The 114,754-nt window shown below is 46.0% G+C and carries 112 protein-coding genes and 1 tRNA gene (2 of these 113 running past the window's edge); 68 read left to right on the forward strand and 45 right to left on the reverse strand.

Translation table 11 applies throughout. The features are described from left to right. Positions 1-2: a 2-nt sliver of a hypothetical protein gene (locus tag E3D00_RS07850; RefSeq protein WP_141461471.1), read on the reverse strand. It extends 403 nt beyond the left edge of the window; only 2 of the gene's 405 nt are visible here; the start codon is cut by the window's left edge — 2 of its three bases fall inside, at positions 1-2; the stop codon falls past the left edge of the window. 150 nt (positions 3-152) lie between these two features. On the opposite strand from E3D00_RS07850, the gene alkB reads away from it, so the two are divergent. From alkB to gltX, 6 genes are all read left to right on the forward strand, one after another. After that, positions 153-797, forward strand: coding sequence for a DNA oxidative demethylase AlkB (alkB, locus tag E3D00_RS07855; protein WP_141461473.1), 645 nt, complete (start codon positions 153-155; stop codon positions 795-797). Positions 798-857: 60 nt separating this feature from the next. Continuing rightward, on the forward strand, positions 858-2,246 hold the full coding sequence (locus E3D00_RS07860; RefSeq protein ID WP_141461475.1) for a class II 3-deoxy-7-phosphoheptulonate synthase: 1,389 nt from the start codon (positions 858-860) through the stop codon (positions 2,244-2,246). A gap of 1 nt (position 2,247) precedes the next feature. Further along, on the forward strand, positions 2,248-3,435 hold the full coding sequence (locus E3D00_RS07865) for a nicotinate phosphoribosyltransferase (protein WP_141461477.1): 1,188 nt from the start codon (positions 2,248-2,250) through the stop codon (positions 3,433-3,435). Then, positions 3,432-3,854, forward strand: coding sequence for a hypothetical protein (locus tag E3D00_RS07870; RefSeq protein WP_141461479.1), 423 nt, complete (start codon positions 3,432-3,434; stop codon positions 3,852-3,854). Before E3D00_RS07865 ends, E3D00_RS07870 begins: the two co-directional genes overlap by 4 nt. A 71-nt stretch (positions 3,855-3,925) precedes the next feature. Beyond that, positions 3,926-4,831: an NAD(P)-dependent oxidoreductase gene (locus E3D00_RS07875; RefSeq protein ID WP_141461481.1), complete on the forward strand. Its 906-nt coding sequence runs from the start codon at positions 3,926-3,928 to the stop codon at positions 4,829-4,831. A gap of 76 nt (positions 4,832-4,907) precedes the next feature. Next, positions 4,908-6,242, forward strand: coding sequence for a glutamate--tRNA ligase (gene gltX / locus E3D00_RS07880; protein ID WP_141461483.1), 1,335 nt, complete (start codon positions 4,908-4,910; stop codon positions 6,240-6,242). Positions 6,243-6,292: 50 nt separating this feature from the next. Here gltX and E3D00_RS07885 read toward each other — a convergent pair whose 3' ends face one another. From E3D00_RS07885 to cysS, 3 genes are all read right to left on the reverse strand, one after another. Beyond that, positions 6,293-7,165, reverse strand: coding sequence for an aldose 1-epimerase family protein (locus E3D00_RS07885; protein ID WP_141461485.1), 873 nt, complete (start codon positions 7,163-7,165; stop codon positions 6,293-6,295). Positions 7,166-7,405: 240 nt separating this feature from the next. Beyond that, positions 7,406-8,182: an RNA methyltransferase gene (locus tag E3D00_RS07890; RefSeq protein WP_141461487.1), complete on the reverse strand. Its 777-nt coding sequence runs from the start codon at positions 8,180-8,182 to the stop codon at positions 7,406-7,408. A gap of 3 nt (positions 8,183-8,185) precedes the next feature. Next, on the reverse strand, positions 8,186-9,544 hold the full coding sequence (cysS, locus tag E3D00_RS07895) for a cysteine--tRNA ligase (protein ID WP_141462433.1): 1,359 nt from the start codon (positions 9,542-9,544) through the stop codon (positions 8,186-8,188). Between the two features lie 87 nt (positions 9,545-9,631). Between cysS and E3D00_RS07900 the strand changes: the two genes are divergently transcribed. After that, on the forward strand, positions 9,632-11,017 hold the full coding sequence (locus E3D00_RS07900) for an MATE family efflux transporter (protein WP_141461489.1): 1,386 nt from the start codon (positions 9,632-9,634) through the stop codon (positions 11,015-11,017). 51 nt (positions 11,018-11,068) lie between these two features. Here the strand turns inward: E3D00_RS07900 and E3D00_RS07905 are convergent, their stop codons facing one another. Then, positions 11,069-11,542 (reverse strand): peptidoglycan-binding protein LysM, encoded by a 474-nt coding sequence (locus tag E3D00_RS07905; protein ID WP_141461491.1) that lies wholly within the window; start codon positions 11,540-11,542, stop codon positions 11,069-11,071. Between the two features lie 388 nt (positions 11,543-11,930). On the opposite strand from E3D00_RS07905, the gene rpsD reads away from it, so the two are divergent. Next, entirely contained in the window at positions 11,931-12,548 is a 618-nt protein-coding gene (gene rpsD, locus E3D00_RS07910) for a 30S ribosomal protein S4 (protein WP_141461493.1), read from the forward strand. A gap of 282 nt (positions 12,549-12,830) precedes the next feature. Then, a complete protein-coding gene (locus E3D00_RS07915; protein ID WP_141461495.1) occupies positions 12,831-14,381 on the forward strand; it encodes a peptide chain release factor 3 in 1,551 nt (516 codons plus the stop codon). Between the two features lie 22 nt (positions 14,382-14,403). On the opposite strand, the gene mtnK is transcribed toward E3D00_RS07915, so the two are convergent. The 8 genes from mtnK to aroB all read right to left on the reverse strand — a co-directional run bounded on the left by mtnK (position 14,404) and on the right by aroB (position 24,545). Further along, the gene (gene mtnK, locus E3D00_RS07920; RefSeq protein WP_141461497.1) at positions 14,404-15,612 is read right to left on the reverse strand and encodes an S-methyl-5-thioribose kinase; all 1,209 of its coding nucleotides are present in this window, start codon (positions 15,610-15,612) and stop codon (positions 14,404-14,406) included. Next, positions 15,612-16,310, reverse strand: a complete 699-nt coding sequence (locus tag E3D00_RS07925) for a hypothetical protein (protein WP_141461499.1) — start codon at positions 16,308-16,310, stop codon at positions 15,612-15,614. Before E3D00_RS07925 ends, mtnK begins: the two co-directional genes overlap by 1 nt. A gap of 75 nt (positions 16,311-16,385) precedes the next feature. Further along, complete coding sequence (locus tag E3D00_RS07930; RefSeq protein ID WP_246091404.1) at positions 16,386-17,285, reverse strand: endonuclease/exonuclease/phosphatase family protein; 900 nt, start codon at positions 17,283-17,285, stop codon at positions 16,386-16,388. Beyond that, complete coding sequence (locus E3D00_RS07935) at positions 17,254-17,931, reverse strand: carbonic anhydrase (protein ID WP_141461503.1); 678 nt, start codon at positions 17,929-17,931, stop codon at positions 17,254-17,256. Before E3D00_RS07935 ends, E3D00_RS07930 begins: the two co-directional genes overlap by 32 nt. A 119-nt stretch (positions 17,932-18,050) precedes the next feature. Continuing rightward, complete coding sequence (gene alaS / locus E3D00_RS07940) at positions 18,051-20,690, reverse strand: alanine--tRNA ligase (RefSeq protein ID WP_141461505.1); 2,640 nt, start codon at positions 20,688-20,690, stop codon at positions 18,051-18,053. Between the two features lie 82 nt (positions 20,691-20,772). Further along, on the reverse strand, positions 20,773-21,336 hold the full coding sequence (locus tag E3D00_RS07945) for a GtrA family protein (RefSeq protein WP_141461507.1): 564 nt from the start codon (positions 21,334-21,336) through the stop codon (positions 20,773-20,775). Between the two features lie 137 nt (positions 21,337-21,473). Then, positions 21,474-22,613: an OmpA family protein gene (locus E3D00_RS07950; protein WP_141461509.1), complete on the reverse strand. Its 1,140-nt coding sequence runs from the start codon at positions 22,611-22,613 to the stop codon at positions 21,474-21,476. 249 nt (positions 22,614-22,862) lie between these two features. After that, positions 22,863-24,545 (reverse strand): 3-dehydroquinate synthase, encoded by a 1,683-nt coding sequence (aroB, locus tag E3D00_RS07955; protein WP_141461511.1) that lies wholly within the window; start codon positions 24,543-24,545, stop codon positions 22,863-22,865. A 62-nt stretch (positions 24,546-24,607) separates the two neighbouring features. Here aroB and E3D00_RS07960 point away from each other — a divergent pair, with 62 nt between their 5' ends. Genes E3D00_RS07960 through E3D00_RS07970 form a run of 3 tightly spaced genes read left to right on the forward strand, consistent with a single transcriptional unit; the run spans position 24,608 to position 26,937 of the window. Then, a complete protein-coding gene (locus E3D00_RS07960) occupies positions 24,608-24,967 on the forward strand; it encodes a hypothetical protein (protein WP_141461512.1) in 360 nt (119 codons plus the stop codon). 39 nt (positions 24,968-25,006) lie between these two features. Next, on the forward strand, positions 25,007-25,918 hold the full coding sequence (locus tag E3D00_RS07965; protein WP_141461514.1) for a tyrosine recombinase: 912 nt from the start codon (positions 25,007-25,009) through the stop codon (positions 25,916-25,918). Between the two features lie 47 nt (positions 25,919-25,965). Continuing rightward, complete coding sequence (locus E3D00_RS07970; RefSeq protein WP_141461516.1) at positions 25,966-26,937, forward strand: acetyl-CoA carboxylase carboxyltransferase subunit alpha; 972 nt, start codon at positions 25,966-25,968, stop codon at positions 26,935-26,937. Between the two features lie 60 nt (positions 26,938-26,997). Here E3D00_RS07970 and E3D00_RS07975 read toward each other — a convergent pair whose 3' ends face one another. After that, positions 26,998-27,753 carry a competence/damage-inducible protein A gene (locus tag E3D00_RS07975; protein WP_141461518.1) on the reverse strand — a complete coding sequence of 252 codons (756 nt, stop codon included), beginning with the start codon at positions 27,751-27,753 and terminating at the stop codon, positions 26,998-27,000. 101 nt (positions 27,754-27,854) lie between these two features. Between E3D00_RS07975 and E3D00_RS07980 the strand changes: the two genes are divergently transcribed. Then, positions 27,855-28,745 (forward strand): SMP-30/gluconolactonase/LRE family protein, encoded by an 891-nt coding sequence (locus E3D00_RS07980; RefSeq protein ID WP_141461520.1) that lies wholly within the window; start codon positions 27,855-27,857, stop codon positions 28,743-28,745. A 7-nt stretch (positions 28,746-28,752) separates the two neighbouring features. On the opposite strand, the gene E3D00_RS07985 is transcribed toward E3D00_RS07980, so the two are convergent. Next, positions 28,753-29,778: a bifunctional GNAT family N-acetyltransferase/(deoxy)nucleoside triphosphate pyrophosphohydrolase gene (locus E3D00_RS07985; protein ID WP_141461522.1), complete on the reverse strand. Its 1,026-nt coding sequence runs from the start codon at positions 29,776-29,778 to the stop codon at positions 28,753-28,755. A gap of 76 nt (positions 29,779-29,854) precedes the next feature. Beyond that, positions 29,855-30,724, reverse strand: coding sequence for an ATP-binding protein (locus E3D00_RS07990; protein ID WP_141461524.1), 870 nt, complete (start codon positions 30,722-30,724; stop codon positions 29,855-29,857). Positions 30,725-30,841: 117 nt separating this feature from the next. On the opposite strand from E3D00_RS07990, the gene yajC reads away from it, so the two are divergent. Further along, positions 30,842-31,186 carry a preprotein translocase subunit YajC gene (gene yajC / locus E3D00_RS07995; RefSeq protein ID WP_141461526.1) on the forward strand — a complete coding sequence of 115 codons (345 nt, stop codon included), beginning with the start codon at positions 30,842-30,844 and terminating at the stop codon, positions 31,184-31,186. Positions 31,187-31,264: 78 nt separating this feature from the next. Here yajC and E3D00_RS08000 read toward each other — a convergent pair whose 3' ends face one another. Both E3D00_RS08000 and E3D00_RS08005 read right to left on the reverse strand, forming a co-directional pair. Further along, the gene (locus E3D00_RS08000; protein ID WP_141461527.1) at positions 31,265-31,873 is read right to left on the reverse strand and encodes a superoxide dismutase; all 609 of its coding nucleotides are present in this window, start codon (positions 31,871-31,873) and stop codon (positions 31,265-31,267) included. Positions 31,874-31,944: 71 nt separating this feature from the next. Next, positions 31,945-32,820, reverse strand: coding sequence for an NAD(P)-dependent oxidoreductase (locus E3D00_RS08005; protein ID WP_246091531.1), 876 nt, complete (start codon positions 32,818-32,820; stop codon positions 31,945-31,947). A gap of 77 nt (positions 32,821-32,897) precedes the next feature. Here E3D00_RS08005 and msrP point away from each other — a divergent pair, with 77 nt between their 5' ends. Together msrP and E3D00_RS08015 are read left to right on the forward strand one after the other, a co-directional pair. Then, on the forward strand, positions 32,898-33,842 hold the full coding sequence (gene msrP, locus E3D00_RS08010) for a protein-methionine-sulfoxide reductase catalytic subunit MsrP (RefSeq protein ID WP_141461531.1): 945 nt from the start codon (positions 32,898-32,900) through the stop codon (positions 33,840-33,842). Continuing rightward, a complete protein-coding gene (locus E3D00_RS08015; RefSeq protein WP_246091405.1) occupies positions 33,829-34,422 on the forward strand; it encodes a protein-methionine-sulfoxide reductase heme-binding subunit MsrQ in 594 nt (197 codons plus the stop codon). The genes msrP and E3D00_RS08015 overlap by 14 nt, the downstream gene beginning before the upstream one ends. On the opposite strand, the gene E3D00_RS08020 is transcribed toward E3D00_RS08015, so the two are convergent. Together E3D00_RS08020 and E3D00_RS08025 are read right to left on the reverse strand one after the other, a co-directional pair. Next, the gene (locus E3D00_RS08020; protein WP_141461533.1) at positions 34,391-34,963 is read right to left on the reverse strand and encodes a uracil-DNA glycosylase family protein; all 573 of its coding nucleotides are present in this window, start codon (positions 34,961-34,963) and stop codon (positions 34,391-34,393) included. The genes E3D00_RS08015 and E3D00_RS08020 overlap by 32 nt on opposite strands. Beyond that, positions 34,960-35,568, reverse strand: coding sequence for a LabA-like NYN domain-containing protein (locus E3D00_RS08025; RefSeq protein WP_141461535.1), 609 nt, complete (start codon positions 35,566-35,568; stop codon positions 34,960-34,962). Before E3D00_RS08025 ends, E3D00_RS08020 begins: the two co-directional genes overlap by 4 nt. A gap of 195 nt (positions 35,569-35,763) precedes the next feature. On the opposite strand from E3D00_RS08025, the gene rpoZ reads away from it, so the two are divergent. The 19 genes from rpoZ to gloA all read left to right on the forward strand — a co-directional run bounded on the left by rpoZ (position 35,764) and on the right by gloA (position 54,179). Next, positions 35,764-36,147, forward strand: coding sequence for a DNA-directed RNA polymerase subunit omega (rpoZ, locus tag E3D00_RS08030; RefSeq protein ID WP_141461537.1), 384 nt, complete (start codon positions 35,764-35,766; stop codon positions 36,145-36,147). Positions 36,148-36,181: 34 nt separating this feature from the next. Next, the gene (locus tag E3D00_RS08035) at positions 36,182-38,479 is read left to right on the forward strand and encodes a RelA/SpoT family protein (RefSeq protein WP_141461539.1); all 2,298 of its coding nucleotides are present in this window, start codon (positions 36,182-36,184) and stop codon (positions 38,477-38,479) included. Positions 38,480-38,483: 4 nt separating this feature from the next. After that, positions 38,484-38,888, forward strand: coding sequence for a holo-ACP synthase (acpS, locus tag E3D00_RS08040; RefSeq protein ID WP_141461541.1), 405 nt, complete (start codon positions 38,484-38,486; stop codon positions 38,886-38,888). A 62-nt stretch (positions 38,889-38,950) separates the two neighbouring features. Continuing rightward, positions 38,951-39,733, forward strand: coding sequence for a signal peptidase I (gene lepB, locus E3D00_RS08045; protein ID WP_141461543.1), 783 nt, complete (start codon positions 38,951-38,953; stop codon positions 39,731-39,733). Further along, positions 39,730-40,470 (forward strand): ribonuclease III, encoded by a 741-nt coding sequence (gene rnc, locus E3D00_RS08050; protein WP_141461545.1) that lies wholly within the window; start codon positions 39,730-39,732, stop codon positions 40,468-40,470. Before lepB ends, rnc begins: the two co-directional genes overlap by 4 nt. An 18-nt stretch (positions 40,471-40,488) precedes the next feature. Continuing rightward, positions 40,489-41,385: a GTPase Era gene (gene era / locus E3D00_RS08055; protein ID WP_181441952.1), complete on the forward strand. Its 897-nt coding sequence runs from the start codon at positions 40,489-40,491 to the stop codon at positions 41,383-41,385. 112 nt (positions 41,386-41,497) lie between these two features. Next, positions 41,498-42,226: a UMP kinase gene (gene pyrH / locus E3D00_RS08060; RefSeq protein ID WP_181442021.1), complete on the forward strand. Its 729-nt coding sequence runs from the start codon at positions 41,498-41,500 to the stop codon at positions 42,224-42,226. 38 nt (positions 42,227-42,264) lie between these two features. Beyond that, positions 42,265-42,831, forward strand: a complete 567-nt coding sequence (gene frr / locus E3D00_RS08065; RefSeq protein ID WP_141461551.1) for a ribosome recycling factor — start codon at positions 42,265-42,267, stop codon at positions 42,829-42,831. A gap of 102 nt (positions 42,832-42,933) precedes the next feature. Further along, a complete protein-coding gene (gene uppS, locus E3D00_RS08070; protein WP_141462435.1) occupies positions 42,934-43,608 on the forward strand; it encodes a polyprenyl diphosphate synthase in 675 nt (224 codons plus the stop codon). Beyond that, positions 43,605-44,456 (forward strand): phosphatidate cytidylyltransferase, encoded by an 852-nt coding sequence (locus E3D00_RS08075; protein WP_141461553.1) that lies wholly within the window; start codon positions 43,605-43,607, stop codon positions 44,454-44,456. Before uppS ends, E3D00_RS08075 begins: the two co-directional genes overlap by 4 nt. After that, positions 44,449-45,669, forward strand: coding sequence for a 1-deoxy-D-xylulose-5-phosphate reductoisomerase (dxr, locus tag E3D00_RS08080; protein WP_141461555.1), 1,221 nt, complete (start codon positions 44,449-44,451; stop codon positions 45,667-45,669). Before E3D00_RS08075 ends, dxr begins: the two co-directional genes overlap by 8 nt. Beyond that, complete coding sequence (gene rseP / locus E3D00_RS08085) at positions 45,662-46,762, forward strand: RIP metalloprotease RseP (RefSeq protein WP_141461557.1); 1,101 nt, start codon at positions 45,662-45,664, stop codon at positions 46,760-46,762. Before dxr ends, rseP begins: the two co-directional genes overlap by 8 nt. Before the next feature lie 169 nt (positions 46,763-46,931). Continuing rightward, a complete protein-coding gene (bamA, locus tag E3D00_RS08090) occupies positions 46,932-49,418 on the forward strand; it encodes an outer membrane protein assembly factor BamA (RefSeq protein ID WP_141462436.1) in 2,487 nt (828 codons plus the stop codon). A gap of 57 nt (positions 49,419-49,475) precedes the next feature. After that, positions 49,476-50,393: an OmpH family outer membrane protein gene (locus E3D00_RS08095; RefSeq protein ID WP_181441953.1), complete on the forward strand. Its 918-nt coding sequence runs from the start codon at positions 49,476-49,478 to the stop codon at positions 50,391-50,393. 19 nt (positions 50,394-50,412) lie between these two features. Further along, positions 50,413-51,459: a UDP-3-O-(3-hydroxymyristoyl)glucosamine N-acyltransferase gene (lpxD, locus tag E3D00_RS08100; protein ID WP_141462438.1), complete on the forward strand. Its 1,047-nt coding sequence runs from the start codon at positions 50,413-50,415 to the stop codon at positions 51,457-51,459. 198 nt (positions 51,460-51,657) lie between these two features. Beyond that, the gene (gene fabZ / locus E3D00_RS08105; RefSeq protein ID WP_141462439.1) at positions 51,658-52,077 is read left to right on the forward strand and encodes a 3-hydroxyacyl-ACP dehydratase FabZ; all 420 of its coding nucleotides are present in this window, start codon (positions 51,658-51,660) and stop codon (positions 52,075-52,077) included. Positions 52,078-52,081: 4 nt separating this feature from the next. Next, positions 52,082-52,942 carry an acyl-ACP--UDP-N-acetylglucosamine O-acyltransferase gene (gene lpxA / locus E3D00_RS08110; RefSeq protein ID WP_141461559.1) on the forward strand — a complete coding sequence of 287 codons (861 nt, stop codon included), beginning with the start codon at positions 52,082-52,084 and terminating at the stop codon, positions 52,940-52,942. A 2-nt stretch (positions 52,943-52,944) separates the two neighbouring features. Continuing rightward, entirely contained in the window at positions 52,945-53,787 is an 843-nt protein-coding gene (locus E3D00_RS08115) for an LpxI family protein (protein ID WP_141461561.1), read from the forward strand. 2 nt (positions 53,788-53,789) lie between these two features. Next, entirely contained in the window at positions 53,790-54,179 is a 390-nt protein-coding gene (gloA, locus tag E3D00_RS08120) for a lactoylglutathione lyase (protein WP_141461563.1), read from the forward strand. Here the strand turns inward: gloA and E3D00_RS08125 are convergent. Beyond that, positions 54,163-54,363, reverse strand: coding sequence for a hypothetical protein (locus E3D00_RS08125; protein ID WP_141461565.1), 201 nt, complete (start codon positions 54,361-54,363; stop codon positions 54,163-54,165). The genes gloA and E3D00_RS08125 overlap by 17 nt on opposite strands. A gap of 144 nt (positions 54,364-54,507) precedes the next feature. Here E3D00_RS08125 and rpmH point away from each other — a divergent pair, with 144 nt between their 5' ends. The 9 genes from rpmH to E3D00_RS08170 all read left to right on the forward strand — a co-directional run bounded on the left by rpmH (position 54,508) and on the right by E3D00_RS08170 (position 61,410). Beyond that, positions 54,508-54,642, forward strand: coding sequence for a 50S ribosomal protein L34 (rpmH, locus tag E3D00_RS08130; protein ID WP_016737691.1), 135 nt, complete (start codon positions 54,508-54,510; stop codon positions 54,640-54,642). 23 nt (positions 54,643-54,665) lie between these two features. Beyond that, the gene (rnpA, locus tag E3D00_RS08135) at positions 54,666-54,986 is read left to right on the forward strand and encodes a ribonuclease P protein component (RefSeq protein WP_141461567.1); all 321 of its coding nucleotides are present in this window, start codon (positions 54,666-54,668) and stop codon (positions 54,984-54,986) included. Between the two features lie 77 nt (positions 54,987-55,063). Next, on the forward strand, positions 55,064-55,231 hold the full coding sequence (gene yidD / locus E3D00_RS08140; RefSeq protein WP_246091532.1) for a membrane protein insertion efficiency factor YidD: 168 nt from the start codon (positions 55,064-55,066) through the stop codon (positions 55,229-55,231). An 89-nt stretch (positions 55,232-55,320) separates the two neighbouring features. Continuing rightward, positions 55,321-57,063, forward strand: a complete 1,743-nt coding sequence (gene yidC / locus E3D00_RS08145) for a membrane protein insertase YidC (RefSeq protein ID WP_141462440.1) — start codon at positions 55,321-55,323, stop codon at positions 57,061-57,063. Continuing rightward, positions 57,060-57,728 carry a ribosome biogenesis GTP-binding protein YihA/YsxC gene (gene yihA, locus E3D00_RS08150; protein ID WP_141461572.1) on the forward strand — a complete coding sequence of 223 codons (669 nt, stop codon included), beginning with the start codon at positions 57,060-57,062 and terminating at the stop codon, positions 57,726-57,728. Before yidC ends, yihA begins: the two co-directional genes overlap by 4 nt. A gap of 8 nt (positions 57,729-57,736) precedes the next feature. Then, positions 57,737-58,672 carry an acetylglutamate kinase gene (gene argB, locus E3D00_RS08155; protein ID WP_141461574.1) on the forward strand — a complete coding sequence of 312 codons (936 nt, stop codon included), beginning with the start codon at positions 57,737-57,739 and terminating at the stop codon, positions 58,670-58,672. 135 nt (positions 58,673-58,807) lie between these two features. Then, positions 58,808-59,638 (forward strand): 2,3,4,5-tetrahydropyridine-2,6-dicarboxylate N-succinyltransferase, encoded by an 831-nt coding sequence (dapD, locus tag E3D00_RS08160; RefSeq protein ID WP_141461576.1) that lies wholly within the window; start codon positions 58,808-58,810, stop codon positions 59,636-59,638. A gap of 3 nt (positions 59,639-59,641) precedes the next feature. Beyond that, positions 59,642-60,787, forward strand: a complete 1,146-nt coding sequence (gene dapE / locus E3D00_RS08165; RefSeq protein ID WP_141461578.1) for a succinyl-diaminopimelate desuccinylase — start codon at positions 59,642-59,644, stop codon at positions 60,785-60,787. Beyond that, complete coding sequence (locus E3D00_RS08170; RefSeq protein WP_141461580.1) at positions 60,784-61,410, forward strand: hypothetical protein; 627 nt, start codon at positions 60,784-60,786, stop codon at positions 61,408-61,410. Before dapE ends, E3D00_RS08170 begins: the two co-directional genes overlap by 4 nt. Here the strand turns inward: E3D00_RS08170 and truA are convergent. Genes truA through def form a run of 3 tightly spaced genes read right to left on the reverse strand, consistent with a single transcriptional unit; the run spans position 61,407 to position 63,659 of the window. Then, positions 61,407-62,192 (reverse strand): tRNA pseudouridine(38-40) synthase TruA, encoded by a 786-nt coding sequence (truA, locus tag E3D00_RS08175; RefSeq protein ID WP_141461582.1) that lies wholly within the window; start codon positions 62,190-62,192, stop codon positions 61,407-61,409. The two genes, E3D00_RS08170 and truA, sit on opposite strands and share 4 nt — an antisense overlap. Further along, on the reverse strand, positions 62,185-63,096 hold the full coding sequence (fmt, locus tag E3D00_RS08180; protein ID WP_141461584.1) for a methionyl-tRNA formyltransferase: 912 nt from the start codon (positions 63,094-63,096) through the stop codon (positions 62,185-62,187). Before fmt ends, truA begins: the two co-directional genes overlap by 8 nt. 8 nt (positions 63,097-63,104) lie before the next feature. Next, a complete protein-coding gene (def, locus tag E3D00_RS08185; RefSeq protein ID WP_141461586.1) occupies positions 63,105-63,659 on the reverse strand; it encodes a peptide deformylase in 555 nt (184 codons plus the stop codon). Positions 63,660-63,816: 157 nt separating this feature from the next. Here def and E3D00_RS08190 point away from each other — a divergent pair, with 157 nt between their 5' ends. The 4 genes from E3D00_RS08190 to E3D00_RS08205 all read left to right on the forward strand — a co-directional run bounded on the left by E3D00_RS08190 (position 63,817) and on the right by E3D00_RS08205 (position 66,135). Then, the gene (locus E3D00_RS08190; protein ID WP_141461588.1) at positions 63,817-64,791 is read left to right on the forward strand and encodes a hypothetical protein; all 975 of its coding nucleotides are present in this window, start codon (positions 63,817-63,819) and stop codon (positions 64,789-64,791) included. A gap of 169 nt (positions 64,792-64,960) precedes the next feature. Next, entirely contained in the window at positions 64,961-65,482 is a 522-nt protein-coding gene (locus tag E3D00_RS08195) for an Hsp20 family protein (RefSeq protein ID WP_141461590.1), read from the forward strand. Between the two features lie 28 nt (positions 65,483-65,510). Continuing rightward, on the forward strand, positions 65,511-65,762 hold the full coding sequence (locus tag E3D00_RS08200) for a DUF1150 family protein (protein WP_141461592.1): 252 nt from the start codon (positions 65,511-65,513) through the stop codon (positions 65,760-65,762). A gap of 10 nt (positions 65,763-65,772) precedes the next feature. After that, positions 65,773-66,135: a RidA family protein gene (locus E3D00_RS08205; RefSeq protein ID WP_246091406.1), complete on the forward strand. Its 363-nt coding sequence runs from the start codon at positions 65,773-65,775 to the stop codon at positions 66,133-66,135. Between the two features lie 53 nt (positions 66,136-66,188). Here E3D00_RS08205 and lptB read toward each other — a convergent pair whose 3' ends face one another. From lptB to E3D00_RS08235, 6 genes are all read right to left on the reverse strand, one after another. Continuing rightward, the gene (lptB, locus tag E3D00_RS08210; protein WP_141461594.1) at positions 66,189-66,941 is read right to left on the reverse strand and encodes an LPS export ABC transporter ATP-binding protein; all 753 of its coding nucleotides are present in this window, start codon (positions 66,939-66,941) and stop codon (positions 66,189-66,191) included. Next, positions 66,938-67,855 carry an LptA/OstA family protein gene (locus E3D00_RS08215; protein ID WP_141461596.1) on the reverse strand — a complete coding sequence of 306 codons (918 nt, stop codon included), beginning with the start codon at positions 67,853-67,855 and terminating at the stop codon, positions 66,938-66,940. The genes lptB and E3D00_RS08215 overlap by 4 nt, the downstream gene beginning before the upstream one ends. Beyond that, entirely contained in the window at positions 67,852-68,628 is a 777-nt protein-coding gene (lptC, locus tag E3D00_RS08220; protein ID WP_141461598.1) for an LPS export ABC transporter periplasmic protein LptC, read from the reverse strand. The genes E3D00_RS08215 and lptC overlap by 4 nt, the downstream gene beginning before the upstream one ends. Beyond that, the gene (locus tag E3D00_RS08225) at positions 68,625-69,611 is read right to left on the reverse strand and encodes a KpsF/GutQ family sugar-phosphate isomerase (RefSeq protein ID WP_141461600.1); all 987 of its coding nucleotides are present in this window, start codon (positions 69,609-69,611) and stop codon (positions 68,625-68,627) included. Before E3D00_RS08225 ends, lptC begins: the two co-directional genes overlap by 4 nt. Positions 69,612-69,632: 21 nt before the next feature. Further along, on the reverse strand, positions 69,633-70,277 hold the full coding sequence (locus E3D00_RS08230) for a ribonuclease D (protein WP_141461602.1): 645 nt from the start codon (positions 70,275-70,277) through the stop codon (positions 69,633-69,635). 47 nt (positions 70,278-70,324) lie between these two features. After that, positions 70,325-70,411 (reverse strand) — tRNA-Leu (locus E3D00_RS08235). 151 nt (positions 70,412-70,562) lie between these two features. Here E3D00_RS08235 and nfsB point away from each other — a divergent pair. From nfsB to E3D00_RS08265, 6 genes are all read left to right on the forward strand, one after another. Beyond that, entirely contained in the window at positions 70,563-71,213 is a 651-nt protein-coding gene (nfsB, locus tag E3D00_RS08240) for an oxygen-insensitive NAD(P)H nitroreductase (RefSeq protein ID WP_141461604.1), read from the forward strand. 152 nt (positions 71,214-71,365) lie between these two features. Beyond that, entirely contained in the window at positions 71,366-71,728 is a 363-nt protein-coding gene (locus tag E3D00_RS08245) for a hypothetical protein (RefSeq protein WP_141461606.1), read from the forward strand. Positions 71,729-71,934: 206 nt separating this feature from the next. Further along, positions 71,935-73,365, forward strand: a complete 1,431-nt coding sequence (locus E3D00_RS08250) for an NAD(P)-dependent oxidoreductase (protein WP_141461608.1) — start codon at positions 71,935-71,937, stop codon at positions 73,363-73,365. After that, entirely contained in the window at positions 73,362-77,882 is a 4,521-nt protein-coding gene (gltB, locus tag E3D00_RS08255; RefSeq protein ID WP_141461609.1) for a glutamate synthase large subunit, read from the forward strand. The genes E3D00_RS08250 and gltB overlap by 4 nt, the downstream gene beginning before the upstream one ends. Before the next feature lie 128 nt (positions 77,883-78,010). Next, the gene (locus E3D00_RS08260) at positions 78,011-79,828 is read left to right on the forward strand and encodes a M3 family oligoendopeptidase (protein WP_141461611.1); all 1,818 of its coding nucleotides are present in this window, start codon (positions 78,011-78,013) and stop codon (positions 79,826-79,828) included. Positions 79,829-79,832: 4 nt separating this feature from the next. Beyond that, positions 79,833-81,194 carry an ABC1 kinase family protein gene (locus tag E3D00_RS08265; protein WP_141461613.1) on the forward strand — a complete coding sequence of 454 codons (1,362 nt, stop codon included), beginning with the start codon at positions 79,833-79,835 and terminating at the stop codon, positions 81,192-81,194. Between the two features lie 37 nt (positions 81,195-81,231). Here the strand turns inward: E3D00_RS08265 and E3D00_RS08270 are convergent, their stop codons facing one another. Then, positions 81,232-81,642: a hypothetical protein gene (locus E3D00_RS08270; RefSeq protein WP_141461615.1), complete on the reverse strand. Its 411-nt coding sequence runs from the start codon at positions 81,640-81,642 to the stop codon at positions 81,232-81,234. Positions 81,643-81,780: 138 nt separating this feature from the next. Here E3D00_RS08270 and uvrB point away from each other — a divergent pair, with 138 nt between their 5' ends. From uvrB to E3D00_RS08310, 7 genes are all read left to right on the forward strand, one after another. Further along, positions 81,781-84,003 (forward strand): excinuclease ABC subunit UvrB, encoded by a 2,223-nt coding sequence (uvrB, locus tag E3D00_RS08275; protein WP_141462442.1) that lies wholly within the window; start codon positions 81,781-81,783, stop codon positions 84,001-84,003. 36 nt (positions 84,004-84,039) lie between these two features. Then, the gene (locus E3D00_RS08280; RefSeq protein WP_141461617.1) at positions 84,040-84,921 is read left to right on the forward strand and encodes an aldose 1-epimerase; all 882 of its coding nucleotides are present in this window, start codon (positions 84,040-84,042) and stop codon (positions 84,919-84,921) included. After that, the gene (greB, locus tag E3D00_RS08285; protein WP_141461618.1) at positions 84,921-85,412 is read left to right on the forward strand and encodes a transcription elongation factor GreB; all 492 of its coding nucleotides are present in this window, start codon (positions 84,921-84,923) and stop codon (positions 85,410-85,412) included. Before E3D00_RS08280 ends, greB begins: the two co-directional genes overlap by 1 nt. Before the next feature lie 87 nt (positions 85,413-85,499). After that, positions 85,500-86,474: a glutathione synthase gene (gene gshB / locus E3D00_RS08290; RefSeq protein WP_141461620.1), complete on the forward strand. Its 975-nt coding sequence runs from the start codon at positions 85,500-85,502 to the stop codon at positions 86,472-86,474. 391 nt (positions 86,475-86,865) lie between these two features. Continuing rightward, a complete protein-coding gene (locus E3D00_RS08300) occupies positions 86,866-87,528 on the forward strand; it encodes a class I SAM-dependent methyltransferase (protein ID WP_141461624.1) in 663 nt (220 codons plus the stop codon). A 106-nt stretch (positions 87,529-87,634) separates the two neighbouring features. Further along, positions 87,635-88,816 (forward strand): heme-copper oxidase family protein, encoded by a 1,182-nt coding sequence (locus tag E3D00_RS08305; RefSeq protein ID WP_141461626.1) that lies wholly within the window; start codon positions 87,635-87,637, stop codon positions 88,814-88,816. After that, positions 88,813-89,760: a heme o synthase gene (locus E3D00_RS08310; protein WP_141461627.1), complete on the forward strand. Its 948-nt coding sequence runs from the start codon at positions 88,813-88,815 to the stop codon at positions 89,758-89,760. The genes E3D00_RS08305 and E3D00_RS08310 overlap by 4 nt, the downstream gene beginning before the upstream one ends. 115 nt (positions 89,761-89,875) lie before the next feature. Here E3D00_RS08310 and E3D00_RS08315 read toward each other — a convergent pair whose 3' ends face one another. From E3D00_RS08315 to E3D00_RS08340, 6 genes are all read right to left on the reverse strand, one after another. Beyond that, positions 89,876-90,772, reverse strand: a complete 897-nt coding sequence (locus tag E3D00_RS08315; protein ID WP_141461629.1) for a Tim44 domain-containing protein — start codon at positions 90,770-90,772, stop codon at positions 89,876-89,878. Further along, the gene (locus E3D00_RS08320) at positions 90,772-92,106 is read right to left on the reverse strand and encodes a TldD/PmbA family protein (protein WP_141461631.1); all 1,335 of its coding nucleotides are present in this window, start codon (positions 92,104-92,106) and stop codon (positions 90,772-90,774) included. Before E3D00_RS08320 ends, E3D00_RS08315 begins: the two co-directional genes overlap by 1 nt. Further along, positions 92,103-93,368, reverse strand: coding sequence for a M16 family metallopeptidase (locus tag E3D00_RS08325; protein WP_141461633.1), 1,266 nt, complete (start codon positions 93,366-93,368; stop codon positions 92,103-92,105). The genes E3D00_RS08320 and E3D00_RS08325 overlap by 4 nt, the downstream gene beginning before the upstream one ends. Before the next feature lie 67 nt (positions 93,369-93,435). Next, the gene (thrC, locus tag E3D00_RS08330) at positions 93,436-94,836 is read right to left on the reverse strand and encodes a threonine synthase (protein WP_141461635.1); all 1,401 of its coding nucleotides are present in this window, start codon (positions 94,834-94,836) and stop codon (positions 93,436-93,438) included. Positions 94,837-94,851: 15 nt separating this feature from the next. After that, on the reverse strand, positions 94,852-95,865 hold the full coding sequence (locus tag E3D00_RS08335; RefSeq protein ID WP_141461637.1) for an L-dopachrome tautomerase-related protein: 1,014 nt from the start codon (positions 95,863-95,865) through the stop codon (positions 94,852-94,854). Positions 95,866-95,924: 59 nt separating this feature from the next. Next, positions 95,925-96,302 carry a hypothetical protein gene (locus tag E3D00_RS08340; RefSeq protein ID WP_141461639.1) on the reverse strand — a complete coding sequence of 126 codons (378 nt, stop codon included), beginning with the start codon at positions 96,300-96,302 and terminating at the stop codon, positions 95,925-95,927. A 101-nt stretch (positions 96,303-96,403) separates the two neighbouring features. Here E3D00_RS08340 and E3D00_RS08345 point away from each other — a divergent pair, with 101 nt between their 5' ends. Then, entirely contained in the window at positions 96,404-98,110 is a 1,707-nt protein-coding gene (locus E3D00_RS08345) for a tetratricopeptide repeat protein (protein WP_141461641.1), read from the forward strand. Here E3D00_RS08345 and E3D00_RS08350 read toward each other — a convergent pair. The 7 genes from E3D00_RS08350 to tsaD all read right to left on the reverse strand — a co-directional run bounded on the left by E3D00_RS08350 (position 98,079) and on the right by tsaD (position 108,701). Continuing rightward, the gene (locus E3D00_RS08350; protein WP_246091407.1) at positions 98,079-100,928 is read right to left on the reverse strand and encodes a [protein-PII] uridylyltransferase; all 2,850 of its coding nucleotides are present in this window, start codon (positions 100,926-100,928) and stop codon (positions 98,079-98,081) included. The genes E3D00_RS08345 and E3D00_RS08350 overlap by 32 nt on opposite strands. A gap of 3 nt (positions 100,929-100,931) precedes the next feature. After that, positions 100,932-103,562 carry a DNA mismatch repair protein MutS gene (gene mutS, locus E3D00_RS08355; RefSeq protein WP_141461643.1) on the reverse strand — a complete coding sequence of 877 codons (2,631 nt, stop codon included), beginning with the start codon at positions 103,560-103,562 and terminating at the stop codon, positions 100,932-100,934. A gap of 105 nt (positions 103,563-103,667) precedes the next feature. Beyond that, positions 103,668-105,224 (reverse strand): murein biosynthesis integral membrane protein MurJ, encoded by a 1,557-nt coding sequence (gene murJ / locus E3D00_RS08360; RefSeq protein ID WP_141461645.1) that lies wholly within the window; start codon positions 105,222-105,224, stop codon positions 103,668-103,670. A 48-nt stretch (positions 105,225-105,272) separates the two neighbouring features. After that, a complete protein-coding gene (locus E3D00_RS08365) occupies positions 105,273-105,764 on the reverse strand; it encodes a glutathione peroxidase (RefSeq protein ID WP_141461647.1) in 492 nt (163 codons plus the stop codon). 50 nt (positions 105,765-105,814) lie between these two features. Then, complete coding sequence (locus E3D00_RS08370) at positions 105,815-106,789, reverse strand: NAD(P)H-dependent glycerol-3-phosphate dehydrogenase (RefSeq protein WP_181441954.1); 975 nt, start codon at positions 106,787-106,789, stop codon at positions 105,815-105,817. A gap of 2 nt (positions 106,790-106,791) precedes the next feature. Beyond that, a complete protein-coding gene (locus tag E3D00_RS08375; protein ID WP_141461651.1) occupies positions 106,792-107,616 on the reverse strand; it encodes a 23S rRNA (adenine(2030)-N(6))-methyltransferase RlmJ in 825 nt (274 codons plus the stop codon). Between the two features lie 11 nt (positions 107,617-107,627). Next, positions 107,628-108,701, reverse strand: coding sequence for a tRNA (adenosine(37)-N6)-threonylcarbamoyltransferase complex transferase subunit TsaD (gene tsaD / locus E3D00_RS08380; protein WP_141461653.1), 1,074 nt, complete (start codon positions 108,699-108,701; stop codon positions 107,628-107,630). Between the two features lie 71 nt (positions 108,702-108,772). Here tsaD and hemC point away from each other — a divergent pair, with 71 nt between their 5' ends. Together hemC and E3D00_RS08390 are read left to right on the forward strand one after the other, a co-directional pair. Beyond that, positions 108,773-109,825 carry a hydroxymethylbilane synthase gene (gene hemC / locus E3D00_RS08385; RefSeq protein WP_141461655.1) on the forward strand — a complete coding sequence of 351 codons (1,053 nt, stop codon included), beginning with the start codon at positions 108,773-108,775 and terminating at the stop codon, positions 109,823-109,825. A 6-nt stretch (positions 109,826-109,831) separates the two neighbouring features. Next, positions 109,832-110,509 (forward strand): uroporphyrinogen-III synthase, encoded by a 678-nt coding sequence (locus E3D00_RS08390; RefSeq protein ID WP_141461657.1) that lies wholly within the window; start codon positions 109,832-109,834, stop codon positions 110,507-110,509. Positions 110,510-110,513: 4 nt separating this feature from the next. Here the strand turns inward: E3D00_RS08390 and secB are convergent, their stop codons facing one another. Then, the gene (gene secB / locus E3D00_RS08395) at positions 110,514-111,029 is read right to left on the reverse strand and encodes a protein-export chaperone SecB (protein WP_141461659.1); all 516 of its coding nucleotides are present in this window, start codon (positions 111,027-111,029) and stop codon (positions 110,514-110,516) included. Positions 111,030-111,207: 178 nt separating this feature from the next. On the opposite strand from secB, the gene E3D00_RS08400 reads away from it, so the two are divergent. From E3D00_RS08400 to E3D00_RS08415, 4 genes are all read left to right on the forward strand, one after another. Further along, positions 111,208-111,954: a Tim44/TimA family putative adaptor protein gene (locus tag E3D00_RS08400; protein ID WP_141461661.1), complete on the forward strand. Its 747-nt coding sequence runs from the start codon at positions 111,208-111,210 to the stop codon at positions 111,952-111,954. A gap of 58 nt (positions 111,955-112,012) precedes the next feature. Further along, positions 112,013-113,152, forward strand: coding sequence for a murein transglycosylase A (gene mltA, locus E3D00_RS08405; RefSeq protein WP_246091408.1), 1,140 nt, complete (start codon positions 112,013-112,015; stop codon positions 113,150-113,152). After that, a complete protein-coding gene (locus tag E3D00_RS08410; protein WP_141461664.1) occupies positions 113,149-113,979 on the forward strand; it encodes a DNA-methyltransferase in 831 nt (276 codons plus the stop codon). Before mltA ends, E3D00_RS08410 begins: the two co-directional genes overlap by 4 nt. 112 nt (positions 113,980-114,091) lie before the next feature. Next, positions 114,092-114,754: the 5' end (the start) of a cytochrome-c peroxidase gene (locus E3D00_RS08415; RefSeq protein ID WP_181442022.1), read on the forward strand. Its footprint extends 783 nt past the window's final position; 663 of the gene's 1,446 nt are visible here — the first part of the coding sequence; it begins with the start codon at positions 114,092-114,094; its stop codon lies beyond the right edge, outside the window.

The following is a 114,754-nucleotide window of genomic DNA, read 5'->3' on the forward strand; positions in this document are numbered from 1 at the left end:
ATGAATTCAGTCCTCAGAGATTATTCTAAACGTAGTGAAATCATATTATAGCGTAACGAAGATACACTATCTATACTACGAAGACTTATAAATGTTTACAACATGTCTTGGTTCAAGGTTTTGTTACGGAAAAATCAGGAGAAAGATCTGTCGTGGATGATCTTTTTGAGGCAATGCGCCCTTCTGTTGAAATTGGCGAAGGAGCGCTTTGGCTTCCCAATTATGCAGTACCTTATGCAGAACGTTTAATGCAAAGTATCGAGCAGATTGCCGCCCAAGCGCCTTTTCGAAAAATGATGACCCCAGGCGGACGATTAATGTCTGTTATGACAACAAGTTGTGGGCAATGGGGATGGCAGACTGATGAAAAAGGGTATCGATACATTGATCGAGACCCTGTAAAACAACAACCTTGGCCAGAGATGCCGTCTTTTTTCAAAGATCTTGCTGTAAAAGCCGCAGCCGAAGCGGGGTATCTCTCTTTCAGTCCTTCTTCGTGCTTGATTAATCGGTATGCACCTGATGCTCAAATGGGAATTCATCAAGATCGAGATGAGGGGTGGTTTTCTGAACCGATCGTTTCCATATCATTGGGGGTTCCCGCTCGCTTTGCTTTTGGTGGGGTGAAGCGGAGTGATCCATTAAAGCGGTTTGAATTAAGGCATGGAGATGTTGTTGTGTGGGGAGGAGCCTCACGTTTAGCGTGGCATGGTATTAGCCGTTTAAAAAAGGATTTTCATCCTCTTACAGGTGATGCTCGCTACAATTTAACGTTTCGTGTCTATCAACCGCGATAATTTTGCGTCATAACCGTCAGTCTCTTTTGTATTAACCTTTAAGAAACCGGAGGGCATTCAATGCACCCCTCGAGCAAGACCCAGGCGCCTAACAACGCGACGTCATGGTCTCCCGCAAGCTGGCGTTCACGTCCGATCGTCCAAGCTCCGTCTTATGACGATAAAGCTGCGCTTGCTGCTGTTGAGGCACGTCTGCATCGATATCCCCCTCTTGTTTTTGCTGGGGAAGCCCGTCGCCTGAAAGCACGCCTTGCTGCTGCGTCTCGCGGGGAGGCTTTTGTTTTGCAAGGTGGAGCATGTGCCGAGAGTTTTGATGAATTTACGGCAGATATCGTACGCGATACCTTTCGTGTCATCCTACAAATGGCTGTTGTCCTAACCTTCGCGGCAAAAGTTCCTGTTATTAAAATTGGCCGTATGGCTGGGCAATATGCGAAGCCACGTTCATCTCCGACAGAAACGGTTGGAGATGTAACGCTGCCTATTTATCGTGGGGACATTATTAACGGTCCTGATTTCACGGCTGATGCGCGCCGGGCTGATCCTGCGCGTATGGAAACAGGATATTTCCAATCTGCTGGTGCGATGAATCTACTGCGCGCTTTTGCCAGTGGTGGGTATGCGAACCTTCATGAAGTACATCGTTGGAATCTGAGCTTTGTGGAGCGCTCTCCTTTAGCTGAGCGTTACCGTCATCTTGCAGAACGAATTGATGAAACGCTTTCGTTCTTAAGAGCCTGTGGTTTTGACGGCTCGGCCTCTCAGATTGATGAGACGGAGTTCTATACCTCTCATGAAGCCCTTTTATTGCCATACGAGCAGGCTTTTGCACGTGTTGATAGCACGAGCGGTGATTATTATGGCTGCTCTGCGCATTTCTTATGGATTGGTGACCGTACGCGCCAGCCAGATGGTGCACATGTAGAGTTTTTGCGCGGCGTGCAAAACCCCATTGGGATCAAAGTTGGTCCGACAACGACGGTTGATGACCTTGAACGTCTTTTGGAAATTCTTAATCCAAAAGATGAGGCCGGTCGTATTACGCTTATTTCAAGAATGGGTGTTGATAAGGTTCATAACCATCTGCCGCCTTTGTTGGATGCCGTTAATAAAACAGGCCGTACTGTGACATGGATATGTGATCCGATGCACGGCAATACCATAACAACGACACATAAAATAAAGACACGTTCGTTTGATAGCGTTCTGGGAGAAATCCTTGGCTTCTTTGAAGTTTTTGAAGCAGCAGGACGACGCCCTGGAGGTATTCATCTTGAGATGACGGGTCAGGATGTGACAGAATGTGTAGGCGGTGCTCAACGTTTGACAGAGTCTGATTTGAGTAGCCGTTATACGAGTTTTTGTGATCCACGCTTAAATGCAGAACAGTCTCTTGAGATTGCATTTTTGTTAGCTCATGAACTGACAGAGCGTCGATCAGGGAAGTGACATGAAGTCCAATTTCAAAGATGCTCTTGAAGAGTCTAAGGGGGTAACATTCCCTCTGGATGCAGCTATTATTAAAGAGCGTACGGATGTGTATTTCGACCGTACGCAAGAGATCGTAAGTCACTTTGGGGATATAGAAGTAACTTACGCAGTCTTCATCCGTCGGCCAGTTATTGCCGCATGTGGCATGGCTGTTGGGTGGCTGAAGAATGTTGCAAAAGAGCAAGGTTTTGAGATTGCTATTCAGGAAGTGTATGAGGAGGGTCAATGGGTAGGGGCTGGTGAGCCTCTTCTCTATGTGACAGGTCTTTTTACAAGGCTGGCTCCGCTGGAAACCTTGCTGCTTCAGCGTTTGGGGGCAGCCTGTGTGGCTGCTCATAATGCATACCAGATGGCGACCGCATTACCTGCAACTCCTTTTCTGGCAATGGATGCTCGGCACTGTGCAGGTTTTGAGATGCAAGAGCAGATGGCTTACGCTGCAGCTGTTGGCTCTCATGCGGCTCAAAACGAGGGTGCTGTTGGTTTTATTGGGAATGCCAATGATGCCACGTCTGCTTTTTTTGACCAAAACCACGGTTTGGGCACAATGCCGCATGCTTTGATTGGGTATGCTGGTTCGACCGTTCGTGCTGCTGAAATGTATGCAGAAGTTTACCCTAATGATCCTTGGACCGTTCTGGTGGATTATTTTGGGAAAGAAATAACGGATTCTTTGGCAGTATGCCGGCGTTTCCCAGAAAAGGCTGCGTCTGGAGGCTTAAGTGTTCGGCTTGATACGCATGGAGGGCGCTTCTTGGAAGGGCTGGATCCTGCAATATCATACGGCATTGTAGAAAAATATGCTCCCGGGGCCATTCGACGTTACCGCTCCGAGAGTGAATTACGGGATTTGGTTGGAACGGGGGTTTCTGTTGCTGCAATTTGGAGAATGCGTGAAGCGTTGGATGAAGCCGGATTCCCTAAAGTAAAAATTGTAGTTTCATCAGGTTTTAACGTGTCAAAATGTAAAACCATGCATGATGCCCATGCTCCAATTGATGTCGTCGGTAGTGGTTCTTTTATCCCTAATCATTGGTCTGAAACATACGCTACAGCTGATATCGTTGCTTATGGAGATGAGCTCCGGGTAAAAGTTGGCCGTGAATTTTTGCTAAAAAAAGTTAAAGAGGGGCAGAGAGGCGAATGAGCGACGAACAAGAAAAGAAAAACACTTGGAGTGTTCGTATCCTTGATCAGTCTGGCGCCATGGATCAGGATGATGATGTGGTGGAAGAAGTACGGGATTTTATGGATTTGATGCATGCGAATGCTTATGCACGTGCTTACGTTCGTGACAGCATTGAGCGATGCAGAGCGCCGGGAGCCACAAGTAAGGAAGTATTGGAGGCTTGGTTCTCTTTCGGTGAAAATGCAGAAGTGGTTGATGCCGGCGAAGATGGTTGGAAGTCTTCAACGGAACTGGAAGATTTTGCTGCTAACCCCGCTACGCCAATGGAGCGTGACTGGCGGGCGATTGATCCTCGTCGCTTAGTGGATGATGAGGAAATTAGCGGCCCTCCTGATGAAGATGATGAAGAAGATCTTCATGAGGTAATTAAGCATTAGATGACAAAAAGCCGCTGTTTATCCAGCGGCTTTTTTGTTGGCCAATAGAAAGGTTTTGAAGGAGATATTTTATGACGCAGAAAATAGGATTTATTGGATTAGGTGCAATGGGCCACGCAATGGCTGGGCGTTTGATGGATGCAGGCTATATATTGGTGGTCTATAATCGCACCAAAGAAAAAGCAGATGATTTAGTAAAACGTGGAGCCATTTTTGCGGATACGCCGGCGAGCGTTGCGCAACAAACTGATATTGTTTTTTCGATGATGTTTGATGATGCGTCTACGGAAGAAGCGACTTTTGGCAAGGACGGTTTGGCGACAACCCTGAAGGAAGGGGGTATTCACGTTTGTTGCAGTACCTTGTCTTTAGGGCAAGCGCGGAGGTTATTGGAACAACATACGCAACGAGGGCAGAAATACGTTAGTGCGAATGTGTTAGGGCGCCCGCCTGCAGCCCAAGCAGGAGAACTGTTTGTGATGGTTGCAGGAGAGGAAGAAGCGCAGAAACACCTTGAACCATATTTTAAGACATTTGGTTCTCGTATCTTTAATGTAGGTTCTGACCCTGTTCAGGCAAACTTGGTGAAGCTTTCGTTGAATTTCATGATTTATTCAACGATTGAGCAAATGTCTGAAGTTTTTGCACTCAATGAAAAAGCGGGCATTGATCCAAAAACGATATTCGAAATTATGACAAATAGTTTCTATACAGCGCCCGTTCATAAAAATTATGGAAAACTGATGGTTGAGCATCAGTATGATAATGCAGGCGCACCTGTCACTCTTGGGTTGAAAGACACCAAAATGTTTATGGATGCTGGAGCAGATTATGCTGTTCCTCTCCCATATGCGTCTGTTGTGCGAGATCGTTTGTTAAGTGCGATTAGTGCAGGAGATGCTAATCGTGATTTTGTTGTGATGCTGGAGCGGGTCCGCCAAGAAGGTGGTTTGAAAAAAGAAAATACCGAAAAGTGAATAAAAGGAGTGCCGAAGATCATCTAATGTGATGATCTATCTGGAAAGTTCAGTCATCATACGGCATTAATAGAATATGAAATTGCGTTTTGCTCCTTCCCCTACTGGGTATCTCCATGTTGGTAACGCTAGACAGGCTGTTGCTAACTTCCTCTATGCGCGCCGTAATGGTGGCAAATTCCTATTACGGATCGACGATACAGACGTTGCTCGTAGTAAGCCTGAATATGAAGAAGGGATCCGTAAGGACCTGACATGGCTTGGGCTGACTTGGGACGAAGAGGCGCGTCAAACTGAGCGTCTTGATCGGTATGCAGAGGTTATTGAAAAGCTTAAAGCTTCTGGCCGTCTTTATCCGTGCTTTGAAAGTGAAGAGGAGCTAAAGGCGAAACGCGAAATGCGTATTCGTGCCGGTAAACCTCCGATCTATGATCGCGCCATGCTAAAGCTCACGCCAGAACAAAGGGAGCGAGCAGAAGCCAACGGAAAAGTACCATATTGGCGTTTTAAGCTCACCGATGGCAGCCGTAAGTGGCAAGATTTGGTGATGGGTGATTGCTCGGTAAAGCTGACGGCAATATCTGATCCGGTTCTTGTTCGGGCTGATGGAACCATTCTTTACACGCTTGCTTCTGTTATTGATGATTTAGATATGGATATTACCCACATCGTCCGTGGGGAAGATCACGTTACCAATACAGGCGTGCAAATCGATATTGCAGATGCTTTAGGCGCAAAAGCGAATCATTTCACATTTGCTCATTTGCCACTGCTTCTTGATTCAGATGGTGGAAAGCTGTCCAAGCGGTTGGATTCTTTAGGCTTGCGTTCCTTGCGTCATGACGGTGTAGAGCCGATGACGATTATTTCTTACTTGTCCCGTGTTGGAACATCAGAAGATCCATACGTGATGACAATGGATGAGGCTATTGCAGGGTATAATCTTGCTAACGTTTCAAAGTCAGCTGCACGTTTTGATATGACGCAGCTTTTGGCCTTGAATAGAAAGGCGTTGCATAGTCTGACATTTGATCAGGTTAAGGATCAGTTGCCTAAAGAGGCAACAGAAGATTTTTGGAATGCTGTACGTGGCAATGTTGATTTGGCGGCCGAGATTCCTCATTGGTGGGAAGTAACGCACGGTGAAATCGTACCGCCTTCTCAGCCAGAAGATCGTGAGTTTTTACAGTTGGCGCTCAACACTCTTCCAGAAGAGCCTTGGGATGAAGGAACATGGAAAAAGTGGACGACGGCTTTAAAAGAGCAATCAGGCCGTAAAGGGAAAGCTCTCTTCATGCCATTGCGGTTGGCTTTAACGGGTGAGGATAATGGCCCTGAACTGCATGTTCTGCTGGGATTGATGGGGCATGAGCGTACAACCTCTCGTTTGAGAGATGCGATACTGGCATAAGACGATTGTCATAGCGAAGAAAGGGCGCCCATTCAATTGGGCGCCCTTTTTTATGAAAGAGGTTTAACGCTCCAAGACGCTTCCCAGCTTTCGTGTGGGTTAAGGTGAAGGAGTTCAGGCTTTTTAGAGAAATCACCTGAAAAGCCTTCTGGTGTGGCGTATCCATACCATGGTTCAATGCAAAGAAACTCAGCGCCAGGCTTGGTCCAGATCCCAAGGTCTTGAAATCCCTCCCAACGAATACGAAGGCCTAAGCCATCTGGGTTTGTGAAATCAATAGAATGGCTTTTTGTATTGAGCATAATAATGGCATCGGCCTCAAAAAGCTGATCATTCAATTTGAGAATACGGCCGGCGATAGGGGAATGAAAATCATCTGGGAGTAAGCCTTTTGGGCTTATCCGATGGATAGGATCAGGCTCATTCTTTTCAAAGATAAGTTGGTAATTCTCTTTTGTATCCCCCGGATATTGCGGCCATTTAAAAGCGGGGTGAGCACCTAAAGATGTGTGTAATATTTTATGATCAGATGGGTTAGTGAGAACGTAACCGACATGCAGGGCATCCTCTTTAATTTGGTAAATCAGTGTCAAACGAAACTGGGAAGGAAAAAGCTCGTGGGTTTGAGGAGTATCTTTGAGTTCTAGAATACATCCTGTTGGACTGCGTTCTACCCATGTAAAGGTCATGTCACGTGCAAAGCCGTGTTGTGTTAAATGAACAGGAAGATCATCAAGAGTGCTATTGTCAGGGGCTTTTCCTACAATGGGAAAAAGTACGGGAGAATGTCGGGGCCATTCTGGGCCAGCCTCCCACAAGATATTCCGCCCATCCGGTGCAAGAAGAGCAGTAAGTTCTGCACCATGGGAAGATACAGTTGCAGTTAATCCATTATGACTAAAAGTATGCGTTGTATCAGACATCGTTTGAAAAGCTTTCTTAAGTGATATGAAAGTGTATAAAATGCACGACGAAACTTTCATTTATCTTATGTTGAATAATATCTGTGGATTTAAATCTACGTTTTAAATGGTTTATCTCGTAGACGTGACGAGCAAAGACTGTTCGTGATGACATTCGTCAGAGCCGTCCACAAGATGTGTGTCGTTAAGAACGGCTCTGAAAATGGGGACATTGCCCCATTGGGTACCAATGGTGGGGGACTACCTTTGGGCTTTGCGTGCGCGAACCAATTCACTGATGACGCCGTGTAGGGTGCGAAGCTCTTGTTCTGTTACTTCGCCTCGTGTGAAGAAATGTCTGAGATTGCGAATCATACCAGGGCGTTTTTGCTCATTCCGCAGAAAACCAGTGTCATCAAGTTCACGTAAAAGATGAGACATGAAGTTTTCGAGTTCACCTTTAGTTGCAACATGTGTTTCATTCGTCATGAAGTCACGTGGTGCAGTTATGTCCTCTGTTAAATACCATTCATACGCCATAACCAAGACAGCTTGTGCCAGATTAAGTGACATAAAATTAGGGTTAAGCGGATAACGCACGAGTGTATCGGCGCGTGCCATATCTTCATTATCAAGGCCCGCACGTTCAGGGCCAAAGAGGATTCCTGTTCGGATTTTATGGTGAGAGGCAATCCGTAACTCCGCAGCAGCACCACGGGCTGTCATGACGGGCTTAATCACATGACGAGGGCGGGGGCATGTTGCAAAAACACGCTGTAAGTCTGCTACGGCATCATCAACCGTCTCGTAAACCGTTGCGGCTTCAAGAATACGATCGGCTCCAGAAGAAGCATGCCAAGCGCGCTCTTGGGGCCAACCATCACGAGGGGCTACAAGTCGGAGGTGGAATAACCCCCCATTAGCCATGGCCCGTGCTGTTGTGCCAATATTTTCGGCCAGTTGAGGACGAACAAGGATAACTACAGGTTCGAACTCACTGATAGGAGTTAAATCCGCTCCGCCATCACGTCCTGTCATGGGTTATGCTTTCCGCCATGTTGTGCCATTGGGGCCATCTTCTAGAAGAATTCCCTGAGCGGTGAGGTTATTTCTGATTTCATCAGCGCGAGCAAAGTTTTTGGCTTTGCGAGCAGCAAGACGTTCTTCAATCAGAGCATTAATGGAAGACGCATCAACCCCGGCTTGAAACCACTCAGCGGGAGAGACTTGAAAGAGGCCAAGTTGTTGTCCCGCACTCAAAAGCGCAGAAGCTGCTTTTTGATCTCCTTGCATCGCTTCATCAGCTAGAGCATGGAGGGCAGAAATTGCTAATGGGGTATTAAGATCATCACATAATGCGGCAAGCACATTGGATGGAATATCTGCGCCGGGTTGGGCGTTGCCTTGCTCAAGGGCTCGATAGAAGCGGTCCAGTATCCGGCGTGCTTCTTCCAGTTTCTCCCAAGAGAAATCTAAAGGAGAGCGATAATGTGCGCTTAAGTATAAAAAGCGTAAGGGCTCAGCGGGGGAGCGATCTAAAATTTCTCGAATAGTAAAGAAATTGCCCAAAGATTTGGACATTTTTTCACCATTAGAGAGAAGCATTCCGTTATGAACCCAGTAACGGGCAAATGTGCTTTGGGGGTAGCAGCACAGCGATTGAGCGCGTTCATTCTCATGATGAGGGAACAAAAGATCATCCCCACCACCATGGATATCAAAACTTTCTCCCAAATAACGATGGGACATGGCTGAGCATTCAATATGCCATCCGGGTCGTCCTCTGCCATAGGGGCTATCCCAACCGGGTTGGTCTGGGGTGGAGGGCTTCCAAAGGACAAAATCACCGGGGTCACGTTTATAAGGAGCAACCTCAACACGTGCTCCTGCAATCATGTCATCTAATGAACGGCCTGAGAGAGTGCCATAGTCTGGTAAGGTTCGAACAGAGAAAAGAACATGCCCTTGTGCTTCATAGGCATGACCATTTTCGAGCAGGCGCTTAATCATTTCGAGCATTTCTGCAATATGATGTGTCGCGCGGGGTTCAATGTCGGGTGGTAGAATGTTAAGGGCTTGCAGATCTTCGTGAAAGTCAGCTGTTGTACGTGCTGTTAGAACTGAAATATCTTCGCCATTTTCTTTGGCTCTGGCTGATATTTTATCATCAACATCTGTTATGTTGCGAGCATATGTAACCTTTGGAAAAAGAATCCTTAAAAGGCGTACCAGAATGTCCGCACAGATCATTGCGCGTAAGTTACCAATATGAGCGCGGTCATACACGGTAGGGCCGCAGAAATACACGCGGATATTGTTTGGATCGAGAGGTGTAAACGCCCGTTTATTGCGTGTGTGTGTGTCGTGCAGACGAAGCACGTGAGAAGCAGCATCAACCATAAGGAATATGAATGCGACACTCATCGATTTGGTGCAACGTCTTTGTTGCACTTGTTTGAATCTTCTTTATTGAGGTAGGGGAAGATCATGCATAAAAAAACGACGAACCCTACTTCGATTAGTGGTCATATAACGGCTTTGATGCGTATTGCTTTGCCGTTAGCATTCTCACAATTATCAGAAATGTCGATGGGGGTAACAGACACCATACTTCTGGGCAGCTTAGGAGTAACGGAAGTTGCGATAGGTGGCTTGGCTGGAACTTTTTTCTTTACCACGATGGTGACCTGTCAGGCTCTTTTAGGAGGCGGAGGTGTCCTTTTGTCTCATGGCCGTGGGGCAGAAGATTATGGGCACAAAGCTTATGCCGGGAAAGATGTTGTAACGGCAATTATATTTTTGGGGCTGCTGATATTTGTCCCATGCGCATTGTTACTCTGGTTTGTTGAGCCTTTGTTTACATGGCTTGGAGAGCCACATGATGTTGTGGTGCAGGGAAGCCAGTTCATACATATTTTGTTGATCTCATTACTTCCCTATATGACCGTTATTGGTGCCGTAAGGGTTATATTGCCTGCTTTAGGAGCAGAGGCTCTTCTTTTATGGATGATGCCTGCCATGGCCATTTGTAATGGCTTAGCGAATGCAACCTTAATCTATGGTTGGTTCGGTATTCCAGCGTTTGGTTTGTTTGGATCTGCAACAGCAACCACATTAACGGCTTGGATATTAAGTATTGCCATGCTGGCTCTCTGTAAAAGAGAACCACGGATTCGTTCCGTGATGCATGTGGGCGCCCTTGATTGGTCTATCGTAAAAGAGCTTTTACAGCTTGGCGTTCCAATGATGTTTGGAGCTGCCGCTGAAATTTTGATGTTCCAGATTACAAGCTTACGTGCAGGAGAGTTGGGAACCCATAGTTCCGCGGCCCATCAAGTGGTCATAAATATCGGTGCTCTTATGTTTATGGTCTCATTAGCGATTGGGCAGGCGACTAACGTGCGTGTGGCTTACTGGCGCGGGGCAGGAAAGCTAAATCAATCTCGTCGAGCGACGATATGGGGTACGATCATTGTTCTGATTTGGGGGGCTTGTGCCTCTTCGTTGTTGCTGATTTGGCCAGATAAAATTTTGTCTTTATATTTTTCACATCACCCGGCAGATCCTGAAACGGCACAGTTGGTTGTATTATTATTGAAAATCGCTGGAATTTATCAAATTGGAGATGGATTGCAGACGGTTTTTAATGGGGCATTACGCGGTTATGGAGACACAATCTGGCCTATGATCCTTGCCGTGTTGAGCTACGGATTGGTTGGGCTTGCTTTAGGGGGCTGGCTTGCCTTCCAGCAACATTGGGGCGTGGAAGGTTTGTGGGTTGGGATGGCGCTCGCACTTGGAGTAACCAGCCTAGGTTTTGGTGCCCGTTTATTGATTATCATGAGATCATATAAACGCACCCAAATTGCCTGATTGGAGAGCCCTTCTTTTGGTTAGGAAGGGCTGAGTTTAAGGCCGGTTCTACTATTCGTGTTCTGTTGGAACGCGAATGGTTTGGCCGTGATAGATGTCCTCTTTGGATTTGATGAGAGGAGCATTAGCATTTAACAAGTCATCACCCGTGATGTCTCCAGGCAGTTTTTCTGCGACTTCGTCGAGTGTGTTGCTGGTTTTGATTTCAATGAAATGCGGTTCAGGTGTACCAGCCGGAACTTGGATCTCAGCTTCAACCGCTGCAACTCCAGCAACATTTCCTGCAGTGAGGATCATCTGATCCCGGTCTTTAGCTGTCTCAGCTTTTCCTCGAAGATAAATCGTACGGTCATCAATTACTAAATGAGACATATGCATTTGGGATAAACCAAATTTTTTGAATGCACGTTTAATAAAGCCTTCACCTTGAGGGGGAGGTGGAGGGGCATCAAGAGATTGAATAAGCCCTTCCAAGGAACCTTCAGGAATATGTCCAGCTTTTGGGTTAAAACGGTAAGTTTTCATAAAATAAACTCAAGTCATTAAAAAGAGCCTCTCCTTCAAAAGGGGAGGTTAGCTTGCAAGTTCGTGATTCTGTCGTCACGAGGAGTGCAAGGTAGCGTAAAATATCTTCGCCAGATATGAGATTTATGCGTAGCGGATGCGATAAAATTGCAAAGACATATCTAAAAATCTTGACAGAAGAAAAGACGTCCTGTAGGCGCGACACTACAGCCGGAAACGAGGACATTTTCGGTCGATGCTTGTTGAGGTGGGGATGCTGCTCCCTACTGAGCTTTCGGCTTTGAAAGTGCGCCCGCTTTTTTCAATGAGGGAAGAAGCATACCGGTGCAACAAAACAGCTCACTATGCAGTATGAGAGTGGGTTTGATGTATGAACAGGGATTAACCCATGTCAAAGCGTCTTGAGAGTAAGTATAAAATTAACCGCCGCCTTGGTGTAAACCTATGGGGCCGCGCAAAGTCACCTGTAAACCGTCGTGAATATGGTCCAGGTCAACATGGTCAACGCCGTAAGCAGAAGCCATCTGACTATTCAATTCAGTTGATGGCAAAGCAGAAGCTGAAGGGTTACTATGGTAACATCAGCGAAAAGCAATTCCGTAAATATTACGATGAAGCTGTTCGTCGTAAAGGTGATACATCTGAGAACCTGATCGGTCTACTAGAGCGTCGTTTGGATGCGGTTGTATATCGTTTGAAATTTGCAGTAACACCTTTTGCTGCACGTCAGTTTATCAGCCATGGTCACGTTACAGTAAACGGTAAGAAAGTGAACATTCCTTCTTACTTGGTAAAAGAAGGTGACGTTATCGAAGTACGTGATAAATCCAAGCAATTGGCAATCGTACTTGATGCAGTTCAGAACGCTGAGCGTGATACACCTGAATATGTTGAAGTCGATCACCGTCAAATGAAGGGCAAATTTGTCCGCACACCAACTCTATCTGACGTTCCTTACCCTGTTCAGATGGAACCAAATCTGGTGGTCGAGTTCTACTCCCGCTAAGTTTAAAGACTATTTATGGTCTGAAGAAAGAAACCGGGCTGAGTATTCAGTCCGGTTTTTTCGTATTGGCTTTTGTCGAATAAGTAGAGGCAATGAGATGAATTATTGCTTTTACGCTTGAGCACTCTCTTGACGTTAATGGCGCTATTCTCCACATTGCAGCCATTAACAGAATGATGTTCATTAGGGTGTCCTTTGCTCCTGTTAAAGATGGAGCGGCTTAAGAAATAGGGCCAATGATGGTTCTGTTCTGGATTATGATACAGTTTTACCGGAGTCCCCATGTCTGAGGCGTTGAGCGCTGAAATTAATCGCGAGATTTCTCGCCGACGTACTTTTGCTATTATTTCCCATCCGGATGCCGGTAAAACGACTTTAACAGAACGTATCCTTAGAGCAGGCGGTGCCATTCAGTTGGCTGGAAATGTGCGTGCAAAAGGAGAGCGCCGCCGCACAAAGTCTGACTGGATGGGTATTGAGCGCGATCGTGGGATTTCTGTCGTTACCTCAGTCATGACATTTGAATATGGCGGGTGTGTCTTTAATTTGCTTGATACGCCGGGCCATGAAGACTTCTCTGAAGATACATACCGTACGCTGACAGCGGTGGATTGCGCTGTCATGGTGATTGACGCAGCGAAAGGGATTGAAGCCCGGACACTGAAACTGTTTGAAATTTGCCGTCTGCGTGACATTCCTATCATCACTTTTATCAATAAGATGGATCGTGAGGCACAGGATTGTTTTGCTTTATTGGATGAAATCTCCAGCACGCTGGCATTAGAAACATCACCTGCAACATGGCCTGTAGGGCGAGCTGCTACCTTTGCTGGCACTTATGATATTCGTACACGCCAAATTCATACAAAAGAGCCTCTGCCAGAGAATGACCCGCGTTTGGAGCAGGTACGTGAAGACTTGGAGCTAGCAGAGGCGGCGTTACCAGAGTTTGATCGGGAGGCTTTTGACGCTGGGTATTTGACGCCTGTCTTTTTTGGCTCGGCGATGAAGGAAATTGGCGTTACAGATTTGCTGGACGCACTTGTAGCTTATGGGCCTGTCCCTCGTGCTCAACCGACAGAGGGGCGAGAGGTAAAAGCTGATGAAGAGCAGGTAACAGCCTTAATTTTTAAAATCCAAGCGAATATGGACCCGAACCACCGGGACCGAATGGCTTTTGCGCGTGTCTGCTCAGGGCGGCTAACACGTGGGATGAGGTTGAAGCATGTCCGAACGGGTAAGCAGTTTGCCTTGCATACTCCGCAGTTCTTTTTTGCACGTGATCGCCAATTAGCAGAAGAAGCATTTGGCGGGGATGTTGTTGGAATCCCTAATCATGGCACTTTACGCATTGGGGACACGTTAAGTGAAAGCGAAGAACTCCGTTTTACAGGTGTTCCACATTTTGCGCCGGAAATTTTAAGACGTGTTCGCTTAGATGATGCGATGAAGGCTAAAAAGCTTCGGCAGGCGCTTGTTGAGTTGGCTGAAGAAGGGGTCGTTCAGCTTTTCAAGCCGCAGGATGGTTTACCCCCGATTGTTGGGGTGGTGGGAACACTTCAGTTAGATGTTTTGCAATCGCGTCTTAAAGCTGAATATAGTGTTTCTATTGGGTTTGAGAGCACTCCCTTTACCTTAGCACGCTGGATTTCTGGAGAACGAGCCAAGATTGATGCATTTTGTGCAACAAATCGTTCCTCTATGGCGGATGATTTGGATGGTGATCCTGTCTTCTTGGCAAGTTCATCCTTTATGATGCGACGGACTATAGAAATGAATCAAGATTTGACATTTCATGATATTAAGCAGATCGGCTTAACCTCTGGAACGTAGTGTAGCGGTTAGCTCTCCTGTTTTAGAGCGCTTTAAAGCAGGGGGCTAAGAGGTTAAGAAACGCGTCAAAAGTGTGAAGGTGTTTCGCCTGTTTAATAAGTGTATGGCCTGTTAAAACGGCTTGCTTTCGAGCCACTAGTTCTGCTTTGGGGGTAGGGCACAACGTATAGTCCGCCACTTGAGCAAAACCAATGGTGCGCCGGATGAGTTCTAATCCAAAAAATCCGGCCATATCTTGCAAAATACTATGTAAAAATTCATCCCATAGTTTTTGTCGGTCTATAGAGGGTAGAGATAAGGACCATGCATCTCCTCTACTGCTCTGCTTTAAAAGTTCTCTTAAGTGGGATGCGAAGCTATGCCAGAAAGCAGATATTTCAGCCTGAATGAAATGTGCTTTATGCGGAACAGCCAAAGCATGGATGAAAAGATTGGCGAGATAGAGACCACAATCAAAGCCAATAGGCCCCATGAGCGCGAATTCTCCGTCGATAACGCGCACATCTGAGTGATGAAGCATGATGGACCCTGTATGAAGGTCCCCGTGTAGCAGGCTTTGTTTCTGTGTTAAAAATCGGTGCTGAAGCTTGTTAACAGAAACATGAATGGCTGGATCATTTTGTAAAAAGTGAATGTCGGCTTCTAATTCAGGCAAAGGCTTTGGATTACGATCACACGGACGATAAGGATCTGTTAGGATAAGATCGACAGTGATGCGTGTAAGAGCGGTGTTACCAGAAAATTCGGTTAAGAGTTGTGAACCTTTTTCAAAGGGTTGGCTTATCCAGCTTGTCCCATGCACGCTTTGAGCAACATAGCGCCCAATGATCGAAGAAAATCCTTCCGGTGCACGATCGCCTATGAGTGCACTGCGTAGAACTTCGTGTGGTGTCAGGTTTTCCATAACCAGAAGAAACATATCTGAGTCATAATAGAATAATTGGGGTGTTAAACCTTGAACGTAGGGGGCAATCGTTTGCATGTAACGCGCTTCGTAAAGGGCACGCTCTAAAGGCATTGGCCATTCTGGGGCAACGCGAACATGCGGCAGAGATTGCTTACAACAAAGCTTTCCTGTTAGCCCGTCAACAAGAAAAACCAGATTGAGATTACCATTACTGACTTCACGGATACGCCACGTCGGAGGTGTACCGCCCAGAATTTGGGAAAGAGCATTGTGTTGACTTAACCAATGACGAAGAAGGTCAGGTGTTAAAGGAATATAAGACATCAGCTTCTCTCCAGCATCGCTTTAAGAGTAGGAACTATGTTCTGAGACGGAGGAGAATGTGGAAGAATGAGTTCTAACGCATCATACTCTGCATTTCCTTTGTCATGACTTCTTTGACGAAGCTCATCAAAGGAAAGTGACACCCCAAGGGAGAGGCCAATGTCCACAATATGTGAAGAAGGATGCTCACAGGCCAGAAGAGGTATACCAATTTTACATTCTGCAGGCTCGAGCCCCAGTTCTTCCTGGCATTCAGCTATTAATTGGTTTGCAAGATTGATAGTGCTTTCCCTTTCGCGGCTTTCAACGTTCCCTGCCGGTACGCCTTGCCAATAATGGGGAAGGTAGATTGCGTTGGGAGATCGTCGGCCAATCACCACTCCTTCTTTGACCCGCATTAACCCAACCACAGCAAGGGGCCGGAGGGGATGGTGGCCGTAAATATCTGGCTGTTTCATTTGCGCTAAAACGCGCCGATATTCGGACCAATGTCCATAAATATGGGACGGTTCGATAATGTCCGCACAGAAGACACGACCGTTATAAAGTGTTGGATGTTTTGTGAGGGCTGAGGCCCATATGCTTTCAATTCTTTTTTCTTGTGTTGTTGAAAGAGAGGGAAGCGGTTGATTAGCTGAGACAGATAGGCTGCTGGAGAGAGGTGTAATAGGCCAATCATGAGAAGAGGATAGAGACATATGACCACACTCTCTTTGCGTTTTTAAAAGATGTTCTGATGGACTATGGGCTGTAATACAAAAAAATGAAACATCTCATGGAATATGAAGAGTGATCGAAACAGGACAATGATCAGATAAGCCCTGTGCTGAGGCGCTTTCTTTGTAGGTCATGACTCGCAGGCTATTTGGTACAAGCCATGATGATGCAGCATTTCCGAGTAAAATATGATCAATAAAATATTCTCCGCCCCAACACGGACTAGCTTTTCCTGCCGTTGTGAGAAGGAGGGGGGCAATCGTTTGCAGATGAATCATGATCGGGTCATACAGAGTTAAACGTCGGTTAAAGTCACCTAAAACAACAAAAGCACTTCCTTCATCCTGACGTTCAGCAACCCAATCCTCCAAGATATGGAATTGTTGGTATAATTGAGGGCAGGAATGATGCTTTTGTTGTAAGGGTTGTTCCCAACATCCTGTTTTGAGATGAACGACCAGTAAACGCAGGGTGCTTTTTCCATCTGATATGGAAACATCTAAGCCTGAGCGTAAATGATGTTTTGCTGTGGGGGAGGATACATCCAAACTTTTTACGTCATCGTTCTGCGTAACGATGAGATTATGTTTTACAGCAATTCCTGTCCTTTGAACGACCTCATCATGTGTGAAAACAAGTTGATAGTCCTTAGGATTAAAGACTTTCTTGGCAGCTTCTGGCCCATCCACTTCTTGTAGAGCAATAATATCAGCGTTTAAGTGCTGGGTATAATGGTTTAAATGCTCAAAGTCGTTTGGTGAACGGTGAGGGATATCACTCGGCAAATCGGCATCATCAGGGTTACGTAAAGAAAGCCAATCAAGATTCCAAGTTGATAGTTTTATATCATGAGCAAAAGCAGAGGAACTCTCGCAATAGGTAAGACCTATTACGAGAGGAAAAAGCATAATAAGTTGAAGAAGATTATTCTTTAGAAGCAGAGCCGAGTGTTTCAAGTGCTTGACTGACAGGGATAGCTTTGCGTGTATTTTCGTCAAGCACAAACATTTCACCATTCGGGATATCGTAATACCATCCTTGAAGAGTGATTGCATTTTGTGCTTGTGCACGAACCACAGCTGGATGTGTTTTTAAATGAGCAAGTTGCAGAAGAACGTTATGTTCTGTGAGCTGTTTAATATCCGCAGGACCAGCATCTTCCGCACGAAGTTCACCCATAGCGGCACGAGCAGCTTCTGCGTTACGTAGCCAACTACGGACGGTTGGAAGAGCATCAAGTTTGGATGAATTCAGATCAAGCAGAGCATTCATAGCTCCACAATTTGAGTGGCCACAAACGATGATATTTTTTACTTTAAGAACAGCAACGGCATATTCGATGGCAGAAGATACACCGCCTAACATTTCTCCGTAGGCTGGGATGATATTACCCACGTTACGAACAATGAATAATTCACCAGGCTCAGTTTGTGTGATTAAGCTGGGGCTGATGCGACTATCAGCGCAAGTAATGAAGAGAGTTGATGGAGCTTGACTATGTGCAAGATCTTTAAAAAGCTTTTCACTTTCTGGATAAACATCTGTTTCAAATGTACGAACACCACTGAGCAGTTTTGCTAAAGTATCGCGACCACAAGCCATCTCGTTATTTCTCCTAAAAGTGAAGGTAAAGGACGTTAGAATGTCTTTTTAGGACACGTAAAGTCCTAAAAAGACAAATTATGATTTGTAACGTTTCTTTCGACGGAGCTTATAAGTGATTAAGAAGACTTTAGTTTCTGTTTTAGGAGAGCAAACACCTCATCTGCTTTTGCAGAAGGGCCGCCTGCCTGAGCAAGTTCAGGGCGCCCACCGCCGCCTTTTCCGCCCATAACTTCAGCTGCAGCCCGCACAAGATCAACAGCATTTACTTTTTCAGTCAGATCTTTGGTGACGGCGATAACGATACTGCCGCGTCCGTCAGATTCTGAAATCAAAGCCGCTACCCCAGATCCCATTTGATGCGTGATGCTTTCGGCCAGATTGCGTAAGTCTTTAGGGTTTATATCGCCTAGGTTGCGGCCAGAAAAAGGAATGCCATTGATATTTTCAATGGTATTTGCACCAGAACTAGTGACGAGTTTATGCTGAAGTTCAGAAATTTGGTTATTAAGTGCTTTACGCTCTTCCAGCAGACTTGAGATACGGTCGACCGCTTGGGAAACTGGAACTTTTAAAAGGTCCGTAATTTCTTTTAGATGGTTTTCTGTGTCTAAAGCTAATTTTTCTGCTGCTAAGCCAGAAACAGCTTCAATACGGCGCACCCCTGCAGAAACGCCACCTTCCGAAATAATGCGGAAGAAACCAATTTCCCCTAAACGGTCAACATGTGTTCCACCACAAAGCTCAATGGAATAGGCTGAGCGGTCTTCCTCGCCTTTTCCCATGGAAACAACACGAACTTCATCGCCATATTTTTCACCAAATAAAGCCATAGCACCTTCTGCAATAGCCTGATCTTGGGTCATGATACGGGTATTTACTTGTGAGTTTTCACGAATACGCTGATTTACTTCTGCTTCAACAGCGGAAAGCTCTTCCTGAGTGAGGGGGCGAGGCTGGCTAATATCAAAACGCAAACGATCAGGGGCGTTTAAGCTTCCTTTTTGCGTGACATGGCTTCCAATATGACGGCGTAACGCTTCATGGAGCAAGTGCGTTGCAGAGTGATGGCCACGAACGGCCTTGCGGCGCTCATGATCAATCTCAGCATGAACGGCCATCCCCGGCTTTAATGTGCCTTCGACAACTTTTCCATAATGAACGACGAGGTCTCCATTACGCTTTTGGGTGTCGGTAATTTCAACGCGTAGACCGGGTGCCATTAGTGTCCCGTGATCGCCGACCTGCCCACCACTTTCTCCATAGAAAGGCGTTTGGTTGAGAAGGATTGCAATCGTGTCATCATTGGCTGGTGCTTCTGCGAGTTCATCATTTCCACGAAAAATACCTTGCACTTCAGCATCCGATTTTTCAGACACATATCCAAGGAATTCTGTGGCGCCATGTTTGTCACGAGCATCGAACCATACAGTTTCTGCAACACTATCACCTGAGCCGACCCAAGCTGCGCGCGCACGTTGGCGTTGTTCAGCCATAGCGTGTTCAAAGCCAGCTTCGTCAACAGTGTGACCTTTTTCCCGAAGGGCATCTTGGGTTAAATCGAGAGGGAAGCCAAACGTGTCATACAGTTTGAATGCGACTTCCCCGGGAAGAGCTTCTTTTTCACCTAAACGGGAAAGTTCATTCGAGAGAAGGCCAAGGCCACGTTCTAGAAGTGCCGTGAAACGCTCTTCTTCTCCCTTCATTGTTTCAGTAATAAGTGCTTGATGCTGGACCAGCTCAGGGTAAGCAGATCCCATTTGACGGATTAAGGCAGGGAGCAAACGATAGAAAACAGGTTCTTTTGCACCCATAATATGAAGATGACGCATTGCCCGACGCATGATGCGACGCAAGACGTAACCACGGCCATCTTTGGAGGGGAGAACCCCATCGGCAATGAGAAATGCTGTTGAACGAAGGTGATCCGCAACGACACGGTGGCTGGATTTAAAAGCCCCATCCGGGTCTTGGTTCATGATATCAGCGGAGGCCTCAATAAGAGCCCGCATTGTATCTGTATCGTAGTTATCACGCTTGCCTTGCATGATGGCTGCAAAGCGCTCTAAGCCCATGCCTGTATCAATGGAAGGGCGGGGAAGAGGGTTTCTGACACCAGCCGGCTCCTCAAGGAACTGCATGAAGACCAGATTCCAGATCTCTACAAAACGATCGCCATCTTCGTCTGGGCTTCCTGGAGGGCCGCCGAAAACACTTTCACCATGATCAAAGAAAATTTCTGAACTGGGCCCGCAAGGCCCTGTATCTCCCATGCGCCAGAAATTATCTGAAGTGCCAATACGAATAATACGGCTGTCATCTAGGCCAGCAATTTTTTTCCAAAGATCAGCGGCTTCATCATCTTCTGCGTAAACTGTGGCTAATAGTTTTTCTTGAGGAAGCTGGAAACCTTTTGTGAGAAGGTTCCATGCAAATTCAATAGCTTCAGCTTTAAAATAATCACCAAAACTAAAATTGCCGAGCATTTCGAAAAAAGTATGGTGACGGGCTGTATAACCCACGTTATCCAGATCGTTATGCTTTCCGCCTGCACGAACTACTTTTTGAGCAGAAGTTGCGCGTGAATAGGGGCGGCTTTCCTGACCCGTAAAGATATTTTTAAACGGCACCATGCCAGCATTGGTAAATAACAGAGTTGGGTCGTTCTGTGGCACAAGAGAGGCAGAAGGAACGATGCGGTGCCCGTGAGCTTCGAAATGTTCGAGGAAAGCTGAGCGGATGTCATTGGTGCTGGTCATGGATAAAGGTTCAAGTTCCAAAAATGTAAGGAGATCTCGTTGCGTTCTTCTAGACGATTATTTGTTTTTGGGAAACCAGCGTCTAACTTTCATTATGAGAAGCAAGTTTCTGAGTCCCCGGGTAAGTAGAAATATGAGGCTCAGGGTTCGGTGAGGTTAACCCTGATGCAGGAAATTCTACTGCCATTTGTAATAGGTCAGAAGGGGTTTCAGGAGTTTTCGCACGGAATACGAGCTTACGAGAAAGGCTAAAGTTTGCAAACATTCCACACGCAGCACCAATTGCTAGAGCGATTCCGGGGTAATTTCTCGTTATAGGCAATAAAGCGTAGAGGATAAAAACGGCTCCACGATTGAGAAAGAAACCGCATGAGTTGGCGAGAAGAAAGCGTGCCCATTGTAAGATGAGATGCTGGTTATCTGAGGACGTGGTGCGAAATGTCCAAAACCTGTTTAAGATCCAATTGAACGTAGCCGCAACAAAATAAGCAGCAATAGTTGCAGCAATAAGCCCTATAGTTGATCGAAGGCTTTCAACGGTTCCCCAATCAATAAAAAATCCGATCCCCCCAACAAGACCAAAGCGCAAGAACTGGTCCACGATTTGAGGGCGAGAGCGAGGATAGAATATACGGGAGCGTCGCAACGATAGATCTCCATAAGTGAAGAAGTATAGTTTAGCCGATAACGGTCCATTGATGAAAGGCTTTAATACGAAAAAGGCGTCCAAAAGGACGCCTTTTCCAGAACCTATAGCCGTTAAGCTATAGAAATCATTCTAAATTACTTCAGGATGATTTCAACGCGACGGTTTTGTGGTTCACGTGTATTTGGTCCAGTTGCAACCAATGGTTTCGCTTCACCGTAACCATGGATGTCAATAGCAGCAGCTGGAACGCCATCACGGATCAACTCAGCCTTAACGCTTTGAGCGCGGCGGATTGAAAGACCCATGTTATAACGTTGACCACGTGCACCTGGGTGTGCAGCAGAGTTATCGGTGTAACCGTCAACTTCGATGCGTGTTGTTTGAACGTGCGTAGAAGCTTGAGCTGTTTGAGCAACGATCTCACGTGCACGACCTGTTAGGTTTGCTCTGTCCCAGTCAAAGAAGACAAGGTATGTACGAGCAACTGTTGGCGCAGGTGTTGCCATAACAGGTGTTGGTGGTGGTGGTGGTGGTGCTGTATCAAACGCATAACGCAGACCAAGAATGAACTGGTGCGAGAAGCGGTGATCAAAGTTCACGTTACCTTTGTGAACACCTGTACGGTTCCAAGCTGTGGATTGATATGGACCATCAGCAAAGGTTTGACCAACGAAGCGATATTCAGTTGTTACAGCAAGACCAGGAACGTGTGGGATATCATAAGCTGCACCCACGATACCTTGGTAAGCAAAGCTACCTTGTGTACCACCAACGCGGTTTACGTTACCGTTGCTGTAGCTTGTGGTGATTGGGTTATAATGCTGCCATAGGTAACCAGCACCAACACCAACGAAAGGTGTTACAGGAGCATTGATACCAAAGCGAGCTAGGTCAATGTCATAAAGAACGTTGACGAAACCACCATAAGCTTGGTCAGAACCGCTTGTGCGACCTGTTACAGCTGTACCACGACGGTGGTTGATTTCTGAATAGTTGTAAACACCTTCAACTTCAGCACGAAGACCGTTGCCGAAACCCCAACCAGCAGCACCGAAGCCAGTGAAGCCGTTTTTGTGGCGGTAACGAGACTTGGTCTGGCTGTTGCTCTCTGAACCATCAGCTTGTGTGGTTGGAGAGAAACGTCCGTGCTGTGTCTGGACCAAGTTATAACCACCGCCAATGTTGACGTATGGGCCTGTAATCGTGCCAGCTACAGCAAGTGATGGAGCTGTCGCCATCGCTGTCATAGCAAGTAGTGCGGTGCGGAGACGCATATTTTCGTCCTCAATAGTGAGCTAACGTTTGAGAATGAGTAAGAAATTCACTCATATCCCAGCGCGATGCATAACATGCATACAGATGCATAAGCACAATATAGATCGACTAGTTCCAGCCGAAAAGAGATATTAGGCGTTTGTTGGATTGAGTGCGTGTGTGAGTGGCAAAAAAGCCACATATTGTTTTGACTTCGATACTAACTTTCCGTTTAAGTAGCGTCGAAGTCAAGTGACATAAGATGTCTATTAAGGAAGGCATCCTTCATTTAGTAAGAGTTTTTCTACACTTTCGATGGACACGTCTCGACTGGTAAAGGCTTTGCCGATTCCTTGTAAAAGGATGAATGTAATTTTCCCATTATGAATTTTTTTGTCTTTTTGCATGTGTGCAATTAGAGTCTTTGCTGAAAAAGGCTCTTTGAACCAATCGAAACTGGTCGGCATTTTAAGTTCTCTTAAGTGAGAATCGAGACGTGCTAGGTCCGAAGCTGGCGCATAACCCAGTTGAACAGAGAGTGCCATTGCAAGGTGTAGCCCGATTGAAACGCCTTCTCCGTGTAAAATACGCCCATCATATCCCAGTTCAGCTTCCAGAGCATGTCCAAAGGTATGGCCTAAGTTGAGAAGAGCGCGACCGTTTTGAGATGCTTGTTCGCGTTCGTCGGTGGCGACAACCCCTGCTTTATAGGCACAGGCACGTCGGACACCTTCGGCAAGCGTAGACGGGTCACCGTTGAGCATTGCTTGGCCGTTTTTCTCACACCATTCGAAAAGCTCCATAGAGGAGATTACGCCAGCCTTTAAAATCTCGGCGTATCCGGCAACAAGTTGGCGGCGGGGAAGGGTGCTAAGAATAGAGTTATCTGCCAAAACGAGAACAGGCTGATGGAAGGCACCGATGAGGTTTTTGCCAGAAGGCGAGTTGATGCCGGTTTTGCCCCCGACAGAACTATCGACTTGAGCTAAAAGAGTTGTGGGGATTTGAATAAAAGGAATCCCACGTAAAGCCGTAGCAGCGATAAAACCAGATAAATCGCCAGTGACGCCACCACCAAACGCAAGGATAGTTGTGTTGCGTTCAATCCCGAGGGCTAACAGGCGAGAAATAGTGTCGCTATAGCATGCAAGAGATTTGCTTTCTTCTCCATCAGGAACTTTCAAAATGTCGTATCGGATTCCTGTTTCTTCCAGCGATTTTTGGAGTTTGGAAAGGTGTAGGGCAGCTACCGTTTCGTTGGTGATAATGACAACGTGTTTGTGACGAACCCGAGGCGCAATAAAGCTGCCAGCACGCGTGATCAGATCTGGACCAATGAGAACATCATAAGTGTGTTGAGAAAGAGTAACATTGACTTTCAGCGGTGCCTGATAGTCTGCAATTGCATTATGAACGTGTTTTACGCCTTGATCCACGGTTTCTTCTCCACAATCAATAATGATGTCGGCTTCTGCATAAATGGGGTATCGAATAGCAACCAGACGCGTCATGGTCTCGTGTAGGTCACCTTGCGCAAGAAGTGGGCGCCCATGACGGCCACTGACACGTTTTATTAATACGTCGATTGGAACGCGGAGCCAGATCGATAAAGCGTATTTCCGAACAAGATCACGTGTTTGAGGGTCCATCCATGCCCCACCTCCCGTCGCGAGGATACAAGGCGGCCCTTTAATCAGACGTTGGATGACACGCCTTTCGCCTTTTCGAAAGAAAGATTCGCCGTGCTTGGTAAAGATCTCGGGAATCGTACAACCGGCAGCCCGTTCGATTTCTGCATCAGCATCGACGAAGGGAAGATTAAGAACATGCGCTAAGCGTCGGCCAATCGTTGTTTTTCCTGCTCCCATCATTCCAATAAGAACGATGGTTTTGGAAATATGGAGTGGATTTACTCCATCGATAGGAGAAAGAGTGTGCTGCAGAGGTGACATAATTCTTTTACTATCATAGGAAGAACAAAACGTCCTGCCTGTACTTTAGAGATCGTTTCATCATGGTAAAATCTGAACGCTTGTCTTCTCGCACACCAAAAATTATCGGAGGCGCATTATTGCTTGCGATTCTGGCCGGGGGAGGAGTCTTCCTTAAGCTTGGATGGAATCCAACTCCTCCTGAGCAAGTGCAAGTTCATAAAGAGCTGTCATCAGCTTTATTTTCTTCACAGAACTCCGCTGCACCAGCGCCTTTGCCGGTTATGCCTCCTGTTCCTGCTGCACCATCTCTAGCAGCTCCATTAAAAACCTCGACTGCGGCTACATCTACAGCCGCTGCTGTGCCAGGACCATCGACCCCATTACCAACAATGCCCGCTCCTAAAACGGCTCCAGCACAAGGTCCTGTAGCGGGGCATTAATTATAGCGGGGCATTAATTAAAGGCGTGGGTTAAGCAGAATGAGTGGCGCTCCTTCTCTTGCCATTGAAACATTTTTAGAAATGTTAATGGCGGAGCGTGGAGCTGCTCTGAAAACAAGAGAAGCTTATGCTTCAGATTTGATGGATTTTGCACGATTTTGTCAGCCGGTTTCTTTAGAACAGGCGACAGAAAGGCATGTTCAGGATTATCTGACCTCTTTGTCTCGTGAGGGTATGGCGGCGCGCACAGCTGCACGACGGCTGTCGTGTTTGAAACAATTTTACAAATTTCTGATGCTCGAATCGATTCGAAAGGATGATCCGACAGAAAAGCAGATAGCGCCTAAGGTTTCTGCGTCTTTGCCGCGCCCGTTAAGTGAAAAAGAGATTCGCTTATTGTTGGAGCAAGGGACCAAGGGGCATGAAAACGAACGGCGGGATATTGTTTCAAAAGCCGCTTTAGAGTTGTTGTATACAACTGGGTTACGAATTTCTGAACTTTTGTCGCTGCCTGCATCGTGTGTGAAAACGAAGTCTCCCATGTTGCTTGTGCGGGGAAAGGGAGGGCGAGAACGTCTTGTGCCTCTATCGGCATCAGCAAAAGAGGCCGCGCAGGAGCTGGTGCATTTTGATCGGGATTTGGGAAGTGTTTATCTTTTTCCGGGACGTGACCCAGATAAACATCTGACACGGCAAGGCTTTGATAAAATTCTTTTAGCGTGTGCTTTAAAAGCAGGTGTGGACCCACAGCGTGTTAGTCCGCATGTGTTGAGGCACTCTTTTGCCAGTCATCTTTTGTCACGAGGGGCTGATTTAAGGGCTTTGCAAGTTTTACTTGGCCATGCAGATATCGTGACAACTCAGATATATACACAGGTTATGGCAGAGCGCTTGCGCCAACTTGTGACAGAGTATCATCCCCTCGCAAAGAGCGTCCCTTCAGCAAATTAAGAAGTAAGGACTATTTCTAAAACTTTGGACATGTTATTTGGTGTCTTATGCGCCAATTTTTAGATTTTGAAAAATCGATCGCTGAATTAGAGACCAAGATCGATGAACTTCGCCAGGTTGGAAGTCAGGAAAATAGTTCCGGCTCCAATGGTATCAATATTGATGATGAAATTGCACGTTTGTCTGACAAGACAGATAAGTTGCTTCGAACGACATATTCAAAGTTAACACCGCTTCAGAAGGTTTTGGTCGCTCGTCATGCGCAGAGGCCAAAAGCACTTGATTATGTCCGACTATTAACGACTGATTACACCCCGCTTGCCGGCGATAGAGCTTTTGGCGATGATGAAGCCATGGTTGGAGGGTTAGCGCGTTTTCAGGGAAGACCTGTTGTTATTGTTGGCACAGAACGCGGTCATGATACGGAAACACGTTTAAAACATAACTTTGGTATGGCCCGGCCAGAAGGCTATCGTAAGGCGCAACGTTTGGTTGAGATGGCTGGTCGTTTTGGCTTACCTATTTTAAGCTTTATTGATACAGCCGGTGCTTGGCCTGGGATTGATGCTGAAGCTCGTGGGCAGGCACAGGCCATTGCACGTTCTATTGATGTTTGCCTTAAAGCTCCTGTCCCGCTCATCGCAACTATTATTGGCGAAGGTGGTTCTGGTGGCGCTATTGCGATTGGTGCGGGTGACCGGGTGTTAATGTTAGAGCACTCAATTTATTCTGTTATTTCACCGGAAGCAGCAGCATCTATTTTGTGGCGTGACCCCAAAATGGCTTCGACATCTGCTGAAGCTTTGAAGTTGACAGCTCAGGATTTGTTGGGTTTTGAGTTGATTGATCGGATTATCCCCGAACCTATTGGTGGAGCTCAGCGTGCGCCGGAGCAAGCGGTTGAAGCCGTTGGGAAAGCCATTGCGGAAGAGCTTGCGGTTTTGACTGAATTGACAGGGCCTGCGCTTTTACAAAAACGGCGTGATAAATACTTAAATATGACACGTGGGCCGATATAAAAATTTCGAGTCCGATACCAGATAAGAAGCCGTCCTTTCAGAGGACGGCTTTTTTTATGGTTATACAGGATCACCACTTATTGGTTTTTGTCCGTAAGCGACGATAAGGTCATGTAAAGTGTGAGCTGCATCGTTTACGACCTGAGCATCATAGCCTTTTGCGACAAGGGCGACACCTTTTACGCCATCGGGCAGCTGGTAAGGGTATGATCCAATATCAATGGAAGGGAATTGGTGTTGAAGAGCTTCAAGATCATCAGCAAATTGTCCTTCTTTCAATCCGGGGGCATGCCAGCTTTTGGATGAAAGAGGAACTCCCGCTTCAAGTTGGGGCACAAGCCATGAAACCATATAGGCAAAAATGGACGGAACCCCTGCCATGACATGCACATTCTCAATAGAAAAGCCGGGTGCAATCGATACTTTATTTTCGATTGGGGTTGCCCCTTGAGGAAGGTAGGCCATTTTTTGGCAGGCTTTGTTAAACCGCTCCTTACCCAGATGTTCTTCTAATGCCTTAGAGCTAGGCTCATCGAGAATTAAAGGAACTCCCATCGCCTTTGCGATACATTGAGTTGTAATATCGTCATGGGTGGGGCCAATTCCGCCACTGGTAAAGACAATGTCAAAGCTCGCCTTACATTCTCTTACCGTGCGGATAATATGATCTTCAATATCTGGAATAACACGGACTTCGAGCAAACGAATTCCACGTTCGTTTAATGCTTTGGCAAGAACTTGAGTATTGGCATCTTTCGTTCGGCCGGAAAGAACTTCGTTCCCAATCACTAAGAAACAAGCATTTTTTTGGGACATAAATTACCTACATAGCGTTAGAATAACGTTACGTGTTATACCGCACCAACACGTAAGTTTTGTTTGGGATCGTTCACAAAGTTAATATTAGGACAAATGTAATGACGCTGAAATACCATAATCCTGAATGTGTTCTTGATGTGCGAGCAACATTGGGTGAGGGGCCGGTTTGGATTGGTTCTGAAAGTGCTCTTTACTTTGTGGATATTCTTGGAAAAAAAGTCCATCGCTTTGTTCCTGATACAGCAGAGCATAAGTCGTGGGATGCTCCTGCTCGAGTAGGTTTCATGCTGCCTGTTGAAGATGGAAAGTTTTTGGCTGGGCTTGCAGATGGATTGCATATCTTTGACCCGCACACAGGGGAATTTGCGCCTCATGCACAGATAGAGCCAGAACACCCAGGAAATCGCTTGAATGACGGTTGTGTTGATGGATTGGGTCGGCTGTGGTTTGGTACGATGGATGACGGAGAAGAAAACGAGACAGGTTCCATCTATCGGGTCATTCATAAGCGGGATGGTTTGGAAATTACAAAACACGATGAAGGTTACGTCGTGTCGAATGGTCCTGCGGTCTCTCCGAATGGGGATGTTTTATATGTCTGCGATAGTGGGGAGCAAAAGGTTTATGCTTTTGACTTAGATAAAGCTGGCAATCTCTCAAATGAGCGGCTTTTTGCACAATTCTCTGATGGCTATCCTGATGGTGTTGTAACGGATAGTGAGGGAAATGTTTGGTGTGGAACATGGGGCGGTGGACGCGTCTCACGTTTTCGTCCAGATGGAACGCCATTACCTTCTATCGAAATGCCAGCAACGAATGTTACAAAAATTGCGTTTGGGGGGGATGATTTAAAGACTGTTTTTGTAACAACGGCTCGTAAAGGTTTGGACGCAGAAACGTTAGCAAAAGAGCCTCAGGCGGGTTCAATTTTTGCTTTTAGAACAGATGTTGCCGGTAATCCGCAGCATGCGTTTCGTTTAGAAAAATAGTCTTTTCTTAGCCTAAAAGTTCCTGAAAAAGTGGGATCAATGGAAGATCAGGGTCTGGCATTGGATACTTTGCCAGATCTGCTGCATTGACCCACGCCAGATTTTGTCCTTCTTTAGGAAAAGGCGTCCCTTGCCAACGCCTCACTACAAATAAGGGCATAAGAAGGTGAAACTCCCCTACATTTTCGCTAATAAATGTAAATGGGGCGAGGCATGATGCGGTGAGGTCAATATTTAACTCTTCCTGCATTTCTCGAATAAGCGCTTGCTCTGGCGTTTCATGTATTTCCACTTTTCCGCCGGGAAATTCCCATAAGCCAGCCAGAGGTTTTCCTTCTGGGCGTTGAGCAAGTAATATTTTGTTTTCTAAATTAAGAAGCGCTGCCGCGACGACGAGTAATGTCTTTGGTTTACGAAGAGAGTGTGTAGTCGTTACTTCAGGAGAGGTGGAAACGGGCTTTGGTTTTTCCTCAGGGATAGGTAGTGGGGGCGTTGGATTAAGTTCCAGAAAACGGGCTCTATTTAATTCAAACAATGTAACTTCGCAGTTTTGACCTCGTGAGAGGAAGCGTCTGGTCGATTTTCCAACCTCTTGGAAATCAAGTTTTTTTAAAACGGCACATGAAGCAGGATTATCGATTGCCGCATCGGCTGTAATTTTTTCAAGCTTTAAAAAGCGAAAGCCCCACTCAATAATACGTTGTGCAGCAACTGTTGTCAGGCCTTGCCCCCACAACGCAGGAGAGATCCAGTAGCCTAAAGAGGCTGTTTTCTTATCTTCGGAAAGAACAAGTCCAATCGCCCCAATGAGAATATTTTCTCGCGTAATAGCGAAATGATAGGCATGGCCTGCTTGGCTGTCCTCTTGAGTGGATCGGATCCATTTTTCAGCCAGATCCCTAGGGTATGGAAAGGGTAAGCTGCTTAACGTACGTACCACTTTCCAGTCATTCACTAACCGATGAACGTGAGGCGTATCTTCATGTGTCAGAGGACGAAGTACGAGGTTGGCAGCTTTTAGTTCTGGCGTCATATGGATTATGTGTGTTTCCCCTAATCAGAAACTTTATACGCCTTTTAAGAAAAAATTGTCACTGGAAAAGAGCGTGTCACGTGTGAGGAACGCCCAATTCAGCACTAAGGTCGTCAATGAATTGTGCTGCAACACGTCCAGAGCGGCTACCGCGCGCCATACTCCATTGGAGGGCTTTTCGACGGAGGTCTTCTGGTGAAATAGGAAGTTTTCGGTCTTGAGCGTAGGCTTCGACGATAGCGAGATATTCGGTTTGGCTAGCACCGTATAGGCCGATCCATAGTCCGAAACGATCTGAGAGTGAGACTTTTTCTTCAACTGCTTCAGAGGGATTTATCGCATTTGTATTTTCATTCTCTATCATTTCGCGCGGCATTAAGTGGCGTCGGTTTGAGGTAGCATAAATAAGAACATTGCTCGGACGCCCGCTTATGCCTCCATCTAGGACAGACTTGAGTGATTTATAATCTGAATCCTGACTTTCAAAAGAAAGGTCATCACAGAAGAGAATAAAACGGCGGTCGCTCTTTCTGAGGAGAGATAGAAGTTTAGGAAGAGAAGAAAGTTCATCCCGTTGAATTTCAATAAGAGCAATCAGAGGTGCATTTTTGGAGTGCTGTTCGTTATTCACGTAAGCAACGGTGGCTTTAACAAGGGAGGATTTTCCCATGCCTCTCGCCCCCCACAACATGGCATTATTTGCCGTGAATCCGTTTGCAAAATGTTGTGTGTTGGTCAGAAGCTGCTGTGATTGGCGTTCCACACCTTTGAGAAGCGATAGAGACACACCCGATACTTTATCTATTGGCTCCAAGGCACCTAATGAGGCTTGCCAAACGAAAGCATCATGATGGTTTAGGATATCAGGAGTTAAGGGAGGGGGGCTCATTCTTTCTAGGCTGTTGGCAATGCGTTCAAGAGTGTTGAGTAGGGCTGGATCTGACATGGGAATAACTTTGTCCGAGAAAGAAAAAATAGAAAATAATCGTGTTGTTCTTGACGAAGATGTTTGTAACGATATGGTTCACCTCTCTTTCAATCAAGACTGGACCAATATATTTTCATGAGCAGTCTGTTTTTCTCTTCTGCACAAGCCGCTGACGGCGGTGGGATTTTATCAAATCCGACAGTGCTTCAATTTGCTCCGATGATTTTTATCTTCGTAGTTTTCTATTTTTTGTTGATTCGGCCACAACAGGTTCGGCAACGTAAACTACGTGAAGAGCAGAATGCACTTCGTCGTGGTGATAAGATTGTTACAGCCGGTGGTATTGTTGGGACGGTACAAGCAACTCGGGACGATAGTAACGAAGTTGAGGTTGAAATTGCTCAAGGTGTAAGAGTGAAGATTGTTCGTAGTACCATTACGAATATTATTCAGCGCGATAAGCCTGCAAATGATGTTTAATTAAATCTTTCAAGATTAAAAAAAGCCTCACTCCTGTAGGGGAGTGAGGCTTTTTTTATCGAGTTTTATCTGGCCGAATTAAGCAGATTTTAGTTCAGCTTCTGCAAATTCATAGTTTGCAAGCTTATCTAGATAGTTTGTGATATAGTCTGGCCGACGATTACGGAAATCAAGATAGTAAGCGTGCTCCCAAACGTCTAAGCCAAGAAGAGCTTTGCCTTGACCCTCGGCAAGAGGGTTTGAGCCGTTTGCTGTTTTTGTTACAGCAAGCTTACCGCTTTTATCTAAGACAAGCCATGCCCAGCCAGAACCAAACTGTGTGGTTGCTGCTTGTTTGAAGTTCGTTTTGAACGCGTCAACAGAACCGAAGTCTTCAGCAATTTTCTTTTCTAGAGCAGAAGGGATCTTGCCGCCTGTTGGAGAAAGATTTTTCCAGAAAAGAATATGGTTCCAGTGTTGGCCTGCATTGTTAAAAACAGGAGCAATATCTGGTTTGCCATGAGCAAAAGCAACGATCTCTTCAAGAGATTTGCCAGCAAGTTCAGGCATTTTCTCTACAAAACCATTCAGAGCGGTAACGTAAGCCTGATGGTGCTTGCCATGATGTAGTTCGAGTGTTTCTTGGCACATGCCAGCACCAGCAAGTGCGTTAACGGCATAAGGCAATGAAGGTAGTTCAAAAGCCATGATGATACTCCTTAATAAAAAACGTTAGCGTCCATATTCAATATGAGTGCTACGGTCTGTGCCTATCGATGTCATTTATCTGACGAATTGGCAACGCTATGTTCCATCGCGCCGATAAGAGCGGCATAATCTTCATTTGCATGGCGTCTATTTGAGAGCGCCAAAGCTTGGTCTGCCATAGCCATTGCAGGCATAAAAGCCCCTACTTTCCGGGCAGAACTCACGAGAAGCCCCATATCTTTTGACATCAAACGTGTTGGAAATTGAGAAGGAAACTTACGCTCCTGTGCCATCTTCAACTTACGTTTATGATGAGGGCTAACCACCGCAACTTCTTGTAAGGTGTTAAATAACACCTCACGTTCGATTCCTGCAGAAAGCCCATAACTGACGCCTTCAGCAATAACGTTTAGAGTTGCCCCCATAACACCATTTACCACTAATTTGAGGCGTGCAGCTGCACCGGAATCTCCTGCATAGATGGTCAGTTTTCCAATGATATCAAGGATGGGTTGTGCACGAAGAAGTGTTTTTTCTTTCCCGCCAGCAAGCATAATGAGATTGCCTGTTTCAGCTTCTGGTGTGCTGCCGGACATGGGGGCCTCCAGAGCATCGAAGCCTTTTTCTTGTGCAAGAGCTGAAAGGCGTTCTGCTTGTTCAGGAGAAACGGTGGAGGTGTCTATAACGAGTTGATTGGGTTTTACGCCAGCTAACAGTCCATGTTCTCCATAAAGAGATTGGTTTTCAGCCTCATCGTTAGGAACGCAGAGAATAATAATGTCAGCTTCTTCAGCAAGGGTGCGGGGAGTCGGCAACATTTGTGTGCCATTTTTTTCTTTGCCAGATGGAGTATAGGCAACAATTGTGTACCCTGCGTTTTTCAGGTTTTGTGCCATTTTTTCTGCCATGGCACCATAACCAATAAATCCAATTGTTGTGTTTTCCATGGAAATAATCCCTTCATTATTTTTAGAAGAATGTAAGTGTTTAGCTGCCATAGTCTTTATGGAATCGGAAATCAAAGATGCCTGAGTTTTCATACCCAAAGCCGCTATCCTCGGAAATTACACCTAAAGAGATATATTATTCTCGCCGGAAGGTGTTGGGTGTAGGGTTGGCTGGAGTATCTGTTGCTGCAAGTGGGCAGCTGAAAGCAGCGCCATTAAAAACACATACAGGAGCTTTTCCGTCTTCTTTAGACCCTACGCCAAAAGAGTTCGCTACAGGGTATAATAATTTTTATGAGTTTGGGATGGAGAAAGATGATCCGGTTTTACACAGTGGGGACTTTCATCCTTTGCCATGGACCTTGGAAATATCCGGGCTTGTGAATAAGCCTCAACAGATTGATGTTGAAGAACTTTTAAAATCTAAAGAAATTGAAGAACGCATTTACCGTATGCGTTGTGTGGAAGGATGGTCCATGGTGATCCCTTGGGACGGGATTCCTTTGAGATCTCTTTTGATGTTAGCTGAACCATTAAGCTCTGCGCGTTATGTTGCATTTGAGAGTGTTGTTAGGCCGTCGGAAATGGCGGGTCAGAAAGATGGGATCTCAGGTATTTCGTGGCCGTATGTTGAAGGCTTACGCCTGGACGAAGCGATGCACCCTCTGAGTTTACTTGCCGTTGGGATGTATGGTGACAGCTTACCTAATCAGAATGGAGCTCCTATTCGATTGGTTGTTCCGTGGAAATATGGTTTTAAGGGCATAAAATCTATTCAGCGTATCCGACTGGTTAAAGATATGCCTTCCACGACATGGAATAAACTCGCGCCGGATGAGTATGGTTTTTATGCGAATGTTAATCCAAAGGTAGATCATCCCCGGTGGAGCCAGGCAACTGAGCGTGTAATTGGTTCCAAGAGCTTGTTTGGGGAAAAGAGGCAACCGACCTTAATGTTTAATGGGTATGGTGAGCAGGTGGCTGATTTATATAAAGATATGGATTTGCGTGTTAATTTTTAAGAAAAATTGGAGAGTATTGCTGTACGGGATCGGATTGATTCCCGCTCTGTATTTGTTGTGGCAAGGGCAAACGGGACGGCTGGGAGCTGATCCCGTGAATGTTTTTGAGAGAGCTTTAGGGCTTTGGGCTTTTCGTTTTTTATTAGTTTGTTTCGCGCTATCGCCTTTGCAGGTCGTGAGTGGGATGGCATTAAAAAGATACCAGCGGTTAACGGGCCTTTTAGCTTTTATCTATGCAATATTGCATCTCGGTGCTTATTTATTTCTTGATTTGCAAATGAATTTTTCAATCTTTGCACGTGATGTCACGCATAGACCCTTTATCATTTTGGGTATGTTGGCTGTATTAATATTATTACCAATGGCTTTGACGTCTAATCGGTTATCCATGCGTCTTTTAAAAAAGAAATGGAAGAAAATACATTCGTTAATTTATGTAGCCGTCCCTTTGGTATTGGCTCACTTCTATTTATCGTTTAAAGTATTTAATAAAACTATATTTTTCTATTTGTTTATCACGAGTGTTGTTGTTTTTTTGCGTTTTATACTTACTGGGTTCCCAAGGAAGCAGAGCTTTTAGTATTTAGACTATCAATAATATGAGGTAAAAAATCATCTAATTTAGAGAAAAAATGTTCTTCTGTAGCAGGGTGTAACAGATCACCAATCAGGAGGCCATCAGGTAAAAAAGTGATAAAGTTTGATCTGAAATCAAGGTGTGTCATAGGAATACCGCAAGCTTCCAACACAGCAATATGAGCGGAAACACCCAAGGGCAGAACAAGATGTAAGTTTTTCATGCTTTGAAGAACAGAGCGAAGATTATTTACAAAATGTTCGATTTCATCAAAGGAAATTGCATGGTTTTTTTGTGCGCTGGATGAAAGCGAAACAAAACGCGCTTTTTTCCCTCTAACCTGCGGATGGGAAGAAAAACTAATCTCTTTATCTTCAAAAGCAGAGAGAATGTCTTGGTATTCATTCACAGGACATATAGAAAGAATTAAGATCTCAGCTTCTACTGAGCCGAGATCTTTCCATTCTACAGAGTAGTCTTCTTCTTGGGGCACAATGGTGGCTGGAGTATTTGTTGTGACCTTAAAAGAAGCTTGGGGTGTCATACTTCATCGCCTTCATCACTATTGAAATCAGCTGGATGGCGAACAGGTGGAGCTGGTGGACGAGGGCGACCTTCAGGGTGACGGCGTGTAAATGAAGGTGCAATGCTGGCAAGTTCAACAAATACGTCAGCTTGTCTGCGAAGGTCATCCCCAATCATAGGAGGGGTCGAGCGCATAGAAGAAATAACGGTTACACGCACACCGCGTGTTTGTGCAGCTTCTACAGCTCGGCGCAAATCAGAATCACCGCTAATAATAACAGCGTGATCCAGCTTATGAGATTGCTCCAATAGATCTACAGTTAGTTCGACATCCATATTCCCTTTAATACGACGTCTTCCTGAATGATCCGTAAATTCACGCGCATTTTTTACAACAAGATGATATCCGTTATAAGCAAGCCAGTCTGTGAGTGGGCGCAATGGTGAATAATCATCTGTTTCTGGCATTGCAGCATAATAATAGGCGCGTTGAAACTGGCTTTGTGTCTCAAACATTTTGCGTAGGCTTCGAAAGTCAACTTCAAAACCAAGGTTGCGCGCGGCATGGTGAAGGCTTGCACCATCAATAAAAAGGGCAGTGCGTTCATGTGGACGCAGAAGCATATGATATTCCTGACTGTAAAATAGTTTTCCGGAGCAGGGTAATTAAAATTCCTGCCATGAATAGACAAACGAGTGAGAGGTGGGTTAGGTTTGCTTTCTGGCAGAAAAGATATGTTGATTGCATTTGCACGAACTGCGTGCTATTGCCAAGACTATATATCCAGTTTTTTGCCATTATTTAAAGGAATCGGCTTTATGGCGCGTGTAACCGTCGAAGATTGCATCGAAAAGGTTCCAAACCGTTTTGATCTGGTTCTTTTAGCTGCTCAGCGTGCACGTAATATGTCACGTGGTGAAGAACTTCGTGTTGATCGTGATAATGATAAAAACCCAGTCGTTGCTCTTCGTGAAATTGCCGAAGAAAAATTGAATCTGGGCACTCTTCGTGATGGCATTGTTCGCTCGCTAGCTCGTGCGCCAGAGCCAGAGCCTGTTGATGAAGAGGTTATGGATATTATTCCAACTGAAAAAAATATTTTCGGCCTTCAGGATGTTTCTGCAGAAGAGGAGCATGCCCATATGTCAGAAAGTGAAGCTGCTGCTATTGAAGCTGAACTTGGTGGACGAGGTCGTCGCTAATTAAAAGAAAAGATTAAAAAAGCAGGAGGAAAATATGCCAGAAACATTGCCTCCTGTAGAAAAAAAATCTTTAGAGAATAATATTTTTAAACCATCAATAAGTGGTTTATTGCGGCGGGTGGAAACGTATGACCCGCACGCAAATTTGAAATTAATAGAAGATGCGTATGATCTTGCGGCCTCGGCTCATAATGGGCAACTGCGAGATAATGGTGACGCGTATATAACGCATCCAATTGCGGTTGCGAGTATATTAGCCGGTTTTCGAATGGATGTGACGTCCATTCTGGTTGGCTTATTACATGATACGATTGAAGATACGGGTATTACTCTCGCTGATTTACAAAATCGTTTTGGCGAGGATGTAGCAGCACTCGTTGATGGTGTAACCAAACTAACCCGCTTGGAGTTACAGTCAGATCGTACAAAACAAGCTGAAAATTTTCGGAAGCTTGTTTTGGCGATGTCGCGCGATATTCGTGTTCTAATCGTCAAATTGGCTGATCGTTTGCATAATATGCGAACGCTTCACTATGTGCAGCGGTTAGACCGACGGCAGAGAATTTCTCGTGAGACGATGGATATTTATGCGCCATTAGCCGAGCGCATAGGTATGGATCGTGTTAAAACTGAGCTGCAAAATATTGCCTTTGCTCAGCTAGAGCCAGAAGCAGACGCTACAATCCGTGCGCGTTTGAATTTTTTGCGCGGGCAGGGCGCAGATGTTATTGATCAGATCAGCAAGGAATTAACGTCCCTTTGTGCTGAGGCCGGATTAGACGATGTTGATGTAACAGGACGTGAAAAATCTCCTTTTTCGATTTGGGAGAAGATGAAACGTCGGAATATTGCTTTTGAGCAACTTTCTGACATCATGGCTTTTCGTTTGATCGTACCAACGCGCGATGCGTGTTATATGGCTTTGGGCGCTATTCATGGTGCTTATCCGATGATAGCGGGACGTTTTAAAGATTATATCTCGACCCCTAAAGCAAATGGGTACCAAAGTTTGCACACAGGGGTGACGCTTCGCTCCCCTCGTAACCAGAAGATAGAAGTGCAGATCCGTACGCGTGAGATGCATGATTGGGCAGAAGACGGAGTAGCTTCTCATTGGGCTTATAAAGAAGACATGACGCCCAATGAGCGTGAAACGATGGCGTTGTCGGGCATATTTGGGAAAAATAATCGTAAATTACGGTGGGTGCAGGATCTTCTTGAAATTTTGGAAGATAGTGAAGCGCCCGATGAGTTTTTAGAAAATACGAAGCTTGAATTATACCAAGATCAGGTTTTTTGCTTTACGCCTAAAGGGCAACTTATCTCTCTTCCAAGGGGGGCGACGCCGATTGATTTTGCTTATGCTGTGCATAGTCAAGTCGGTGATACATGTGTTGGCGCTAAGGTTAATGGTCGATTGATCCCATTGCGGCACGAGCTGCAAAATGGGGATCAAGTTGAGATTATGACGGCACGAGGAGGTACTCCATCTCCGTCATGGGAACGTTTCGTCGTTACTGGGAAAGCGCGTGCGAGGATACGGCGCTTTGTTGTGGCTCAACAGCGGCAAGTTTATATTGATAATGGCCGGGTTGCTATTGCAAAAGCCTTCCGACAGGAAGGGGCAGATGGATCTGAGAAAGTGCTGGAGGGGATTCTCAAAGAGCTCCGACAGGCTTCTGTTGAAGATTTATATGTTGCGGTAGGGAATGGGCAATTAGGCCCTAAAGATGTTGTTAATGCTGCTTATCCGGAGTTAAAACCAGCGGGAAGGGCACCTCGTCTGGTACCGGGGCTTTCGCCGCGTTTTGGTCAGTCTCTTCTTTTGGGGGCAGGGAATATTCCTGCTCGGAAGAAAACGTCTCAATCCAATCAAATTATAAAAGGATTAGGGGTCGGGATTGCGACGAGCTTTGCCGGATGCTGTCGTCCTATCCCGGGAGATAGTATTGTTGGGGTGATTGCTCAAAGCAAAGGCGTTACAATCCATCGCAAAGGGTGTCAAAATCTGGCTAGTTTTTCGGAAAATCCTGAGCGGTTTATTGAAGTTGATTGGGATTATGATGCCATTGCAAAGCGTGTGGATACGACACCTTATACTGCTCGTTTATCTGTTGTTGCGACGAATGAGCCGGCTGTCTTGGCAACCCTTACAAACGCAGCGGCCAAAAGCGGTGGAAGTGTTGTGAACTTAAAAATAGTAAATAGACAGTTGGATTTTATGGAAATTTTGGTGGATGTGGAGGTGAAAGATTTAAAACATCTTTTATCACTCATTACTTCTTTTCGGGTGGCTGTTGGTGTGATGCAAGTCGAGCGCGTTAAGGGATAAAAAGATGATATTAGGGATAGGGATCGATTTATGTATGATCCCTCGTATTGGAGATATGATCGAAAAATATGGGGAGCGTTTTTTGAACCGTGTTTTTACAGAAGATGAGCGGATTTATTGTGAACGTTTTTCATCCGTGCCTCGGATAGGAAGCTATGCTAAGCGTTGGGCTGCAAAAGAAGCGTGCGTTAAAGCGCTGGGGACGGGTGTTGCCAAGGGAATAACCCTACAGGATATAAGCGTTTTTAATGATGCTGCAGGCGCTCCGAAAATAGCTCTGAGAGGGAAGGCACTTGCTGCTTTAGAGGAGCTGACACCGACCAATAGTCGTGCAGAAATTTTAGTCAGTTTAACGGATGATACTCCTTTTGCTATGGCCCAAGTCATTATTCAGGCAATTTACGTCTGAAATGCTCGCTATTCAAAAAGAACTGAGTTAAAAGCGCTTGGTGAAGTAAGGAGATAGGCCCCATGTGGGGGAAAAAACAATTAGACAATCCGCCAGAGAAGAAACAGGAAACTTTGGGAGAAACTATTCGGTGGTTTCTCATGATGCTTTTTGTTGTCCTTGCTGTGAGAACGTTTATTTTCGAGCCGTTTAATATACCATCAGGCTCCATGATCCCAACCTTACAGATTGGTGATTTTGTATATGTATCGAAGTTCAGTTACGGTTATTCCCGCTATTCTTTCCCATATTCGCTTGATTTATTTGACGGTCGAATTTTGGAGAGTGATCCACATCGTGGAGACGTCGCTGTTTTTCGTTACACGCGTGATACATCAACGGCTTATATTAAACGTATTGTCGGGTTGCCGGGAGATCGGATTCAGGTCACAGGCGGTCAGTTATATGTGAATGGTGTTGAAGTTCCACGCAGGGATTTGGGGCACTATGAAGTACGTGATGAGCGGAATGAGTTGTTAAGTGGTGAGTTGTATAATGAAAGCCTCCCTGGGAGTGATGGGCGTGCAACAGTTAACCATGATATTTTAAAATTAACGGATGATGGCTTTGCCAATAACACCCCAGAATACGTTGTTCCTCAAGGTTATTTCTTTGCCATGGGAGATGATCGGGATGATAGTTCTGATAGCCGGTTTCAGAAAGATTTAGGCTTTGTGCCGATCCAAAATCTTGTGGGGCGAGCGCAGGTCGTGTTGTTCTCTCTCGATTTTCGTCATCCTGCATGGCAGTTTTGGTATTGGCCAGTTGAAATCCGGTTTAATCGCTTTTTGCATTCAGTAACATGACTCTTTCTCAAGATCAGATTGAGGATTCTATACAAAAAGCATTAGGGTATCATTTTAAGAATATTCAGCTTTTAAGAGAAGCCTTAACACATCGTTCTGCTGTCAGTGGTCGCCGTCAGAAGGGCGGGCGTAAGAGAAGTGCTGCGCTCCCTAAAGGCTCAGGATCGAACGAACGTCTTGAGTTTGTAGGCGATCGGGTCTTGGGGCTTTTGATGGCAGAGTGGTTGTTTCAGCACTTCCCTCAAGAGCAGGAAGGGGCATTAGGTCCGCGGCATGCCCATTTGGTTTCGCGTCCCATTTTAGCAGAAATTGCAGATCAGATTGGGCTTTCGGCATTTATTAATATAGCTTCCCATGAAGAAGCGGCTGGGATTCGTCAGTTATCGAGTATACAAGCCGATGCAATGGAAGCTGTACTTGGGGCGCTTTATTTGGACGGGGGGTTAGAACCTCCCAAGTATGTCGTGCATAAATATTGGGGAGAAAAGATTGACAGTCAGCTTCGCCCTCATAAAGAACCCAAAACGTTGTTGCAGGAATATCTCTTATCTTTAGGGCGGCCTTTGCCTCATTATGAGTTGATTTCTGCCGAAGGACCATCACATGCGCCAGTCTTTCGGATTGAAGTTAAAGCGCAAGGCTTAACTGGCAAGGGAGAGGCCGGGAGTAAAAGGCTTGCAGAGAGTGCTGCTGCATTAGATCTGTTAAAACTTCTTGGCCAGAATGTAGCGCCATAATAAGGTGCAGAAAAAAGGATGAATAGTATGACCACTCGCTGCGGTTTCGTGGCCCTTGTTGGCGCCCCTAACGCCGGAAAATCCACACTTTTGAACCGCATTGCTGGTGTTAAATTATCCATTGTGAGTCCAAAGGCGCAAACAACACGCTTTAGAACGCTCGGAATCGTAGTAAGAGAAAATACTCAAATCATATTGGTTGATTTGCCGGGAATTTTTAAACCACGCCGGCGGTTGGACCGGGCTATGGTCAATGCCGCATGGACTGGATCGCAAGATGCAGACCTGACGTTGTTAATGATTGATGCCAAGTTGGGTTTGCGTGATGATGTTAGAGAAATTATAACCAAACTTGCGCAGAGTAATGGTAAAATCTGGCTTGTCTTGAATAAGACAGATCTTATTGCTGCTGAAGATCTTCTCCCGATTACTAAAGAAGTTAATGATCTTTTGCCTGTTGAGCGTGTCTTTATGGTGAGTGCACGTTCAGGCGATGGTGTTGAAGATTTGCTCGATCAATTGACGGCTGATCTTCCTGAGGGGCCATTCTTATATCCAGAAGATGATTTGACTGATTTGCCAGATCGGTTGTTGGCCGCAGAGTTGGTTCGTGAACAAGTCTTTATGCAAACGCATGAAGAAATTCCATATCAGGCAACTGTTGAAACAGAGAGCTTTAAAGAGCGCCCTGATGGGTCTGTTCGTATAGAAGTGACAATTTACGTTTCTCGAGCTGGGCACAAAGCGATTTTGATTGGCGAAGGCGGTCATAAAATAAAATCGATTGGCGCCCGTGCACGTTTAGAGTTGCAAGAGCTATTAGATCGTCCGTGCCATTTGTTTTTAAACGTGAAAGAACGTGCAGGCTGGGATGAGGAAAAAGCACGTCTGCGAGCAATTGGTTTGGAAGATTAGTGAGTGTAATAAGAAGATAAAGAATATTGCTTTTTTCGAGGATCGCTTGTGACAATCTCTCGGGAGATGTATGACAAGTAAAACGCACCGTAATCCATCCAGAGACGGGTATATGACTGAAAAACAAGAAAGCTATAAGCGTGTTCTCCTGAAAGTGTCTGGAGAGGCACTGATGGGTAAGGCAGCATCAGGCGTTGACCCCGATATGATCGATATGGTGGCCGCTGATATTGCAGAAGTTGTGCGCTCTGGTGTGCAGGTATGTTTGGTTGTTGGTGGTGGAAATATCTTTCGTGGATTATCTGCTGCGGCAAAAGGAATGGACCGGGCGCAAGGTGATTACGCTGGCATGCTTGCGACGGTTATTAATGCGCTAATGCTTCAAAATGGTTTGGAGCGCCAAGGGCTGGAAACGCGTGTTATGACTGCCATTCAAATGGCCTCTATTGCTGAGCCATACATTCGCCGCCGCGCTGTGCGCCACATGGAAAAAGGGCGTGTTGTTATTTTTGCTGCCGGAACGGGTAATCCGTTTTTTACAACAGATACAGCCGCAGCTCTTCGTGCGAACGAGATGGAGTGTGATGCTCTGTTTAAAGGTACGCAGGTGGATGGGATATATTCCGATGATCCTCGGCGTAACCCGGATGCAACGCGTTATGATCGTTTGACGTACATGGATGTGTTGTCACAGCAGTTGAATGTTATGGATGCTGCGGCTATCAGTCTTGCTCGTGAAAATAAGCTGCCTATTGTTGTGTTCAATATGCATGCGCCTGGCGCTTTTGGTGCAGTTGTTCGTAGCGAAGGGCTTTTCACCAAGGTTGTCGAAGCCAATTAAAATTTCTGTGTTCATCGAAACTATGAAGGAACAGCTTTATGCCTGCTGACCTGAAGGACTTGTTAGCTGATCTTACGCGCCGGATGGATGGTGCGATTGACAGTCTTCGCCGTGATCTATCTGGCTTACGTTCTGGGCGTGCAAGTCCCAACTTGCTAGAGCCTGTACGTGTAGAAGCGTATGGTTCGGAAGTGCCATTGTCACAGGTTGGTTCAATCGCTGTCCCTGAAGCACGTATGTTAACGGTTTCTGTTTGGGATCGAAGCGTCGTGGGGGCTGTTGAGCGTGCTATTCGTGATAGCGGGCTTGGCCTTAATCCGGCTGCGGATGGGCAGACAATCCGTGTTCCTATTCCCGTTCTAACGGAAGAGCGTCGTAATGAGTTAGCACGTGCTGCTGGCCGATATGCTGAAAATGCTAAGATTGCTGTTCGTGGTGTTCGTCGTGATGGGATGGAGCAAACCAAAACGGCTGAAAAAAATAGTGATATCAGCCAAGATGATATGAAAACATGGTCAGATTCTATTCAGAAACTGACGGATGAATACGTCAAAAAAATTGATGATATTTTGGCTGAAAAAGAGCGTGAGATTAAGCAAGTCTGATTTGATCTCTTGACTAAAACCACCTCTTCTCAGCCGGTATCGTGTTCGGGGACTATCGCCCCGCACGAGTTAAGCACCATTCCTGTGCATGTTGCTTTAATTATGGACGGGAATGGTCGTTGGGCGCGTTCTCGGCGCTTGCCGGTTGCTGTGGGGCACCAGCAAGGCGCAGAGGCTGTGCAGAGGTGTGTGCAAACGGCTATTAAGCATGGAGTGAAGTATCTTACACTTTATGCTTTTTCTTCTGAAAACTGGCGCCGATCTTCAGAGGAAATTAAAGATTTAACGTCATTATTACGTTTTTACGTGCGTCATAAATTAAATGAATTGCATGAGCAGGGTGTTCGTCTCCAAGTAATAGGGGAGCCTGAGCGGTTTGATAATGCTCTTTACGAAGAGCTGAAACGTGCTGAAGCAAAAACCCATGCAAACACAAAGTTGGTTTTAACGCTTGCTCTTTCTTATGGGGGGCGGGCTGATATTGTTCAGGCAAGCCGTGTTTTAGCGCAGAAAATTGCTCAAGGTGCGTTATCACCTGAGGATATTACAGAGGAGCTTTTGGGCGCGGCTTTGCAAACCTCTGGAACGCCTGATCCAGATTTGGTGATCAGGACCAGTGGAGAATGTCGCTTGTCCAATTTTCTATTATGGCAAAGTGCATATGCAGAGTTTGTATTTATGGATGTTTTATGGCCCGATTTTGGAGAATCTGAATTTCTTGAAGCATTGTCGTATTTTGCAAAGAGGCAAAGGCGGTTTGGTGGTCGGCCGGCATGAATAAGAGTTCACCACGCTGGTCTGATTTAAGAACACGGTTAGTGTCGGCAGTTATTCTGGTTTGCGTTGCTGGGGTTTGTCTTTGGCAGGGTGGATTTTTATATGATGTGTTGATTCTCCTTGCGATGGTGGGCTTGGTTTGGGAAGGCGAGCTACTCATCCAGCAGCCTTTGCGGACGTGGAGAGGTGTCCTTTTGTTGTTGTGGCCAATTGTCGCAGGGGTGTCTGCCTTAAAAGGGCAATGGCTTTTGGCTTTGGGGATGCTTATTCCTGCCATGGCGTTTGGTGTTAAGACAAGTATTCCCGTGATTGTTTCTGTTGTGGGTGGTTTGTCTCTGTTGTGGTTAAGGCATCGGGGAGCGGGGCTGGAAAGCGTTTTATTTGTTTTAAGTGTTGTTGTTGCTAGTGATAGTTGTGCGTATTTAAGTGGCCGAATTTTTGGCGGACCAAAGTTGGCTCCTTCCATATCGCCCGGGAAAACACGTTCAGGGGCACTCGGCGGCTTATTGGGGGCGTCTCTTGCCGGAGGCTGCGTTGCTTGGCTAACAAGTGGGCATTTGATTATTGGGGGCCTGTTTTGGGGAGCTGTGTTAGGCGTTTTTTCTCAAAGTGGGGACCTCTTAGAGAGTGCTGTGAAGCGACGTTTGGGAGTTAAAGATTCGGGCTATATTATTCCCGGGCATGGTGGATTGCTGGATCGGTTTGATGGTTTGTTGGCGGCAGCGCCGGTTGCTGCTCTTTTGTCTTTATTTGTTTCCGGGCATGCCTTTTGGGCATTCCAACCTGTAGATCTGGTAAGCGGGTCTGCACATTATACCATTTCGCAGGGGAGTTTTTCTCATGAATAGCGGTTCTGCCGTTAAACCACGTCGTATTACCGTTTTGGGCAGCACAGGAAGTATTGGTACTTCCACGGTGGATCTGCTCAAGCGTGAAAAAGATGAATTTGATGTAAGAGCCTTGGTCGGCGGGCGTAATGTGAAGCTTCTTGCTGAGCAAGCAAAAGATTTACGTGCAGAGTTGGCCGTTATTCATGATGAAAGCCTTTATGCAGAACTTAAGGCCGCTCTTGCTGGGACGGGGATTAAGGCTGCGGCTGGTCGACAAGCTGTTATTGATGCTGCCGCTCTCGAAGCAGACTGGACGATGGCCGCTATTACTGGAGCTGCAGGGTTGGAGCCAGCCTTGGCTGCTGCACGCAATGGCCATGCGATTGCTCTTGCCAATAAAGAGGCATTGGTCTGTGCTGGCGATGTGATGTTGCGTGCAGTTCGGGAGGCTGGTGCAACACTTTTGCCGGTTGATTCAGAGCATAATGCTATTGCGCAAGCTTTGGGTGGGTGTTCGATGGAGAGCGTCGAAAAGATTGTTCTGACGGCATCCGGTGGGCCTTTCCGAAAATCTTCTCTTGAAGAGATGCGAGCTGCAACCCCGCAGAAAGCACTGAAGCATCCGACATGGTCTATGGGAGCTAAAATCACGATTGATTCGGCTTCTATGGCGAATAAAGGTTTGGAGGTTATTGAGGCGGCTCGTTTATTTGGACTTACAGAAGATCAGATTGATGTGTTGATTCATCCTCAGTCAGCTGTGCACGGGTTGGTGCAATTCAAAGATGGAAGTTTAGTGGCTCAAATGGGTTCAGCAGATATGCGGATACCGATTGCGCATACACTTGCTTGGCCACAACGGATGAATACACCATGCCAGCGTTTGGACTTGAGTGCTTTGAGCACATTAGAGTTTGAAGCTCCAGATGAAAATCGCTTTATTCCATTGCGTTTGGCGCGCCAAGTTTTGAGAGCAGGGGGAGCAGCGCCTGCTGTTTTTTCTGCGGCAAATGAAATTGCTGTGGACGCGTTTTTAAATGGCCGTATTGGTTTTCTGGGTATTGGCGAAACGATTGATAGTGTTTTGCAAGTCATGCCTGAAAATCCGGAGTTAAAAACATTGGATGATGTTTTGGAATGGGATGCGAAAGGCCGGATGTGGGCAGAAGAGCACATTTTAAAACAGGGCGATCGGTTGAGAAATATTAGCGAGAATTCCGTTCATGCATGATTTGTTGCGTACGTTAGTTTCATTTGGTCTTGTGCTTGGAATCTTGGTTTTTATACACGAGTTCGGGCATTATATCGCTGCGCGTTGGAGAGGGATAAAAGTCGATACGTTTTCTATCGGCTTTGGACCAGCTCTATATCGTTGGCATGACCGAACGGGAACGGAGTGGCGGATTAGTGCAATTCCTTTAGGGGGATATGTTAAGCCTCATGGTTTTGAAGGGCCAGAGGATGCCACGGAAGAGCAAAAGCAGGCTTGGGTTCCGGGACAAACATTTCATGATAAGCCAGTAGGTTCACGCGCGCTGGTTATTGTTATGGGGCCAGTATTTAATTTTCTTTTCGCGATCGTGGCTTTTACGGTTCTGTTTTCCACGGTTGGAAAGATGGAATTGAAAAATGATATTTCTCAAGTTGCTGTAGGAAGTGCCGCTGAGAAAGCTGGTATTAAGGTTGGTGATATTATTACCCGCATTGGCACATTAAATATTTCAACACCTGAAGATGTGATGGAAATTATATCCACTCATCCCGGGGATCAGACGACGATTGATGTAAAGAGAAATAATCAGCCTATTTCTTTACCCGTAACTGTGGGAACAACAGGAGTTGGTTCGCATGCCCACGGGCTGTTAGGGGTTGGGTTTACAGCCGTGCCTGGCCATCCGGTATCTGTGATTAAGGCACTTCCAATGGGTGTGGTAGAGACATGGAATATGTCTGTAAAAACCCTTCAAGGTGTGTGGCAGATTCTTTCTGGTCAACGGAGTCCGAAAGAGCTGGGGGGAACGATTCGAATCGCGCAGCTTTCAGGGCAGGTTGCAAGTTATGGTTTTGCGAGTGTTCTTTCTTTTATGGCGCTTCTATCGATTAATTTGGGGTTAATTAATTTATTCCCAATTCCTGTTTTAGATGGTGGGCGTTTATTTTTTTATGCCATAGAGGCTATAAAAGGTAGCCCGGTTTCCCGGCGGGTTCAGGAAGTCGGAATGCAAATAGGAATGGCACTTATTGGGGCTCTTTTCTTATTTTCTACATTTAATGACTTAACCAATATAGGTCTTTTCCATTGGTTATTTCATATGGGAAGTTAAGAAAGTAATCTTCTGTAATCTTTCGTGAGTGAAGTGAAAGCTTGCATTGAGGGGGGATTTTCGGATACCTCCCCTTTATAGATGTAGCGTTGTAAAATTATCTGCGGAAATTGTAACAAGGAAAACCGGTTTGTCTGGATCACGGTCAAGAGGTTCTCAGGCCCTAAATATGCGGATGATGCTTCTTGCATCCGTATGTCTTTTCCCGTCCATTTTGAATGTGGCGGAAGCGCGTGGAGCACGTCATCATACGGCAGGGGGAGCAGCGTCGTTTGTTCCTGGTAATATTATCCAGACGATTAAGGTCTCGGGTAATACTCGTATCGAGACGAGTACTGTTTTGTCCTATATGGTGGCGCAGCCTGGGGATACTTTTAATCAGGATGATCTGGATCGCTCCCTAAAGACGCTTTATGCGACAGGGCTTTTCAAAGATGTTACTTTGCGGCGGGAAGGCAGCACTCTGCTTGTCAATCTGGTTGAAAACCCGATTGTTAACCGCATTGTGTTTGAAGGAAACCATGCTTTAAAAGAGGAAGATCTTCTTAAAGAGATTAGCCTTCGTCCAAGAGCCGTTTTTTCTGCCCAAACAGTGGCGGCAGACCGTCAGAAAATTTTGAATCAATATGCTGGGAAAGCACGCTATGATGCGACAGTAACCCCGCAGATTATTCAATTATCTCATAATCGTGTGGATGTTGTTTTTAAAATAAACGAAGCGCAGCAAACACTGATTCACAAGATTGTTTTTGTTGGAAATCACGCTTTTAGTGAAGCAAGACTCGCTCAGGTGATTTCTTCCAAAGAAACGGCTTGGTATCGTTTCTTCTCTTCATCCGACGAGTATAATCCTGAGCGTATTAAATACGATGCTGAATTGCTGCGTCGTTTTTACCTCCATAATGGTTTTGTTGATTACCATATGGTGGATGCGACAGGTGAGTTGGCGCCCGACCATAAATCATTTTATGTAACCTTTACGATTCACGAGGGTGATCGTTATCGCATGGGTAAAATGGACGTGCGGTCCAGTCTGCGTGGCGTAACCCCTAAAATGATGCGCAAACATATCGAACTGTTTAAGCATCAGTGGTACGATGGGACGGCTATTCAGCATAACGCAAATAACATGCAGGAATGGTTGCAATCGCAAGGCCATCCTTTTGCGATGGTGCGCCCAGAAATTGCACGTAACCCAGAAAAGCATGTTGTAGACCTTCTTTTTGATATTACAGAAGGCCCTCATGTGTATGTTGAGCGTATTGATATTAACGGCAATACCATCACACGTGACAGCGTTATCCGCCGAAACCTTCCAATGTCTGAAGGGGATGCTTACACACCCTCTGACCGTAAATATTCTAAGATGGCCTTAGAGGATTTGGGTTATTTTAGCTCGGTTTCTGTGGATCAAAGCCAAGGTTCTGCGCCTGACCGGGTGAATGTTGCGGCGAATGTTGTTGAAAAACCAACAGGGGAATTCTCCTTGGGTGGTGGTTATTCAACGGACGTGGGTGTTTTAGGAAACGTCGCTGTTAAGCAGCACAACCTTCTGGGTACGGGTATTGATGCTGGTGCATCTGGAACTGTTGCTTATTATGAGAAGCAGGTAGATCTGTCTGTTACGGATCCTTATTTCTTGAACCGTAACGTTGTTGCTGGTGCTGATATTTACTTTAATCAGCAAGGGAATAACGGTTCTACGTCGTATCAGCAGAGCTATAAAGAGACCCAGATTGGTGCTGTTCTGCGTTTAGGTTATGCCTATAACCGTTATCTGTCTCAGTCTTGGAGCTATACACTGGTCGATCGTAAGGTCGGTAATTTGTATAATCCTAATTATAAAACTCAAAATCCAAACGATTATTTTGATTACTTATCCTACGCTCCATCCTTGTATGTTCAGGATAGTGCAGGGTGGTCTGTTCTTTCCCAGTTGAGTACAGCTTTAACGTATGACCGCCGTGACCGGCGTATGAATCCGCATTCTGGTTATATGTTGAAGTTGGCTGGAGATTTTGCCGGGATCGCTACAAAAACACGCTATGGACGTGTTAAGGCGGATGGCGCTTACTATCTGCCGCTCGATAATATTACAGGCAATCATGACTGGACCTTCCAATTTAAAGGTGGGGTTGGTTATATGGGGAACTGGTCTGGCTCCAGCCGAACGAATATTATTGATAACTTTTATCTGGGTGGTGATAACTTGCGTGGGTTCCTACAAGGTGGTGTCGGGCCACGTGCAAGCCATTATTGTGCGAGTGCTGCTGGCGGATGTCCCCCTTATATGCCTAAATACGGGCAAGAGGATTTCTTAGGTGGTAAGTTTATGTATACCGCCTCTGCTCAGATTAATTTCCCGCTTCCAATGGGAGATGATTTGGGAATTTCTGGTCGTTACTTCGTTGATGCGGGCAGCTTGGCAGGTATGCGCGTCAGACGCCGTTATTATAACCAAGCGGCTTATCCGAAGTATGGTGAATCCTACACGCCTGTAACAGGCGATACTCTTACACCTCGTGTATCAACGGGTTTAGGTATCACGTGGAAAAGTCCGTTCGGTATGGTTAATATCGATGGTGCGGTTCCTATTCGTAAAGAGCATGGCGATCGTATTTATCCGGTTCGTTTTGGTTTTGGTCAGCAGTTCTAGGAACTGCTTGCCATTCCAAACGTCAAGTCTTTCATAGATTTTGTGATAGAGGTGGTCATGTCTCGAATTTCGCTAATGCGTGCGGTATCAGCTAGTGCGCTTCTTGTTGCTGTTTCTTTTGGTGGCGCAGCACATGCTCAATCATCAGGGAATGGTGGTTGGTTTGTTCCCAAAGCGCCGCATGCAGAAGCGCCTGCTCCCGTAGCACATTCTGCGCCTCGACATGCTGTGCCAGTTGCTGCCCCTGCTGCGGTGCCACAGGAAGAGGATGATGCTCCTGGTGTCCCGCAAGCGCCGCCAGTGCTGCCTTTGCCACCGATTCCTACGCCTTCACAAATTGCGAAAGAAGCGGCTCCTCCGCCTATCGTCATTGGGGTAATTAATGTTCCTGCTGTTATGCAGATTTCTTCTGCAGCACAGGAAATTCAGCAGGTTCTTGGCGCACGCCGTGATAAGCTTGCTCAAGCGGTTCAAAAAGAAGAAGCAGCATGGCGCGGAGAGCAACAACGTCTACAGGCACAAGCTCGTAGCCTGAGTGCTGAGCAGATTCAGCTGCGTGAACGTCATCTTCAAGAGCGACGTGCAAAAGATCAGCGTGATTTTAGTAATCAGGCTCGGATTATTCAAGAGGCTGCCCAAGTTGCGTTTCATCAGATTGAACGTGAGTTAGAGCAGCCAAATGGAATTATTGCAGCGGTTGCTGGGGCCCATAATATGAATATGGTGCTTCATGCTGAGCAGGTTGTTTTGCATGTTGGTGAGCAGGATATTACAGAAGAAGTTGCTAACCAATTGAATAAAACATTACCTCATGTTTTTATTCCAGCAGAGGGTGTTGACCCTGAGAAATTGGCGAAATCAGGAAAGATGCCAACTACAGCAGATGAGCAACGCATTATGGCACAAGCTGCTAATGTTCCTGCGGCGGCAGCTCCTGCTCCTAAAAATGACTCCGTTGTACGGCAACATCACTAAGGGCTAAGGCGTGGCAGATATCGATCGGTTAGATAATCTTCCTGGTGACCAGCGTTTTTTTGAACGTTCTGGGCCGTTTTCTCTTGAGCAGCTTGTAGAAGCTGCTGGCGGAGATATTCACCCGGCACAAAGTGGGAAGAATGTTCGGTTTCGAGGGGTAGCTCCATTACATGTTGCGACTGCTGAAGACGTTAGCTTTTTAGATAACCGTCGTTATCTGCCTTTATTGGAAAAAACGAAAGCAGGGGTGGTGATTTTGTCTCCTGCTTTCGTTGATAAACTACCAGCCCAAACGGCGGGCCTTGTTTCTAAGGCCCCATATCTGGCATGGGCGCGTGTTGCTTCGCTTTTTCATCCTGCTCCACCCTCTAAAGGATCGAGGCATCCATCCGCATATATTGGAGAGGGTGTAGAAATCGGAGATGATGTAGAAATTGGTCCTTTTGCTGTCATTGAAAATGGCGCAAAAATTGGTAATGGATCGATTATTTCTGCACATGCATTTATTGGGAAAAGCGTTGAAATTGGAGAGCGTTGCCGTATCGGTAGTCATGTTTCTGTTACGCATGCAAAAATAGGCAATCGTGTTTCGTTGTATTCTGGAGCACGGATTGGGCAAGACGGTTTTGGTTTTGCCGTTGGTCCGCAAGGGTTTGAAACTGTCCCTCAGCTAGGTTTGGTTATTATAGAAGACGACGTTGAAATTGGAGCGAACTCGACGATTGATAGAGGTTCAATGCGAGATACCTTTATTGGGGCGGGCACACGGATTGATAACCTTGTTCAGATTGGACACAACGCCCGTTTAGGGAAGTGTTGTATTGTTGTGTCGCAAGCAGGGGTTTCCGGTTCGACAGAGCTTGGTGACTTTGTCACGATTGCAGCTCAGGCTGGGCTGATTGGTCACATTAAAATCGGTGAAAAAGCCCGCATTGGTGCGCAGTGCGGTGTAATGTCTGATGTAGAAGCAGGTGCAGATGTTATCGGCAGTCCTGCGATGCCTTTCCGTGAGTTTTTCCGTAACGTTGCTACTTTGCGTAAACTTTCTCGGAAGAGTAGCGGCTGAACTTCCTGCAATGGATGGTAACCTTGAGGTAGTTTTGCTAAGGGGAAATAACTCACTGCTTTAATGTGCAGTATATGATATTTCATTTTTTAGAAGGATATGGTGATGAAAATGGATCGAGGGCATACGTCAACCGAAAAGAAAAAAGTTGGGGCGACGGAGGAAGGTAATCACCAGCTTCCTGAAAGCATCGACGTGATGCAGATTATGCAATGTATTCCGCATCGATATCCATTCCTTCTGATTGATAAGATGATTAACATCAAGGCTGGGGAATCAGCGGTAGGTGTTAAAAACGTCACAGTAAATGAACCTTTTTTCCAAGGACATTTTCCAGAAAGGCCTGTGATGCCGGGGGTGTTGATCGTTGAGGCAATGGCTCAAACGGCGGCAACTCTGGTTGTTATGACACTAGGGAAAGCCTTTGAAGGGAAGTTGGTTTATTTCATGACAATCGAAGGTGCGAAATTTCGTCGTCCTGTAGGGCCGGGAGACCAACTTCATGTGGAAGTTATAAAAGAACGTTCACGTGCAAATGTATGGAAATTTAAAGGAGTTGCACGGGTGGATGGAACAGCAGTCGCTGAAGCGACCTTTAGCGCGATGATCATGGGCTGATCGAATGCAGCGCGCAGGGAAACGGCCCGAAACTGTTGAGATACATACAACGGCGCTTGTTGATAAACGGGCCCGCTTGGGTGAGAATGTGCGCATAGGGCCATGGTGTATTGTAGGTCCAAATGTCACACTGGGTGACGGAGTTTGTTTGCATTCCTCTGTTGTTATTGATGGACACACGACACTTCAATCTGGGGTGGAGGTTTATCCATTTGTCACTATTGGAATGGCCCCTCAGGATTTGAAGTATGCTGGGGAGCCCACGTTGTGTGAGGTCGGTGCGAATACGATTATTCGTGAGAATGTAACGATCCATCGTGGGACAGCCCAAGGTCATGCTCTGACAAAAATAGGCTCCAACTGTTTGATCATGGCGAATGCTCATATTGCTCATGACTGCATTATTGGTGATCGGGTAATTATCGTTAATAATGTGGTTATGGGCGGGCATGTTGATATTGCTGACGATGCCAAGGTGATGGGCTCTGCTGCACTTCATCAGTTTGTTCGTATCGGACGAGGTGCTGTGGTTGGTGGCGTTTGTGGTGTTGAAATGGATGTCATTCCCTACGGGAGCGTATTGGGAAATCGTGCGCGCCTTGTTGGGTTGAATTGGATTGGCTTAAAGCGGTCTGGCGCTGGCTCAGAAGAAATTCAAGATATGCGGCGTGCGTTTAGAACACTTTACCCCCGACACAGTAACGGAGCGGAAAGTGTTTTGGAGGTACGAATTGCAGAGGTCCGTCAACGATATGGGCATTTAAAGCGGATTGCTGAAATGTTGGATTTTATGGAGGCTCCGAGTAAGCGTGGGTTAACACGTGTTGCGCGGAATGATGGAATGGCAGAAACAGAAGGAGCTTGATTGTGACAGCTGGAAAGTGTGTTGGTATTTTGGCAGGAGCAGGGCCACTACCAGCACAGGTTGCTGCGGCTGTTACTGCTCAAGGGAAAAAAGTTTTTATCATTGCATTTCGTGATTATGCAGATTTAAGCCTTATTCAATCCTATCCGCATCAGGTCATTAGATTGGCTGCTGTGGGAGAAATTCTCAAAACTCTTAGAGAAAATCAGTGCCAAGAGCTGGTGCTGATAGGCCCTGTGAGTCGTCCTGCATGGCGTGATTTGCGCCCAGATGGAGAGGGGGCACGTATTCTTGCTCGTTTGGGGCGTGCTATATTTGCTGGTGATGATGGGTTGCTGGGAGCAATTCTGCGTGTGTTGGGTGAAGAGGGGTTTGTTGTTCGTGGAGCGCATGAGTATTTAAATCATGCGACAGGGCGAAGCGGGGCTCTTGGACGGTTTTCTCCAGATGAGCAGGCAAAGCAGGATATTCTACGCGGGGTTGATGTTTTAAGGGCTATGGCACAATTGGATATAGGGCAGGCTTGTGTCGTTCAAAGCGGTTTGGTTCTAGCTGTAGAGGCTATGGAAGGAACCGACGCAATGCTTGGGCGGTGTGGAAAATTGATGCAGGCTGGTAGTGGAGGGGTTCTGATTAAAATCCCCAAAAAAGGCCAAGATTTGCGAGCTGATATGCCGACCATAGGCCCTGAGACTGTTGAAAATGCCGCACGGAATGGTTTGCGTGGAGTTGTGTTTCAGCCAGGGGTAACGCTTATCACTGATCTGGAGCGGTGTGTTGCTTTGGCTGACAGGTATAATTTGTTTTTATATGGTTTAACGACAGAAGATCTAAAGGAAAAATAAAAATGGGTATTTTCTTACATACGATGGTTCGGATCCGAGACATTGATCGGAGTCTAATTTTTTATGGTCTTTTAGGAATGAAGGAGCTGCGTCGTAAAGAGGTGCCCGAGGGGCGCTATACGCTTGTATTTATTGGGTATGAAGGTAACGCAAAAGGAGAGGGGGAAATTGAACTGACCTACAACTGGGACCAAGAAGAAGACTACGAAATAGGAAATGGCTTTGGTCATTTTGCCGTTGGTGTCCCAGATGTTGCTGGAGTTGTTGAAAAAGTACGTACTGGTGGCGGAAAAGTAACACGTGAAGCAGGACCGTTGAAGTTTGGCACAACGATCATTGCTTTCGTTGAAGATCCAGATGGATATAAAGTAGAGCTTATTGAGAGGAAGTAGTTTGTTTTAAGAGGGCCAGAGCATTCTCGAGTGCTGAGGTGATGAGGTAGGCGTTTTTTTGAACGGTCGCATCTGGGTGTGCTGTTAGAATATCGGCACAGAGGAGGGCTGGAGAAAGAGCGTTGCGTAAATCGTGGCGTAATTTCTTGGTTTTATCGTGATTGGCCGTTGATTGCGATGTCATTTTTGTTTCCTTGTTGCTCTGGCATTGACATTTGGGCCTTGGGATGCCTACAAAGCCGCATCTTAATAAACCCGGGCGTTTCGTGCGCCCGATCATAACAAATATCTAATAGAGGATATTTGTGCAGATTTTAAGGATCGAGTCATGAAGCGCACGTATCAACCATCTAAACTTGTTCGTAAACGTCGCCACGGTTTCCGTGCACGTACGGCAACAGTTGGTGGTCGCCGTGTATTGGCAAACCGCCGCACAAAAGGCCGTAAGAAGCTGTCTGCCTGAGTACGAATCGGACCATTAACCGCTTGAAAAAGCGGCCGCAGTTTCTGCACGTTGCTCGACAAGGACAAAAAATTGTTGCGTCGAGTATGATTGTGCAGATTCTGCCGGACAGCAGCCAACAAGAAACACGTGTTGGTTTTACGGTTACCAAAAAAGTTGGTAATTCTGTTGTTCGTAATCGCACGAAGCGTCGGCTTCGAGAGGCTTTTCGCCTTCTTGCTAAAGAGCAGGAAATACCGTGTGCTGATATTGTCCTTGTTGGACGGAACAGTACGAGAAGTCGAAAATTTTCCCGTTTAAAAGATGACCTTAGCAAAGCTCTGCAAAAAGGGCATATAAAGTGAAAAATTTTGCAGAAAAGTTTCTGGCAGAATTTTTTATTCTTTTAATTAATGCTTATAAAATATTTCTTAGCCCAATAATGGGAAAGAACTGCCGTTTTTCGCCAGTATGCAGCACATATGGCATAATGGTTATAAAAATGTATGGCCCATGGCGTGGGGGCTGGATGGCACTAAAGCGAGTTCTGCGGTGTCACCCTTGGTCAAAAGGTGGGTTGGATTATCCGCCGACATCGCATAAGCATTAAAAAAATAATCTCCCTATTGTTTTAAGTGCGTTTTTCGGCCACTTGAAACCACAGTATTTCTCCGTGAGATGAAAGACCGGCATCGCCCGATGGAAATTAAGCGCATCATTGCGGCCACGATCCTTTCGGCCCTTATTCTTCTAGGTTTCGACTATTTTATGCCGAAGCCTACTCCCGACAACCATCCGTCTACTTCTCAAGTAGCTGCTGTACACCCGTCAGCAACGGATACTCCTTCGTCTGTATCGACGAGTGGGGCTGCTGCGGAGACATCAGCTCCCGCAAGACGGATTCCTGTTCGCAGTCCTGATGTTCAGGGGAGTATTAATCTTAAAGGTGCAGTCTTAGATGATCTAGTGTTAACGAAGTATCGTGAGACACTGGCAAAAGATAGTCCTCTTGTACGGTTGCTTGATAAAGTAGGTAGCGAGCATCCGAATATGGTTGCTGTGGGGTGGGAAAATGCTCCTGGCTCAAACGCACATGTGCCGAATGCAAATACTGTTTGGGAAAGTTCAGACGATGTGTTGCAACCAGGAAAAGCGGTTGTTCTGCATTGGAATAACGGGCAGGGGTTGGATTTTTTCATTCATTTGGCGATTGATGAACATTATATGTTCTCGGTCTCTCAGACTGTAGAAAATCATTCGTCCCAACCTGTTGCTCTTGTGCCTTTCCAGCGGGTTGTTCGTAATTATCAGGCGCCTGAGGGCTCGTTCACGGCTCATGAAGGGCCAATCGCTGTGATGAACGGTCGATTAAATGATGAGACGTATAAGCACGTTCGCTCTGGAGCGGAGCATACAGATCATACCTCATGGGCGCAGTCTGGCTCGGGTGGATGGGCTGGAATTAGCGATAAATATTGGTTGACAGCCGTTGCTGCGAAACCGGATGATCACGTTACGGCAAGTTATGCTTATGTTCCTGAAAATTCAGGGTCGTATCGTATTGGTTTTACAACACAGAATGCGCAGCAAGTTATGCCAAACGGTTCTGTTACCCAGAGTAGTTATGTTTTTGCTGGAGCTAAAGTTGTTAGTTTGCTTCAGAACTATGAACGTACCCTTCATATCCCTGATTTTGATAAGGCCATTGATTTTGGATGGTTTAGCTTCTTAACGCGCCCCATTCTTTATCTTTTGCACTGGCTCTATGTGCACTTAGGGAACTTTGGGTTGGCGTTGATGGCTTTGACATTGATCGTCAAGATTGTTCTTTTCCCACTTGCTTCCAAGGCTTCTGTTTCTTCGGCCAGAATGCGAATGCTTGCTCCTAAAATTAAGGAGATTAGAGAGAAGAGCAAAGATGATCCTTTGGCGGTGAACCAAAAGGTTATGGCTCTTTATCGTGAAGAGAATGTTAATCCAGCGAGTGGCTGCCTTCCTGTTCTAATTCAGGCGCCGATTTTCTTTTGTTTGTATAAAATGTTGAATATCAGCATTGATGAAAGACACGCACCGTTCTTCGGCTGGATTAAGGATTTATCTGTTCCAGACCCAACGAATATATTTAATTTGTTCGGCCTGATTCCGTTTGATCCATCGCAGTATATTTCCTTTTTGCATGTTAGCATCTGGGGGGCTGCGCTAGGCATTACTTTCTGGTTCTTACAACGCCAGACGACAGTTAGTCTTGACCCTGCTCAGGCAAAAATGATGCAGTTTATGCCGTTGGTGTATGTTTTTGTTATGTCTGGTTTCCCGGCAAGTCTGATGGTTTATTATACTTGGAACAACATTTTGACGATTGCCCAACAGAGCTACATCCAAAGTCGTACTAAACTTCCTATTCCTGTCTCTTCATCGCGAGGAAAATCAGGAAAATCATGAAGGAAGTAGCTGGCCCACCAACCCCCGAGCAGATTGAGGCTGGGAGAGTTCTTTTTTCTGGAGAATGTGAGTTTTTCTTCGGATCACAGAAAATCGACCAGCTTCCTCCAGCAGGAAGGCCAGAAGTGGCTTTTGCGGGGCGTTCGAACGTGGGGAAATCGAGCCTTATTAATGCTCTGACCAATCGGAAGGCTTTAGCGAGAGCATCTTCGGAGCCGGGTCGAACGAAGCAGCTCAATTTTTTTAATCTGGCGGATCGGATTACGTTAGTCGATATGCCGGGGTATGGGTTTGCGAAAGCGGCCAAAACAGTCAAGGAAGATTGGCAAAACACAATGTTTGCTTATCTTCGTGGCCGGACAACTCTTGCTCGGGTTATTTTGCTTTTGGATGCGCGGGTTGAACTCAAAACATCTGATAAAGACGCTATGGAGCTGTTGGATAGGGCAGCTGTCGTTTTTCAGATTGTTTTGACGAAATGCGACCAAATTAAACCCAAGGCTTTAGAGGCGAAGATAGCAGAGGTGGAAGCCATTGCTTTAAAGCATGCTGCTGCTTACCCTCGTATTGTGTGTACGAGTAGTCAGACTGGGCTTGGTATTGAAGATTTGCGTGCAGAAATTGCTCGCTTTGCAGAGCCGGCAGACCCCACAGGAGAAGGATAAAATCCGCCGTGAGTAAAAAGACACATAGTGAAAAGCTCCCGGAAGTTCCTCCGGTGGCAGATTTGGAAGATGCTCAACAGCAAGCCAAGATACTCGCTGGTGCGCTACCTTACTTGCGTCGTTATGCAGGGGACACCATCGTTGTTAAGTACGGTGGTCATGCGATGGGAGAAGGGGAGCTCTCTCGTGCTTTTGGGTATGATATTGCTCTTTTAAAGCTTGTCGGAATTAACCCCATCGTTGTGCATGGGGGAGGTCCACAAATTAGCGCCATGCTGGATCGGTTGCATATCAAATCTCAGTTTGTTGATGGTTTGCGTGTCACTGATGAAGCGATGATCGACGTGATCGAGATGGTGCTTTCTGGGACTGTTAATAAACAGGTGGCTGCATTAATTAACCATGCAGGTGCTATGGCAGTGGGTATCTCTGGGAAAGATGGAGGTTTAATCCATGCTCAGAAATTGCTGCGGACCAAGGTAGACCCACAGACTAATCAGGAAATAAAGGTTGATTTAGGGTATGTAGGATATCCTGATAAAGTTGACCCGCGTGTTCTATATGCTTTGCTTGGCTCAGGATTGATTCCCGTCGTTGCGCCTGTTGGTGCAGGAGATTCTGGAGAAACCTATAATATCAATGCAGATACAGCCGCAGGGGCCGTTGCGGGTGCCGTTCATGCATCACGCTTATTGATGTTGACGGATGTTCCAGGCGTATTGGATAAAAATGGCCGTCTGATTGAAGAGCTGAGTGCTGAGGAAGCGCGTGCTTTAATTAAAGATGGTACTATCTCAGGCGGTATGATTCCTAAAGTTGAGACATGTTTGGATGCCGTTTTAGGGGGCGCTAAAGCAGCGGTTATTCTGGATGGTCGTATCCCTCATAGCTGTTTGCTGGAACTCTTCACGCGTGCTGGCCCTGGAACTTTAATTAAGGCATAGAAGACTAAAGATTTGCCAGTGTTGTTCTGAGCTGGCAAATATGCTGAATATCGTTCTTTTGTTGTTAATGACCTATCTATAACAGGCTGTATTTATTACAAATTGCTTGGATGGTTTTGTTTTTTGGATGGTTTTATGTCTACTGATATGCTTCGTTCTGCTGTTGAGGCTCTTTGGGAGCGTCGCACAACTTTAAGCCCACAAACAGAAGGTGGGGACCGTGAGGTTGTTGATGTCGTTCTTAAAAAATTAGATGACGGTCAATTGCGTGTTGCCGAACCTTCCGAAAACGGTTGGGTTGTTAATGAATGGCTAAAGAAAGCCGTTCTGCTTTCTTTCCGTCTTCAAGATAGCCGTGTGATGGAATATGGGGCCGGCGGTGAGTCCGCTTTTGATAAGGTTCCACTGAAATTTGATGGTTGGGATCAATTCCGTTTTTCTGAAGCTGGATTTCGGGCTGTCCCTGGGTCAATTGTACGCCGCTCTGCTTTTATAGCGCCCAATGTTGTTCTGATGCCAAGCTTCGTGAACGTTGGTGCATATGTTGATAGTGGTACGATGATTGATACATGGGCCACGGTTGGTTCATGCGCTCAAATCGGAAAGAACTGTCACATTAGCGGTGGTGCAGGTATCGGCGGGGTTTTAGAGCCTCTTCAAGCCACTCCTGTTATCATTGAGGATAATTGCTTTATCGGAGCGCGTTCTGAAGTAGCAGAAGGTGTGGTGGTAGAAACTGGTTCCGTGCTGTCTATGGGTGTTTTCATTGGTGCATCAACGAAAATCGTTGATCGTGCTACTGGTGAAGTCTTTATGGGAAGAGTGCCAGCATATTCTGTTGTTGTCCCAGGAACGTTGCCCCCGAAAGAGCCTGGTATGCCATCTTTGGCTTGTGCGGTTATTGTAAAACGTGTGGATGAACGCACTCGCTCAAAAACATCCATTAATGAACTGCTACGCGATTAATTTATGAAGCCTGTTTCTTCTCCAACAGATCCTGTTGTGATCGCGCAGGAGTTGGTGCGCTGTCAGTCTGTTACTCCCGCAGATGATGGAGCTCAGGCTTTTTTAGCATCCTTGTTGGAGGAGATGGGTTTTAAGGTCACTCATCTTCCTTTTGGGCCGAAAGATGCCCCTACGCCTAACTTATATGCACGCATAGGTACTCAAGGGCCTCACTTATGCTTTGCAGGGCATACGGATGTTGTTCCCACTGGCGATGGATGGGCGCATGATCCTTTTAAGGCGTCTATTCAAGATGGGCGTTTATTTGGTCGCGGAATAGCGGATATGAAAGGCGGCATTGCAAGTGCAGTGGCTGCCGTTGCACGTTTTTTGCACTCTCACTCTTTACATGGCTCTATATCGTTTTTGATTACGGGTGATGAAGAGGGACCGGCTCATTACGGCACGAAGCCAGTGATCGAGTGGTTGTCTGAACGTAATGATCTTCCTGATTTTTGTGTTCTGGGAGAGCCAACCAACCCGACTGTTTTAGGTGAGACCATTAAAATTGGTCGCCGTGGCAGCATGAATGCAGATATTACCATTTATGGCGTGCAAGGGCATGTTGCGTATCCGCACCTTGCGGATAATCCGATTCATCGTTTGCTGAATGTGCTTAATGAACTGACAGCACGAAAATTGGATAAGGGAAGTGAATGGTTTGCCCCATCATCATTGCAGCTCACAAACTTAGATGTTGGGAATACGGCAACAAATGTTATTCCGGATGCAGCACATGCACGGTTGAATATTCGATTTAATGATTGTCACGAAGGGAAAGACCTAGCGCAGTGGATTGAAGGTGTTGTCGCTCGGCATGCTCCCAAAAATGAAGTGAAAATTGCCATTAGTGGAGAAGCTTTTCTTACCCAACCCGGTGTTGAAGTTGATGCTCTGAAAGAGGCAATCAGGGATGTAACAGGCCTTACAGCAAGGTTGGATACAGGTGGTGGAACGTCAGATGCACGGTTTATTTCTCAATACTGCCCCGTCGCAGAATTTGGTCTGGTAGGGGCTACGATGCATAAGCGGGATGAAAACGTAGATATTTCAACCCTTGAAGATTTAACGCAGATTTATTTCAAATTTATGGAAAGGTTTGGTCTGTGAGCCCTAAAGATCATAACCCGCCACCAGCTGTTGAGGGCGCTAGTATTCCTGCGGGTATAGTGCTTCTTGGAAGAGGGAAGGCTCAAGGAATTAATTATTTTTCTCCAGGTGTGCAGCCGTTTTTATCAGCTTTGGCTCCCACTATCGCTATGGCGCTGATTAGTCTTTTTTTCAGTTTAAATATGCCTGCCGGACAAAAGGCCATTGGGGTTGTGCGCTCGCTTGTACCGATTGTTTTTACATTATCCCAGCTCGTTATTTCAGAAGTATATGCAGCATATCTCAATCGAAAAGGCTTGTGGTTACGTTATGCAACAGCATCTTTATGGTGTGACTGGTTGCCTCTGATTGTGATGATTTTTGCCGAAGGCGCTCTGCGCATGGTTATGCCAAATGGGACCTCTATGGCACCTGTTCTTGTAGGGATTGCCGTTGGTGTCTCGCTTTATAGCTTATGGCTCTCGTGGTATATTTCTCGTGTGGGCTTGATTATAACAGGGCTACAAGCTGCTTTAATGACATTAATTCAAATAATACCTGTAGGCATTATCGGGGTTATTTTGTGGTTTTTGCCACCCCATTATAACGTTTTGCAGGATATCTTAGGTTTATCATCGCATTAATTGGCTAAAAACGGATCATCCAGATAACCAACATCCATAAAGCATAGACCTTCAGGAGGGGATGTAGGCCCTGCCGCAGCTCTATTTTTGGCATTTAAGACACATTTCATTTTCCGAGGTTCCCATTTGCCTGTGCCGACCAGAGCGAGGGAGCCCACCATGTTCCGGACTTGGTGGTGTAGAAAGGAACGAGCTTTTGTTTCGATAAATATAAACTCGTTTTCTCTGTGTACATTGAGGACATCAAGCGTTCTTAATGGGCTGTTCGCTTGGCAAGCTGCTGCTCTAAAAGAAGAAAAATCGTGACAGCCTAACAGGTATTGTGCCCCTTCATGCATAGCCGCAGCATTGAGAGGGCGTTTGACGTGCCAGACCCGATTAGTGTGCAGAGCAGGACGGCTGGGACGATTAAGAATAGTAAAGCGGTAACTGCGCCAAATCGCAGAAAACCGTGCGCTCCAGTCAAGGCTAACAGGTGCTGCATCTAGAATAACGACCGGATGAGGCTTTAAATAAAAACCCATTCCATCCCGAATTTGCCGTTTATTAAGCACAACATCCGCAGGAAAATCGAGATGGACTACGAGGCCTGCTGCATGCACGCCTGCATCAGTTCGGCCTGCTGTTATGCTTGAAACGGGGCGGCCACCAATAAGTTGAGACGCAGCTTTTTCAATAAGTTCTTGAACCGATATTCCATTATTTTGGCGTTGCCAACCGACATATTCGGTGCCGTCAAATTCGATACGAATAGCCCATCGAATAATATTATCGTCAGTCAAAATGAGTACCTTTTGGGACGGACTGTCCTCTTAAAAAATCATCCGTGCGCATCATGGTGCGACCAGGTTTTTGAATGGTTTCTATTTTAATTGCACCTTTCCCACAGGCAACAACTAACTGGTCTGTTAGAGTATAACCTGGGGGATGTGATGGGGCATTGGGAAGAGGGGTCGCCTGGCCAATTTTTAAAATCGTGCCGTTTAAAGAGGTAAAAGCTCCTGGCCATGGGGTAAAACCACGGATTTGACGATCAATATCTTCACATGACTTGGACCAATCAATCCGTCCATCCTCTCGCTTTAGCATGTGAGCGTATGTTGCCCCGGTATCTGTCTGAGGGAGAGGGGATGGTTGTTCATTGAGAACACGGATAATTAAACGGCCGCCAATTTCAGCTAGGCGATCGTGGAGTGTGCTGGCGGTGTCTGTTTCTGTAATAGGGGTAGATTCTTCAAGGAGGATAGCGCCTGTATCCAATCCTTCATCCATTTGCATAATAGAGACACCACTTTGAGTATCTCCTGCAACGATAGCGGATTGAATGGGAGATGCACCACGCCAGCGGGGAAGCAAACTGGCATGAATGTTGATGCATCCGAGCCGGGGAGCTTGGAGCATCTCTTTTGGTAAAATGAGACCATAAGCGGCAACAATAGCCGCATCGGCTTGAAGAGCCGCAAAAGCGGCGTGTTCTTGCGGATCGCGTCGTACGCGAGAGGGAGTGCGGACTTCAATCCCCAGAGCATCGGCAGCCTCATGCACAGGAGAACGGCGAAGTGCTTTGCCGCGTCCAGCGGGGCGTGGTGGCTGTGTATAGACAGCTACAATTTCATGCCCTGCATTGATGAGGGCATGGAACGCTGGTACGGCAAAATCAGGCGTACCCATGAAGATAAGGCGCATAAGAGGAGTTATTTCTTTTTGAATTTCTGTTCTTTTGCGAGCCGGCGCATAATCATATTACGCTTGAGTGTAGAGAGGTGATCGACAAAAAGAACACCATCCAGATGATCCATTTCATGTTGGATACATGTGGCTAATAGGCCATCAGCCTCGCGTTCGATAACATCACCTTGCAAGTCACGGTAACGGACACGAATTGATTCTGGCCGAATGACTTCAGCATATTGATTGGGGAGAGACAAACAACCTTCTTCCCGGGCGGCCATTTGTTCTGAATCCTCTACAATTTCGGGATTGATTAAAATAAGTGGATCCCGTGGCTCTTTTTCGTCGGCAAGGTCAATGATGGCAAAACGCAAGTCTATCCCTACTTGTGGAGCAGCAAGACCAATTCCGGGCGCTTTATACATCGCTGAAAACATACCGGGTAATTGCTTACGCAGAAAAGCAATGTCTTCAGGAGCAACATCCCGTGTAATCTGACGTAAAATCGGGTCTGGTGCGATTAAGATAGGAGTAGGTGGCACATCGTCAATGCCAGTTAGAAAATCAAGTTCACTCATACAATACGGTGTAGCGAGGCATTGCTCTTTATGCCAGCCTTTTTCGATGGTGAGGTATGTATCATTTTTGTTACAGTCGGAAAAACTTGTTTCGAAAAGATATGAAAATAGAATAAGAACAAGTAATCCTCTACCTTGATTTTAAAATGGTAGTAAAATGATATTTTCTAGATTGAAAGCTGTGGGGCTAGGTGTCCTTTCTTTTGCTGTGGCAGGTTCGGCTTCAGCCCAGACGACGGGTAACAGCATGCCTTGGTATGATGTGCCTTGGCTTGGTAAGCCTAAAAATGTATCGCCCGTCATTGCATCTGAGCGTGAGATTTCTGTTTCCGCCGATGGAATGCTGAGTAATTACAAAGAGTATTTTGATAGAGATTCCGATGCTCACGACCGTGAATTGGGCTGGACGCCTGGTTTAACGGTGAAAGGCTCAACGATTTTTGATTTTTATCGTTTGCATGACATATACGTAAGCGTGCAAGGCAATTTTAATATTGGAAATGAGGCTTATCACGGCGGTTGGCATGATCATTTCGGCGATAGTGGAGCATTAGAGTCTCGTACCAATCAGCATAAAGCCTATGGCCAAGGTGAACTTGGTAAAGCATGGCGTTTAACACCGCAGTTATTGCTTATTACAGCCTTTCAAGGTGGGCATGGATACTGGAATAGAAGTATAAATGCTGGTTGGGGTGAGGCTGATCCAGATCTAGATGATCCCATTAATGATCCTTTTTTTAACGACCATCCCAATGAGAAGCCATATATTCGGGGGGATTCAGAGCGGTATCAATATAATTGGGCAGGTGGCGCTGTTCACCTTGATTATGCCATTACGCCTAAGCTTGTAGCAAAGGTCAATGGTGCGGTGGGAGGGACCTTCCAGCCTCGTATGGGATCTGCTGATATATATAATCATTATAGATTAGGGAATAGTGTACGCTTTGATGTGGGTGGAGCGGTTGATTACCGTTTGACGCAACGTTGGCATATGTTGGCTAGTGTGGATTATCAACAGTTTGGTTTTGGTCGCTCTCACGATGAGAGGGCGCGGTACTATCGTTATTATTATGAACCCAATAGCCGGACGCAACAGTTGCATCTTGGTTTAGGTGTTGGCTTCGGCTTCTAAGAGGTTTCCTCTTTTGGTGGCTTTCTTTTGATAGGCCACCAAGCACCTCTCTTTAACTCAAGAAAGGTGCTTGCATAAAATTAATATATTCCCATATCTATAAGACCTAACTGAGTGCCTCAATGAGGGCTCGGTGTATTATATGTCTCGCTCATGGAGGAGGCTTCCCGTGTCAGGTCGTCTTTTTACATCCCCAATGTTTTTGGGCTTTGATCATCTTGAACAAATGCTGGAACGTGCATCAAAATCAACATCGGATGGGTATCCACCCTATAATATAGAGCAATTAAGCCAAACTGCTCTACGCATTACACTGGCTGTTGCTGGCTTTGTTATGGAAGATCTGCAAATAACGCAGGAAGATAACCAGCTTGTTATTCGTGGAAGACAAGCGGATGATAGTCAGGGGCGAATTTTTCTTCATAGGGGAATTGCTGCTCGTCAGTTTCATAAAGCGTTTGTTCTGGCCGAAGGGATTGAAATTGGGGGCGCATGGTTAGATAATGGTTTGCTACATATAGATTTATTGCGACCAGAGCCGGAAGTGCGCGTTAAACGTATTGCGATTTCGCAAGGGCGTCGTATGAATGCTGCTGGGGCTTCTTCGTCTTCTCATGTGCAGCAAGAAGTTGTTCCTCCTGTTGGGGGTGTGCGGCGGAAACGGGCTGTGCAGGAATTTGGCGAAGAATAGCTTTGAGATTTTATGTGAGGATCTGGGATTGAATAACCTGTTTGGAAAAAATAATCAGAAGGAAGAGACGCTTCCATCTGATTTGAGACAGATCACCGATGCACAGTTTCTTACATTGGGCATGTCTCAATTAGCTTACGTACGATCAGTCATCCATGATGGAGAAGTATTAGTCGCAATTCATGCTGCGGATGGTACCCCAATGGCTGTTGCTGATGATGAAGAAAGTGCGTTGGATGCTATCCTTGAGCACGAGCTTATCCCCACCTTATTGCAGTAGTGAGGTTCATGTGGGTGTAAATCCAGATATTACTCGGCAGCTTGAAGAAGAACGCTTGACGGGTGTTGTTACTCATAATGGTGTTGCGTATCTTGCTGGTCAGATTGCAGATGATGATACGCTTGATACTGAGGGACAAACAGCCGATATCTTGAAGCAGATCGATGCTTTGCTTGCGCAGCTTGGCACAGATAAGACACGGTTGTTGTCTGTGCAGGTGTTCTTGTCTGATATTAATGAGATAGGGAATATGAATAAGGCTTGGGATGCTTGGTTAGATACCGCGCATAAGCCTGCCCGTGCAACGGTTGAAGCTAAATTGGCAGAGCCAAACTGGCGTGTTGAAATGACAGCGATTGCTGCCTTACGATAGTAAAAATCAAATAAAAAGGCCCTGTATGTTTCAGTCATACAGGGCCTTTTTATTTACATGGAGAAATGCTCTCCAAGGTAAACACGTCTTACATCTTCATTGGCAACAATAGCCTCTGGCGTGCCTTCCATGAGAACTTGACCACCATGCATAATATAAGCACGATCAATGACTTCCAAAGTTTCTCGTACGTTATGGTCTGTGATTAAGACGCCAATTCCACGGTCTTTCAGATGGGAAACAAGATCACGAATTTCTCCAACCGCGATTGGGTCAATACCAGCAAGTGGTTCATCAAGAAGAATATAGTTAGGTTGGCTTGCAAGTGCTCGGGCAATTTCCAGACGCCGCCGCTCACCACCAGAAAGGGCAAGAGAAGGGGAGTTACGTAAGTGCGTAATCCCGAATTCTGCTAAAAGCCCATTCAACATAGTTTCGCGTTTTGCAGGATCAGACTCGACAACTTCCAATGCAGCCATAATATTTTGTTCAACATTCAGGCCACGGAAGATGCTTGCCTCTTGAGGCAGGTATCCCACCCCGAGGCGCGCACGACGGTACATTGGCAATTGCGTAATATCTGCGCCATCAAGAGTGATTGTCCCGGTATCAGGCTGTACCAAGCCAACGATCATGTAGAAGCTCGTTGTCTTACCTGCACCATTTGGCCCCAGAAGGCCTACAGCCTCGCCACGCTGCACTTGCAAAGACACATCTTTCACAACGGCACGTTTTTTATATGTCTTGCCTATACCTGTGGCGATAAGGCCAGTCGTCGGAATGGAAGGAAAAGGATTATCGATCACTTTGGTGCCTGATTGTTATTGGCTTCATTGGGGACAACTAACCCTTGGATAGGGGCGTCCGATCCGGGGAGCATGGTCGCTATACCTGTTTTCATATTAACCACGGCTTGTGAACCATTATTTTGGTTTTGGCCTTGCGTAACATGAACATGCCCAATGAGGCGGGCAATCTGGCTATCAAAAACATATACGCCTCGATCGCCTGTGGCTGTTTGGGTTTGTGTCCGTAAAACAACATGACCCCAGCCATAGGCCCGATCGAGTTTGGAAGAGCCGCCACCTAAAGGACCGGATGAGGTTTTAGCCGCATTGTTTGGAGTAGGGCTATCTGGCTTGCTGAAGGAGACAAGTACGTCTGCTTTGATTTGTTTTCCGTCATTTGTGGTGACGGTTGCGTTCCCACGTCCGACAGACATGCGTGTTTTGGAGTAGTACTCCATAGAATCACGGGCTGTGAGAACATCTTGTGGTGTTACAAGCTTTAAGTTGTGCCCAGTCATGACCATAACGGCCTGATCCATGTCATAAAGAGCGTGATCCCCCCAGCCTTGGTCAGTCTGGGTGTAAATATGAACGTGACCACGTGCTTCAATGCGGTAAAGTTCTAATGAGCCACCCATAGGGTCATTATCATTGGGATGGTCAGGTTTGGGCTGATTGGCGGGTGGGGCTTTTTTGCGTAAATCACCAATGAGCTCATCTGCATCGATGGTGACATCACCGCGGACAGCGCGAGCACCCCCGGTAAGAGTGACGGTTTGGGCGTTTCGATCGTAGATTTCTTCCCCTTTCCAGAAAAGCTTAACAGCCTCTCCATGAGACATGTCTAATCCGGCTGCGAGAGCAGGAGAGGAAAGGGCGCTTGAGAATAAAAGCCCTGCGATAGGAAGTAGTCTGGAGATGTTCTTCATCATTTTCCTGTTTTGGCTCCTTCCTTACGTTGGCGGGCAGCTTCTGATGGAGGTCCGTAGTCATCGTTACGAATGGTTAATCCTGGACCAGTAAATTGCATGATCCCGGCGTGTTGGTCTAGAAAATATCCTAATGCGTTCTGTGTGCCAAATGGTCCTTCTGCGTGAACCCAGTCGTGAGAGGCAATCACATCTTGCTTTAAGTCCAGATCTGCAGACGGGCCATTTAATAAAACACCATCATCCCGATACAATACAACATTTTGATCAAGGTTTAATGTTTGTTCATGTTGCATGTATAGACCTTTATTGGCGCGGATATGAGCCCAAGATGAACTGGAAAGCTGAATATCTGCGATTGGGTCAACAAGATCAATACGATCAGGGCCTTGTTGGTGGGTGACACGAGCCGTGATCATATATAATCGTCCGTGTGCATCCAATCCGCGATAGACCGCATTTTCCATATTGCCACTTTCCACACGCAGGCGAGCCATCTCACGAAGGGCAGCCTTATTTTCATTCATAAGGTGAGAGACTTCAGGCCACGCAGCAATAGATGCCAAGAGGGTTAGAGCAAATCCCGGGAGTGCCCATTTTGCAAATTTAAGAAGAGACCGACGACGGGCGAGTTGATCTGCATCCGGTGCAATACGAATTTTCTGAAAGGCTTCACGTCGTAAAGCATCTAGCTTTGCTAGGTTCTCGCTACGATTTTGAGCAAAATCATCGCGTTGGGGTTTTTTATCGTTTTCTGGTGTGTGGTCGTTGTTCATATGAGACCTGCCCTTAACAGATCATGTACATGAATGATGCCTTTCGGGCGATGCATATCATCAACAATGAATAAACTGGTAATGGGTTTGGGGCGGTCATTCATTAAAGCGAGAACATCTTGAGTTAAAGTGGATGGAGAGGTGGTAACAGGAGAGGGGTTCATAATCTCTTTAGCTGTTGTGGCATCAATATCGTGGTGGAGAGCCTTTCTAAGGTCTGCATCAGTAATAAGCCCCTGAAGAATTCCTGTCTCATTAATTACTCCCATGCACCCAAAAGCTTTGCGTGTCATCTCTAGAATCACTGATCGAAGAGAAATATCACTTTTTCCTAAAGGAAGATCGCTTCCTGTATGCATTAGTTCAGAAATGGGGCGAAGTCGTGCCCCTAATCGCCCTCCTGGATGAAAAATATAAAAATCATTTGCTGTAAATTTGCGTTTTTCAAGAAGGGCAATTGCGAGTGCATCACCAATGGCAAGTTGCATGAGCGTACTGCTCGTGGGAGCAAGCCCCATCGGGCAGGCTTCTTTAACAACAGGAAGGACAAGGCTTATTGTTGAGGAACGGGCAAGGGCAGAGTGAGGGGCGGAAGTAATGGAAATGACATTTAGATTTGTATGCGTCGCATAGGAGAGAATTGCTGCTAATTCTGCTGTTTCGCCAGAGTTTGAAAAAGCGAGGATAACATCCCCCGGTGCAACCATTCCCAAATCACCATGAGCGGCTTCAGCGGGGTGAACGTATAGAGAAGGTGTTCCCGTTGAAGCAAGTGTTGCTTGTACTTTGCGGCTAATGTGGCCTGACTTGCCAATGCCTGTAACGATGAGCCGGCCGGTGCTGTTGAGAATGCAGTTAACAGCACGATCAAAATTTTGGCCGAGTTGCTGAGCGAAAGCATCTTCGAGAGCGTGCAGGCTTTGGCGTTCAACCGCTAGGGTTTTGAGAGCAGATGTAAGAGAGGAAGCGGCTGGTTCCGTCATATTTTAATTAACAAACAACATTTATGCGCGGTGTGAAAAGATATCAGGATCTCTATACCCAAGAAGGTCAAGCTGCGCTCGTGCTGGTAAAAAATCGAAACAGGCTTGAGCTAGCTCCTGTCGTCCCTCACGAATAAGCATGGCTTCGAGTTTGTGCCATAAGGCGTGTAAGTAAAGAACGTCTGAAGCAGCATAACGCAGCTGATCTTCTGTGAGTTTCTCGCCACCCCAATCAGAGGATTGTTGACGTTTGTTAATATCAACGTTGAGCAGTTCGCGACATAAATAGGCAAGGCCATGGCGTTCAGTGAATGTGTAAATCAACCGTGCTGCAATTTTTGTGCAGATAATGGATGATAGAGTGATGTTAAGATTATGCTGTAATACGGCAACATCAAACCGAGCGTAATGCATGATTTTAGAAATGGAGCGGTTTGTAAGGAGGGTTTTCAGGTTAGGGCAATCATAGCCCTTCCCGCCCATGGAAACCGGTTTGATATGGACAAGGTGAGCTGTTCCGTCGCCTGACGAGAGTTGTACAAGACAAAGGCGATCCCGATACGGGTTTAGTCCCATCGTTTCTGTATCAATGGCAACGATAGAACCAAGTTCTAAGTCTGGCGGCAGATCACCGTCATGAAGATGAATGGTGTTCTGCTGGTTCATTGTAAGATCACCAAATATAATGTGGAGTGAAGCTGAGAATGATCATGTGGTGCCCAGAAGAAGACTCGAACTTCCACGTCCTTGCGGACACAGATACCTGAAACCTGCGCGTCTACCAATTCCGCCATCTGGGCACAGAAGAGATCAAATTTTATAATCTGAAACAGGTGCAAAAGCCTTTACATGCCCTTAAGAAAAGCGTCAACCTGAAAAGAGATATTCCCTGACGCTTAGAGTAATGAGAGGAAGGGTATTTAAATCAGATAGGATATTAGAGAGGTATTTATGAATATAATGGATGCTTTAAAGTCGCGTTACACAACAAAAATGTATAATCCTGAGCGACGTATTCCAGATGAGATTATAGAGCAATTGAAAGCGTCTTTGCGGCTTAGTCCTTCTTCTGTGAACTCTCAGCCGTGGCATTTTTTACTTGCAGATTCTGCTGAAGGGAAAGCCCGTATTGCGAAGTCTGCGGCGGGTATTTTTGCCTTCAATCAAGAGCGGATTATGCATGCATCACATGTGATTGTTTTGTGTGCTCGGGAAGATTTGTCTTCGGAGTACCAGGAAAAACTTGTCCGTCAGGAAGAAAAGGATGGACGGATATCGGGGCAGGATAATGTTGAAAAAGCGTTAGTAAGACGAGAAGGGTATATTGCATCGCGCTTGCATGTAGGGGGAATTGAAGCGTGGGCTCAAAAACAGGTGTATCTTGCTTTGGGATTTATTTTGTTGTCCGCGGCGATGTTGGGTGTGGATTCAACGCCGATTGAGGGTTTCGATCCTGCTATTTTAAATGCTGAGTTCAATTTGCCGGAACAAGGGCTTAATGCGACGGTTATTATTGCTCTTGGCTATCGGGCTGAAGATGATGAGAATGCAAGAGTGGCAAAGTCACGTTTTTCTGAAGAGGACGTTTTTTCAAAAATTTAAAATAAATTTGGGTGTCTGACTGTGTTTTATGAAGTCAGACACAATCACGTGATTTATGATCATAAACAAAATAAATTGATAATTTATGAGATGGTTATTGGAGTATTTTACATTAAAATTTGATGATTAAATGCGTATGTATGGAGGTAACTATGTCCGTAACGTTTTTTACAGAAAACTCTCAAGAATTACTCAATAAATTTAATCAAGATATACGAGATGGTGTTATCGATACATGGAGGGTTGAAGAGCGGGACGGGCATCAATGTTATATTATGATTTCCCCACACCATGAAAAAGAAGCATTTTTTAAAGTATTGGTCGATAAAAACGTATTGCAATTCTTTTTGTTTAAGGATGGTGATAATAATAATGAAGATATAGAAAAAGATGCTTATGCTTATTACAGCGGTGCTATTATGGATGCGTTTTTACTTGAGGGAACTGATTACTTTAAATACGCCGTGGTAACAGCAACTCCAGTTGTTGATATTAGCAAAATCAATTTTGAGTAATTGTGTGATAATGGAACCGTCTCGGGCCTTTAAAAGGTCCGAAACGGACATATTTCTCTATAACATAAATAATAATTTAAAAAATACGATAGATTGTTTTTAAATTATGTCAGCATTGCTGACTATTCTAATTGATATACGTCATAGCTGTTGAAAAAGGAGAGTAACAGTGCCTTGGGCGCAGCTTATCCTGAGGAGATAGACGTATGGCTAAACGAATGCTTAAATTCGTAACGCACCCCCAAATTCTTCCAGAAAAACGTTCCGCAGAAGAGCGTAGGCAAGATTTCGGAGAAATTTATCAAGGGTTTGCGTTAAGCCGTGCGGAAGAGCAGTCTTCTCGATGCTCGCAGTGTGGGATACCTTTTTGCTCTGTTCATTGTCCTTTAGGAAATGACATCCCTGACTGGCTTAAATTAACAGCAGAGAACCGACTGCAAGAAGCATACGAAATCTCCTCTGCGACGAATACCTTCCCAGAAATATGTGGTCGTATATGCCCTCAAGATCGTTTGTGTGAGGGAAATTGTGTTATTCAAAAAGATTTTAAAAGCGTAACAATTGGGGCGGTAGAGCGCTTTATAACGGAAAACGCCTTTGAAAATGGATGGGTTGAGCCACGCACGCCGCTTCATGAACTTGGGTTAAGTGTTGGAATCGTTGGCTCGGGGCCGGCGGGGTTGGCGTGTGCTGAGCGGTTGCGTAGTCGCGGGTATGAAGTGCATGTCTATGAGCGGCAAGATCGTGTCGGTGGTCTTTTAACGTATGGTATTCCAAGCTTTAAGCTGGAAAAACACGTTGTTGCTCGTCGTCATAAAATTTTAGAAGAGCAAGGCATAATCTTTCACCTTTCAACAGCAATTGGTGAAGGAGATATATCTCTTAATGATTTGAGGACGCGGCATAACGCTGTGTTTCTAGCCACTGGGGTGTATCGATCTCGAGCGATTGATGTGCCGGGAGCGAATTTAAGTGGTGTCGTAGATGCTATTGATTTCTTAATGGCCTCTAACCGCCGCGGATATAATGAAGACCCGAAAGAGGACACCGCTCTTCATGCGAAAGACCGTCGGGTTATCGTGATTGGTGGTGGAGACACGGCCATGGATTGTGTGCGGACATCCATTCGACAGGGCGCAAAAGAAGTCGTCTGTGTTTATCGACGGGATCGTGAGAATATGCCGGGCTCCCGGCAGGAAGTTTATAATGCGGAAGAAGAGGGGGCACAGTTTGAATGGCTCGCTGCTCCAGAAGAGTTTGTTGGGGATGCGCAGGGTGTAAAAGCTGTGCGTGTTCAGAAAATGCGCTTAAGTGCTCCTGATATGTCTGGTCGTCGTTCAATTGAAGGGACCGGGGAAACAACGTTGCTTGAAGCTGATTTAGTCATTCGTGCGTTGGGGTTTGAACCAGAGAACATTCCCGAAATTTGGAACCAGCCTGATTTGGCTGTCACTCAATGGGGCACGTTGAGTGTTCCACCGGGAGGCTTCCAAACAAGTGCACCTGGTGTGTTTGCAGGCGGTGATATTGTGCGGGGCGCCAGTTTGGTGGTGTGGGCCATTAAAGATGGTCGTGATGCAGCGGATGCTATTCATAAATCATTGACAAAAGATCATATGTTGGAGGCCGCAGAATGAGCCAGAACATGAATTTCATTCAAGAATATAATCAGAATGCTGAGCGATTGAAGGGGCTATATGATCCAACGCAGGAGCGTGATTCCTGTGGTGTGGGTTTGGTCGCATCATTGGATGGCCAAGCCTCAAGGCGTGTTGTAGAACTTGGCATTGAGGCGTTGAAAAACATTTGGCATCGTGGTGCGGTCGATGCAGATGGCAAAACGGGGGATGGAGCAGGTATTCACGTTGAAATCCCACAGGATTTTTTTGTTGAAGCCATTCATGACAGTTCAAGCGCAGACCGTATTGAAGGCCGTATTGCCGTTGGAATGGTTTTCCTGCCTAAAACAGATTTGGCAGCGCAGGAGCGTGGCCGGCAGATCATTGAAACAGAAGTTCTAAACTTTGGGTACGGTATTTATGGTTGGCGGCAAGTGCCTATCGATACAGCGTGTATTGGTGAAAAGGCCAATCAGACCCGCCCTGAAATTGAACAGATTATGATCCGTAATACGCTCGGCAAAGATGAAGATGCTTTCGAGCGAGATTTATACATTCTTAGGCGGCGTATCGAAAAGCAAGCCACTCGTCAGCACATAGACCTTTATATTTGTTCTATGTCATGCCGATCAGTCATTTATAAAGGGATGTTTTTAGCTGAAAACTTGACTGATTTTTATCCGGATTTGTTGGATGCAAGGTTTGTTTCGCGCTTTGTTATTTATCATCAGCGTTATTCTACTAATACGTTTCCTACGTGGAAGCTGGCTCAGCCCTTCCGAAAAGTAGCCCATAATGGTGAAATTAACACAATTTCAGGTAATACTAACTGGATGCGTTCGCATGAAACACGCCTCGCGCATCCAGATCTTGATCCATATATGGATGATCTGAAACCTGTTGTGCAAGCCGCGGGTTCTGATACGGCGATGCTGGATAATGTTTTTGAATTGTTGACGTTTGCAGGTCGCTCTGCACCTCTTGTGAAAACATTACTTGTCCCTGCTTCAGGGGGAGCAAATTCAGATATTTCTCCTGAAGCGAAAGCCATGTTCCGGTATTGTAATGCCATTATGGAACCATGGGATGGCCCTGCAGCATTATGTGCAACAGATGGGCGTTGGGTGGTTGCAGGGTTAGACCGCGCAGGATTAAGGCCGCTCAGATATTCAATCACACAAGATAATTTACTCATTGTAGGTTCAGAGACAGGAATGGTGCGCGTTCCTGATGGCCAACTGCGTGGGCGGGGCCGGCTTGGTCCGGGGCAAACATTAGCATTGGATTTAAAAGAAGGCCGTTTATATAAACCTAATGAACTTTTAGACATGCTGGCTTCCCGGCATGACTTTAAGGAATGGGTTAAGCGTACGCAGGATATCGAACCTATCGTACGAGATGTTGTAGAGCCTGATGCCATGGCGCCTGATCTTTTAAGGCGCCACCAAATGACGGTTAACCTGACGTATGAAGAGTTGGAAACAATTCTTCACCCTATGGTAGAGACGGCTTCTGAAGCGTTGGGCTCAATGGGAGATGATACTCCCTTACAGGTAATATCAAAGTTCTATCGGAACTTGTCTCATTACTTCCGACAAGGCTTTAGTCAGGTTACCAACCCTCCGATTGATTCATTACGTGAAACACGGGTGATGAGCCTGATTACGCGGCTAGGGAATTTAGGAAATATTCTGGATGAACGACCAGAACAGTGTGATTTGCTTCAGTTGCCTAGTCCCATTCTCACAAATGGTGAATTTGACGAGCTAAGACGTGTCTGTGGTGAAGACGCTGCTTTGATTGATTGTACCTTCCCTGTGGCCGATGGTGAGGAGGGGTTAAAAGCGGCGATTGCTGCGGTACGGGCGCAGGCCGAAGATCATGTTCGAGGTGGGTGTACTCATCTCTTCTTGACGGATGAGAATATTGGCCCAGAGCGGGTTGCTATCCCGATGATTTTGGCCACAGCTGCTGTGCATGTTCATTTGGTAAGGCACTCTTTGAGAACATTTACATCATTGAATGTTCGCACATCAGAGGCGATAGATGTTCATGCTATTGCTGTTACTATTGGGGTAGGGGCAACTACGGTTAACCCTGTCTTGGCGCAATATAGTATTGCCGATCGTGTTCAGCGTGGGCTTTTTGGCCAGATGTCACTGCGTGAGGCCATGGAGCGCTATCGAAAAGCAGTGGATAAAGGTCTTTTGAAGATCATGTCCAAGTCCGGTATTTCAATCATATCAGCCTATCGTGGGGGATATAATTTTGAAGCGATCGGCTTATCTCGTGCCTTAGTTGCAGAGTTTTTCCCGGGAATGCCCTCTCGTATTTCTGGAATTGGTTTGCCGGGAATAGCGCGGAATCTGCTTAAAGCGCATGCCAAGGCATGGGATGAGAAGGTGGAACCTCTTCCTATTGGAGGTCGATATAAGCTCCGCCGGCAAGGTGAAACACATGCTTTTTCCGGTCAGCTTATTCATATGCTTCAGACTGCGGTGTCCGCGAACAGCTACACGCTATATCGTCGTTATGCGGATGCTGTTCGGAAGATGCCTGCTGTTGCTTTGCGTGATTTGTTGGACTTCAAACCTAATCATACTCCAATCCCTCTCGATGAGGTTGAGAGTGTTACACAGATCCGCCGCCGCTTGGTAGCACCCGGTATCTCTCTTGGTGCGTTAAGCCCAGAAGCACATGAGACATTAGCGATTGCCATGAACCGTATTGGCGCGAAATCTGATTCTGGGGAGGGGGGAGAAGATGCAGAGCGTGCTAAGCCGCGCCCTAATGGTGATAATGCATCATCCGCTATTAAGCAGGTGGCTTCAGGTCGTTTCGGTGTAACGGCGCAATATTTAAATGATTGCCGTGAAATTGAAATCAAGATGGCTCAGGGGGCGAAACCGGGAGAAGGAGGGCAGCTTCCAGGATTTAAGGTAACGGAACTCATCGGGCGTTTACGCCATGCCACGCCGGGCGTTACATTGATTTCCCCTCCACCTCATCATGATATTTACTCAATCGAAGATCTGGCACAGCTGATTTATGATCTAAAGCAGGTTAATCCAACCGCTACGGTAACGGTCAAACTGGTGGCTCGGACAGGGATTGGTACGATTGCTGCGGGTGTAGCCAAAGCAAAAGCGGATGCTATTCTTATTTCAGGTCATTCAGGTGGGACTGGGGCGAGCCCTCAATCTTCCATTCATCATGCAGGGCTGCCATGGGAGATGGGTTTAAGTGAAGCGCATCAGGTTTTGATGTTGAACCGTCTGCGGCATCGTTTGGTATTGCGCACAGATGGAGGTATTAAAACAGGCCGTGACGTGGTTATGGCCGCCATGTTGGGGGCAGAAGAGTTCGGAATTGGGACGGCTGCTCTCGTTGCGATGGGATGTATTATGGTGAGACAGTGCCATTCGAATACATGCCCAGTTGGTGTGTGTGTGCAGGATGAGAGCTTGCGTGCCAAATTTGAGGGCTCTCCAGAGAAAGTTATTAATCTTTTTACCCTGATCGCTGAAGATATTCGTCATATCCTTGCAGAGCTAGGGGTTCGCTCCATGGCTGAGATTATCGGCCGTACGGATATGTTGCGTCAGATCCATCGTGGTGCAAATTATCTTGATGACCTTGATTTGAATTCATTGCTGGTGCAGGCAGATACGGGCGAGCATGAGCGGTATTGCACTCGTAAAGGGCGCAATGAAGTGCCTGAAACGCTAGATGCTCAAATTGTAGCCGATGCTGTTCCTTTGTTTGAGCGTCGTGAAAAGCTCCATTTGCATTATAATGTTCAGAACACACATCGTGCGATTGGAACGCGTACATCGGGTATAATTACCCGGCAGTTTGGCATGCATGGTTTGCCGGAAGGGCACTTGACCCTTTCTTTGCGCGGTTCGGCTGGTCAGTCTCTAGGAGCCTTTGCCGTTCAGGGGCTTAAGCTGGATGTTGTTGGTGATGCGAATGACTATGTAGGGAAAGGGCTATCCGGCGGCACGATTGTTGTGCGTCAGTCTCCCATGGCTCAATGGCGGTCTGAAGAAAATGCGATTATTGGGAATACGGTACTTTATGGCGCAACGAGTGGTTCGCTTTTTGCCGCTGGGCAGGCGGGAGAACGTTTTGCCGTGCGTAATTCAGGAGCTATTGCTGTTATAGAAGGATGTGGCTCGAACGCTTGTGAATATATGACTGGTGGGAAAGTGGTTATCTTGGGGGAAACAGGAGATAACTTTGGGGCCGGGTTTACTGGTGGAATGGCTTATGTTCTCGATGAGGGGGGGCGGTTTGAAGAGCGTATTAACCCTGATACGGTTCTTTGGAACAGAGTGCCTGCCGGAAGTGTTTGGGAAAAAGATTTACGGGAGTTAATTGAACGTCATATCGCTGAGACAGAAAGCGTTTATGCCAAGGATTTGTTGCACCGTTGGGAGCAAACTTTATCCCAGTTCTGGCATATTGTTCCACGTGAGTATGCGAAAGTAATTGGTTACGTTCAGGAAGATTTAACGCAACTTTCGGCATAAGAAGTAAATCATAAGCCAGTACGATCCTTGCCATTGATCTTGCTGGCTTATTTTCTGTTTTTGGATATTTATATAAAAGCCTGTTATTATTTATCTAATTTATTGAAATGACGTTTTGGGTTTGAAAAATGGATAAAATAAAGTTTGACGCTAATAACCATTCATCTGCTATGGGCGAGGGTATGGAAGTGCCTCCTCGTTGGGATTTGTCAGATCTTTATACATCATTTGACGATCCAAAGATTGAATCTGATTTTTCTCACCTTGAAAAAGCATCAAAGACGTTCTCACAGGAATGGAAAGGAAAGCTCCATCAAGTCGATGGGAAAGCTTTGGCAACAGCGTTCGCAGAATATGAGCGTATTGAAGAAGGCTTGGGAAGGATTGCCTCTTTCTCTCAGCTAGGCTTTGCAGCGCACACGACAGATCCTGCATGGGGGCGTTTTGCTCAAGGTGTGCAGGAAAGAATGACAGATATCTCAGCATATCTTTTATTTTTCAGTCTTGAAATAAACAGATTGGATGATGAGCAGATCAAAGGGCTTTTATCGGCTTCTGAAATGCAGAAGTGGAAGCCTTATTTAAGGGATTTGCGGGTATTTCGTCCTTATCAACTCTCAGATGAGGTTGAGCAGGTTTTAATGGATAAATCTGTAACAGGGCGTTCTGCTTGGAACAGATTATTTGATGAAACGATGGCATCTTTAACGGTCACTTTAGAAGATCAAGTGAAGCCGTTAGGTGAGGCGTTTAATATGCTGACCAGTTCTGACCGGGATAAGCGTAAAGCGGCGGCAGAACAAATCAGTAAAGTGTTGCAAGAGAATTCACGTCTATTAACGATGATTACCAACACGCTGGCAAAAGATAAGGCGATTGGTGATAAATTACGGGGCTATCCACGCCCGATGAGCAGTCGCAACCGTGCCAATATGGTTGAAGATGAAGTGGTTGATGCGTTGGTGGCCGCTGTTGATGAGGCTTATCCACGTTTGGCTCATCGTTACTATAAGCTGAAGGCAAAATGGCTTGGTCTGGATAAGCTGGAACATTGGGATCGGAATGCACCGCTTCCAGGAGTGCCAGATACGGTTCTTTCTTGGGATCAGGGGAAAGAGATTGTTCGTAATGCCTATACGAACTTTGACCCTGCATTAGGAAAGTTAGTTGAGCGGTTTTTGATGCATCCGTGGATTGATGCAGCGCCTCTTCCGGGAAAATCGGCTGGAGCATTTGCTCATCCAACCGTGCCTTCAGCACACCCATTTATTTTAATGAATTATCATGGACGCGCACGGGATGTGATGACGCTGGCTCATGAGTTAGGGCACGGAGTTCATCAGATTCTTGCGGGGCAAAAGCAAGGGTATCTTAATTCAGCAACGCCGTTAACTCTTGCTGAAACAGCATCTGTTTTTGGAGAAATGCTCACGTTCCAATCTTTATTGGATCGAGAGACGGATCCTAAGAAGAAACGGCATCTGTTGGCCTCTAAAGTTGAGGATATGCTGAATACGGTTGTTCGGCAGATTGCGTTTTATCAGTTTGAAGTGCGCGTCCATGAGGAACGTGCAAAAGGAGAGCTTTCGTCTGAAAGGATTGGAGAAATCTGGCGTGAGGTGCAAGAGCGTAGCTTAGGAGAGGCTTTTCACTTTACTCCAGACTATGATGCTTACTGGTCATATATTCCGCACTTCATTCATTCTCCATTTTATGTGTATGCCTACGCTTTTGGGGACTGTCTGGTAAACGCCTTGTATGGTGTATATCAGGAGCAGCCAGAGGGCTTTTCTGAAAAATATCGGACGATGTTAGAAGCCGGTGGAACATTACGGCATAAAGAGTTATTGGCGCCCTTTGGTTTAGATGCGACGAAATCTGATTTTTGGCGTAAAGGGTTAGATGTTATATCGGGTCTGATTGATCAGCTCGAGCAGGAAGGCTGAAATTATGGCGCGCGATCTCGATAATATCGGTTTTATGGGTGAATTACGGCGAATGGCCCGGACATCGGGTGCTGTTGGCGGGATCGCAGCTCGTATGGCCGGTAATCGGCTAGGGATAAAGACAGATAAGGCCGTTCATGCGGAAGAGTTGAAGGCTGCATTAGGGGGGTTAAAAGGCCCTTTAATGAAAGCGGCTCAGCTTTTATCCACCATTCCAGGTGCCTTGCCGGATGAATATGCAGATGAGCTTGCACATTTGCAGTCTAACGCGCCGCCTATGGGATGGAGCTTTGTTCGGCGTCGGATGATGGCGGAGCTTGGTAGAGATTGGGAAAAACATTTTGAAAGTTTTTCTCATGATGCTGTTGCCGCAGCATCATTAGGGCAGGTGCACCGCGGGCGGTTAAAAGATGGACGGGAAGTGGCCTGCAAGCTTCAATATCCCGACATGCAAGGCGCGGTTGATTCTGATCTGCGTCAGTTCAGAGCTGTTTTGAGTTTATATAAGCATTTTGAAACGACTATTCGTCAGGATGACGTATATTTGGAATTGTCTGACCGTTTGCGAGAGGAGTTGGACTATCGACGGGAGGCATCGCACTTACGTTTATACGGGAATATGCTTGCGCATATACCAGAAGTAACGGTTCCAAAGCCAATTGAAGATTATTCTACAGGTCGCTTGTTAACGATGGATTGGCAAACTGGCCGGGATATGAAAACTATTCTTGGGCAGGATCTTCCGTTGGAAGAACGTAATAAGATGGCAAAGGCGTTATTTAAGGCATGGTATACCCCTGTTTATCAATATGGGGTGATTCATGGTGACCCTCATATGGGGAATTTTACCGTGCGTGATGATTATGGCTTGAATTTACTTGATTTTGGCGCTGTTCGGATCTTCTCTCCTCAATTTGTTGAGGGGGTTATAGATTTGTATAATGCCTTGATAAACAACGATGAAGATTTAGCATTTCATGCGTATAGCAAGTGGGGTTTTAAAGGAATCTCGCGTGAAACGGCACAAGTTTTAAATGAGTGGGCCCGTTTCTTCTACCGTCCGTTGATGACAGATAATGTATGGTCAATGGACGAGAGCAATAGTCAAATTGAGGCACGTCAGGTTCTGGAGCGTGTTTATGAAGGCCTTAAAAGAACGGGTGGAATAAAAATACCACGTGAGTTCATTTTAATGGATCGCTCTGCAATTGGTTTGGGAAGCGCTTTCTTGCGTTTAGGTGCGCGTCTAAACTGGCACGAACTCTTTCAAGAGCTTATTGAAGGTTTTAATGTGGATGTATTAGCGGCTCGCCAGCAAGAAGCTTTGAGAAAGGCGCAAGTTCCTGTGCCGTTGTCATCTAAATGAGAGAGAAGGGACACAAAAATTTGTGTCCCTTTATGGGTTAAAAAATCTCTTTGATGAGATCATTCCCAATACCAAAACCAGCACCAGCTTCGACAGAGCGAGCAAAGCCGGAGTTTAGGATGTTAGAGAGAAAGTTGCCGCTTGCAGGTTGCTGTTGTTGCTCGACAACCTGTACAGGCGCTTGAGGTTGTTGAGCATAGCCCTGCTGCATGTTGGAGGCGTTCTCCATAGCGGAGTGGAGCTGTTGAAGAAGATTGGCAACCTGCTGTTGTTCAGCTTGAAAAGAGAGAGCCAGCTCACGCAGGTCTAGCGACCACTCACGTGCTTGCATATCGCCGTTTTGCGCGGCAGATTGCATTTTATTGGCAAGGTTTTGTAAGGCCTGTGCTGATTGTTGTGATTGTTGGACTAATTGATTGTATGTTTGCTCAACTGTTTGGATATCCACTTTTTAGCTCCTGATACGAGAAGAAAACAAATTACATTATCATCCAGTGAGAATAATGAATGATAAAAAGTTAGGTATTTGCCTGCTAAAATATAAACACCTCTTGAGAGATTGAGTTCTTTGCCCCATTTTATTTTAATGGCAAAAAAACAACCCGCTCACCGTAATGCAGACGCACGGCCTATGACGGCCTTCATTCCGGAGAAACAACCTCCGAAGCCTAAAACGAACAAATTTGTCGTAAAGTCTGATTATGATCCAGCAGGAGATCAGCCAACGGCAATCGCGGAGTTGGTCGCTGGTGTAGAAAGAGCAGAGCGAGATCAGGTTCTGCTCGGGGTCACCGGGTCTGGTAAAACTTTCACAATGGCAAAAGTCATTGAAAAAACCCAAAAGCCGACCTTGATTTTGGCCCCCAATAAAACGCTTGCAGCGCAGCTATATGGAGAAATGAAGCAGTTTTTCCCAGATAATGCTGTGGAATATTTTGTGTCTTACTACGATTATTATCAGCCTGAAGCGTATGTTCCGCGTTCAGACACATATATTGAAAAAGACAGCCAGATTAACGAGCAGATTGACCGGATGCGTCACGCTGCAACGCAGGCTTTGCTTGAGCGGAATGACGTTATCATCGTGTCGTCTGTTTCATGTATATACGGTATTGGGTCTGTTGAAACATATTCAAAGATGGTGGTTCGCCTTGAGGTAGGAGGCGAAATTGATCGTGATAAGCTTATTAAGGCATTAGTTGAACTGCAATATCGGCGTAATGATGCCTCCTTTGAACGGGGAACTTTCCGTGTGCGTGGGGAGCAGATTGATATTTTCCCGGTTCAGAATGAAGACCGCGCATGGCGTGTTTCATTGTTTGGTGATGAAATTGATCAGATCATTGAGTTTGACCCATTAACGGGGAATAAAACAGGGGATCTGGCTGAAATTAGCGTGTATGCGAACTCTCACTATGTGACGCCTAGGCCAACCCTTAATCAGGCAATGATTGGGATTAAGCAGGAGTTAAAACAACGCCTTCAGCAGTTTACCGATGAAGGTAAGTTATTAGAGGCGGAACGGCTTTCTCAACGCACGACGTTTGATTTGGAAATGATTGAAACGACAGGGGCGTGTAAAGGGATTGAGAACTATTCCCGGTATTTATCTGGCCGTGGCCCCGGTGATCCGCCTCCAACCTTGTTTGAATACTTACCAGAAGATGCGCTTTTAATTGTTGATGAAAGCCATGTAACGGTTCCTCAAATTGGAGGGATGGAAAGGGGAGATAGAGCCCGGAAATCAGTCCTGTCTGATTATGGGTTTCGTTTGCCTTCCTGTATTGATAATCGGCCGCTTTCCTTTGGTGAGTGGAATGCATTTCGGCCACAAAGTGTTTTCGTGTCTGCGACCCCCGGTCCATGGGAAATGGAACAAACTGGTGGTGTGTTTGCAGAACAGATTATTCGTCCGACCGGCTTGGTAGATCCTGTAACGGATGTTCGCCCTGTTGAGGGACAGGTAGATGATCTGCTTCATGAATGCCGTGCGACAGTGGCAAAAGGTGGTCGTATTTTGGTTACCACTTTGACCAAAAGAATGGCTGAAGATCTTACAGATTATTTGTCGGAAGCCGGGATTAAGGTCCGTTATCTGCACTCGGACGTCGATACGTTAGAACGTATCGAGATTATTCGGGACCTTCGTTTGGGTGCTTTTGATGTTTTAGTTGGGATTAACCTTCTTCGGGAGGGGCTTGATATTCCAGAATGTGCTCTCGTGGCGATTTTGGATGCAGATAAAGAGGGTTTCTTAAGATCAAGAACGTCTCTTATTCAGACGATTGGGCGTGCGGCTCGAAATGTTGATGGTCGTGTGCTGCTTTATGCGGATAAGATCACTCAAAGCTTGCAATTTGCGATGGATGAAACAGAACGCCGTCGTTCAAAACAAATTGCCTGGAATGAAGAACACGGGATTACACCTCAGACCGTTCGTTCTAAAATTGGTGATGCGCTTTCTTCGATTTTCGAGCAGGATTATGTTACAGTTTCGCCTGATGATACAGGTGGCGTCGAGCAGCTTGTTGGAAAATCGCTCAAAGATACGATCAAAGATTTTGAGAAGCAGATGCGTGATGCCGCTGCTAATTTGGACTTTGAGTTGGCCGCAAAGTTGCGTGATGAAGTAAGGCGTTTGGAAGCGATTGATATGGGGTTAGAGCCTCCTCCGGTTGCAACGTCAACGGCGGGTCGTCCGGGAAGTAGTGGTAAAAAACCCAAAGGCCCTCCTAAACCTCTCGGTCCCGGAGGAGGCGGGTATGATCCTGCAAAAACCCAGCGAGGAAAAAGGCGTACCAAAAGTTAAAGTGAGTTTGTTTCAGAAGTTAGGGGATCAAAGTGAATGATTGAATTAAAGCGTGGGAAAAGCCGTCTTACTATTCTGCCTGACGTTGGAGGAGCCATTGGAGAATGGCAGTGGGATGGCAAAGATATCTTTTTGCCAGTATCGAATGATGCTTTAAAAGCTCAGCGAGGAGTGGCTGTTGGGGCATATCCTTTGATCCCGTACTCTAACCGTATTGCAAATGGTCGCTTTTCTTTTGAAGAAAAAGCATATCAGCTTGCAGAAAATATGGCGGATCATCCTCATACCATTCATGGCAATGCTTGGGAGCACGAATGGACTGTTGCTCATGAAGGGGATCATTTTGTTGTTTTGACATTTGATCACACCCCTCAAGGTCAAGATGCTGAATGGCCTTTTGCTTATCGTGCTGTTTTATCTTACCAATTACATGAGAGTTATCTGGACGTTGTCATTGCAATCGAAAATAGGGATCGTGTTAATCAGCCTGTTGGCTTGGGGTATCATCCCTTTTTGGCAGCACAGGGAAAAGCAAATTTAAAGTTTGATGCAGAATCTGTTTGGCTGACGACGCCAGATGGGTTGCCTACGGAGCGTATTCCTACGGAAGGAGAATGGTCTTTCCATCATTTAAAAGATGTGCATGCACGCTTTATCGATCATTGTTTTAATGAGTTTGGTGGTCATGTAGAGTTACAACGCCCAGATGATGGCGTGAGCGTCTCAATCGAGTCTGCCCCATTATTCTCTCATCTAGTTGTTTTTACATCTCCGGATGGACCTTTTGTTGCTGTTGAGCCTGTAACGAATATGACCGATGCGATTAATCACCCAGAGGTGTCAGATCGTGGATTGCATATTTTAAAACCCGGCGCACAGCTTGGTGGGCGCATGCGTTTTCATATTAAGAGCCTTTAATGTCTGAGAAAACACCGCTCTCTTATTATCTTTCGCCTCGGGGTGCTGAGGTTATGCGTGCAGAACTGAAGGAGTTGGCACAAAAAGAGCGACCACGGATTGTTGAAATTGTTTCTTGGGCTGCAAGCAATGGAGATCGTTCAGAAAATGCTGACTATCAGTATGGAAAGAGGCGTCTGCGTGAAATAGATCGTCGCTTGCGCTTTTTAACAAAGCGTTTGGAAAATGCCATAATTGTTGATCCTGCATCGCAGAGTATGCGGGATCAGGTCTTCTTTGGTGCAACTGTGACATATGTTGATGAAGAGGATCAGGAATATACCGTAACGATTCTAGGAGTTGATGAATCAGATTTTGCACGAGGCGAAGTAAGTCTGATTTCACCTGTCGCTCGCGCCCTGATGCGGACACGGGTAGGGGATGAGGTGATATTACATACTCCAAAAGGACCAGTGGAGATTGAAATATTGAAGATTGTGTATCCAGATTAAAAGGTAGCTTTGAGAAATCAAAGTTTTGAGAATTACTCATCTCTCGCTAGAGAGAGTAGATTATTATTCTAATCGGGGTTTCCCTTAATGTCTCAATCACTTTGTGTTGCTGTGCAGATGGATCCGCTAGAGCAGGTGAATATCGATGCAGATTCTACTTTTGCTCTTATGCTTGAAGCTCAAGCGCGTGGACATGAGCTTTGGGTATATCCTGTAACCTCTCTGAGTTTGGATGAGGGAGGCGGTAAACAAGGGCGTGTTAAAGCACATGCCCGCCGCGTAAAAGTGAAACGTGAGCATGGACATCACGCATCTTTTGAAAAAGAGGAAATTCTCTCTTTAGGTGATGATACGGACGTTGTGTTGATGCGTCAGGACCCTCCATTTGACATGGGGTATATTACAGCGACCCACCTTTTGGAGCATATTCACGGAGTGGGAAAAGGGCGCTCTTTAGTCGTGAATGATCCTGTTTCGGTTCGGAATGCTCCTGAAAAATTACTTGTAACGCATTTCCCTCAGCTGATGCCTCCGACACTCATTGCGTGGGATTCTCGTGATATTGATGCTTTTCGACAGAAGCATGGGGATATCATCGTAAAGCCACTCTATGGAAATGGTGGGGCAGGTATTTTTCGCATTAAGCCGGATGATGGTAATTTAAAAGCATTGCTGGAAATGCATTTTGCTCGCTCCCGTGAACCATTAATGATTCAACGGTATGAAGCGGCGGTCCGCAAAGGGGATAAACGAATTATTCTGGTGGACGGAAAAGCTATCGGGGCCATTAACCGTGTTCCTGCTGATGGAGAGACTCGCTCCAACATGCATGTTGGAGGGCGTCCTGAGCCAGTTGATTTAACAGAACGTGATCTTGAAATCTGCGAGTCTATCGGACCGTATTTACGTGACCATGGTCTGATTTTCACAGGAATTGATGTGATCGGAGATTGGTTAACAGAAATTAATGTAACATCTCCAACTGGGCTTCAGGAGCTGGATCGTTTTAATAAAATCAACAGTGCAGGTTTAATCTGGGACGCTATTGAGAAGCGTTTTTAGAAGGTTGTTGATCAGAAGGCAGAGGAATTATTCTGCCTTCTGCTCGGAGCTTTTTTCATCAATTTTAGGTTGAGCGTATGAGATAGGCTCAATTTTTTGGCCCGGCTTTAATTTTGGCTTTCGTTCAGGGGTAAATTTATTCTCAAGCCAGAATAATAAATCGTGTCTGAAATAAAAAGCATAGATGCCTATCCATGCAATGATTGAAAAGATAATCAGAAAATAGTTCAACATTGTGTGCCTCCAATAGAAAATTAACAAATTTCATCGCAGATTGTTCCACTAACTCTTGCCAGAGACCTATGAACAAGGGCAAGAAGGGGCCAATTGAACCAAGTTCCGGATATGCTCTTTTAACAAAAAGAGAGCAGACACAGAAGGTCACACATATATGTCCTCAACCCTATCACCGCGTTCTGCCTTGGATGCGGAGGCTGTTAAAGCAGCTTACCGCCGATGGGCCCGAGTTTACGATACTGTTTTTGGTGGGGTCTCGGGTTATGGGCGCAAGAGAGCTGTCGCTGCCGTGAATGGCTTACCTGGTGAGCGTGTATTAGAAGTGGGAGTGGGAACAGGTCTCGCTCTTCCTTCATATGCGCGCCATAAGCGCATTACCGGGATAGACCTATCCAAAGATATGTTGGAGCGTGCGCATCAACGTGTTTTGAAAGAGCGCCTCACCAACGTAGATGATTTGCTGGAGATGGATGCCGAGGCAACCTCTTTTGAGGATAATAGCTTTGACATCGCTGTTGCCATGTTTGTCGCTTCTGTTGTGCCGCATCCCGATCGGCTTTTAGCTGAATTGAAGCGTGTTGTTCGTCCCGGTGGATATATATTGTTTGTTAATCACTTCTTAGCGACCGGTGGTGTACGTCTAGCGATTGAAAGAGCTATGGCCAGTGCGTCACATTCTTTAGGATGGCACCCAGATTTCGCGATTGAAGCTCTGCTGCCCCCTGAAGATTTAAATCGAGCTACACGTATTCCCGTGCCCCCTTTAGGTCTTTTTACTCTTGTGACATTGCCTCATATTAAGGATAGTGTAGGTTAAATAACCTTTTAGTCGCCTGATCTGTGAATGAATATTATCATTCACAGAATATTTTGACGCTTACATATAGGGCTCTGCTGCAAGGGACCGAGATTTAATACGCATTATGATCAATCAGGCATTTACAACACGGAACGTTATTCCAGCCAGAAGGATAGGGGTCTCTTTTATTCTTCTTGCTTTGTTTGCCGGCCTTTTAGGGGGAGCACTCGCTTTTCTTAAACTGCCGACAGAGTCCACCGCAGGGCAAGTTTTTTGCCATGGAATTTTAATGACTTTTTATGTCATGTGCCCTGCAGTTTTAGGTGGCTTTTGGAATTTTTTTCTTTCTGATGAATTAAAAGTCAAGCATTCGACTTTACCAGTCGCAACGGTTGCCGGCTTATGCTTTTTGTCCGCCGGGATCGTTTTGTTACCCCTTCAGCCTGTTTTGGGGGTATTGTGTTGGTCTGTTGGTATTTTATGCGTTGCTTTAGATGTTATTACGACCTTCTTAGAAGGAAGGTCTGTTTCTTTTAAAAATATTTCGCCTTTCGCATGGTCTGTTCTAGCAACAGCATCGGGTGCAATTATTATAGCTTCGGCTCTTGCTGCTCTTGTGACACGCTTAGTTGTGGATGAGAGTTCGGTCAGCAAAGTATATACACTCGCACATATTCTTTATCTTCCAGAACAGGCTTTGATGATCACCCCAGCGCTCGGGTTGGTCTGTCATGTTTTGTTGGCGAAAACGAACAAAACATCCGCACTTTCATTTAGAATTGCGTCATATATTTTCGGTATTATTGCCGTTATTGGTCCGTTATGCTGGTTAGATAGTTTGTTTGGTGCGTTTCCATTAGTGCTGGAAAAGTATTTGTTTCTGCTTACACAGCTAATTCCGGTCTCATTTCTAGTGCTGGCTGTATGTTGGGATGCTTGGAACACACGCCGTGAACTCACGGGTGTAACCTTATGGGCTGTAGCTAGTCTTATTCTTTTTGGGATCAGCTGGGTTACAGAATTTCTTTATTCTGGTTCTTTTGTTGAACATACAGCGGCCTCCTTTGGTGGCGTAATGGCTTTATGCTGTGGTTTATACGCGTGGATACAAAAGCTATATCCATCGGGCTTTCCTTCAACATTATGCCGTATACATGCAGGTTTAACTTTTTTTGGGGCTCTTTGTTCTTTACTCCCCTCGTTAATGATTATGGGAGAAGGAATGATGGGGGTAAGTCTCCTTACGTTTGGATTGCTGGGCCTCTCTTTGGTTAAAGCGGCAGAGCAAAGCCGAGTAAGAATATGAGTGACGTAACACCATCCATTCCAACGGGCCTTTTTTCTATTTTAGGGCATGAACGTGATTCTTCATTAAGAGAGTGGTTTTCTCTTTTAAAGCCCAGAGTAATTTCGCTAGTTGTTTTCACGGGCGTTGCAGGGATGGCTGTGGCGCCTCAATGGCCTTCTGTTCCGATCGGGCTTATTACTATTTTATGTATTTGCATCGGAGCGGGTGCCGCCGGTGCAATTAATATGTGGTATGATCGCGATATTGACGCGATTATGAAGCGCACAAACGTGCGTCCTATTCCAGCTGGGCGTGTGTCGGCTGACAGCGCGCTAATTTATGGAATTATTCTTTCTGTTTTATCGGTTGTTATATTGTGGTTAGCAACCAATGCATTGGCTGCCGGCATTCTCGCATTTTCTATATTCTTTTATGGCGTTATTTATACGATGTGGCTTAAGCGACGGACGCCACAGAATATTGTAATTGGTGGTGCAGCCGGTGCGTTCCCTCCGATGATTGGGTGGGCTGCTTCTATGGATTCCATGGCTGTGTTGCCCGTTTCTATGTTTGCCGTCGTATTTTTGTGGACGCCCCCTCATTTTTGGTCGCTCGCACTTTATGCGTGTAAAGATTATGGCAATGCAGGCATTCCGATGTTGCCGGTTGTGAAAGGAGCGCGGCACACACGGTGGCAAATTCTACTTTATACATTTGTGCTAACTGCTGTATCGTTAACGCCCTCATTCTTTCATGAAACAGGATGGTTTTATACAGCAACAACTAGCGTGTTGGATTTAGGATTTATTCTGTGTGCTATACGCGTTTTGCTTGATCAACAGGACGCTGAAGGAGTGAGTCTCACAAAAGATAAACCAGCTCGTTTTGCTTTTCGTTATTCATTGGCTTATTTGTTTTTATTATTTTGTGGTCTTTTAATTGATCGGGTTTTGCTATCGTGAAAACAAATGAGGAATTAGCGCTTAAGCGCCGGCAAAGCCGTATTATGGGTATAGCAGGAGGAGTAATCCTCCTCGCTGCTATGATTTATATCATCACATTTATTCGGTTTAGTGGTTAGCCACCTTGCTGTATAGCTGAAAGCATCCAGTTGCCTCGGCCATCTGCACGGACAAATGTCCAAAGTTCTGTCACTGTGACAGGGTTGGTTGAGCTCCCGTCAATGACATTCCCGAATTGATCTGTTGTAACGTCGATCATGGAATAACGCATGGCTACGGTTGCATATGTGAGGTTGCCTTCACGCCACGCTTCGGAAAGGTCCCCGTGCTGGAACTGAACATTAGAGACAACATTGCGTGCGCCTCGGCTGCTGAGTTCTGAAAGTTGATCACTAAAATAGCTGACCATCTCAGGCGTCGCCATAGAAGACAAAGCACGTAGGTTTTGAGCGCTCCAAGCAGCCTGAATATCAAAAAGTAAGCTTTTAAACGTCTGATAATCATCCATCACCAATGTTACAGGTGGGTGATTGGCTGTATTTTGAGCACCGTTGTTATTACGACGGGCAAAGAGACGAATAACAAAAATAATAAGCGCGGCAATGATGAGCGCCTGAAAAAGGAAACCAATTAAAGATGCCAAGCCATGAAAGCCCCATAGGAAGCCATGTCCGCTGAGAAGGCCAATAATACCTGCTCCCAGCATTCCACCCATAAATCCTGTTAAAAAAGGATGGCGTGCTGTGAGAGGGGGACGGTATCCGGGCATGCCATAATTATTTGGCATGGGCCGAGGTTGCATTGGGCCATTAAAGGCAGGGTTATTCGGTTGTGGGGTGGCGGTACGATCCATTGGTCGTACCCAGCTTGGGCTAACCGATGTTCTTGGTGGAGGGCTCCAAGTGTGTGACCCACGACTACCAAGAGACATTCCGCCTCCTGCACGTGCATCGGCAGTGCCAATGGCACAAAGGAGAGTGCATGTAAGGGAGAAAAGGCGAAGGTTTTTCATTACAGTCCTGCGATGCTCATATTATCAATCCGGATGCTGGGTGCGTTGACACTGCTCCGGAATAAAAGGTCGTTAGCGGGGATCATGCGTGAAAACATGTCTTTTAAGTTACCTGCTATTGTAAACTCTGCAATGGGTTCGGCTATTTCTCCATTGCGGATCATAAACCCAGCTGCGCCACGGCTATAGTCTCCTGTTAACATATTAATAGAAGATCCCATCATTTCTGTGATGAGAATTCCCTCTTTAATATCGCAGCGTAATTCTTCAATAGAAAGAGTGCCAGGTGAAAGAGAAAGGTTTGTTACGCTGGGGCTTGGTGGAGAGGTGACACCGCGGCTTGCTCTATGGTTGGATTTCACACCTAATTGACGAGCGCTTCGGGTATCGAGAAGCCAGTTTTGCAAAACACCATTTTTCACGAACTCGAGTGCTTCAACAGAGCATCCTTCTGCATCAAAAGGACGAGAGGCAAGGCCCCGAATACGCCGAGGGTCATCAAGGATAGTCAGGTTCGATGGTAGTATTTGGGTGTTAAGAGCATCTTTTAGGAAAGATGTACCTCGTGCAATTGCGGCCCCATTAATTGCTCCGGCAAGGTGGCCGAGCAAACTTGAGGAAACCCGAGGGTCATAAATGACACTATATGTCCCTGTTTTGGGGCGGGAGGGGTTAAAGCGTGCCAAAGTGCGTTCAGCAGCACGCTTCCCGATGATCTCAGGTGTTTCTAAATCCTCAAAATGAACAGCACTATGATAGGCATAGTCCCGTTGCATGGCATTACCTGTTCCGGCCAATACGCTTACACCCGTTGAATAACCTGTACGAGTGTAGTGGCCTAAAAATCCAGCTGAGGTGCCTAAAGCAATTGTTGTTCGGCTATAGCCGGATGACGCACCACCACTATTGGTAATATCAGGGAAGGATAGAGATATTTCTTCCGTGGTACGTGCTTTTTGGATGAGTTGATCCATGCTGGGGGTTGTATGGTCTTGTAGATCAAGCCCTGAAGCATCAAATGAGCCGATCATGGCATCCGGGGCGAGGCCAGCGAACTGGTCTTCTGGAACGACAAGGGCCATAGCACAGGCCTGTTCAGCAAGCTTATCAAATTCGGCAGAATTCAAGACACTTGTTGAGACAGAGGCAATGCGCTGCCCGCGGAAAACACGCAAACCAATAGCGACACTCTCTGAACGCTCAATCCCTTCTGGTGCTCCTTGGCGGACCATGGCAGATTCTGATTCGCTATGGGTGAAAATAGCATCCGCGTGGTCTGCGCCATGTCGGCGGGCGGCAGATAAAAGCGTTTCAATATGGTCTGTTATTTTCATGCAGCAAGCCTTGCAGAAATATCCTCAAGAGAGGGAAGGTTTTTTACAGGACCAATAGCGGTAAATGTTGGAGTGCCTGAGAACAACTCGGCAGCGACACGTAGAATATCGGTTTCTGTCACGTTGTCTATTTTAGCAACGGTTTCCTCAATAGGAATGGGGCGCCCATGAACTTGCATCTGCCGGGCTAGTTGTTCACAGCGACTGCCTGTGCTTTCCAGCGACATCAGGAGCGCAGATTTGAGTTGTGCCCTTGCGCGAGACAGTTCCTCTGCGCTGATACCATTCTGTAACCGTTTAAGTTCGTCTATGACGACAGGTACGAGCTCGGCTGTTTCTTCTTCACCAGTGCCAGCATAAATGCCGAATAATCCGCTATCATTGAAAGAAGATGCAAAAGAATAAACGCTATAGACAAGGCCACGTCGCTCCCTAATTTCCTGAAAGAGACGCGAGGACATTCCCCCTCCAAGAAGGGTGGATAAGATCATGACATTATAATAATCAGGATGACGATAGCTTACGGATGGGAAGCCTAAGAGAAGATGAGCCTGATCTAATTCACGAGAGGTTCTAAGATCGCCCCCAGTATAATGTGCCTGATGTGAACGCTCTACTTGGTGAGTAGGGAGGTCTTTAAAATGTTTTTTGACGAGTTCAATAACATCATCATGGTGTAGATTGCCTGCTGCGGCAATCGTGATGTTATGTGTCGTGTAATGTTCTTTCATGTAGTTCATGAGTGTTTCACGGGTCATATTGGAAACTAGCTCAGAGGTTCCCAAAATAGGACGTCCCATTGGTTGGTCGGGAAATGCACTCTCTTGGAAATGGTCAAAAATGATATCATCTGGCGTATCATTGGCTTGGCCAATTTCTTGTAAGATGACCCCACGTTCGCGTTCAATTTCAGCATCTAAAAATGTACTGTGGGTTAGAATATCGCCAATAATATCCACCCCAAGAGCAAGGTCTTCTTTTAAGAGCTTTACATAATAGGCCGTTGTTTCACGTGCTGTATAAGCATTAATAAAGCCGCCAACATTTTCAATTTCTTCTGCAATACGGGCAGCAGAACGGCGTTCTGTTCCTTTAAAGGCCATGTGCTCAAGGAAATGGGAGACGCCGTTATTTTCGACATTTTCATCACGTGTGCCGATAGAAACATAGGCTCCAAAAGAGACGGTTTCAACGCGCTCCATACGCTCTGTGATGATCGTTAATCCGTTATCGAGTGTAGTAACCTGAATTGTATCGGACATAATTTTCCGTAAGAAAAAAAAGATTAGGCTCCCTAAGATGGGGAGCCTGACAAAGAGAACAAGTTATTTATTTACGTTTCATGTGGTCACGAACGGCTTGCTGGATTGTGGCGAGTTCGTTGCCAAGAGAATCAAACCGTTCTTCACGCTCAAAAAGATCCGCCAAATGAGGGGGAAGCTTAGGGTCAAGCCCGGTTGCCGCTTTTACGGCATCTGGGAACTTGGCTGGGTGAGCTGTAGCCGCAGCTACCATAGGTATTCCCGGCTCTTTAAACTCTTTCCCGACAGCGAGTCCAATCGTACTATGTGGGTCTGCCAGATACAAACTTTCTGCATAGAATTTACGCATTGCTGCGCTGGTTTGCTCATCAGACAAGGTCATTCCATCAAAGGATTCCTTCATACGCATCCAAGCATCCTGAGGGACAGCCATACGTCCTGTTTGACGGAAATCTTTCATGATGGTGGCACAACGCACTGGGTCTTGATCCAGGAGTTCAAACAAGAGACGCTCAAAGTTTGAAGAAACCTGAATATCCATCGATGGTGAAAGACTGGGCTCTACTTTGCGGACGCTCATGTCATTATCGACGAGGAAGCGCGTTAGAATATCATTTCGGTTTGAGCCAATGCATAAACGTTTAATGGGCAAACCCATTTGTTTGGCTGCCCATGCGGCAAGAACATTCCCAAAATTTCCTGTCGGAACAGAAAAAGAAACTTCTCGGTCTGGAGCGCCAAGTGCGAGTGCCGCGCGGATATAGTAAGGGATTTGGGCTGCAATACGCGCCCAGTTGATAGAGTTTACGGCAGAGAGAGAGACATCATCACGAAAAGCCTTGTCTGCGAACATGGCTTTTACGATGTCTTGGCAGGTATCGAAATCCCCGTCGACAGCGATATTGAGAATGTTGTCATCCAAGACGCTTGTCATCTGGCGACGTTGAACTTCAGATGTCCGGCCTTTTGGATGAAGAATAACCACAGAAAGGCGTTCACGACCACGACAGGCTTCAATTGCCGCAGATCCTGTATCGCCGGATGTTGCCCCAACAATGGTTACGTTTTGATTGCGTTCTGTGAGAACATGGTCAAATAAACGGCCCAACATTTGCATGGCCATGTCTTTGAACGCCAAGGTAGGGCCATGAAAAAGCTCAAGAGCGTAGAGATCTTGCTCAACTTCACTGAGCGGAGCGACGGCTGCATGATCAAAATGCTTGTAAGCATCATGTGTCATTGTACGCAACGTAGCCAGATCAATAGAGCCGGCAGTGAAGAGAGAAATCACTTCTGCTGCAAGATCTGGATAAGAAAGGCGTCGCCAGTCACGAAGAGTTTGAGGGCTAATTTGAGGCCAGAATTCAGGCATATATAGCCCGCCATCATCTGCTAGACCAGCAAGAAGAATGTCGGAGAAGTTGGGGGAGTGAGCGGTGAGCTCACCTCGTGTTGATCTGTAGCGCATAGTTTTCTTTATATATCATAATTTTTGCATAATCACACTTGTTGATGGCAGCGCGATTTTGAGAATGTGAGGAACATTGGCTTCTGTGGTGAAGACCATAACCTGATTGTTTTCTGTAGGAGTTAAAGCGCCTGCATTTATGAAGCGTGGATCATGCAACATAATGAGAGGAGTGCGTTCTGGGCCAAAAGCTAATAAGGCTCCATTCGTGATATCTGAGAAGAAAAAGAGATTTTGGTTTGATAAAGATATCCCTCCCAGACTGGGAGTGTCTCTCCATTGAACGATGCCATCGAGCTGTTCAACTGGGGTGAAATTGGGGTCTGTGAGTAAGGTTGTATCAATTCGATATAGAGGTCCAGAAGCCGCAGCGTAAAAGAGCCAGTGGCTATGAGGGGACAGAGCAAGATATCGGATATTTCCACCGGATACAGGGAGGTTATCTTTTCCTGTATGAAGAGAGTGATTTTGGAGAAGAGGACGATGTCCTTTGAGGGATATGTCGTAAGAAAGAAACCTGTTGCTCTTTCTGGTTTCAAGAGAAAGGGCGATGAGAGCCGGATTCCCTTCATCCGCAATGAAAGCAAAATTTTGGCTAATGGCTACGGCTGTCAGATGACTATTTTTTTGAATGGATTCTTCTAAAGAAATTGTTTGAATAAGCTGACCCGTTTTCGAAAGTTTCAGGAGTTGAAACGGAGCTTTAGCGGTTATGCCCCATACATAGGTCTGATCATAGGTAAGGGTTGAAAGGGCGGGAATATTATTGGGTTTATGTGAGGGAACTAAAGAAGAAACAGTCCCTGTTTCAGGATTTAAAACAACTGGGGCCCCTGTTTCTGTTAAAGCCAGTAAGCGTGAAGCACTTAATTCAATAAGTGAAGAGGTTTTGATACCGGGAAATGGAGTATCCGCCACAATCTTTGCTTGTTGCGGAGCATCTTTCCACGGATGCTCCGCAAAAGCAGGAGACGTACATATTATGCCGAATAAGGCACTGAGGATAGAATATAGAAATCGGTTATTCATATCACCGAGATTGGCTTACTAAAAAAAATTAGCAAGCCTGAAATGAAAGAAAAAAGGTCCTACGTAGGCATTTTGGGTTTTGTAATAGTAGGGGGCGCCCAGCCGAATCTTAGAGGGGGTGCTTTTTTATTACTGCGAGAGGAAGGAATAAAATACTGATTTGGCAAATATTGAGTAGGACGAGGGGCAGGAATATGGTTGGTAAACCAATCAGAATCTTTCGTATGCTCTACAGGAAAAAGCATGGAGGCATGCATCATGAGAGCCTCTTCGAGGTTGCTGCATTCGTCTGACCAACGATCGTTTGGTAAGAGGGAAATATAATGCCCAGTTTCGGTCTGCCGGACTTCAATGGAAAAAACTCGGCTTGTTGCACCACGGCGCACTGTTGCATGAATTCGTCCCGGAACCGGTCCAATATGTTGTTCTAGATGCATAAGAATTCTCTTAAATAACAATAAGTGATTTTCTGAATATGAAAGTAGGTTGCAAAGATGAATAATATGTTAACATTTGAATTAAATTATGTGATTTTAAAATGACGAATAATTATTCTTTTGACCCAACCAAAATTGCCTTTGATTATTTAGAGCAGGGACGAACCCTTGATGCAGAAGAACGGTTTCGCTCGCTTTTAAAAACAGACCCTCGGCAGCCAGATGCCTTACACGGGATGGCGTGTGTGGCCCGTCATAAGGGGCAGAACGCTACAGCCATTGCCTTGATGGGTTTGGCTTTAAAGAATGCCGCAGAAGTCTCCCCATCACGGCGTGCTCGTATGCACATCACACTAGGAGCCGCTTTGTTGGAAGAGGGGCATGTCGAACCTGCCCGTGCCGCCTTATCTGTTGCAACCGTATTACAACCGGCAGACCACCGTGCTCATGCCGCATTGGCTCAAGCATTGTTGGTGTTAAATCGTCGTGATGAAGCGATGGCTTCATTGCAGGTTGCTGCTGATCTTGCGTCTCACGATCAGATATATTTGACGCAATTAGGACAGTTATCCCTTGAAGATGGCTTGCTGAAACAGAGTATTCGCTATTTTGAGGAGGCTGTTCGCAGTGGCGCCAATGATGGTGCTGCATGGGCGAACCTTGGTGCCGCTCTTTTCTCTGACCGCCAATTTGAAAAAGCTCAAGAAGTCTTGGGGAAAGCCGAAAAATTAGGGGCAAAAACAGCAGAAACCTATAATAATCTTGGCTTGGTACAGATGGCTTTAGGTGATTTGTCGGCAGCCAAGCAAAGTTTAATTAAGGCTCTGACCTTAAGACCTCATGATGCCCGTATTGCAAACAGTTTAGGTACGGCTTTAATGGAGCTAGGAGATGAGGAAAAGGCTCAAGATCTCTTTGAGTGCATCGTTAAAGAGACGACCGGATATGATGGAAATCAAGCCCGTTTTAACTTGGCAACCCTCTTATTAGGGAAAGGTGAGTTTGAAAAAGGCTGGGTTAATTTTGAGAGTAGACATTCCTTATTAGGCTATCAGCCTGCACTACCTGTCTGGAAAGGGGATCAAGGCGAGACACCTGTTCTCGTGACGGCGGAGCAAGGCCTCGGAGATAGCCTTCAGTTTTTACGTTTTCTGAAGAGTGCTTCAAAGAAACGCCCATTAGAATTAGATTTTCCAGCAGCATCACTAACAGATTACATGCCAGATTTGGAGAAGGCGCGTGTTGTAATTGGAAAAACAGGTCGAGCAAAATCTGAGGTGAGTTTATTAAGCCTGCCTTATATTTTAAATGAAAAAGAAGCGCCTTCATCCACTCCTTATGTGATGATGAATATAGAGCCTGATCATCGGCGTATTGGGCTGTGTTGGTCGGGAAACGCATCGTATCAATTTGATCGGCGTCGTTCTATTCCTGTTGAGTTGTTTGAGCCGTTTAAAGAGCTTGCATCCGATGTTGATTTTGTTGCTCTACAACCGGGCGAACACCCAGACTGGATGCACAAAATCTCCTCTTTTGAAACAATTACAGACCTTGCCGTCGCTGTCGCGAAGTGCTCGTTGGTGATAAGCGTTGATACGCTTGTTGCACATATGGCGGGAGCACAAGGCCGCCCCCTATGGCTGTTAAACCGATTTGGAGGAGACTGGCGTTGGAAAAATATTGAATGGTATCAAAATGTTAAACAATTTCGCCCAGATGGATCTCAAAGCCCTTATGAAGGCTGGAAATCCGTTATTGCAAAAGTAAAGAAAGAACTTAGAGAACAGCTAAATGCTCATCATTTGTGAGTGTTTGAGGTGTGAGGGAGTTTAAGAGAACTTTTTTTATTTTATTCAACCGTGCGGTATCAATAATTTTCATTCCTATGTGATCAGATACATAGAAAACATCCACAGCGCGCATACCGTAAGTTGTAATATGAGCAGATGAGATTTGGAGTGATTGCTCACTGAGTGAGGTGGTTACATCATGAAGCAGACCTGGGCGGTCGCGCCCATTGATTTCGACCACGGTAAAGCGATCTGATGCTGTATTATCAATAACAACCCGAGGTGGAACATGAATGGCTCGTAAGCGGCGGGATGTTCCTTTATGGCGTGTTTCAGAAATTTCTTTTTTAAGATCAATCGTGTTGAGCAAAGCCTGTTCAACCAAGTTTTTGAGACGTTCTACATGGTGAGGATCTTCGAAGGATTGACCATCCCTGTCTTGAATCCAAAAGGTATCCAACGCCATGCCGTTGCTTAATGTGTGAATACGTGCATCGACAATAGACACCCCAGCAATCGCCAGTGCGCCTGCGATTTGGGCGAAGAGGCCAGAATGGTCTTGGCATAAAACAGTTAACTCGGTTACGCCGCGGTCTAGAATGGAATATGCTTCAACACGAATATCCGAATTATCTTCTTGTGCTTTATGGATCATGTGGGCATGGCGCATATGGGTATCTGTATCGAACCCTAACCAATACCCGGGATAACCTAGGGCTAGAAAACGTGAAATAGTTTCTTCAGGAAGAAGGGAAGCAAGGCCGTCCCGTGCTAATTCACGGGCATGGGCGACACGTCCATCTTGTTCTGTTGCGGCAAGGCCACCTTCCAGAACTTCTGCTACACGAGAGAAGAGCTCTTTTAAAAGAGTTGCTTTCCAAGCATTCCAGACTTTGGGGCTTACAGCACGCATATCCGCAATGGTGAGCAGCAGAAGAAGGCGGAGGCGTTCAGGGGACTGGATTGTATCGGCTAGATCTAAGATCGTCCGTGGATCATCAATGTCCCGTGTAAATGCTGTTTGAGAAAGCAGAAGATGGTGTAAAATAAGCCACGAAACGGTGTCTGTTTCTTCAGGATCAAGCCCTAATTGGGGGCAAATAGTTAAAGCGAGGTCAGCCCCTATTTCAGAGTGATCACCGCCTCGGCCTTTTGCAATGTCGTGGAGCAGGGTTGCAACATATAAAACCCGTCGTGAGTGAAGGCCTTTGGCAATCGTATATGCAAATGGAATTTCATCAGCCATGTGTCCGGCTTCAATTTGCCCCATGATACGCACAGCTTCGACCGTATGCTCATCAACGGTATAGATGTGGTAGCTATCAAATTGCATTTGTCCCACGATTTTAGACCAGTCTGGTAAGAGACGTCCAAGCAGGTCTGTTTCATTCAGAATCGGCAGCCAAAAGGGGATTGCTTTTGTTGTGTCGGCGCTGGGCTCACATAAGAGGTTAAGAAAAATTTCTGATGTTTCAGGGTCGTCACGTAATTCAATGGCATAACGTGCGTTTCTGATGAGTTGTTGAATGGCTAAGGGGTGTAATTTTAAATTGTTTTTGCGCGCACAGTCTAACATTCGGAACATATCACGTGGATTATGCTCGAATGTGTTTGGAGTAGGGGGGCATATATAATTGGCGATACGACAGAAGTTTTTAGGCCCTGGCATAACATCTGAAGACATTTCACCATGTTGTTCTTGAAAGCCCATTATAATGGTAGGTTGAAGCACATGCGTAAGCCGCATGACATCCCGGGCGGTCAAAAAATAATGACGCATGAAACGCTCAACACCCCGTTGGCGCCCGTGTGTGGCATAACCCATGCGCCCGCCAATAACGGGTTGAACGTCAAACGTGAGCCGCTCTTCTCCTCTTCCCGTAATGTAGTGAAGATGTAAGCGAACCGTCCATAAAAATTCCCACGCCCGAAGAGCACGATGGGCTTCGCGTGAGGTGATAAACCCAAAGGAAGCAAAAGCCGGAGTAGGAATTAAAGGAGGGGCTTCTTCAAGAGGGCCGGGTTGAAAGGTAATTGGGCACCCTAGAGCGGCGCGTCCGATCCAGTTAAGGGTTTGTAGATCCCGTAAGCTGCCCCGTCCTTCTTTAATGTTTGGTTCTACGACGTAGGGATTGTCTCCAAAGCGGGCATGACGGTTGAAACGCTCATTTATTTGGTCTTGAAGAAATTTTGATAAATTATCGTTTTGAAGAGCAATACTCAGGCTTTCCCGCAATTGTTGGGCAAGTGTAAAATCACCATAGAGGGGACGTAAATCCAAAAGGGCTGTTTGGATTGTGAGGTCGGTAGCGGCGTCTTTTACGCTTCCTTGAACAGAACGTGTGGCATGGCCCACGCGAAGGCCTAAATCCCATAAGGCATACAGAATGAACTCAATACGGGACGTAATCGCTTTGCTGGGCTCTTCTGCAGTTAAAAATAGAATATCAATATCACTAAACGGAGCGAGAAGGCCGGCTCCATAGCCTCCTGTTGCACATAGGCAGAAAGCTTCATCAGATGTGGGGTTATACAGTTCAGAGAGTTTGGCCAGTGTTGCGACAACACTATCTGCTTGCGTTGCCAGCGCGTGCGCTGCTTCTATCCCTGATAAACGTCGTTCTTCAAAATCCCGCCGAATATCGGCGCGGCCATTTCCCAAAAAACGGCGCAGAACATTAAGAATTTCTTCCCGTGGTGCAGGTTTTTTCTCAACGTCATCATAAAGTAAAGTATGCAAAGATTGTATCATAGCATTTGAACGCGGGGCAGAATTATGAAGAGAATCAGGCAAAGATGTTGAATGATTGTCGCTCCAATAAAAAGTTTTTTTCAAGCCCTATTCTCCTATTTCTAAGCGTTTAATGAGATATAATTTTTCGAGAGCCTCTTTAGGGGAGAGTTCATCAGGATTTAGAGAAGATATAAGTTCTAAAATGTTAGAATGATTAGGCGGTACTGAAGGAATGTGTTCATCACGCTGGTCGGGCAACGTGTCTTCAAAAAGAGGGAGGGAAGAACGTGCCTGAACCTGTTCTTTTTCGAGAGATGCTAATAAACGAGAGGCACGTGTAATAACACTCTGCGGAATTCCAGCTAGTTTCGCAACATGTAATCCCCAGCTTTTTCGAGCAGAACCTGGTTTAACTTCATGTTGAAATATAACTTCGCCCCGCCATTCCTTAACGGCCATGGTATACGGAGCAAGGCGGGGTAAAAATTCTGTTAATGCTCCTAATTCATGAAAATGAGTAGCAAAAATAGTACGTGAGCCCAGTTGCGTATGAAGTGCTTCTAAAGTAGCCCAAGCGATCGATAAGCCATCAAGAGTAGCAGTGCCACGACCAATTTCATCCACAACGACAAGAGATTTTGGCCCCGCTTGATTGAGGATTGCGGCCGTTTCTGTCATTTCAACCATAAAGGTGGACCTGCCGCGAGCAAGGTCATCCGCACCGCCGACACGTGAGAAAAGACGGTCAACGACCCCAATCTGTGCACTTTTTGCCGGAACAGGAAGCCCCGCTTGTGCCAAAATCACGGCAAGAGCATTTTGGCGCAGGAAAGTTGATTTTCCAGCCATGTTGGGGCCTGTAAGAAGCATGACACGCTGGTCAGCTTGAAGGTTGCAGTCATTGGGGATGAAGCGGGCATCCGCGCTTCCACTTTCGAGAAGTGCTGCCTCTACAACGGGATGGCGACACGCTTTTAAAGAAAATTCTGTTCCCTCTGTAACTGTGGGACAAGTCCACTCATCATTTTCAGATAAAATTGCGCATGAGGATAAGACATCCAGCAACGCAAGCATTTCAGCAATTTCATCCAGCTCTGGTGTGTTGAGAATGTCTTGAGACAGTTCGTTAAAGATCTGCCGTTCAAGAGCAGATGCCTTATCAGCAGCTTCAAGAATAGATCGATCAAGTTCGGCAAGTTCTTCCGTTGAAAAACGCGCTAAATTAGCGGTGCCTTGGCGGAAAGAGAGCTCAGGTCTGTCTTTTAGTTTTTTTCCAGCGGCTGCAGGTGTTTCAATAACATAGCCGAGTTGGGAGTGATGGCGGATTTTGAGGGTAGTGATTCCATATTTTTCTGAAAGCTGGCTTTGCATTGCAGCGACAATTCGTCGGCTTTCATCTCGCAGGGTTCGAAAGTGGTCCAGCTCTTTATGAAAGCCCGTTGCAATGAACCCACCATCTTCAATACGCGCAGGTAAATTCTCTGCAAGAGCGGTTTTCAGTTTGGTTAAAAGAGTTTCTGCGCGTTGATAAAGACCAGTTGTTAAGGTCTGTATAAGAGGGGGCGCTTCGTCATTGCATAATGGTTTGAGGAAATCGGTAAAATGATCTGCGGCAATTAAAGTATCTCGAATAGTAGCGAGATCACGCGGCTGTCCACGGTTGGAGGATAAGCGGCCAAGCGCGCGCGCTGGATCGGGTGTTTTCTTTAGGATCTGGCTTAAAGAATGAATTAAATCAGGTGATTTATTGAGCCAAAGCCAAGCGTGTTGGCGGTCTGTAATTAGGGCTGCATTTGTTAAGGGAGCTGCAATCCATTGAGCGAGTAAGCGAGACCCGGCAGCTGTCACCGTACGTGAAACGGCGTTGAGTAAGCTATATTTTGTATCACCATCGCGTGTTTTTAAAAGGTCTAAACTTGCACGTGTTGCAGGATCAATACCGAGAATGCCGCTTATGCCCTGAGGAATAGGGCGTGAAAGGCGTGGTAGTGCACCTGCTTGGCTGCGTTGAATGTAATTGAGAGCCATCGCACATGCGATGGCCTGTTCCTCCGAAAAATCTCCTAGAGCATCAATCTGCGCTACATCATAAGCCCGAGCAATCAGGGTTCGTGCACTATCGAGGGATGGAATAGACGCGACGGGAGCAAGACGGAGTGAAAAATCGGGTGGAATAAGAGGGGGATCAGAAAGAATTTCTGCGGGGTCTAGCCGTGCGATCAGTTCAGGAAGAGATGTTTTTTCAATAGATGTTGTTTCAAATGAACCTGTGGAAATATCGATCCACGCTGCGCCGATCGTTTTTGAACGTTTATTTGTGCCGAGTGCAATAGCAAGCAGAAGGTTCGCTTGCCCGGCTTCTAAAAGTTCATCTTCCGTTAAGGTTCCAGGAGTGACAACGCGAACGATAGCGCGTGGTAAAGGCCCTTTTTGTCCTTTTTGAGGAGATTGTGTTTGCTCTGCCACGGCAACACGAAACCCTCTGCGAATTAAGCGTGATAAATAAGCCGGCGCCGCTGCATATGGAACCCCACACATGGGGATAGGCTCTCCATTATGAGAGCCTCGGCTCGTCAGGGCGATATCAAGAGCCATTGCCGCTGCCTGAGCATCTGCAAAGAATAACTCGTAAAAATCTCCCATGCGGAAGAAAAGTAAAGCATCGGGTTCTTGATGCTTTAGTTCAAACCACTGCGCCATGGCAGGAGAAGCATTTTCAGCAGATGGCAGAGGCATAAATGTGCCGATGGCTTACACTCCAAAAGCGAAAAAAGGGATAAAAAACAAGGTAAAGCAAAATACATTTTTTCTGCTGATCTGTGAACCAGCAGAAAAGAGTTCTTAGCCTGATCTTTTTCGTGCGATGCGTCTTTGCAACGCTGCTTTGACATCTCGGATCTTAATAATCTTAAGCCGATCAAGAGCAATAACGTAAACGAGGCCACCAAAAGATATAAGAGACATGACGCCGATAAACCGTTCCAATCCATGCCACATTAACAGATTGGGCATAAGAAATTTACGAGCCGCTACAATCCATAACGCCATGAGAAGAGAGGCGCCCAAGATGCATAAGGAGCGGTTGCGGAGCTTGGGGTCGAGACTAAACATTCCTCGACGATGAAGGATAATGGCTAATATTCCAACATTGACAAAAGCAGCTAATGTGCTGGCAAGAGGCGGGCCTATATGGGCTAAAGGACGGTAAAGTAAAAGATTAAGGACAAGGTTTAGCCCTAAGGTAAAGAAGCCAATACGAACAGGTGTTGCGGTGTCCCCTGAAGCAAAGAATCCGGGAGATAGAACTTTGATAAGAATGAAAGCAGGGAGCCCGAGTGCGTAAGCTTGGAGAGATTGTCCAGACAGAATAGCGTCTTCTGTTGTAAAATGCCCAAACCTGAACAAAGCCGCCATGATATAAGGAGCAAGGGAAATCAAGCCCATCATGGCAGGCAGCGTTAGTAGGAGCGTATAATCAATGGCACGATTTAGGCTTGTATGAACAGATTCCCGGTCATTGTTTGCGATATGTTTGGTGAGGAGTGGTAATAAAGCGGTACCTGCTGCGGACCCTAAAACCCCTAAAGGTAGTTGGTTGATACGATCAGCAAAATAAAGGAGGGAAGGTGCACCTGCTGGTAGTTGAGAAGCAATGATACCATCAATTGTAAGGTTGAGTTGCGTCACGCCAGATCCAACAAGCCCGGGGCCCATACGCCGAAGCAGTGCTTTAATGTCTTTGGAGAAAGAAGGCCGAACTAAGTGAGGGGCGATTCCTAGGCGATGAGCAGCCCAATAAAGGGCACCTAATTGCACAAACCCTGATATGGTTACTCCCCAAGCACTGGAAACGGCAGTATTATGCCAAAGATAAGCACCCGCTAAAATAGCAACAATACCAATAATATTGAAGGTAACGTAGGCAGCAGAGGCCGCTCCAAACTTTCCTCTTCCGTTAAGGACGCCAGAAACTAAGGCGGCCGCACAGATCAGTACCATATAGGGAAATGTAATGCGTGTAAGAGCGACAGCTTCGGTAAAGCGAAAGCCTGTATATCCCCATGCAATGACGTGGATAATACTTGGCATAAAGATTTCAGCCAAGACGGTTAGAACCACGAGCCAAGCGACAAGAGCTGACAGTGCTTGCCCTGCAAACTGAAGGGCTGCTGCTTGCCCCTCTTTTTCATATTTTGCCGTAAACATAGGGACGAAGGCTGCGTTAAAAGCCCCCTCGCCAAAGAGACGACGAAACATGTTTGGTAAGCGTAATGCCGTTAAATAGGCATCCTGAAGGGGGCCAGCTCCCAAAAAAATGGCTAAAAGCTGGTCACGTATGAGGCCGAGAACACGCGAAAGCATGGTCCAGCTGCCAACGGTCAAGAAGTTACGAAGCATAAAACGCTTTTACGTTATTCTGACCGTTAGGAACATATTTATAATAAATTATTCTAAAACGCGGTGAATAACTTCTTCAACGCGTGAGGAAGCAGGTTTCGTCAGAGGGGAAAACCAACGAACAAGTTTTCCGTCACGGTTAATGAGATATTTATAAAAATTCCAACGTGGCTGAGATAGAAAACCTCCTTCCTGTTGGAGCCATTTGAAGAGAGGGATTGCTTGTTTGCCTTTTACAGGAGATTTTTCAGCCATTGGAAAGGAAACACCATAATTGCGTGTGCAAAAACCTTGGATCTCTTTGCCAGAAGTGAATTCTTGCTCTCCAAAATCATTCGAAGGGACGCCTAATATGACCAACCCGTTCTCATCCTCAGCGCCGTAGCGCGACCATAGATGCTGTAAATCTTCGTATTGAGGGGTAAAACCACATTTGGACGCCGTATTAACAATCATGATTGGGCGGCCTCGAAAAGAGGAAAGGTCGATGGTCTCTCCAGACAAGCTGTTTAGTTTGAAGTCATAAATGGTTTTTGGCATTTGCTTGTCTCCCCTAATTCGACAATCACTATAAAGGGTTGGATCTGTTATTATTCAATAGTAGGCGGACGTTCCAACAGGCGCGTTCGAGCTTCATCTAAGGTAATCTCTTCAGATAAGAAACGTGTAACGGTTTCAATAATTGGGGTGCGGACATGTTGTTCCTGTGCTCGTTGTAATAAGGCAGGAGCTGTTAAGACGCCCTCTGCTACTGTCGTCCGGGAGGCTAAAATTTCCTGAAGAGATTTGCCTTGTCCGAGTTCCAGCCCAAGGCTGTAGTTTCTGGAGCCTGCTCCGGTACACGTAAGGATAAGATCTCCCATTCCGGAAAGACCTGCGAGTGTGGAGGCACGGCCACCATTTGCTTCGGCAAGGCGGCTTAACTCAGCTAAGGCGCGCGTCATTAACGCAGCGCGAGCATTTTCTCCCATATTAGCCCCCATCGTCACACCTGCACCAATGGCAATAACGTTCTTAGCTGCTCCTGCGAGTTGGACTCCGATGACGTCAGCACTGGCATAAATGCGGAAAAAGGATGTATTTAATTGATGAGAGAGCGATTTAGCTAAGTCGAAGTCTGCGCTGGCTAATGTTGCCGCTGCAGGAAGGTTTTGCGCAACCTCAATTGCAAAGTTAGGCCCAGAAAGAACCGCTGTCGGGCGATTGGGCATAGTTTCAGCGAGGATAGATAAAGGCAAAAGGGAAGTTTTCTGCTCTAGCCCCTTACAACATATAATGACAGGGATGCCGGGATTGAGCGTTTTTTCCAAAAGTGTAGAAACATCCCGAACAGTTTGAACCGGAACAACCAGCAGAACACAATCTGCTTCAGCAGGGAATTCTCCTGTTGTGGTAACATTTTCTGGTAACGTAATTCCAGGTAAGCGAGGAAGTTGTCGCACATTTGGTGCAACGGGGTGGCGCATCCACAAAGTTACGCGTGTTGCTTTTATGCGAGCTGTTGCACAGGCCAGTGCTGTACCCCATGCTCCAGCCCCAATGATTGCGATATGACGCTGGTTCATAATTATTCCTCGGTAATGCGTTCAATAGAATATTGGATGTCAGGTGTATTTTCGGTTGTGAGTGCTTGTTTTAAGGCCTCAAAAATGGCCATGATATTCTGTTGTGTCCCATATGGTGCATTGACGAGAAGCATACCACATCCATTTAAACGGCTTGGATCCAAAGCGGGTCTGAGTAGAAATTCACAGGAGATAATGTCCTGAATAGCGGCATCTTTTAAGGCTTGGTAAAATTGACGGATGGGAGTGCGGTGTTTGATTGGAAACCACACAGCAATAATACCTGCTCTGAAATGTGTCCGTGTAAAAGCAATAGCCTCTACGCATTTTGAAAAATCATCAGGCTTTTCAAAGGGTGGATCAATGAGAATGAATCCACGTTTGAACTCTTTGGGAGGTAAAAGCGCACGTAAAGCTTCATATCCATCTCGATGATGGACGGCAACTTGTGGGTCTGATCGGAAAAGGCGTCGTAATGGTTTGACATCCTCTGGGTGAAGTTCACACGCGATGAGTTGATCCTGAGGGCGCAGCAGATAACGTATGAGAGCAGGCGACCCAGGGTAAAGGCCTAGATAATGGATTGTCGAAAGGTAATCCTGCAAAGCTTCAGCGGTTGAATTTTGGGCAAGACCAATCCCACTTTCCCACTCACCCGTCTTTTCGGCCTCAAGGGAGGATAGGTCATATTTTCCACGCCCCGCATGAGTATCTAAAACGCTGAACCCGGTTTGTTTGCGTTTGAGAGAATGTAAAATTGAAAGGACAATGGCGTGTTTTACACAATCCGCAAAATTGCCGGCGTGATAGATGTGGCGGTAATTCACAGGATCAAAACTTACTTTTGTTGTTGAGTAGCATTTGGAGGGGTGCGTTCATTGAGGGGCCAGCGTGGGCGGGGCGCTGTTTCAATTTCATTCGGTTCCTCTCCAGCGTGAAGACGTTCAAGAGCTGCCCATCCAATCATGACGGCATTGTCGGTACAAAGGCGTAAAGGAGGAGCAATAAAAGGGATATTATGTGCAGAAGCTACTTTTTCGAGTGCAGCGCGAAGCGTTTTATTAGCAGCAACCCCGCCTGCGACAACAAGTGCGGTGGAATGCGGAGCCATTGCTAAAGCATGCTCTGCACGATCAGCTAAAACATCAGCAACAGCGCGTTGAAAAGATGCGGCAATATCGGCCGCAATCTGGCGCGGTAATGCCCCTTTACCCAAAGGTTCAATGAGGCGGTTCACAGCGGTTTTTAACCCTGAAAAAGAAAAATCACATCCCTCACGTCCTTTAAGTGGACGCGGTAAAGTGAAAGCATCGTCTCGCCCTTCGCTTGCGAGTTTTTCCAATGCGGGTCCTCCAGGCCACCCTAAGCCCAACATTTTTGCAACTTTATCAAACGCTTCACCCGCAGCATCGTCAATTGTGCCACCAAGACGAATATATTTACCTGTTTCTTCAACGCTTACACATTGGCAATGCCCTCCAGAGACAAGGAGGGTCAAATATGGGAACTGTAAGGAGGCATTCAGTGCGGGTAGACGCGCTGTTAGAACGTGCCCTTCGATGTGGTTTACGGCGATAAAAGGTCGGTTAAGAGCTAGAGCAAGGCCCTTTGCATAGGAGCTGCCAACAATGAGGCCGCCAATTAACCCTGGGCCGGTAGTTCCTGCAAATGCATCAATATCTTTAAGAGATAAGGAGGCCTTGTTTAATACTGATTGCACAAGGTGCGGAAGTGCATCCAAATGAGCACGGGCTGCAATTTCAGGAACTACACCGCCAAGGATGGCGTGGTCTTTTTGAGAAACCACTCCTTCAGCCAGAATCGTACCATCGTGAGCGAGTACAGCGCACGCTGTATCATCACATGAACTTTCAATGGCAAGGAGCGGACGTGAAGAAATGGAGTAAGGCATAGTTGTTTATTATGGCTTAGTCTCCTACATCAGGACAGCCCCCTTTTGAACAGGACATAGTGTGTATTGTTATGAATGCTTCCGTTACGTTATCTGACGCCCTTCAAAAAGTAGCTGCGGAAGCTGTCCGTCGGTCTCAGTCCAATGTGTCTTCTCATCAACGGCGCACGCTTCCTCTGAAGGTCGGGACAAGAGCTTCTCCGCTTGCTTTGGTACAGACACGGCATTTTTTAACGCGTCTGACGCGTTTTTGCCCTGTCCTGCGTGATATGGGGGCGTTTCAGGAACACCAAATTAGCACAGAAGGAGACCGTAATCTGGTTCAGCGTTTGGCTGATATTGGTGGGAAAGGGCTCTTTGCAAAAGAAATTCATGAAGCGCTTTTGGCAGGGCGAATCGATTTTGCCGTACATAGTTTAAAAGACCTTGAGACTAAACTTCCTGACGGTTTGGTTCTGGCGTGTACGATGAAGCGCGAAGATGCGCGTGATGTTATTATTTTGCGGAACCGTGAAGTAGAAATTTTGGAAAATGATCCGCTCGCTTGTTTGCCAGAGGGAGCAGTAGTGGGGTGTGCTTCTGTTCGTCGGCAGGCTCAAATGTTGAGCCGGCGGCCTGATTTGCGATTTGTTTTGTTAAGAGGGAATGTCCAAACGCGTTTGGATAAGCTGCAAGCGGGCGCGTGTGATGCGACGCTTTTGGCGTTGGCTGGGTTACGCCGTTTGGGAATGGAAGACCGTGCAGACATTATTCTCGAGCCAGATCAAATGATCCCAGCATCTGGTCAAGGGATTGTCGGTGTGACTGTTCGCGAAAGCGACATAGAGTTGCGTGAACTGCTATCTGCTATTGAAGACCCTCATGCGCGCGCTGTATCGACGGCTGAGCGGGCTTTACTTGCTGAATTAGATGGCTCTTGCCGAACGCCGATCGGTGGTTACGCTCGAATTGAAGGTGATCAGTTAAAGCTGACCGGCATGGTCGCGAGTGAAGACGGAACGTTCTTATTGCGCCGGGAAATACAAGGTTCTCCTAAGGAAGCCGGTCGTATTGGTTTAGAGTTGGGAAAAGAATTGCGTGCAGAAACGCCTGATGCAATTTTTGCTGAAATAACAAGCGTTTAAAACAGAATGTCGTCCCGTCGTTTTGTTATTGTGACCCGGCCTGAGCCGGGACTAACCGAAACGATGAATGCGATTAGAGCGTTGGGTTGGGTTCCTGTTGCTTGTCCCATGCTGGTCATACGTCACTATCTTCCACCTGAAGAAGTGGAATGTGATGTTGTTTTGGTGACGAGCTTAAATGCCCTTCCGGCGCTTAAAAATTGGTCAAAAAGAAAAAGAATAATAACGGTTGGGCAAAAAACAGCACAGCGTGCAAGGGAATATGGTTTTCTACACGTAGATTCTGCCGGTGGGGATGCCAAAAGCCTATCTCAGCTTTGCTTGCAGAACAATATTGTAGGGCAAAAGGTTCTACTGCTTTCTGGAAAAGGCTATGGGGTAGAACTTGCGGCACAATTAAAAACGCAACGGCTTGAAGTCTATGATGTATTTCAGAATACAGAATTAACAGAAGAAGCAAAAAACGTATTTTTGAATGAAGAGATAGCCGCCGTATGCTTCTACTCTGGTCGAACGGCTAAGGCTTTTGAAGCGGCTTTAGAGCAAAAATATAGAGAAAAATTGAAAGATATTAGAGCCGTTTGCTTGTCTGAAGGGATTGCACAGGAACTTTCTTCAGAACTTTGGAAAGAAAAAATATGGCCCAAACCTTTGGAAGGGCTTGGGCCATATAAAGGTTCGTAAGCGATTATGCTTCGCCTTTTGTTTCTGGGAACTGTTGTTCACGCTTTGCTTGCCAAAGAGCGACAAAGTCAATGGGTTGAAGAACAACAGGAGGGAAACCACCATCACGTGTCACATCACTGATAATTGCACGTGCGAATGGGAAAAGAAGGCGAGGGACTTCTACAAGAAGGATCGGTTCAATCAGCTCTTGAGGAGCATCGCCAAGTGTTACAATCGCGGCGTAAGTTAGTTCGGTAATGAAAACAACGCGACCTGGCTGTCCACCTTCTTCTGCTGGTGGTTCTTGTGCTTCAGCTTTAAGGGTAAGAGCAACCTCAAAAACAGGTTGATTCTCTTCTATGCGGTTCGCTTGAACGTCAATGTTGACAGAAATGTGCGGTGCAGCGCGTAGAGAGGCAAAAATTGCTGCTCCAGCAGGTACTTCAAACGATAAATCTTTAGTGTATTGAAGGTTAACAGATAGAGGGAGGGGAGGAGGAGCATTTTGATCGGTGGTGTTCGTTAGGTTCTCAGACATAGTGTAATCTCCAGACCCATCAAAAAATGGAATATAGAATTGCGATCTCTCCGCGGTAGCATGATGTCGTATAATCGCCAAGGTGTGCAGCTTAATGTTTCAGAGGAGTTGAGATTAATTCCTGAGCGGATTATCTATAGGAGGATTTATTTTTAACGATCTATGAAACGTATAATGTATGCCTGCTGATGGAAATCATCCTGTAAATAATATGATACACAATGTTCCTTGGGATATTGTTGTTTTGGCTATTTTGGCAATTGCTCTGGCTTTTCGTCTTTATCAGGTGTTGGGACGTAAAGTTGGGATGCAAGGGGTACGGCAGCAACGCCCTTTGAAAGAGAACCTCGGGAATCCGATTTCTTCTCGGACTGCTCCTCCACCATTGCCGAATACACAGCAAGATTCTGCGAGTGAAGTGTTCGAGCAAGCCCAATATGAAATACCATCAGCAGCAACACGCGTAGGTGCTGTGATGGTTGAGTTTGGGCAGCGCACATCAACAGCGTTTCTTCCGGATGCCTTTTTGAAAAATGTTGAAGTAGCTTTCCGTCAGGTTATTCCTGCGTTTGCATCAGGGGATTTGGATGTTCTAGGAAAGTTCTTAACCTCTGATACGGAGCAGGCTTTCAAATTAGCGATTGAGAAGCGTCGTGAAGCAGGTGAAAAGCAGCAAAGTGAGATCAAGAAAATCGATAGTCTGGCCATTCTTGATGCGTCTTTAAGACAGGACGAACAGGCCGGTTGGATTGGTCAGATTGAAGTTCGTATTACTTCCCATCAGATTAATTTACTAACCACAGTAGATGATGTTCCAGTTCAAGGAACAGATGCTGTGACGGAGTTTCATGATCTTTGGTTATTTGAAAGAAAATTTGATAGCTCTGATTCCAGCTGGCGTTTGGCAGCATCAAGGCCAGCATAAAATTGGTACAATTTTAGACCTAATTCATTTGAGTATAGTCTGATCAATAATGAAAAAAATGATACGTTTAGCTGCATTATTCGCTTTAGGTGGATGTGTAGCACAAGAAAATACAACCCAGCCATTAACATTGAATGCTGTTGATTTTTCGTCTCTTCAAGGATGGCGGCAAGAGGATATTCCCTCTGTAATATCTTTGTTGCGTGTAGAATGTAACCGAATGCAGCATTTACCTTCCACTACGTTTCTTGGGGGAAGTACGTCTATTACTTATGGACGTCATGCCGGGGACTGGTCAGGAGCTTGCCGTGCATTGGAACTTCAACCAGAAGCAGGGCGGGATTTTGTTCAAGCATGGTTTCAGCCATATGCTTTGACGCAACAGGCATTTTACACAGGATATTATGAACCACAGATACAAGCGTCTTTATCGCGGTTCGGGGAGTATCAAGTTCCTGTTTATGCTCGCCCTTCAGATTTAATGCAGGGCAAAACCAGTGACGGACATTTTGTGAGTGGCCATATGGTGAATGGGCGCTTTGCACCATATTACTCACGTGAAGAAATTGACCAAGGTGTGTTGAGTGGAAAAGGGCTGGAAATTGCTTGGCTGAAAGACCCGGTTGACTTGTTTTTTCTACAGATCCAAGGGTCGGGCCGTTTAATTCTGCCAGATGGCCGTCAAATGCGCGTCAGTTATGATGGGCGTAACGGGCAACCTTATGTTCCTTTAGGGCGTGTTCTGGTGCGTGAAGGGAAAATGCAATCTTCTTATGTGAATATGGATAATATTCGAGCGTGGTTGAATGCTCATCCTGAACAGAGGATGAGCATGATGGAGAAAAACCCGAACTATGTTTTCTTTCGTGCTTCCAATGATAATCTGGAACAAGGGAGCAAGGGAGCATTCGGGGTTAATCTGACCGCCGGGCGCTCTGTGGCCATTGACCGTAAAGTTTTGCCGTTTGGATTGCCGTTATGGGTTCAAACAACATTACCAAATGGGAGAGGGGCCTATACTGCTTGGCAGCATATGGTTTTTGCTCAGGATATAGGGACAGATATCAAGGGTGTTGGTCGATCTGATCTTTATACGGGGTGGGGAGCGCAGGCGCATGAAGTTGCTGGGAACCTTCATGCCAGCGGACAGATGTTTGTTTTTCTTCCACGACCGCCGGCAAGTGCTAGCACTCCATGATACGTAGTCGCCGGGAGAAGTTAGGTAACCATACTTTTGTTCGAGGGGATTGTACGACGGTTTTGCGTCGTATGCCTTCACAAAGCGTCGATATTATTGTGACATCACCTCCCTATAATCTTGGCGTCGAATATAGAACCTATTCAGATAAGCTTCCCGAAGATGCTTATTTGGATTGGATGGAGGACGTTTGCACAAGTTTAAAAAGAGTGATGAAGGACGGTGCTTCTTTTTTTCTTAATATAGCTGGGTCATCTGCACAGCCTTGGTTGCCGTTTGAATTAATGACGCGGTTGAGAACTTTATTTGTTCTGCAAAACCATATCACATGGATTAAGTCGATTTCTGTTGGTGAAATTACATATGGCCATTTCAAACCCTTAAACTCATCTCGTTTTGTTAATCGTAATCATGAGCATATTTTTCATTTAACAAAACGAGGAGATGTACCGGTGTCTCGTCTGGAGGCAGGTGTTCCATTCACAGATAAAAGCAATATTTCAAGAAGACAGCATGAAATAGACCGACGGTGCCGTGGGGATACATGGTTTATTCCTTACGAAACAGTACGGAGCCGAAAAGAAAAATTTAGTCACCCTGGGACCTTCCCGATCGCTCTGCCAGAAGCGTGTATCCGTTTACATGGTGTTTTGCCGGGGGGAGTTTTACTGGATCCTTTTATGGGGGTAGGAACAAGTATCATAGCGGCACAACGAACAGGGCTGACCGGAATAGGGATCGATACAGACACGCGTTACGTTAATATAGCCCGCAAGCGCTTACGTTTGGCAATTAATCAAACCGAAGAAGATTGGGAAGAAGATTAATAAATTTGATCTATGAACTTTATAGAATGAATTGCTTTGTATATTCGTGATAAAAATTGCACAAGTTTAATGATATATTCATTAAGGAGATTATGTGGTGCGCACCAGCACGATGACAAAGGGAATTGCCGGTTTAGTAGTACTGGGGGTGGCGGCCTGGGGCGGTACGGTCACTTATCTGGAACATTTCGATCATGCTGGCGCCCCCCAACTTCCGGTCAATAGTTCGACCCGGCATGATGCAAAAGCAATGGCAGCATTCGCAGCATTTCAAGAAGTGCGGTGTGATTATTGCCATACTAAAAATGCAGATTTACCTTTTTACTTTAATCTGCCTGGTGCAAACCAGATTATGAAAAAAGATTTGGTTGAAGGGCAACGGCATTTTAATTTTGCTCCAATCATTGCTGATTTCCAACAAGGCACTCCTCCTTCTGTTGAGCAACTATCTCGTATTGAAGAGGTCATTTCCCAAAATCGGATGCCGCCGACACCTTATTTGTTGATGCATCCACATGCACATTTAGATGAGAAACAAAGAGCCGATATTCTTGCTTGGGTAAGAGATCAGCGTGAGCGCTATTACGCGAGCTCGGATGTAAAGCCTGAGTTCCGTGGTGAGGTTATTCAGCCTATTCCAGAAAGCATGCCTGTTGATTGGAAGAAAGCCGAGCTGGGCCGTCAGTTGTTCTTTGATAAACACCTCTCTGGAAATGACCAGCTGAATTGTGCAAGCTGTCACGGCCTAAATAAAGGTGGGGTTGATAACCTTGTA

The organism is Swingsia samuiensis, from assembly GCF_006542355.1.
GTDB classification, from domain to species: domain Bacteria; phylum Pseudomonadota; class Alphaproteobacteria; order Acetobacterales; family Acetobacteraceae; genus Gluconobacter; species Gluconobacter samuiensis.

Excerpts from the sequence above, each read along its gene's own strand:
- E3D00_RS08315 (WP_141461629.1), bottom strand. The coding sequence starts at position 90,772 with ATGAAAAACCTTCGCCTTTTCTCCCTTACATGCACTCTCCTTTGTGCC.
- E3D00_RS08365 (WP_141461647.1), bottom strand. The coding sequence starts at position 105,764 with ATGCCAAAAACCATTTATGACTTCAAACTAAACAGCTTGTCTGGAGAG.
- E3D00_RS08005 (WP_246091531.1), bottom strand. The coding sequence starts at position 32,820 with ATGGAAAACACAACAATTGGATTTATTGGTTATGGTGCCATGGCAGAA.
- acpS (WP_141461541.1), top strand. The coding sequence starts at position 38,484 with ATGATATTAGGGATAGGGATCGATTTATGTATGATCCCTCGTATTGGA.
- fmt (WP_141461584.1), bottom strand. The coding sequence starts at position 63,096 with ATGCGCCTTATCTTCATGGGTACGCCTGATTTTGCCGTACCAGCGTTC.
- yajC (WP_141461526.1), top strand. The coding sequence starts at position 30,842 with ATGAGCAGTCTGTTTTTCTCTTCTGCACAAGCCGCTGACGGCGGTGGG.
- E3D00_RS08325 (WP_141461633.1), bottom strand. The coding sequence starts at position 93,368 with ATGTCCGATACAATTCAGGTTACTACACTCGATAACGGATTAACGATC.
- E3D00_RS07870 (WP_141461479.1), top strand. The coding sequence starts at position 3,432 with ATGAGCGACGAACAAGAAAAGAAAAACACTTGGAGTGTTCGTATCCTT.
- E3D00_RS08190 (WP_141461588.1), top strand. The coding sequence starts at position 63,817 with ATGATATTTTCTAGATTGAAAGCTGTGGGGCTAGGTGTCCTTTCTTTT.
- uppS (WP_141462435.1), top strand. The coding sequence starts at position 42,934 with ATGGACGGGAATGGTCGTTGGGCGCGTTCTCGGCGCTTGCCGGTTGCT.
- E3D00_RS07975 (WP_141461518.1), bottom strand. The coding sequence starts at position 27,753 with ATGTCCCAAAAAAATGCTTGTTTCTTAGTGATTGGGAACGAAGTTCTT.
- E3D00_RS08245 (WP_141461606.1), top strand. The coding sequence starts at position 71,366 with ATGTCCGTAACGTTTTTTACAGAAAACTCTCAAGAATTACTCAATAAA.
- def (WP_141461586.1), bottom strand. The coding sequence starts at position 63,659 with ATGAGTGAACTTGATTTTCTAACTGGCATTGACGATGTGCCACCTACT.
- E3D00_RS08370 (WP_181441954.1), bottom strand. The coding sequence starts at position 106,789 with ATGAACCAGCGTCATATCGCAATCATTGGGGCTGGAGCATGGGGTACA.
- yidD (WP_246091532.1), top strand. The coding sequence starts at position 55,064 with ATGGGAAAGAACTGCCGTTTTTCGCCAGTATGCAGCACATATGGCATA.
- E3D00_RS07965 (WP_141461514.1), top strand. The coding sequence starts at position 25,007 with ATGAGTGGCGCTCCTTCTCTTGCCATTGAAACATTTTTAGAAATGTTA.
- E3D00_RS07925 (WP_141461499.1), bottom strand. The coding sequence starts at position 16,310 with ATGTCTCTATCCTCTTCTCATGATTGGCCTATTACACCTCTCTCCAGC.
- hemC (WP_141461655.1), top strand. The coding sequence starts at position 108,773 with ATGAATGCTTCCGTTACGTTATCTGACGCCCTTCAAAAAGTAGCTGCG.
- E3D00_RS08280 (WP_141461617.1), top strand. The coding sequence starts at position 84,040 with ATGATTGAATTAAAGCGTGGGAAAAGCCGTCTTACTATTCTGCCTGAC.
- aroB (WP_141461511.1), bottom strand. The coding sequence starts at position 24,545 with ATGTCACCTCTGCAGCACACTCTTTCTCCTATCGATGGAGTAAATCCA.
- E3D00_RS08345 (WP_141461641.1), top strand. The coding sequence starts at position 96,404 with ATGACGAATAATTATTCTTTTGACCCAACCAAAATTGCCTTTGATTAT.
- cysS (WP_141462433.1), bottom strand. The coding sequence starts at position 9,544 with ATGGTTGATGCTGCTTCTCACGTGCTTCGTCTGCACGACACACACACA.
- E3D00_RS07860 (WP_141461475.1), top strand. The coding sequence starts at position 858 with ATGCACCCCTCGAGCAAGACCCAGGCGCCTAACAACGCGACGTCATGG.
- thrC (WP_141461635.1), bottom strand. The coding sequence starts at position 94,836 with ATGCGCTACAGATCAACACGAGGTGAGCTCACCGCTCACTCCCCCAAC.
- gloA (WP_141461563.1), top strand. The coding sequence starts at position 53,790 with ATGGGTATTTTCTTACATACGATGGTTCGGATCCGAGACATTGATCGG.
- bamA (WP_141462436.1), top strand. The coding sequence starts at position 46,932 with ATGCGGATGATGCTTCTTGCATCCGTATGTCTTTTCCCGTCCATTTTG.
- E3D00_RS08225 (WP_141461600.1), bottom strand. The coding sequence starts at position 69,611 with ATGACGGAACCAGCCGCTTCCTCTCTTACATCTGCTCTCAAAACCCTA.
- E3D00_RS08335 (WP_141461637.1), bottom strand. The coding sequence starts at position 95,865 with ATGAATAACCGATTTCTATATTCTATCCTCAGTGCCTTATTCGGCATA.
- dapE (WP_141461578.1), top strand. The coding sequence starts at position 59,642 with ATGAAGCCTGTTTCTTCTCCAACAGATCCTGTTGTGATCGCGCAGGAG.
- E3D00_RS08260 (WP_141461611.1), top strand. The coding sequence starts at position 78,011 with ATGGATAAAATAAAGTTTGACGCTAATAACCATTCATCTGCTATGGGC.
- secB (WP_141461659.1), bottom strand. The coding sequence starts at position 111,029 with ATGTCTGAGAACCTAACGAACACCACCGATCAAAATGCTCCTCCTCCC.
- alaS (WP_141461505.1), bottom strand. The coding sequence starts at position 20,690 with ATGACCAGCACCAATGACATCCGCTCAGCTTTCCTCGAACATTTCGAA.
- E3D00_RS08320 (WP_141461631.1), bottom strand. The coding sequence starts at position 92,106 with ATGAAAATAACAGACCATATTGAAACGCTTTTATCTGCCGCCCGCCGA.
- gshB (WP_141461620.1), top strand. The coding sequence starts at position 85,500 with ATGTCTCAATCACTTTGTGTTGCTGTGCAGATGGATCCGCTAGAGCAG.
- E3D00_RS08305 (WP_141461626.1), top strand. The coding sequence starts at position 87,635 with ATGATCAATCAGGCATTTACAACACGGAACGTTATTCCAGCCAGAAGG.
- uvrB (WP_141462442.1), top strand. The coding sequence starts at position 81,781 with ATGGCAAAAAAACAACCCGCTCACCGTAATGCAGACGCACGGCCTATG.
- E3D00_RS08310 (WP_141461627.1), top strand. The coding sequence starts at position 88,813 with ATGAGTGACGTAACACCATCCATTCCAACGGGCCTTTTTTCTATTTTA.
- rnc (WP_141461545.1), top strand. The coding sequence starts at position 39,730 with ATGACTCTTTCTCAAGATCAGATTGAGGATTCTATACAAAAAGCATTA.
- nfsB (WP_141461604.1), top strand. The coding sequence starts at position 70,563 with ATGAATATAATGGATGCTTTAAAGTCGCGTTACACAACAAAAATGTAT.
- E3D00_RS08400 (WP_141461661.1), top strand. The coding sequence starts at position 111,208 with ATGCCTGCTGATGGAAATCATCCTGTAAATAATATGATACACAATGTT.
- E3D00_RS08340 (WP_141461639.1), bottom strand. The coding sequence starts at position 96,302 with ATGCATCTAGAACAACATATTGGACCGGTTCCGGGACGAATTCATGCA.
- E3D00_RS07875 (WP_141461481.1), top strand. The coding sequence starts at position 3,926 with ATGACGCAGAAAATAGGATTTATTGGATTAGGTGCAATGGGCCACGCA.
- E3D00_RS08095 (WP_181441953.1), top strand. The coding sequence starts at position 49,476 with ATGTCTCGAATTTCGCTAATGCGTGCGGTATCAGCTAGTGCGCTTCTT.
- rpoZ (WP_141461537.1), top strand. The coding sequence starts at position 35,764 with ATGGCGCGTGTAACCGTCGAAGATTGCATCGAAAAGGTTCCAAACCGT.
- mltA (WP_246091408.1), top strand. The coding sequence starts at position 112,013 with ATGATACGTTTAGCTGCATTATTCGCTTTAGGTGGATGTGTAGCACAA.
- E3D00_RS07885 (WP_141461485.1), bottom strand. The coding sequence starts at position 7,165 with ATGTCTGATACAACGCATACTTTTAGTCATAATGGATTAACTGCAACT.
- pyrH (WP_181442021.1), top strand. The coding sequence starts at position 41,498 with ATGACTGAAAAACAAGAAAGCTATAAGCGTGTTCTCCTGAAAGTGTCT.
- E3D00_RS08125 (WP_141461565.1), bottom strand. The coding sequence starts at position 54,363 with ATGACATCGCAATCAACGGCCAATCACGATAAAACCAAGAAATTACGC.
- tsaD (WP_141461653.1), bottom strand. The coding sequence starts at position 108,701 with ATGCCTTACTCCATTTCTTCACGTCCGCTCCTTGCCATTGAAAGTTCA.
- E3D00_RS07905 (WP_141461491.1), bottom strand. The coding sequence starts at position 11,542 with ATGAAAACTTACCGTTTTAACCCAAAAGCTGGACATATTCCTGAAGGT.
- lpxA (WP_141461559.1), top strand. The coding sequence starts at position 52,082 with ATGCAGCGCGCAGGGAAACGGCCCGAAACTGTTGAGATACATACAACG.
- E3D00_RS08215 (WP_141461596.1), bottom strand. The coding sequence starts at position 67,855 with ATGATGAAGAACATCTCCAGACTACTTCCTATCGCAGGGCTTTTATTC.
- fabZ (WP_141462439.1), top strand. The coding sequence starts at position 51,658 with ATGCAGATTATGCAATGTATTCCGCATCGATATCCATTCCTTCTGATT.
- E3D00_RS08075 (WP_141461553.1), top strand. The coding sequence starts at position 43,605 with ATGAATAAGAGTTCACCACGCTGGTCTGATTTAAGAACACGGTTAGTG.
- E3D00_RS07935 (WP_141461503.1), bottom strand. The coding sequence starts at position 17,931 with ATGGCTTGTGGTCGCGATACTTTAGCAAAACTGCTCAGTGGTGTTCGT.
- E3D00_RS07970 (WP_141461516.1), top strand. The coding sequence starts at position 25,966 with ATGCGCCAATTTTTAGATTTTGAAAAATCGATCGCTGAATTAGAGACC.
- gltB (WP_141461609.1), top strand. The coding sequence starts at position 73,362 with ATGAGCCAGAACATGAATTTCATTCAAGAATATAATCAGAATGCTGAG.
- rpsD (WP_141461493.1), top strand. The coding sequence starts at position 11,931 with ATGTCAAAGCGTCTTGAGAGTAAGTATAAAATTAACCGCCGCCTTGGT.
- E3D00_RS08230 (WP_141461602.1), bottom strand. The coding sequence starts at position 70,277 with ATGAACCAGCAGAACACCATTCATCTTCATGACGGTGATCTGCCGCCA.
- E3D00_RS08390 (WP_141461657.1), top strand. The coding sequence starts at position 109,832 with ATGTCGTCCCGTCGTTTTGTTATTGTGACCCGGCCTGAGCCGGGACTA.
- E3D00_RS08250 (WP_141461608.1), top strand. The coding sequence starts at position 71,935 with ATGGCTAAACGAATGCTTAAATTCGTAACGCACCCCCAAATTCTTCCA.
- E3D00_RS07865 (WP_141461477.1), top strand. The coding sequence starts at position 2,248 with ATGAAGTCCAATTTCAAAGATGCTCTTGAAGAGTCTAAGGGGGTAACA.
- dapD (WP_141461576.1), top strand. The coding sequence starts at position 58,808 with ATGTCTACTGATATGCTTCGTTCTGCTGTTGAGGCTCTTTGGGAGCGT.
- greB (WP_141461618.1), top strand. The coding sequence starts at position 84,921 with ATGTCTGAGAAAACACCGCTCTCTTATTATCTTTCGCCTCGGGGTGCT.
- E3D00_RS07950 (WP_141461509.1), bottom strand. The coding sequence starts at position 22,613 with ATGCGTCTCCGCACCGCACTACTTGCTATGACAGCGATGGCGACAGCT.
- E3D00_RS08035 (WP_141461539.1), top strand. The coding sequence starts at position 36,182 with ATGCCAGAAACATTGCCTCCTGTAGAAAAAAAATCTTTAGAGAATAAT.
- E3D00_RS08265 (WP_141461613.1), top strand. The coding sequence starts at position 79,833 with ATGGCGCGCGATCTCGATAATATCGGTTTTATGGGTGAATTACGGCGA.
- E3D00_RS07990 (WP_141461524.1), bottom strand. The coding sequence starts at position 30,724 with ATGTCAGATCCAGCCCTACTCAACACTCTTGAACGCATTGCCAACAGC.
- mtnK (WP_141461497.1), bottom strand. The coding sequence starts at position 15,612 with ATGTCTTATATTCCTTTAACACCTGACCTTCTTCGTCATTGGTTAAGT.
- E3D00_RS07980 (WP_141461520.1), top strand. The coding sequence starts at position 27,855 with ATGACGCTGAAATACCATAATCCTGAATGTGTTCTTGATGTGCGAGCA.
- lptC (WP_141461598.1), bottom strand. The coding sequence starts at position 68,628 with ATGAACAACGACCACACACCAGAAAACGATAAAAAACCCCAACGCGAT.
- E3D00_RS08000 (WP_141461527.1), bottom strand. The coding sequence starts at position 31,873 with ATGGCTTTTGAACTACCTTCATTGCCTTATGCCGTTAACGCACTTGCT.
- E3D00_RS08410 (WP_141461664.1), top strand. The coding sequence starts at position 113,149 with ATGATACGTAGTCGCCGGGAGAAGTTAGGTAACCATACTTTTGTTCGA.
- E3D00_RS08020 (WP_141461533.1), bottom strand. The coding sequence starts at position 34,963 with ATGACACCCCAAGCTTCTTTTAAGGTCACAACAAATACTCCAGCCACC.
- frr (WP_141461551.1), top strand. The coding sequence starts at position 42,265 with ATGCCTGCTGACCTGAAGGACTTGTTAGCTGATCTTACGCGCCGGATG.
- E3D00_RS07985 (WP_141461522.1), bottom strand. The coding sequence starts at position 29,778 with ATGACGCCAGAACTAAAAGCTGCCAACCTCGTACTTCGTCCTCTGACA.
- lepB (WP_141461543.1), top strand. The coding sequence starts at position 38,951 with ATGTGGGGGAAAAAACAATTAGACAATCCGCCAGAGAAGAAACAGGAA.
- mutS (WP_141461643.1), bottom strand. The coding sequence starts at position 103,562 with ATGCCTCTGCCATCTGCTGAAAATGCTTCTCCTGCCATGGCGCAGTGG.
- E3D00_RS08025 (WP_141461535.1), bottom strand. The coding sequence starts at position 35,568 with ATGCTTCTGCGTCCACATGAACGCACTGCCCTTTTTATTGATGGTGCA.
- msrP (WP_141461531.1), top strand. The coding sequence starts at position 32,898 with ATGCCTGAGTTTTCATACCCAAAGCCGCTATCCTCGGAAATTACACCT.
- rseP (WP_141461557.1), top strand. The coding sequence starts at position 45,662 with ATGCATGATTTGTTGCGTACGTTAGTTTCATTTGGTCTTGTGCTTGGA.
- murJ (WP_141461645.1), bottom strand. The coding sequence starts at position 105,224 with ATGCTTCGTAACTTCTTGACCGTTGGCAGCTGGACCATGCTTTCGCGT.
- era (WP_181441952.1), top strand. The coding sequence starts at position 40,489 with ATGAATAGTATGACCACTCGCTGCGGTTTCGTGGCCCTTGTTGGCGCC.
- yihA (WP_141461572.1), top strand. The coding sequence starts at position 57,060 with ATGAAGGAAGTAGCTGGCCCACCAACCCCCGAGCAGATTGAGGCTGGG.
- rpmH (WP_016737691.1), top strand. The coding sequence starts at position 54,508 with ATGAAGCGCACGTATCAACCATCTAAACTTGTTCGTAAACGTCGCCAC.
- E3D00_RS07900 (WP_141461489.1), top strand. The coding sequence starts at position 9,632 with ATGCATAAAAAAACGACGAACCCTACTTCGATTAGTGGTCATATAACG.
- yidC (WP_141462440.1), top strand. The coding sequence starts at position 55,321 with ATGGAAATTAAGCGCATCATTGCGGCCACGATCCTTTCGGCCCTTATT.
- E3D00_RS07960 (WP_141461512.1), top strand. The coding sequence starts at position 24,608 with ATGGTAAAATCTGAACGCTTGTCTTCTCGCACACCAAAAATTATCGGA.
- gltX (WP_141461483.1), top strand. The coding sequence starts at position 4,908 with ATGAAATTGCGTTTTGCTCCTTCCCCTACTGGGTATCTCCATGTTGGT.
- E3D00_RS08300 (WP_141461624.1), top strand. The coding sequence starts at position 86,866 with ATGTCCTCAACCCTATCACCGCGTTCTGCCTTGGATGCGGAGGCTGTT.
- E3D00_RS07890 (WP_141461487.1), bottom strand. The coding sequence starts at position 8,182 with ATGACAGGACGTGATGGCGGAGCGGATTTAACTCCTATCAGTGAGTTC.
- E3D00_RS07915 (WP_141461495.1), top strand. The coding sequence starts at position 12,831 with ATGTCTGAGGCGTTGAGCGCTGAAATTAATCGCGAGATTTCTCGCCGA.
- dxr (WP_141461555.1), top strand. The coding sequence starts at position 44,449 with ATGAATAGCGGTTCTGCCGTTAAACCACGTCGTATTACCGTTTTGGGC.